We start from the raw sequence: 109,680 nt of genomic DNA, 5'->3' as shown, positions 1-109,680 counted from the left end.
CGCCGCGGACGCGCTGGTGAAGGGCGACTCGGCGTACAGCTCCCTCGCGTCGTGCGCCAAGATCGCCGCGTCGGAGGGCGCGGTGTCCTCAGCGGTGGAGCTGATTCAGGTTTACGGCCACCAGGGTTACATGCGCGGCGGCGGGATCGAGCGCAGGCTGCGTGACGCGGTCGCCATCCGCATCGCGGGCGGGACAACGGAAATGCAGAAGAAGAACATCTACAACGACGTGGTCAGGCGGTACCGATGAGTTCCACCGAGATGGTCCGGCTGGCCGGGAACGCCACCCACGTGGTGCGCGAGCGGGACTGCGCCACCCAGTGGGGCAACGAGGGGCTGACGGTGCTGTCCACGCCGTCGATCCTCGGTCTGATGGAGCAGACCTGCGTCGAGACGCTGGCCGCGACGCTGGAGCCTGGCCAGATGACTGTCGGCGCCGCGGTGACCATGAGCCACGAGGCGCCGAGCAAGCTCGGGGAGGCCGTGACCTACGGCGTGGAGATCGAGCGGCGCGGCAAGTCCATCGACGTGGTGTTCACCGTGTCCAACGCCGACGGCACAGTGGTCAGCCGCGGCACGCACAAGCGGGCGGTGATCGATCGGGCCCGGTTCCTGGCCAGGTTGGGCTAGTGGGCTACCGCTCGGTCGTGGCCGCCCCGCGCTGGGGCTTCTGGGCGGGCGCGACCCTCGGTGCCCGCCTGCCGGTCGCGATGGCCCCCCTTGCGCTGATGCTGACCGGCTACCACGTCGGCGGCGGGGCCGCGGTCGGCGGCGCGCTGGTCGCCGGGCACACCCTGGGCGAGGTCGTCGCGGCGTCTTCTGCGGGCGCGGCGATGGACCGCTTCTCGCCCCGGCGCGGGCTGGCCGTCTCGCTGGCGGCAGAGGCCGTGCTGTTCGCCCTGTTCGCCGTGCTGGTGGCCTCCGGCTCGGGTCCGGTTTGGCTGGTGGCGGTGGCCGTGCTGGCGGGCGCGGTCGCGGCGGGCGCGCCGGGCGGGCTGCGGGCCGCGCTCACCGGGATCGTGCCCGCGGGCGGGTTGGCGCGGGCGCTGGCGGTGGACTCGGTGCTCAACCAGACCTCGTGGGTGGCCGCCCCGCTGGCCGTTGGCGGCCTCGCCGCGCTGGTGTCCACCCCGGCCGCGCTCGTCCTGTTGGCGGTCACCCCCGCGGTGGGCGCGGCCTGCGCTCTCGGCCTGCCCCGTGGTGGGCGCGTGCGCGAGCGTTCGCGGCACGACCGCCTGGGCCCGCTGCTCCGGCTGCTGGCCCGGCCGCTGGCCCTGACCGCCTTGTGGCGCCTGGCTTTCGGCATCCTGACCATCGCTGTGGTGCCGATGCTGGGGGAGGTCGCCCCGGTGGCCCTGGCGGTGTTCGCCGTGGGCACGATTTGTGGCAGCGTGGCCTACAGCGGTCGGACCTGGCCGTGGCGTCCCGAGCAGCACGCCGACTTGGCGGTGCTGTTTCTTGGCGCGGTGTTGGCCTTGACCCCCTTGCTGTCCGGTCCGGTGGCCCTTGTCGCCCTCTATGGAGTCGCCGGACTGCTCGAAGGGCCTGCCGCCCTGGGCCGTTCCCTCCAGCTGGAGCGCGTCCTGCCGCCCGAGCGCCGTTCGACCGGGTTCTCCCTGCAGTACGCGGCCATCGGTATCGGGTTCGGCGCCGCGGGCCTGGTCCCCGCCCAGTTCATCACCGTGGTGCCGCCAGGGGTCGTCGTCGCCCTCACCGGCGCGGTGATCGCGCTGGGCGCCGTGGTCGCCCTCGCCACCGACCGGCCTACGCCGCCCGCGGCGGCGCGGTGGAGTCGCGGATGACGAGCGTGTGGGAGGCGTAGCGGCGGCGGACGCGGGCCGAGGGCGACTTGAGCGCCAGCTCCAGCACCTGCTCGCCCATCTCCGCCATGGGCAGGCGGACCGTCGTCAGCGCGGGCCACAGGTACTCCACGACGGCGACGTCGTCGAAACCGGAGACCGAGATGTCGCCGGGGACGGTGAGACCGCGGGCGCGCAGGGCGGCGAGCACACCGATGGCCATGTCGTCGTTCAGCGCGGCGATGGCGGTGACCTCGGGGTGGGCGTCGAGGATGGCGTGGGTGGCGCGCCGCCCGCCCACCCTGGTGAACTCCTCCTCCACGACCGGCAGGTCCTCCAGCGACAGGCCCGCCGCGGCCAGCGCCTCGGCGGCGCCCGTCAGGCGGTCGGCCACGGTGTTCAGCGCGCGGGCGCCGACGGCGAAGGCGATACGGCGGTGGCCGAGCGAGAGCAGGTGCGCGGTGATGTCGCGCCCGCCCGCGATGTTGTCCGGGAGCACGGCGTCCGCCCCGAAGTGGTGGCGGCCGATCACCGCGACCCGCCCGCCCGCGGCCTGGAACGCGCGCAGCTCGGCCTTCGCCGGGGCCTGGGTGCGCGGGTCGACGAACCCCGACCCGGCGATGATGATGGCCCGGACGCCGTTGGCGGCGAGGGCGCGGATCTGGGCCAGCTCGCTGTCGGGGTCGCGGCCGGTGTGGCCGATCTGCACGGTGAGCCCCTGGCGGGCGCCCACGCGCAGCACGCCGCTGGCGATCTCGGCGAAGTAGGGGTCGCCGATCTCGTGCACGAGCAGGCCGATGGTGGTGCTCGCGCCGCCCGCCAGCGTGCGGGCGTGCACGTTGGCCACGTAGCCCATCTCGGCGGCGACCTCGCGGACCCTGGCGGCGATGGTGTCGCTCACCCCCGGCGATCCCGACAGCGCCCTGGACGCGGCCGCGATCGACACCCCGGCCGCCTCCGCGACATCGATCAGCCGCGCCCGTCGCTGTGCCATCAGCCATCCCTTGCCCGATGTTGACGAGACCATGATGTCGGGGGAGCACTTGCCACCGCCGACCGGTCCGCCCTATCGTACCGTAAGCGCTTACGAAAGCGCTTACACCGTCGTGCGTCGATCCGCGTCCGGGCGGGACACCGAGGGAGCGAGCATGAGCACGTACCGCATCCTGATGAACGGCGTGACCGGCCGAATGGGCTACCGCCAGCACCTGCTGCGCTCGGTGCTGGCCATCCGCGACGAGGGCGGCGTCGTCCTGCCCGACGGCGGCAGGCTCCAGGTCGAGCCGGTCCTGGTGGGCCGCAACGCCGACAAGCTCGCGCGCATCGCCGACGAGCACGGCATCGCCGAGTGGCAAACCAACCTCGACGCCGCGCTGGAGGACGACGCGCCGATCTACTTCGACTCCGTGGTCACCAGCGAGCGCAAGGACGCCATCGGCAAGGCGATCGCCGCGGGCAAGCACGTCTACACCGAGAAGCCGGTGGCCATGTCCGTCGACGAGGGCGGGGAGCTGGTCCGCGCCGCCGACGCGGCGGGCATCGTCAACGGCGTCGTGCACGACAAGCTGTACCTGCCGGGGCTGCTCAAGCTCAAGCGGCTCATCGACGCCGGGTTCTTCGGCCGGGTCCTGTCGGTGCGCGGCGAGTTCGGGTACTGGGTCTTCGAGGGCGACCTGCAGCGCGCGCAGCGGCCCAGCTGGAACTACCGGGCCGAGGACGGCGGCGGGGTCGTGCTGGACATGTTCTGCCACTGGAACTACGTGATGGAGAACCTGTTCGGCCCGGTGGAGGCGGTCACCGCCAGGGCGGTCACGCACATCCCCGAGCGCTGGGACGAGAACGGCGAGCGCTACCAGGCCACCGCCGACGACGCCGCGTACGCCATCTTCGAGCTGGTGGGCGGGATCATCGCCCAGGTCAACTCGTCGTGGGCGGTGCGGGTGGAGCGCAAGGAGCTGGTGGAGTTCCAAGTGGACGGCACGCACGGGTCGGCGGTGGCCGGGCTGTTCGGGTGCCGGGTGCAGCCGCGGGTGCGCACGCCCATGCCGGTGTGGAACCCGGACGAGCGGACCACCGAGGACTTCCGCGCCCAGTGGGACGAGGTGCCGGACAACCAGGTGTTCATCAACGGTTTCCGCGCGCAGTGGGAGCGCTTCCTGCAGGACGTGCACTTCGGCAGGCCGCACCCGTACGACCTGGCGGCGGGCGTGCGCGGGCTGCGGCTGGCCAAGGCGGGCATGGAGTCCTCCGAACACGGGCGCCGTATCCGGCTGTCCGGGGAGAGTGCGCGGTGAGCGTGCTCATCCCGGTGGAGGGCGGCTGGACCGAAGTCGTCCTCCAGGAGCCGCGCGCGTGGGTCGAGCACCCCTCGGCCCACTCCTCACGGGTGGCCTTCGCCGCGGCGCACGTCGCCGCCGACCCCGTCGGGGACAACACCCCGGCCGCGCCCGCCCGCGTGGACTGGGAGTCGACGCTGGCTTTCCGCCGCCACCTGTTCCGCTACGGCCTGGGCGTGGCGGAGGCCATGGACACCGCCCAGCGCAACATGGGGCTGGACTGGGCCGCGGTGCGGGAGCTGATCCGGCGCAGCGCCGAGCAGGCCCGCGCCTTCGGCGCCCTGATCGCCTCCGGAGCGGGAACCGACCACGTCAGCGGCGAGCTCTCGGTGGACGAGGTCGTCGCGGCGTACGAGGAGCAGGTCGCCTTCGTGGAGTCCGCGGGCTCCCGGGTGATCCTCATGGCCTCCCGCCACCTGGCCCGCAGCGCGCGCTCCGCCGAGGACTACCACAAGGTGTACGGCGCGATCCTGCGCCAGGTCCGGGAACCGGTGATCCTGCACTGGCTCGGCGCCGCCTTCGATCCGAACCTGGCCGCCTACTGGGGCTCCCGGGACATCCCCACCGCGACCGCCACCTTCCTCGACATCGTCAGGGAGCACGCGGACCGCGTCGACGGCGTCAAGGTCTCCCTGCTCTCCGCCGACCACGAACGCGCCCTGCGCGCCGTTCTCCCGCCGGGGGTGCGCCTGTACACCGGCGACGACTTCCACTACCCGGAGCTGATCCGCGGCGACGGCGAGCACCACTCCGACGCCCTGCTCGGCGCGTTCGCCGCCGTCGCCCCCGCCGCGTCCGCCGCGCTCACCGCCCTGGACCGCGGCGACCTCGACACCTACGACGCGGAGATGGCGCCCACCCTCGCGCTGTCGCGGCACATCTTCAGCGCGCCCACGTACTACTACAAGACCGGGATCGCCTTCCTGGCCTGGCTGTGCGGGCACCAGCCCGGCTTCACCATGATCGCCGGGCTGCAGTCCGCGCGGAGCGTCCCGCACCTGGCCGAGGTGTTCGCCCTCGCCAACGCCGCCCGCCTCCTGCCCGACCCCGACCTGGCGGTCCACCGGCTGCGCTCCTGGCTGACCACGGCTGGAGCCCTCCGGTGACCGCCGACGTCCCCTCCGGCGCCGCCGCCCGCGTCCCCACGCCTCGACCCGGTGACCCGCGGCTGGCCCGGCTGTCGCTGAACCAGCGCACCACCGCCGGGTGGTCGGTCGCCGAGGCCGTCGACGGGTGCGTGGCCGCGGGGATCGGGGCCATCGGGCTGTGGCGCGAACCGGTGGCCGACGTGGGGCTGGCCGCCGCCGCGCGGATGGTCCGGGACGCGGGCCTGCGGGTGTCGTCGCTGTGCCGCGGGGGCTTCTTCACCGGGGGTGACAACCACGCCGACAACATCGCCGCCCTCGATGAGGCCGCCGAGCTGGGCACCGACGTGCTCGTGCTCGTCCCCGGCGGCCTGCCCGACCGCGACATCGACGGCGCCCGCCGCCGCGTCACCGACGCCGTGGCCGCCCTCGTCGAGCCCGCCCGGGAGCGCGGGGTCCGGCTGGCCATCGAACCGATGCACCCGATCTTCGCCGCCGACCGCGGCGTCATCTCCACCCTGGCGCAGGCGCTGGACATCGCCGAGGAGCACCCCGTCGACGCGGTGGGTGTCGTCGTGGACACCTTCCACGTGTGGTGGGAGCCCGGCGTGCTCGACCAGATCGCCCGCGCGGGCCGACGCGTGCTGTCCTACCAGGTCGGCGACTGGATCACCCCGCTGCCCGCCGACACCCTGCTCAGCCGCGGCATGGTCGGCGACGGCCACATCGACTTCGCCGCGCTCACCGGGGCCGTCGCCGCGGCGGGCTACGCGGGCGATGTCGAGGTGGAGATCTTCAACGCCGACATCTGGGCCGCCCCCGGCGCCGACGTCGTCGCCACGTTGGCGCGCCGCTACGTCGAGCTGGTGGAGCCGTACCTCGGGTAGGTGACCAGGGAGAGCGCGGCGGCGACCGTGCCCGCGGTCATCACCCCGTGGCCCGCTGCGGTCCAGCAGGCGGCCGACGGGGATGTCGACCCGGCGGAGGCGAACTGCCCGCTGGGGTTGACCAGCCGGTGGTGGCGGTGATGCGGGGCGCGAGCACCGGGAAGGTGTGGAACAGCACACCCAGCTGGTGATCTCGGTGGCGCGCGGGGTGATGAGCACCCGTCTCAAGGTCCTGCGAGGACTGGATTCGAGTCCTTACCGAACTCGAACATTCCGCTGACACTTCCCTAACCCGCGTTCGCGAAAGTGGGCGTTGCCGGCAAAGGAGGACAGATGACCGTCATCACCGCGATCGATCAGGCCCGAGTGGACAGTGTTCCCGTGGACAGTGCCCGCATGGACAGTGACAGCACCTGTGGTGCGCTCGGCGCGCAGCAGCCGCCGCCGCTCGCCCCGGCATCCTCAGGCGCGTCGAACAGCCCCGACCCGCCGCACACGCCCGTGTCCGGCAGGACCAGCTCGACCCGTTCGGCCGCCGCCCGGTCCCCGGCGATGGCCGCGACGATCGAGCGGACCTGCTCGTACCCGGTCAGGGCGAGGAAGGTGGGCGCGCGACCGTAACTCTTCATCCCGGCGAGGTAGACGTGGGGCTCGGGGTGGCTCAGCTCGGCCGCGCCGTGCGGGTAGACCGTGCCGCAGGAGTGGGCGTTCGGGTCGATCAGCGGGGCGAGGGCGAGCGGGGCCTGCAGGGTGCTGTCGAGCGCCAAGCGGATCTCCGAGAGCCATGACAGGTCCGGCCGGAACCCGGTCAGCACGACGACCTCGTCCACGTCGCCGACCCGCTGCCCCTCGTCGGAGACCAGCGTCAGGGTGTCCGCGTCCCGTTCGACGGCGGCGGTGCGGAAGCCGGTGACGACGGTGACGCGGCCCGCGCCGACGGCGGCCTTGGCGCGCTGGCCCAAGGCGCCGCGGGCGGGGAGCTGGTCGGCCGCGCCGCCGCCGAAGGCGGTGCCGACCGCACCCCGGCGCAGCAGCCAGCTGACTCGGGTCGACGGGTGGCGCTCGGCCAGGCTGGTGAGGGCCACCAGCGCGGTCAAGGCGGAGTGGCCGCTGCCCGCGACGGCGACGTGCCTGCCCGCGTAGCGCTCGGCGACCGCGGGGTCGGTGAGGTTGGGCACCCGGTAGGTGACGCGGTCGGCGGCCGCGGGCTCCCCGACCGCGGGCAGGCCGTCGCCGCCGAGGGGGTTCGGTGAGCCCCACGTGCCGGAGGCGTCGATCAGCGCGCGGGCGGTGATCCGCTCGTCGCCGCGCACGCGGACCACCAGCGGCTCGCTGTCCCGGCCCGCGTCGACCACCCGGTCGCGGCCGCGGCGGGTCACCCCGACGACCTCGGCGTCGAACCGCACCCGGTCGCCGAGGGCGTCAGCCAGGGGGACCAGGTACTCCTGGGCCCACTGCGCGCCGGTCGGGTACGCGTCGGGATCGGGTTCGGTCCAGCCGCGCGGGGCCAGCAGCCTGCGGGCGGCCGGGGCCACCAGCTCCGACCACCGCGAGAACAGCCGCACGTGGTGCCACTGCGCCACCGCCGCCCCGGCATGCGCGCCACGCTCCAGCACCAGCGGGGTCAGGCCGCGCTCGACCAGTTCCGCCGCCGCAGCCAAACCGACCGGCCCCGCGCCCACGACCACCACAGGAAGCTCCATGACCACACCTTCCATCGATCATTCTCGATTGACATGGCGAGACTATCGAGCGCGCTCGATGAACGCAACCATCGGTGTCAGTCGATATAGTGGGCGGTATGCCGACCGCGCTGCCGCAAGTCCAGGTCCTGCCCACGGGCGAGGCGACCACGTACGCCGAATGGTTCGCCTGCCTGGCCGAGCCCATGCGGGTGCGCCTGCTGCACGCGGTGGCGACCAGCCCGACGGGCATCACCGTCGGCGCGCTGACCGCGATCCTCGGCATCAGCCAGCCCACCTGCTCCCACCACGTCCGCAGGCTCGCCGACGTCGGATTCGTGCACCTGCGCAAGGAGGGCACCGCCACGATCGTCACCGTCAACGCGGCCTGCTGCGCGGGTCTGCCCCACGCCGCCGACGCCGTCATGGGTCTGCTCGCGCCCCGCCCGTGCTGCCCGGAGGACCTGCCCCCCGAGGTCACCGTGCGCGCCTTGACGCCCGAGGACTGGGCAGCCGTGCGCCGCATCTACGCCGAGGGCATCGCCTCCGGCCTGGCCACCTTCGAGGCCACCGTGCCCAGCCGGGCGACCCTCGACGCCAAGTGGCTGCCCGGCCACCGCTGGGTCGCCGAACTCGACGGCGCCGTGGTCGGCTGGACCGCGGCCACCCCCGCCTCCACCCGCGAGTGCTACGCGGGCGTCGCCGAGACCTCCGTCTACGTCGCCGACGGCCACCGCGGCCGCGGCATCGGCAAGACCCTGCTCCACAAGCAGGTCACCGCCGCCGACGCCGACGGCCTCTGGACCCTGCAAACCGCCATCTTCACCGAGAACCGCCCCAGCATCGCCCTGCACCACGCCGCCGGCTACCGCACCGTCGGCATCCGCGAACGCATCGCCCAGCGCGACGGCACCTGGCACGACACCGTCGTCCTCGAACGCCGCTCACAGGTCAACTGAATTCCATTATGGACTGATACCGCCGGATGAATGAAACTCACCACCGGTTATACCGAGCAGTGGTGCGAGCGACTATGAAGGGAGAGGCGCCACAAGTCTTTGGGGGTGGAGACGTATGGGCACGCCGGAGATGGGGGATTCCGGTTCGACGCGCAACGCCGTCGAGGGATCGGTGACCGGGCAGGTCGTGCAGGCTCACTCCGTTGGCGTAGTGCACTTCCATGCCGCCGAAGGCACGGTTGTGCCGATGCAGGTGCCGCCGGGTCCGGCGGGGTTCGTCGGCCGGGAGTCGGAGCTGGCCGAACTCGACCGGCTGCGCCACCGTGCGCCGGTCGTGGTGTGCGGGATGGCGGGGGTCGGGAAGACGTCCCTGGCGCTGCGCTGGGCCCAGCGGTCGCAGACTGCCTTTGCCGACGGACAGCTCTTTGCCAACCTCGGCGGCGTTGAGCCGGTCACGCCGTCAACGGTCCTGGAGTGGTTCCTGCTGTCCCTGGGCACCACACCCGAACAGGTGCCCGCGGACCTGGACCGGCGGGCGGGTCTCTACCGGTCCCTGACCGCTCGGCGCGTGCTGCTCGTCGTGCTCGACAACGCCGTGTCGGCGGCGCAAGTGCGTCCCCTGCTGCCCACCGGGCCCGAATGCGCGGCCGTGATCACCAGCCGTGCCCGGTTGTCCGGCCTCGGTCTCGACGGTGCCCGGTGGCTGGACCTCGACCCGATGGCGGAGCGGGACTCGCTGCGACTGCTGCGTTCGGCGGTGGGGGAGGAGCGGGTAAGTGCTGAGGCGCCCGCGGCCGAGGCGGTGGCCAGACTCTGCGGTGGGCTGCCGCTGGCGCTCTCGGTCGTCGGGGCCAGGCTGGCCACCAGGGCCCGGCGCACCTTCGCCCGCGAACTGGCCGACCTGGCGGCCGAGCACACGCGGCTCTCCGAACTGGCCCTGGACGCCGACGCCTCCGTCGAGCTGGTCCTGGACCTCTCTCGCGCGGCCCTGCCCGCCGACGTTCTCGCCACCTACGCCTGCGCGGGCCGCCACCCCGGCCGTGAGTTCGGCGCCGCCGCGGTGGCCGCCGGACTGGGCTGGCCTGCGCCGCGCGCCCAGCGGGCGCTGGACTCCCTGGTGGAGGCGGGCATGGCGACCGAGCCCGAGGAGGGCCGCTACACCCTGCACGACCTGATCCGCCTGCACGCCATGAACACCGGGGCACCCACCGCACGGGAAGCGATGGTGCGCTGGTACCTCGACATCGCCGTCGCGGCCGACACCGTCATCCACCCGCTGCGCCCTCGGCTGGGCCCGCGCTACGGCCAGGTCGACGCCGACCGGTTCCCCGACAGCGCCGCCGCGATCGTCTGGCTCGACCGGGAACGCGCCAACCTGCGCGCTGCCCTGGACACCGCCGCCGCCCGCGCCTGGGACGACGTGGCCTGGCAGTTCTGTGAGGCCCTGTGGGGCCTGTTCCTGCACACCCGTCGCTACGGCGAGTGGATCGACATGCAGCTGGTAGGTGCCGCCGCCGCCCACCGCGTCGGCGACCGCCGGGCCGAGGCACGCGTGCGCGTCCAGCTCGCCTACGCCTACACCAAGACCGGCCGGACCACCGAGGCGTCCACCGAGATCAGCACCGCGCTGGAACTGGCCCGCGCCGAGGGCGATGAGGCCATGGAAGCCAGCGCCCTGGAGCAACTGGGCCTGCTCACCACCGATCCGCTGCGCGCCATGGAGCACTTCACCCGGTCCCGCGACCTGCACGAGCGCCTGGGAAGGCCGCGGGGCACGGCCCTGTGCCGCCGCCGCATCGGCGAAGTCCTGGTCACCCTGGGCCGAATCGACGAGGCCATCACCGAGTTCACCGCCGTCGCCGCCACCATGGCCGAACTCGGCGACCTGACCCAGCACACCCGCGCGGTCACCATGCTCTCCGCCGCTCACCTGCGGGCAGGCGACCGGGACCGCGCCCGGGGCGCCCTCAGCGCCGCCCTGACGACGATGCGCGGCTTCGGCTCTCCCCACTACCAGGCCGAGATCCTGACCGCCATGGCCGACGCCGACCCCGACAACGCCACGCGCTGGCTGACCGAGGCCGCCGACCTCTACGACGAGGTGGGCGACCCCAAGGCCACCGCCATCCGCGCCCGACTTGCGAGACGCTAGCTCAGCCGACGTCGATCCGGCAGCGTAAAGACTCCACGCAGGACAGAACGACCCGGGCGATCGCGACGCGGCGGTCCGCGCGGACGGGGAGCCGGACGTCGGCGACGGCCTGCCAGGCCGCGCTGGCGTCGGCGTCGGCGAGCAGCAGGTCGCCGGGTCCTCCCGGCCCATTCCAGGACACCGCATAGGCTCCGGGAGCGAGAGGTCTGATGTGGACGGTTATCGCCATTGTTCGCCTCACCACGGCACGGGATGGGGGATCTGGGCAGGCGGGGCCGTAGCGGGCCAGTTCGGTTCCGGTAGGCAGAGCAGACCGTACACCGCCCGCCGCAGGAGCGCGTGGGACTGGCCTTGGCGGGCGGAGATGGCCGCGGCGACCCGCGGCGCGGCCAGGCACGGCGGGACTGCGGCCACCTGCGGACCCAGTGGTGCGCTCAGGTCGAGCCGAGGCACTGTGCGTCCGAGGAGGTCGGCGACGCTGCCCCCGCGGATGTTGCCGTCGGGGAAGGCGGCCAGACACATCCGCACCCCCATGGCGGCGGCGTATCCGCTGGTCGAGCCGTGGTCGCCGATGACGACGTCGCTGGCCACCATGGTCGCCTGCCAGCCGCGCTCGGGCGGGATGACGAGCAGTCCCGCCTCGATCGCCCGGACCAGCCACGATCGCACCTGCCAGGCGCCGTGCACGGCCCAGATGTTCGGGTGCAGCACGGCCGCGACCCGCGCGGGCGCCAGTTCCCGGACGGCCCGCTCGTACAACTCGGGGAAGCGGCCGAAGGTGGACTCCGGCGACCACGTCGAACTGATCGTGACCAACTCGGTGTCGATCCCCAGCGCACGCCGGTACACCGCGCGCAGCGGCAGGCTCGCCCGCAGCCGGTCGAGGCACACGTCCCCGCCGATGAACGCCCGCGGACCTGCCTCGGGACAGCGTTCGCGCAACAGCGCCCGGTCGGCCTCGGTGGGCAGCGCGATCGCCGCCGGGATGACCCGCCCGCCGCGGGTCAGCAGTTCGCGGTCGAGCCCGGTGGTCGGCGCGGGAGCGGGCCCGGCGACCCGACTCCGCTTGCGCGACTTGCCCGCACCCGCCCCGTGCGGAAGCAAGAGCACATTCCCGTGCATTTGCTCCATGCAATCGTGGCTCGCGCACAGCACGACATCCCATTCCTGGCGCATCGCCTGACCCCAGGGAAGGACGACCGCACCGCATCCGCGCACGAACTCGGCAAGCCCGTGCCAGGTGTCGGCTGTCTCCGGAATCGTCAGCACCACCTGGATTCGGTGATCGCCGTCGAACACCGGCAGCAGATCGAGCAGCCGGGTCCCCGCGGTCATCGTCGGCATCGTGACCAGCACCGTCTTCAGCCCGGTCCGACTCAACCAGCGCGTCCCGACCGGTCCACGCACCCATTGCGTCATTTCCACCCTCCCCACGCCGCGTCCGCAAGCGGCATGGGCCAAGGCTGACGGGTACAACGGGCGTATCCCTTTCCGCGCGTTTAGCGGAACGCTTTCCGCGAGACGCGGATTGGGGCACCGGTCGAGCGAACTGGCAACGGTACTTTCCGTCCGCTTTCGGTATCTTCACCGATCGGCTCTCGCTACACTTTCTTTGTCACACAGCGTCGCATCGAGCTGCCTGTCGGTAGTCCACCGGGCGTGGGTCACGGTCCGGGGACCCAGCTTTAGGGGTGGAGCTGGTGAGCGAACTGATCGGCATCCTGGGCCCCACCGCGCTCAGAATCGATGGCGCGCTCACCGATGCCTGGGGAACCCCGCGCCAGCGCGCGTTCCTCGGTGCGCTGGCGCTGTACGCGGGCAAGTGGATGACCGTCGGACAGCTCGCCGAGTGGGTGTGGCCCGAGGAGGCCAGGCTGCCCCAGAGCCCGCCCGCCACGCTGCACAACCTGGCCACCAAAGTTCGCAAGTCCCTGCGCCGGATACCGACCGTGGCCGACATTAGCGGCAAGAACGGCAGGTACCGCTTGGAGGTGGACCGCGACGTCATTGACTACCACCGCTTCCGCAGGCTGATCCAGCAGTGCCGCACCAACCCGGCACAGGCGATCGAGACGGCTGCCGACGCTCTTGCCCTGTCGCGCGGCCCTTTCCTCGAAGACCTCCCCTCGGATGCGGCCGCGGTTCGCCGCGCCAAGTTCGACCACGACGAGCTGCTCCCCGCCCACGCCCACCTGGTCGAAGCCCTCCTCGCCGCCGACCGCTGCGACGACGCCTTGGCGCACATCGACGACATCGAGACCGAACACCCACTGCACTTCCGCTTGGCAAGGCTCCGTCTGACCGCCCTGCACCGATTGGGTCGCACCGAGGACGAGACCCAGTACTACATCACCATCCGAAACCGCCTGCTCGACTCGGGCGACGACGCCGCCGCCAACCACCTCCGCGAACATCACGAGCACCTTCGCGAACACGGCGGCCGGCTCAGGGAAGCAGCAGCCGCGGTCAAGACCGCACCACCCGAACAGATCCGTCCCAGCGCCTTTCCCTTCGACCCTCCTGACTTCTCCGGCCGTGAGGACCTCCTGTCCCGCCTCGATGCGGCGGCCACCGCGGGCGACGGTCAGCTCCTGCGCGGCGTGGTTGTCCTGGACGGCATGCCGGGAGTCGGCAAAACCGCGCTGGCCGTTCGCTGGGGCCACCGCGTCCGGCACCGCTTCTCCGGTGGCGACCTGTTCGTCCCCCTCAACGGCTACTCCAGCGACTCGCCCGCCCGCCACCACGCCGTCGTCGACGAGCTGCTGACCGCCTTGGGCCAGCACTTGGACAACAACGTTCCCGCGCGTGCCCGGGAAGTGATGCTGCGCGAACGGCTCGCGGGCAGGCACACGCTGGTCGTCCTGGACAACGCGCGCAACACCGAGCACGTCAAGAACCTGGTGCCGCTCCTGGCGGACTGCCTGGTCGTGATCACGAGCAGGCAGCGGCTCTCGACCCTGACCGCGCTGACCGGCGCCCGCCGGGTCAGCGTGCCGCCGATGTCGACCGCGGAATCCCGCGACCTGCTCACCGCGAGCCTGGGCAGACGGACGCCCGTGTCCATCGACCGCCTCACGGATCTGTGCGGCGGTCTGCCCCTGGTCCTCAACCTGGCCGCGAGCCACCTCGCCGAACACTTCGACACCTGGCCCCCCGAGCACCTGCCGGAGTCCTCGGCCCGCAGCCTGCTGCTGGAGTCGGGCGAGGACGGCGACGGAGCCGACTCACCCGAGACCGTCTTCGGCTGGTCCTACCATGGCCAGACGGACCGCGACCGCCGCCTTTTTCGCAGGCTCGCGCTCCTGCCCGGCCCCGAGTTCGGCCCGCAGGCCGCCGCCGTCTGCGCGGACCTTCCGACCGGCGACGTTCGCGCCGCCCTCAATCGCCTGGTCGGTGCCAACCTGCTCGAACGCCACGGCGACCGCTACCGCCTCCATGACCTGCTGCGCCACTACGCCGCCCGATGCCTGACGCGCGACGAGCCTGACGAGCATGAGCCCGCCAACCAACGAATGGTCGCCTACTACCTGGCCTCCACGACCCGCGCCAACCGTGTCCTGTACCCCAACGACCCCTCGGCCCCGCCGCTGCCTGGCCAGGACGAGGTCGTCATAGAGGCCATCGAGGGCGAGGCGGACGCCAAGGAGTGGTTCCGCCGGGAGCGGGTCAACATCATCGCCGTCATCGGCCTCGCCGCGAACGCCGGACACCACGGCCACGCTTGGCGGATCGCCCACGCGGCCTCCATCTACCTCGGCCGCCACGGGTTCCACGTGGATACCCGCCTCGTCCGCGAAGCGGCGGTCACGGCAGCCAAGGCCGACGGCCACCGCGAGGCGGAAGCCGCGTCGCTGTCCGACCTGGGTCTGTCCCACATCACCTTCGGTGACCTGGACGAGGCGTACCACTGCTTCAACTTCGGCAGACGGTACGCCCAAGAAACTGGCGACCTACTGGCCAAGAGCCGCACGGCCTTCCACATGGGACGCATCGAGATCATGCGGGGCAACCCCGGTGCCGCTGTCGACCTCCTCCGCGAGAGCCTCGACGCCGCGCGCCGCCTTGAGGACCGCCTCTTCCTGGGCTTCGCGCACTCCGCCCTCGGCGACGCCCTCCGCGCCATGTCGCGCTTGGAGGAGGCGAAGGTCCAGCTCTTCCACGCCCGGTTCTACGCCGAGACGGTGGACGATCCATCGGCGATGGCGGACTGCATGGCCAAGCTCGGGGCGGTCTTCCGGGACGAGGGCGAGTTCAGGAGCGCGGCAGGCCACTGCGCGCAGGCGCTGTTGATCATCGGAGCATCGGACCAGCACATGGTCGCCAAGATCAATGTCGACCTGGCCGACATCTACCACGCGGCAGGCATGCGTGACTTGGCCGAGCGGCACGCGCGCCAGGCGATCACCCTCGCCACGGACATCAATGACGTCCCCGCCCGCGCCAGTGCCCTTGATGCCCTCGGCGCTGTTCTGCGAGCCCAGGGGGAGCCCGTCAAAGCAGCCGAGGTGTGGAGTCAGGCGCTCGACCTGCACCTGCGGATGAACGACGCGCACCGCGCCGCGCTGATCCAGTCCCACCTCGTCGAGCTGTCCGGCGCGATACCCGACACCCGCCGTCCGGTGAGAAGCGACTTCCTGGACCAAGACCGGCTCTAGACACCCACCCCGGGTCTTCTTCCCGCCCGATCGGGTCGTAAAACCGTACAGCCGTTCGGGTGCACGCGTTGCTGTATGTGCAGTAGCGTCTCCATAGAGACTACAAGTAGGCAAGGCCACCAGTAGTCAGCGGCGATGCTCACTACTGATACTCTCCGCTTGACGCGTAGGCAGGTGTGAACCGTGGCCACGGAGGCCCCGATGCCTGGGCGTCACTGTCCCCATTGGTCGACCGCATCTCTGTTCGCGGACGAAGAAAGGCGCAACCTTGTTGAGGAAGGTCCTTGTGGTCAGCGGATTCCTGTTTGCCCTGCTGACCGCGTCTGCGGTGGCGTCCCAAGCTGAGGCCGCCGCCGAAAGTGCGGGGGCGACTCAGGAGTGGTGGATCACGCACTGACTCCGCGACGAATTACCTCGGGCGGGTGACTGGATCAGGGGTGAAGTCGACCAGGAGGGTGAGCATGTCGGTCTTGGGCAGTTGGCAGAAGTGCGCCATGTTTTCGACGACCGCAGGCTCGAGTGTCGCGACCCCGGAGTTCTCGGCGTCGTGCTCCAAGCGGTGCTGGGCCCACACCCGCAGGGGTGTGAGCTCGGCCCGCTGGTCGCGGGCGATGGCGTGCAGGTCCACCCGCACCCCCGTGTGGTCCAGATCGATCTCGGCGCGCTGCAGGGCGAGGGCGAGCAGTTCCGGTGCGGATGAGCCCAGGGCTCGGCTGATCTCCACGAGGCGGGCCACCGTGCAATGCCGAATGCCCTGCTCGTAGCCCGCCACGGTCTGCACGTGCAGGTCGGAGTCCAGACGTTCGACGAGTTCCGCCCTGGTCCAGCCAATGGCGGAGCGCGCCCGGCGGATCTCCTGTCCGACCGCGCGCGCGACATCTGCCGCCGACAACACGTTTCGCTGCCCAGGCACGCTTCAACAATGCGGGGTGACGGTCGAATTGGCAAGTCCGTCAATGGTGGTGTTCGTCTACCGGCACATTTTGTCAAGATCCCGCCCTGCCCGCGAGTTGTATGATCATGAGGGGCGTTCTTCCGTCCTGAGTTAGAGGGAAGAACGCCCCTGGCAGGCAATGCTCCTACATGTTATAGGGATAACACAGTTACTCGAGGAATATTTCGGGCTACCTTCCGAGGCGGAAGGTGGCCAGGACGGCTGGGCCCTCGAATACCAGGTAGAGGTCGTGACGGCCACCCGCGTGGACCAAGGGGGCCGACACCGTCGTATACCGGTAGTGGTCGCCGGTTGCCGGGACGGGCAGGGTTCCCAGTAGGGGGCCCGTGGGGCTGTCCAGGCGGACGGCGATGCGGGAGGCGGTGGGGGCCGAGACCACGGCGGTGATGTGGCTCCCGCCGTGGCGGAGGTCGGCGTCGTGGTAGCTGATCCAGCCCGTGCCGGTGGAGGCGACGGAGGTGCCGCGGTCCTTGGCGCGGTCGGTGAGGGTGATGTTGGCGTAGTCGTCGAAGGTCTCGGCGACGGTCTCGCGGTGGAGGTCGCGTGGGGGGATCTTCTCGCCGCGGACGCGGAGGGTGGCGCGTTGGTGGATGTGGGTGCTGGAGGAGCCGACCAGCAGGTCGTGGGTGGCTGACTCCACCGCCCAGCGCGAGCGGGTGACGTCCCAGTGGGCCAGGTCGGCGGCACGCAGGGTGATGGTGACCGAGCGGGTCTCGCCGGGGCGCAGGTGGACGGTGGCGAAACCGCGCAGGGTGCGCAGGGGTTGGGGGACGCGGGACTGGCGCTGGCGGGTGTAGAGCTGCACGACCTCGTGGCCCGCGCGGCGGCCGGTGTTGGTGACCGCCACGCTCACCCTGACCTCGCCGCCCGCGTGGACGACGGGGGTGCTCAGCGTCAGCCTGCGGTAGGCGAACGTGGTGTAGGACAGGCCGAAGCCGAACGGGTACAGCGGCGTGCCGGTGAAGTACTGGTACGTGCGCCGGGACTTGATGACGTCGTAGTCCAGGATGTCCGGCAGGTCGTCGGCCGAGCGGTACCAGGTCTGGGTGAGCCGCCCGGACGGGTTCGCGGCGCCGAAGAGCACGTCGGCCACGGCGGTGCCGGTCTCGGCGCCCGCGTGCGTCGTCCACAGGATCGCGGGCACGTGCGCCTGCGCCCAGGTGATCGTCGTCGGGTAGCTGTTCTCCAGCACCAGCACGGTGTTGGCGTTGGCCTCAAGCACGGCCTCCAGGACGGCCTGCTGGCCCGCCGCGAGGTTCATGTCCTGGCGGTCGTCGTCCTCGCGCCCGCTGATGAACGGCATGCTGCCCGCCACGACCACCGCCGCGTCGGCCTCGCGCGCCACGCGGACCGCCTCACCGACGCCGTCGCGCACGACCTCGCGGGTGAAGACGGTCGCCGTCTCGGCGGAGTTCGCGCCGACCACGAGCCTGCCGCCGGTCTCGGCCACGACGTAGCGCCGGTCGCCGAACCACGAGTCGTCGGTCTCGTTGCCCGCGTACTCCAGCACCAGCCCGCCCCCGTGCTCGACGAGCTTGAACTGCTGCTGCACGAACCACCCGCTCGGCTGGTCGGCGGTGTTCACCAGCGTGCGGTCGGGTCCAAAGGAGACGTACTTGCCGTTGGCGACCGCGCGCAGGGTGCGCACGCCCTCGCCCCAGTCGAAGACGTCGAAGTGGGTCGCCGGACCCGACTCGGCGGTCAGGGCGAGCGGCCCGCCCGCCGCGGTGACCGAGCGCCCGCCCACGCGCAGCGCGATCCGGTCGACGCCCTCGCTGAAGCTCACCACCGCGCCCGCGCCCAGCTTGTCGGTGATGCCCTTCAGCGGGGTCACCTTGTAGGGCAGGGCGCCGGAGTACCAGTCGGTGTAGAGGGTGTCGGCGAGCTGGCCGATCACCGCGACCCTGCGGACGCGGGCCGGGTCCAGCGGCAGCGCGCCGTCGTTCTTCAGCAGCACGATCGCCCGCGTGGCCGCCTCGCGGGCCAGGGCGCGGTGCGCGGCGGAGTCCACGACGTCGTGGCCGATGCCGGAGTACGGGCCGCCGTCGGGGTCGAACTCGCCCAGCCGGAAGCGCAGGTCGAGGATGTGCCGGACGGCGGTGTCCACATCGGACTCCGCGAGCAGCCCGCCTGCCAGCGCCGCCCGCAGCGCGTCGATCGTCTTGGCCGAGTTGGTGTCGTCGACGGTGAAGCTGTCCAGGCCCGCCTTGAGGATCGCGGCGTTGGCCTCGGCCTGCGTGGCGTAGTAGCCCTGGCTGCCGGTCAGGTTGTTCGGCCCGTGCGCGTCGGTGACGTTGAACAGCGTCCGCCGGGTCCACGTGCGCACCACGTCGTTGTGGTCGAAGTGCGCCGTCATCGGCCTGCCGTTGACCAGGTTGTACGCCGACATCACGCCGGTCACCGCGTCGGCGGAGATCGCGGGCTTGAACGCCGCCTCGTAGTACTCCCGCTTGACCCGGGGCCGCAGCACCGAGGACGTGGTGTCGCGGCGGACCTCGTTGTTGTTGGCCAGGTAGTGCTTGAGGACCGGGGCGGCGCGCAGCCGGTCGGGGTCCTCGCCCTGGATGCCGTGCCCGTAGGCGGTGGAGATGGCGCCGGTCAGGTGCGGGTCCTCGGCGTAGCCCTCCTCGTTGCGCCCCCAGCGGGGATCGCGCAGCAGGTTGACCACCGGCGCCCACAGCTGCAGGCCCCACACCCCCGGGTTCAGGGCGTGGAAGCCGCGGGCCTCGGTGCCCACCACGGCGCCCACCCGTCGCACCAGGTCCGGGTTCCACGTGCTCGCCAGCCCGAGGGCCTGCGGGAACACCGTCGCGGTCGCGGTGACCACGGCCCCGCCCGCGGACCTGTCGGTCGACCACGCCACCCCGTGCAGCGCCTCGGTCCCGGTCTTGAACGCGCCGACGCCCAGCCGGGGGACCGGCGCCTGGTACTGGTGCAGCAGGCCGAGCTTCTCGTCGAGGGTGAGCTTGCCCAGCAGGTCCGCGACCCGCTGCGCCTGCGGCCGGGCCGGGTCGCGGAAGGGGAAGGACTCCAAGGGCTCCGCCGACGCGAGCGCGGGCCGGACGGCGGCCAGGGCGGGCGCGGCGGCGGCGATCGCCAGCACGCGGCGGCGGGAGACAGGGTTCTGGCGCATTGCTGCGGCCTCCAGGACGTCATTGTCGAAGCGTTTCGACAGCCGTTCGACGGCGTGTCGCCTACGAGGGAGCGCGGTGAACGGACTATGTCACCGCCACGCGCGGCCGGTCAACAGGTCAACCGCGCGGCCTTGTGTTCCTCATCGCGCCGGCCTAACGTTCAGCGCATCCCCACAGCCGTCGATGCGCTTCGACCGGAGGACGAGATGGTCACCATCGCCGACGTCGCCCGCGACGCGGGGGTGTCGCCGAGCACCGTCTCCTATGTGCTGTCCGGCAAGCGCTCCATCTCCGCCGAGACCCGGCGCAGGGTGGAGGCCAGCATCCGCAGGCTCGGCTACCACCCGCACGCCGGGGCCCGCGCGCTGGCCAGCAGCCGCACCAACGTGCTGGCCCTGGTCGTGCCGCTGCGCGCGGACATCCACGTCCCGGTCGTGATGAGGTTCGTGACCTCGGTGGTGACCAACGCCCGCGCGCACAACCACGACGTCCTGCTGCTGACCAACGACGAGGGCCCCGACGGCCTGCGCCGGGTGGCCGCCTCGGCCATCGCCGACGCGATCCTGGTGATGGACGTGGAGGCCCACGAGCCCCGCGTGCCCGTGCTGCAGTCGCTGCGCAGGCCGGTGGTGCTCATCGGCGTCCCCGACGACCCGGCCGATCTGTCCTGTGTGGACCTGGACTTCACGGCGGCGGCGGTCCGCTGCGTCACGCACCTGGCCGACCTGGGGCACAACGAGATCGCGCTGGTCGGCCCGTCGCCCGCGGTCTACGAGCGGGGCACCAGCTTCGCCGGGCGGTTCCTGCGCGGCTACACCACCGCCGCCCACGAGCGCGGCATGCGGGCCACCAGCCACGCGTGCGCGCCGACCTACGACGCCGTGCGCGACTGCGTCGACAAGGTGTTCGCCGACCAGCCCGACGTCACCGGGCTGGTGGTCCACAACGAGGCCGTGCTCGGCACGCTGCTGGCCGAGGTGGCCCGCCGCGGCCTGCGGGTGCCCGCCGACCTGTCGGTCGTGGCCGTGTGCCCGCAGGACATGGCCGCCAACCACGCCATCCCACTGACCACAGTGGCCATACCGTCCGACGACGTCGGCCGGATCGCGGTGGAGATGGCGATGCGCAGGCTCGACGGGGCGGGGTCGGCCGAGGTCCGGCTGCTCTCCCCCCGCCTCACCCCCGGCGAGAGCACCGCGCGCAGGCGCTGACCTGTGGGGACGGTAGGTGCCGCCGGGTCGCTATCGAAGCGCTTCGACAGAGAGGGCAGACCATGAGCAGAGTCGCTCGACGCCTGGCCGTCGCCGCGGCCGCGGTGCTGGCCGCGGGCTGCGGTTCCGACACCGGCGACGCAGGCGCCACCGAGATCACCGCGCTGGACTACTACGCCGACCAGCAGGGCAGCGCGGCTTGGCAGCAGGTGCTCGACACCTGCGCCAGGGAGACCGGCATCGCGATCAGCCGCCAGACCGTGCCGACCGACCAGATGCTGCCCAAGATCCTCAAGGACGCCGCCGCGCGCACCCTGCCCGACCTGGTCTTCACCGACAATCCGACCCTGCAGCAGGTCGCCGCCACCGGCGCGCTCACCCCGCTCACCGACTACGGCATCGCCACCGACGGCTACTTCCCGAGCATCGTCAAGGCCGGGACGTACCAGGACAAGGTGTATGGCCTGGCGCCCGGCGTGAACAACCTCGCCCTGATCTACAACAAGAAGATCCTGCGGGACGCCGGAATCCAGCCGCCGGCCACCTGGGACGAGCTCCAGGCCGCCGCCGCGAAGCTGAGCGGGGACGGCAAGTACGGCCTGGCGTTCTCCGCCGTCCCCTCCGAGGAGGGCACCTGGCAGTTCCTGCCGTTCTTCTGGAGTAACGGCGCTGAACTGTCCCAATTGGACTCACCGAACGCCGTTGAGGCACTGCGGTTCGTGACCGGGCTGGTGGCAGGCGGGTCGGCGTCGAAGTCGGTGGTCACCTGGAACCAGAACGACGTCGCCGACCAGTTCGTCTCCGGCAACGCCGCGATGATGGTCAACGGCTCGTGGAACCTCGCCCGCCTCGACGAGACCGCCGGGCTGGACTACGGCGTCGTCCCGATCCCCACCCCGGTGGCGGGCGGCGCGCCGGTCGTGGCCCTCGGCGGCGAGGTCGGCGCAATCCCGGCCACCGGCGAGCAGCGCCAGCAGGCCGCGGCCAAGGTGCTGACCTGCATCCTGGCCGAGCCGAACATGCTGGCCTGGGACAAGTCCCACGCCTACATCCCCTCCAAAGTGGACATCGCGAAGACCTACGGCCAGGAGAACCCGGCGCTGGAGCCGTTCGTCGCCCAGGTCGAGACCGCCCGCTCCCGCACGGCCGAGCTGGGGGAGGGCTACCCGAAGGTGTCCCAGGCCCTCGCGGACGCCCTGCAGTCGGCGCTGACCGGCAAGCAGAGCCCGGAGGAGGCCCTGCGCACCGCCCAGCAGCGGGCGAGCGGGCAGTGACGACGCGCGGGCAGCGCTGGGCGGCGCTGGCGTTCCTGCTGCCCGCGCTGGCCTACATCCTGCTGTTCTTCGGCTATCCGCTGGCGAACAACATCTCGATGAGCTTGCGCGACTACACCGTGCGCACCTTCTACACCGGCGAGGCGCCCTTCGTCGGGCTGGACAACTACGCCGCCGTCTTCGCCGACTCCCGCTTCACCGACGCGCTGCTCAACACCGCGGTGTTCACCGGCGCCTCGATCCTGTTCCAGTTCACGATCGGGCTGGCGCTGGCGGTGTTCTTCGCCCGGCGGTTCCCCGCGAGCGGCCTGCTGCGCTCGCTGCTGATCCTGCCGTGGCTGCTGCCGCTGGTCGTCAGCGGCGCGGTGTGGCGGTGGATGCTCGACCAGGACCACGGCGTGGTCAACGCGGCCCTGCGCGCGCTGGGCCTGGCCGACGGGCCCACGCCGTGGCTGACCGACCCGGGGTGGGCGCTGCCCGCGGTGATCATCGTCAACGTCTGGATCGGCATTCCGTTCAACCTGCTGATCCTGCACGGCGGCATCCGGGCGATCCCGGCGACGCTGTACGAGGCCGCGGCGCTGGACGGGGCGGGCGCGTGGGGCCGGTTCCGGCACGTCACGTGGCCGCTGCTGCGCCCGGTCACCGCTGTGGTGCTGATGCTCGGGCTGGTCTACACGGTGAAGGTGTTCGACGTGATCATGGTCGTCACCGGCGGCGGCCCGGCCGACGCCACCCAGACCCTGACCACCTGGGCCTACCGGCTCTCCTTCGACGGCGACTTCGCCTTCGGCCAGGGCGCCGCGGTCGGCAACGTCCTGGTGCTCATCGCCACCGTCTTCGGCCTGCTGTACCTGCGCGGTTGGCGGGAGACCCAGTGAATGTCCCAGTGAAGGCCCCCATGAACATCAAGGCGAAGGACCTGGCGCGCACCGGGATCGGTGTCGCCATCGTCGCGGTGCTGCTGTTCCCGCTGTACTGGATGGTGAACGCCTCGCTGCAGCCGAGCGGGGCCCTGCTGAGCCCCGACCCGGCCTGGCTGCCGGTCAACGGCACCCTCGACGGCTACGCCAAGGCGCTGTCCACCCAGGGCGGGCACCTGGTGGCCAGCCTCGTCGTCGCGCTCGGCACCGTGGTGGTCTCGCTGCTGATCGCCATGCCCGCGGCGTACGCCCTGGCGCAGCTGCGGGTCCGCGGCGCCCAGCCGGTCGTCTTCGCCCTGCTGATCGCGCAGATGATCCCCGGCATCGTCATGGCGAACACGCTCTACGCGGTGTTCAGCGACCTCGGCCTGGTCGACAACTACCTGGGCCTGGTGCTCGCCGACTCCACGGCCACCATCCCGTTCGCCATCCTGGTGCTGCGCGCGTTCATGCTGTCCATCCCGCGCGAGCTGTCGGAGGCGGCCCGCGTCGACGGGGCCGGGCACCTGCGCACGTTCACCGCGGTGATCATCCCGGTGAGCCGCAACGCCATGGTCACCGCGGGGCTGTTCTCCTTCCTGTTCGCGTGGGCGGACTTCCTGTTCGCGATCACCCTCACCACCGGCCGCTCGGTCGAGCCGATCACCGTCGGCATCTACCGGTTCATCGGCAACCAGAGCGCGGACTGGAACGCCATCCTCGCCACCGCGGTGCTGGCCTCGGTCCCGGCCGCGATCCTGCTGGTCATCGCCCAGCGCTACGTCGTGGCCGGGGTGACCGGCGGCGCCGTCAAGGAATGACCCTCACCCAAGGAGCGTTGATGATCGAATGCCGCGACGGCGTGCTGGAGGTCCGGGTCCGCCACGAGGTGATCCGGGTCCGGGCCTGGGGCGCCGACAGCCTGCGCGTGCAGGTGGGCAGGCACCGGATCGCCGAGGACGTGCCCGGCGCGCTCGTCGCCGCCAAGCCGTCCGAAGTGGACGTCGAGACCGGGCCGGAGGTGGGCCGCATCACCAATGGCGCGCTGACCGGTGTCGTGGAGCTGGTCGACACCGACACCGGCGTCGTGCCGGTGCTGTCCTTCCAGCTCGACGGCGTCGAGCTGCTCGCCGAGCGGCGGGCGCACTTCTGGTGGCCGGGGCCGCGCCAGCGCCAGGAGCACGGCGGCGGGTACGCCCGGCTGGAGCAGTGCTTCCAGTCCTATGAGGGAGAACGGCTCTACGGCCTCGGCCAGCACGCCCACGGGCGCCTCGATCAGAAGGGCATGGTGCTCGACCTGGTCCAGCGCAACGGCGAGGTCTCCATCCCGTTCCTGCTGTCCAGCCGCGGCTACGGTCTCCTGTGGAACCTGCCCGCCGTCGGCCGGGTCGAGCTGGCCGAGAACGGCACCCGCTGGGTCGCCGACTCCGCCCGCCAGCTCGACTACTGGATCACCGCGGGCACTCCCGCGCGGATCATGTCCCGCTACGCCGAGGCCACCGGGCACCCGCCGATGCTGCCGGAGTGGGCCGGGGGGTTCTGGCAGTCCAAACTGCGCTACCGCGACCAGGAGGAACTGCTCGCGGTGGCCAGGGAGCACCACCGCCGCGGGCTGCCGCTGTCGGTCATCGTGGCCGACTTCTTCCACTGGACCCATCTCGGCGACTGGCGGTTCGACCCCGCCCAGTGGCCTGACCCGGACGCCATGATCGCCGAACTCGACGAGCTGGGCGTGAAGCTGATGGTGTCGGTGTGGCCGTCGGTGAGCCCGCTGAGCGAGAACTTTCCCGCCATGCGCGAGCAGGGCCTGCTCGTCGGCGTCGACAACGGCGTGCCGGTGCACGCGCCCTGGCACGACAAGGGTTTCCAGACCGAGACCCCGGTCGCGTTCTACGACCCGACCAACCCCGCCGCCCGCGAGTTCGTGTGGGACGCCGTCAAGCGCAACTATTACGACAAGGGCGTGCGCGCGTTCTGGCTGGACGCCTGCGAGCCGGAACTCCAGCCCGGCCACCCGCACAACCTCTCCTTCCACGCCGGACCCGGCGCCGAGGTCGCCAACCTCTACCCGATGGCAGGCGCGCAGACCTTCCACGCCCCCGACACGGTCCTGCTCTGCCGCTCGGCGTGGGCGGGCAGCCAGCGCTACGGCGCGGCGCTGTGGTCCGGCGACATCCCGGCGACCTGGGACTCGCTGCACGCCCAGGTGCGCGCCGGGCTGAACGTCGCGATGTCGGGCATCCCCTGGTGGACCACCGACATCGGCGGCTTCCACGGCGGGGACCCCGACTCTGCCGACTACCGCGAGCTGATGGTCCGCTGGTTCCAGTACGGCGCGTTCTGCCCGCTGTTCCGGCTGCACGGCCTGCGCGAGCCGAGGATGCCCTTCGGCCCGGACATGACCGGCGGTCCCAACGAGGTCTGGAGCTACGGGGAGGAGGCGCTGGCCCTCATCGCCGACACCCTGCGCCTGCGCGAGCGGCTGCGGCCCTACCTCATGGCCCAGATGCGCGCCGCCCACGAGCAGGGCACCCCGCCGATGCGCCCGCTGTTCCACGACTTCCCGGACGACGAGGGCGCGTGGGCGGTGGACGACGCGTTCCTGCTCGGCCCCGACCTGCTGGTGGCCCCGGTCCTGACGCCCGGTACCACCTCGCGCCCGGTCTACCTGCCCGCCCCGGCGACGTGGACCGATCCCTGGACCGGCGAAACCCATCCCGGCGGGACGACGGTGCGCGCCGCGGCGCCGCTCGACCGGGTGCCGGTGTTCCTCCGCGACGGCGCCGCCCTGCCGATCACCGGTCGGTGACGGCCCGGTCCGCCCGGATGACGACCAGCTCCTCGTCGGTGTCCTCGGGGGTGAGCAGTCCCGCGTGGACGAGCGCCGCGGCCCGTCCACGCAGGACCGGGCCGAACGGCTCGCGCGCGCGGGCCACCACGGCGGCCTTGAGGCCCAGCTCGCGCAGCTCGGCCAGGCTCTGGGTGATCCCGCACAGCGCCGAGTGCACCATCAGCATGGTGCCGCCGGGGACGAGCAGGTCGCGGGCGGACGCGCACAGCCGGTCCAGGATGGCGCGGCCGTCGGGCCCGCCCTCCCAGGCGCGGGCGGGCCCGTGCGCCTCGGCGTCGACGACCGAGGGGACGTACGGCGGGTTGGCCAGGACCACGTCGAAGCTGCGGCCCGCCGCGCGGGTGAGCGCGTCACCGCGCAGGACCCGCACGGGTGATCGGTGGACCCAGGCGTTGAGCCGCGCGGTCAGCACCGCGCGGCGGGCGACGTCGATGGCGGTGACCGTCTTGGCCCCCGCGCGGGCCGCGGTCAGGGCGACCACCCCGGTGCCGGTGCCGATGTCGAGCACGTGCCCCGCGGTCGGCAGGTTGGCGTCGTGGAAGGCCGCGCACAGCAGGCGGGTATCACCTTGGGGGCGGTAGACGCCCGGCATCCGTAGCAGCATGGCCCGAGAATGCCCGGGGCGGTGCCGGGTAAACCTGTCAGGACTCGACCTTGCGGCAGGGCCGGTGGCTGGTGTCGCACAACGGATACAGGGCGCTGCGCCTGCACTGGCACAGGGCCGTCACCATCCGCGTCGAGCGGGCGGTCCGCCCGTCGGCGCCGGTGACCTCGACGGGTCCGTCCACCAGGATCGGTCCGCGCCGCGTGATCCGGATGCGCGTGGGTCGCTCTGCCATGGCGGAGTAGTACCTCGGGCCCGCTTGGCGTAACCCTGTCGGGTGCTGGGTATCCCCCGGAGTCGAAAGGGGAGTTCCATGAGTTTGACCGCGGTGGCCACGCGCCTGCCTGCGGCCCGGGGTCCGCTCTCGGAGTACGTGCGCGACGTGCTCAGCGGACCGGTGCGCGCCCTGTCCCCGCCCCATGTGGACGCCGACCCGCACGGCGAGGACCTGACCCTCGCCCTGCACCTGTGCTACGAACTGCACTACCAGGGCTTCCCCGGCGTCGACCCGGAGTGGGAGTGGCACCCGGACCTGCTGCGGCTGCGCGCGGGCATGGAGGCGGTGTTCCTCGACGCGCTGCGCGCGGAGTCCGCGGGCGGCGACCTCGACGAGGTGCTGGGAGAGTTGCTTGTGGAGGATACGCCCGGCCGCGGGGTCTCCCACTTCCTTGCCGAGCACGGCACCGACGAGCACGTGCGGGAGTACTTCATCCACCGCTCGATCTACCACCTCAAGGAGGCCGACCCGCACGCCTGGGTCATCCCGCGCCTGCGCGGCAAGGCCAAGGCCGCGCTGGTCGCGGTGGAGTTCGACGAATACGGCGGCGGCCGCGCCGAGGACATGCACTCCCGGCTCTACGCCGACCTGCTCGCCGAGTCCGGGCTGTCCACTGAGTACCTGCACTACCTCGACGCCGTGCCCGCGCCGCCGATCGCCGCGGTCAACATGATGTCGCTGTTCGGATTGCACCGGTCACTGCGGGCGGCGATGGTCGGGCACTTCGCCGCCGCCGAGATCGGCACCCCGCCGAGCGCCGCGCGCATCCTCACCGCCCTGGACCGACTCGGCGCGGGACCCGCCACCCGGCGCTTCTTCGCCGAGCACGTCGAGGCCGACGCCGTCCACGAGCAGATCATGCGCCACGACGTCATCGGCGACCTGGTCGCGAACGAGCCGGAGCAGACCGCGACGGTGGTGCTCGGCATCCAGGCCACCGGGCTGCTGGAGGCCCGCCAGTCCGAGCACCTGCTGTCGTCGTGGGAAGCCGGGCGGACCTCCCTGCGCGCCTGAGCAGGTTTGCTCACGTCCGGTCCGTGGTAACGCGGAGGTATGCGAATCGTGGTCGTGGGCGGGTCCGGGAGCGTCGGCACGGCGCTGCTGGACGTCGCGGCGGTGCGCGGCCACCAGTTGGTCGGGATCTCCCGCCGGACCCCGGACCCCGCCCCGCCGTACGCCGACGTCGAGTGGCACAGCATCGACATCGCCACCCCGGAGGCGTTCACCGCCCTGACCGAGGCGTTCGCGGGCGCCGACGCCGTCGTCCACGCCGCGTGGGCGATCCAGCCCAGCCACGCGCGTGCCGACCTGCACCGCATCAACGTCTCGGGTACCGCCACCGTGCTCGACGCCCTGGCCGTGGCGGGCGTGCCGCATCTGGTGTACCTGTCCTCGGTCGGCGCGTACGCCCCGAAGGACCGCGGCGGCCCGGTCGCCGAGACGTGGCCGACGACCGGCGTGCCCACCTCGGACTACAGCCGCGACAAGGCGGAGGTCGAGGCCGCCCTGGACCGCTTCGAGGCGGCCCGGCCGCACATCGCGGTGACCCGCCTGCGGCCCGCGCTGGTGCTCCAGCGCCGGTCGGCCTCAGAGGTGCGCCGCTACTTCGCGGGCACCCTGGCGCCGCGGGCGCTGTGGCAGCTGGTGCGCTCGGGGCGGTTGCCCGTCCTGCCCTTGCCGTCTGGGCTGGCGATCCAGTTCGTGCACGCCGCCGACGTGGCCACCGCCGCGCTGGCCGCCATCGACCGGCAGTACCGGGGCGCGCTCAACCTGGCCGCCGACCCGGTGATGGACACCGGCGCGCTGGCCGCCGCGGTCGGCGCGCGCCCGCTGAGGCTCTCACCGCGCGCCATGCGGGCGGTGATGGCGGCGGCGTGGCGGGCCCGGCTGCTGCCGACCCCGCCCAGCTGGCTCGACCTGGCCATGGCCACGCCGCTGATGTCGGCCGAGCGCGCGCACGCCGACCTGGGCTGGACCCCGCGCTGGACCGCCACGGAGACCTTCGGCGACCTGCTCGCCGGCATGGCCGGGGGCGACGGCGTGCCCGCCAGCCCACCGCTGCGCCCCGTCGACTGAACCCGGCCCGCGCCGCGCGTGGCGGCTGTTCCCACGCATGAAGACCCCTGTGGACATTCCCGGCATTGGCGCGCATTCGCACGCCATTGTCCCGTCCGTCTGAACTTGGCGGGACGAGGTGCTGTGACCTGCGGTCCGCCAAGTAGGTCCGGACAACCGGTCATCGGGTTTGTCCGGACCTACTTGGCGGATTCGGTGTCCCTCCCCGTACGGTCACGGGCGCGGTGTCGACCTGTTCTGCCTTCCCGCTGTTCGTCGGGAGCCCTTCACCCTCTTAGCCTGCGGGCGCCTCGATCGTGGATCTACTCCAGACCGTTGACGCAGTAGCTGAGGCTGCGGTAACAGGTCCGTTCCACGAGGTTCCTTTCGATGGCGCCGTCCATGTAGGTCATGTAGATCCAGATGTTGTCGGCCCCGCCGACGACGTTCGCGTCAAGGGTGAAAGAGGCCGTCCCCGTCCTGTCGCACCAGAGGCTGGTGCTCTTGAAATCCAGCGTGGTACTGCCTTTGAACGCCTTCACGTAGATTCGCCTGCAGTTGCTGGCTTTGAACGTCCCGGTGACGCCGACCGACCGGTTGTACCAGGTGGCCGTGCCGTTGTAGTAGCTCGCCGTGTACGGGAGTGCGAAGGTGCTGGTGGGGTAGTCGGCCGCGGCGGGCGCGGCCGTGAAGACCATCCCGGCGACCGACGCCACCGCGGCCAGGACCGCACCGACCTTCCTCGTGCGTCGCTTCGCCATCGTCTTGTCCTTCATCATGGTTCTCCCCCCGTTGTCCGATCCGAAGCGGAACCGCGACAGAACACGCGCGGGATGCAGGACCGGTATGGCCGATGTGAGCGATCAGCCCACGGTCCCCCATCGTTCCAGCAGTTTGTGGTGGGCCACCAGCGACCAATGTGGTGACGTCTGCCCTGGTAACGGCGGTTGGTTGCGCTGACGTACTTCGAGTGGCACCGATGGGGCCGGATGAGAGAAACCCGCTGGTTCCAGTCCGCAGGCCATCAGCCCCGCCAACCAGCATCCGCGCGTAGCCGCACCTGCGTGCCCGCGAGCCCGACCACCAGGTGCTCGTCGCCGTCGAACGTGACCCGGTCGCCGACCCGCAGAACCGCCCCCGCAGATGTCACCGGCCGACTTCCTCGGCCCTGACCACGACCTCCGGGTGCAGCGGACGGTCCAGGTCGGCGTGCAACGCGCGGCGCCAGAGCAGGTGGAACAGCACCGGCAGCACCGCGGTCGGATCGCCGACCTCCTCGGCGCCGTCGAGCAACCCGGTCGGCGCGGCGAACGCCGCGCGCAGCGCGGCTGTGACGTCATCGAGCTGGTGGCGGGGATGCCGGTAGCCGGCCAGCCAGCGCACATTCGCCAGCAGCGCCTCCGGCGGTGCCCCAACCACCTCGTAGCGCCGGCCCGGCGCCTCGCAGGCCTCGGCCGTCGCATCAAACGCCACCTGGTCGCGTGGCTTGATCCGGTCCGCCGCACGACGTCGAGCACCAGCCATTAGTTGACGTTGGGCCACTGGTCGGGCCACTATGAACACACGTTCATGAACGAGTGTTCATTAGGAGGATGTCGTGACCGGGTTCGTCAACACCGCGCAGGAGCAGGCGTGGAACGGGTACGAGGGCAGGCACTGGGCCACCCACGCCGACCGCTACGACGCGGTCAACAGCGGTTTCAACCGGTTCCTGCTCGACGCCGTCGGCGCGGGGGACCGGGTGCTGGACCTGGGCTGCGGGAACGGCCAGCTGACCCGGCTGGCCGCCGGAGCGGCCCGGCACGCGACCGGCATCGACCTGTCCGAGCCCATGCTGGCCACGGCCACCGCCCGCGCCGCGGCGGCCGGGGTGTCCACCGTGGCCTTCGTCCGGGGTGACGTGCAGGTCCATCCCTTTGACCGGCACGCGTACGACATCGCGTTGAGCCGGTTCGGGGTCATGTTCTACGCCGACCCGGTGGCCGCCTTCGCCAACGTGCGCCGCGCCCTGCGCCCCGGCGGGCGGCTGGCGTTCCTGTGCATGACCTCGATGGTGGGCACCGACCTCGGCGCCGTGTTCGGCGCGCTGGCCGCGCACCTGCCAGAGCCCACCGGCGCGGACGGGACCGGGCCCACCTCCCTCGCCGACCCCGAGCGGACCCGGGCCGTGCTGACCGACGCCGGGTTCACCGGCATCCGTTGCGAGCACGTCGAAGCCGACCAGGTGTGGGGCAGCGACGCCGCCGACGCCGCCGAGTTCATCGCCGGGTGGGGGCCGGTCCGCCACCACATGGAGTTGGCCGGACCCGACGCCGCCGCGCGGGCCAGGGCCGCGCTCGACGACGCGCTGCTCCCGTTCGCCACCAATGCGGGCGTCCGCCTGCGTGGCACCGCCTGGCTGGTCACCGCGCACCACTGAACGCGCACCACTAAAGTGGCCGCGATGGCACCGAGAAAAGCCGCGGTCCTGCGCCACGATGAGCGGAGCCTGCGCGAGCACCTGATCGCCACCGCCGAGCGGCTCATCGCCACGGTGGGCACGGCGGGACTGACCGTCCGGGCGATCGCCCGCGAGGCGGGCGTGGCGGATGGCGTGCTGTACAACCATTTCGCCGACAAGGAAGAACTGCTCGCCAACGCCCTGCACGCGCACGTCCGCACCGTGGAACTGGCCCTGCCCGCGCTCCCCGAGCCGGGCGCGGGCGAGGTGGAGGCGAACCTGCGCGCGCACCTCGCTCACGGCCTGGCCATGCACCGCGCCATCCTGCCCGCGTTCACCGGGCTGGTCGCCCTGCCCGCCGTGCTCACCCGCTTCGCCGAACTCGGCGGTGACGGGGAGAACTGGCGCGACCGCCTCACCGCGTACCTGCGCGCCGAGCGGGACCTGGGCAGGCTCGCCCCGCGCGCGGAGGTGGACGCGGTGGCGGCCCTGCTCGTCGGCGTCTGCCACGACACGGTGCTGTCCACCATGTTCCCGTTCCCCACCGCGCGTCCCGTCTCCGTCGAGGCCGTCATCGCGACGGTCGTGCGCGGGATCGGGAACTAGCGGTAACTAAGCGGCGGGGACGATCCGGGCGCGCTCGGTGTGGACGGCCGCGTGGAACCAGGCGACCAGGGCGCGCAGGTCGTGGGCGAGGCCGAATTCCGAGGTGCCCGCCATGACGACGCGTCCCGCGCGGGCGTTGGACGCGGCGGTGGTGTCGGGGACGGTGTCGCCGACGGACAGGGTGGTCTGCAGGGCGACGACGCCGGGGCGGGCGCGGACCTCGTCCGGGGTCGGCATGGCGGTGATCCGGCCGGGCGGGGCGGTCAGCTGGACCCAGCCGAACGGGCGGGGGTCGACCGCGGGCGCGAGCGCGCTCGGGCGGCCCAGGATCGCGCGCACCCACTCGTCGTAGAGGTCGACGCCGAACTTGGCCCGGGTGGTCTCCAGGACCATGCCGCCGCCGATGCGTCCCGCGCACTCGCTGAAGGCCAGGCGCCCGCCGTCGTCGAACAGTTCCAGGTGGAACACGCCGTCGGTGTGGCCCAAGGCGCTGAGCGCGCGCCCGGTGAGGCGGTGGACCTCGGCGTAGAGGTCGGCCTGCGTGGACGGGTCCACCGTCACCGAGCCCACCAGGCCGCCGTGCTGGATCTCGATGACGTTCTGCAGGTACCGCGACACCCCGGCGAAGAGCACAGTGCCGCCGCGCACCACGCCGTCGACGTGCAGCTCGGTGCCGGACATGAACTCCTCGACCAGCCAGGGACCAGGCCGGCCGGACGCGGCGATCTGCCGGGTGACCAGCTCCAGCGACCACCGGTCGCGGACGGCGAAGGTGAGCTTGGTGCTGCTGCCCGCCAGCGGCTTCACCACGCACGGCAGGTCGGTCTCGGCCAGCTCCTCGATCCTGGTGATGGTCCGGCAGCGGGCCACCGGCAGGCCCGCCTCCCGGACAAGGGCCTTCTGCACCGCCTTGTCCCGCAGCGCGACCGCGGTGGGCACCGGCAGGCCGGGGCGGCCGTACGCGGCGGCGAGCACGGCGGCGGGCACCAGGCACTCCTCGTGCTCGCTGGTGACCACCGCGAACGCCGCCGGATCGATCCCCTCGCGCAGCAGGGCCGCGACGACGTCGTCGAGCCGCTCGGGATCGGGGACGACCACGACGCGGCCCGGGGCGTCGGCGTCGGCCGGTCCGACCACGAAGGTGGTGTCGCACCCGTGCCTCGCGAGGGCGTCGGCGGTCTCGGCCCACCAGCCCAGATAGAGGACCTCCATTGGCAACCAGCCTCCCCAGCGGCGATATCCTTGATCAGTCTGGGCACGCGGGCACGCACGGGCCAACCCCTGGCGGGTGATCGAGCACGAGCGGAGAGCGTCCACTCAGCACTCTCGGAGACGACCCCGTCACGCACCGCGTCCTAGCCTGGCATGGCTGTGCAGCCGAGCCAACCGGAGTGCCGATGTCGAACACCCTTCGTGGGTTGATCCCGCTCCTCGGCTACGCCGTGCTCATAGCGGGAACCGACGTCTACGCGGGCCACCAGCTCCAGTCCCTCAACCCGATCACGGTCGGGGCGATCTCGTTCACGCTGGCGGGGGTGTGGTTCCTCGGCCTGGACTCGGTGAAACACGGGCTCAGGACGGCCCTGCGTCCGATGAGGACACACCGCGGTGACGTCATCGCCATCAACATCATGACCGCGGGCGCCTGGCTCACCCTGCTCTACGCGCTGAAGATGCTCGAACCCGCGGTGGTCAACGTCGTCGCGTTCGCCATCGGCCCGGTGCTGACAGTGCTGCTGGGGCCCTTGCTGCGCAAGGGAAGCACCGTCCTGCGCGCCGAGGTGCTGGTGGCCGTCGGCGTCGTGGCGGCGCTGGCCCTGCTGAGCTGGGGCTCGGTCAGCGGCAACAGCGGGGTCGGCGACATCGACACCGGCCAGGCCGTGCTCGGCCTGGCGCTGGGCTTCGCCTGCGGCGTGGCCTGCGTGGGCAGCGTGATCTACTCCAAGCGGCTCAGCGACCACGGCCTCACCCCGCTGTCCTCCCTGTCCGTGCGCTTCTTCCTGATGATCGTGGTGAGCTGGGCACTGGTGGCGACCTCCGACGAGCCGGGCATCGGCCCGGCGTTCCTGCCCGCGGCGCTCATCGCCGTGATCGGCGTCGCGCTGCCCAGCTACCTCGGCCAGCTCGGGATCAAGTACGTCGAGCCGATCACCGCGTCCCTCGTGGACACCCTCTCACCGGTCTTCGCGTTCCTCCTGCAACTGCTCGACGGGCGGCTCACCCCCTCCGCGCTGACGCTGGCCTGCATCCTGGCCATCACGGTGCTGGTCGGGATCGGGGTGGTGGCCCGCAGCAGGCACGAGACGCGTACCGCGGCCCTGCCGCCCCCGCTGCCCATCGCCACACCGGTGGAAAGCGCCCCCGCGGTCGACCGCGTCGCCTAGGAGCCGAAGCCATGCGCAACGTCGTCGTCGTCGACCACACCGGCCGTGGCCACGCCTACGCCGACCTGTTCGTCCGCACCGACCCGGACGTGACCGTCCACCTGGCACCCGGGTGCGGCGCCATCACCGAGGACCGGATCATCCCGGTGGCCGGGGTGGACATCTACAACCCCGGCCCGACCGTGGCCTACGCCCGCGAGATCGGGGCCGACCTCGCCCTCGTCGCCCACCCGCGGCCGCTGACCGAGGGCTTCGTCGACGCCTTCCGGGCCGCGGGCATCCCCGCCATCGGCCCGGACCGCGCCGCCGCCCGGCTGGAGTCCAGCAAGCTGTTCACCAAGCGGCTCTGCGACAAGTACGGCATCGCCACCGCCGGGTACCGCTACTTCGAGAGCCCCGGGCCCGCCATCGATTACGTCCGCTCGGCGGGCAGGCCGCTGGTCATCAAGGGCAACGAGTCGTGCCAGGGCAACGGCGTCTTCGTCTGCGACACCGCCGAGGAGGCCGTCACCGCCGTCGAGCGCCTGATGGTGACCCGGGACTTCGGCCCCGGCGGCGACTCGATCATCGTCGAGGAGAAGCTGCTCGGCCGGGAGCTGCTGTTCTTCGCCCTGGTCGGCGGCGCGCACCACCTGATGCTGCCGATGGCGGTGGACTACCCCCGCTCCGACGACGGCAACCAGGGCGTCATGTGCGGCGGGATGGGCGCGTTCTCCCCGAGCCCGGACGACACCGCCGGGCAGGTCGAGCGGTTCGAGCGGCAGATGATGCGCCCGCTGCTGGCCGCGATGACCGCGGAGGGCATCCACTACACCGGCGTGATCTACCTGGGCTGCATGCTCGACGGCGACCAGCTCTCCCTCATCGAGATCAACGCCAGGATGGGCGACCCGGAGGCCGAGGTGGTCTTCCCCCGCCTGAGCGACAACTTCACCGAGGTCTGCCAGGCCATCGTGGACGACCGCCTCGACCGGCTCCCGCCGCTGACGGTCACCGACGAGTACTTCGTCAACGTCGTGGCCAGCCAGGGCCCGCTCCGGGAGTACCGCGACGGCGTGCTCGTCGGGTCCACCCCCGGCTGGCCCTACGGCGAATACGCGCGCGGGCAGCCGATCACCGGCATCGACCAGGTCGACCCCGGCCGCTGCCGGGTGTTCCACGGCGCCGTGCGGACCCGGCCGGACGGCCAGGTGGTCACCGACGGCGGCAAGTGCCTGAACCTGGTCGGTCGCGGCCCCACCCTGGAGGACGCCGCCGAGCAGGCGTACCGGGGCATCGCCGAGATCGACTTCCCCGGCATCCGCTACCGCACCGACATCGGGAAGGCCATGCCATGGGACTAGGCGGGCCGTCACTGCGCTGGGAGTCGGGCACAGTCGTCGCGGTGGACCAGTGCGCGCTGCCGCACGAGTACCGCGAGCTGCGCCTGGGCACGGTCGACGAGGTCATCGACGCGATCATCCGCCTGGCCATCCGCGGCGCCCCGGCCATCGGCGTCGCGGGCGCGCTGGCGGTGGCCCTCTCGGCCGCCGCGCACACCCGCGACGGCCGCTGCGACGAGGTCGCGGTGCGCGCCGACGCGCACCGCGTCGAGGGCGCCCGGCCCACCGCGGTGAACCTGAGCTGGGCGGTCCGCCGCGTGCTGGCCCGGCTGGGCGAGGGCGCCGACGGGGTGCTCGCCGAGGCGCTGGCGATCCTGGCCGAGGACGAGCGGCGCAACCGCGCCGCCGCCGACCACGCCGCCGACCTGGTGCTGCGCTGCTGCGGGCCGGGCCCGCTGCGGCTGCTGACGCACTGCAACACCGGCAGGCTGGCCACCGTGGCGTGGGGGACGGCGCTGGGCACGATCCGGACGCTGGCGGCGGGCGGGCACGTCGCCGAGGTGCTGTTCGGGGAGACCCGGCCCCTGCTGCAGGGCGCCCGGCTCACCGCGTGGGAGCTGGCCGAGGCGGGCATCCCGCACCGGCTCTGCGTCGACTCGGCGGGCGCGTTCGCCCTGGCCGCCGGGATGGTCGACTGCGTGCTGGTGGGCGCGGACCGGGTGTGCGCCAACAACGACGTGGCGAACAAGATCGGCACCTACCCGCTGGCGCTGGCCGCCCGGCGCGCGGGCGTGCCGTTCATCGTGGTGGCGCCGATGTCCACCGTGGACCTCTCGCTGGCCTCGGGCGCGGACATCGTGATCGAGGAGCGGGCCGCCGCCGAGGTCACCGCGTTCGGGGGCGTCTCGGTGGCCCCCGAGGGCACGGCGGTGTTCAACCCGGCCTTCGACGTGACCCCCGGGGACCTGGTGAGCGCCGTGGTCACCGAGGACGGCGTGCTCGAACCCCTGCTCAGCCGGGAGGCGTCGTGAGCGGGGAGGCGCTGGCCGCCATGTCGGCGCAGCTCTACGCGCGGGGCTGGATGGAGGGCACCGCGGGCAACATCTCCGTCCGCCTGCCGGACCCGGGCACCGCGCTGATCACCGCCAGCGGGCTGAGCAAAGGCGCGCTGACCGCCGAGGACGTGGTCGCGGTGGGGATCGCCGACGCGCGGGCGCTGAGCCCGCACAGCCCGCGCCCGTCGGCGGAGACCTGCATCCACACCGCGCTGTACCGGCTCTTCCCCGACGCGGGCGCGGTCGTGCACGCGCACCCGTTCCACACCACGCTGATGGCGTCACTGGCCGCCCGCGCGGGCGACGACGAGGTGCGGTTCACCGATTTCGAGATCATCAAGGGGCTCGGGACGGCCGACCCGGCGAAGGTGGCGGTGCCGCTGTTCGCCAACCACGCCGACGTGCCCCGCATCGCCGCCGACGTCACCGCCCGGTTGGGCCAGGACAGCCCGCCCGCCCTGCTGATCGGCTGGCACGGCGCGACGACCTGGGGGCCGACGCTGGAGGTCGCCCGCAACCGCATGGAGTGCCTTGAGACGCTGTGCGCGCTCCAGCTCGCCATCGCCGACCGTTAGGAGGCCACCATGACCCTGCTCCAGATCATGCCCGAGGACGACGGCACGACGGTGCTGCTGCGCACCGAGGACACCGCGCTGATCACCCGCGAGCTGGCCGCGGTCGGCATCGGCTTCGAGCGCTGGCCCACGGTGGAGCTGCCCGCCGACGCCGACCAGGCCGCCGTGCTGGCCGCCTACGCCGATGAGGTCGCCAGGGTCTCCGAGACCGGGCCGTACCCGCTGGTCGACGTGGTCCGCATGGTCCCCGGCGACGACCCCGGCTGGCAGGCCACCGCCGACGCCGCGCGCGGGAAGTTCCTCGACGAGCACACCCACGACGAGGACGAGGTGCGGTTCTTCGTCGAGGGGTCGGGCTGCTTCTACCTGCACCTCGGCGACAAGGTGTACGCCGTGGTGTGCACCGCGGGCGACCTGATGTCGGTCCCGGCGGGCACGACCCACTGGTTCGACATGGGTTCACGGCCGCACTTCTGCGCCATCCGCTTCTTCCAGGAGGAGGACGGCTGGGTGGCCGGGTTCACCGGGGAGACGATCTCCTCGACCATGCCCACTTTGGACAGATTGCGCACCCGGGCGTCGGCATGAGGAAAGGGGGGCGCGAAAGCGCCCCCCTTTCCCGTGGTGCTCACGCGGCGGCGATGGCGTCGATCTCCAGCAGCCAGGACTCGTCCCAGCAGTCGACGACGATGATGCACATCGACGCCTTGTGCTCGCCCAGCACTTCCTGGCGCAGCAGTGAGTTCTGCTCCCGGTCGGAGCGCCGGGCCAGGTAGGTGTTGACCTTCACCAGGTTCTCGACGGTCATCCCGGCCTGCTCCAGGACCGCCAGCAGGTTCGCCCAGACCTGGCGGTACTGGGCCTCGAATCCCTCCGGGACGGTGTGGTCCGCGCGGAAGGGCGGCTGCGCGGTGATGAACAGCCACTTCTGCGCCCCGGTGACCAGGGTCCCGTTGGTGATCCCAGGGTCGGACAGGTGCGGCGGGTCAACGCGGGAGATCTGCATGCCCGCCAGGGTAGGGGCGGGCGCCGACCCTGTCCTCCGCCTGCGTGCGCGGCCCACGTGCGCAATGGCCGGCGACAGCAACCCGTGAGATGTCTCGGCTTTCCTCATGGTGCAACGTGAATTCACCACATCCGATGGAGGTGTCCATCATTATGTCGGAGTCCTTAGTGGCTCGTCTGGCGGGCAACGCGGCCACCCGGCCCACCGCTCCCGCCGTCGTGCTGGGTGACCAGCGCGTCGACTACGCCGAGCTGGCCGCGATGACCGTCGCCGCCGCCGCGCGGATCGAGGCGCTGGGCCTGCGCGGAGGCGGGCCGGTCGCGGTGCACGCGGCCAAGTCCCCCGAGACCCTGGCGCTGATCGCGGCCTGCCTGCGCGTGCGGCTGCCGTTCCTGCTGCCGTCGGTCGAACTGGGCGCCGACACGTTCAGCGCGCTGCTCGAGAGCGTGGGGTGCACCGACATCCTCGCCGCCGGGCCGGTGGACACCGCCGCGGGCAGGCGGATTCACGAGATCGCGGGCCTGGCGGCCGTGCGCCCGGGTGCCGTCCCGGCGCCGGACCCCGACGAGGTCGGCTTCCTGCTGACCACGTCCGGGTCCACCGGCCTGCCGAAGGTCGTGCCGGTGACGGTCGGGGCCCTCGACCGCTTCGTCACCTGGGCGGCCGACCACTTCGGAATCGGGCCGGGCACCCCGGTGCTCAACTACGCCCCGCTCAACTTCGACCTGTGCCTGCTGGACGTGTGGACCACGCTGGCGGCGGGCGGCACGGCGGTGCTGGTCGAGGCCCGGCGCTCCACCAACGGCCGCCACCTGGCCGCGCAGCTGCGCGACAACCGGGTGGAGGTCGTGCAGGCGGTGCCCATGCTGTTCAGCCTGCTCGCCGACGCGTGGGACGGACAGCCCTTCACCGACGTGCGCCACGTCGTGCTGACCGGGGACAAGACCTCGGGTCGGCTGCTGGCCCGGCTGCCCGAGCTGTTCCCCGCGGCCCAGATCTCCAACATCTACGGGTGCACCGAGACCAACGACAGCTTCCTGCACGCGCTGGTCCCCGGCGCGCCGACCCCGGCGGAGCTGCCCATCGGCAAGCCGCTGCCCGGTGTGGACGCGCTGGTGGTCGCCGAGGACGGAACCGTCCTCGACGGACCGGCCACCGGCGAGCTGTACGTGCGGACCCCGTTCCAGACCCCGGGGTACCACAAGTCCGGCGCGGGAGAGCGGTTCGTCCCCCTCGACGGCAAGGTGTACTTCCGCTCCGGGGACCTGGTCCGCCGGGACGCCGACGGCGTGCACACCCTGTTGGGGCGCAACGACTTCCAGGTGAAGGTCCGCGGCACGCGGGTCAACCTGGAGGAGATCGAGCACATCCTGCTCGAACACGAGGCCGTGGTCGAGGCCGCGGTGGTCGGGGTGCCCGACGACCTCGCGGGCGTCCGCGTCCACGCCGTCGTCCGGGGCCGGTCCCCGGGCGCACCCGACGGGCTCGCCCTGCGGGAGTACTGCAGGCTGCGGCTGCCCAGGGTGGCCATCCCCGCCGCGCTGCAGATCGTCACCGAAGCGCTGCCGAGGACCTCGACGGGCAAGGTCGACCGGCAGCAGATCCGCCGCAACGTCACGAACGGGAGCACGGCATGAGCGATTCGCGAACCATCAAGGAGTTCATCGTCGGGGAGTTCGTGCCCGACATCGACCCCGACCGGCTGGGCGATGACCTCGACCTGATCGCCGCCGGGATCGTCGACAGCCTCGGCCTGCTGCGGCTGGTCACCTGGCTGGGCAACCACTACGGCATCCCGATCGACGACATCGACCTCGCCGAGAGCGATTTCGTGACCGTCGCGGCGATCCGCCGGTTCGTCGAACGAGAGGCGCCGCTGGCGCAGAACACCGGAAAGGGTGGGTGGGACCGATGATCGTCCGCACTACGAACGATGTCGCGCCGCTGGAGTGGGGCAACGGCACCAGCAGGCGATACCTGACCGTCGGCGACGGGATGGGCTACACCATCACCGACACCGTGGTCCGTGCCGGAACCCGGTCCCCGCTCCAGTACCGGAACCACTTAGAGGCTTGCTACTGCATCTCGGGAAGCGGGCTGGTCATCGACTCCGATGGCAACGAGTACCCGATCTCGCCCGGCACGATGTACGCCTTGGACAAGAACGACGCGCACTACCTGATCGCATCGCCGATCGAGGACCTGCGCCTTGTCTGCGTCTTCACCCCTGCCCTGCAGGGCAACGAGGCGCACGACTTCACCCGCGAGTTCTCCAACTACTGACCACGGGTGGAGACGCAGACATGCGACAGTGGACAGACGCGCAGACAACCCTCCGCGCCGACTTCACACAGCAGTTCCGGGAGTGGGGCGAGGGGCACATCGAGCGCGACCGGGTCGCCGAGTTTCCGCTGGAGCAGTGGAAACTGGTCGCCGACTCGGGACTGCTCGGCCTTCCGTTCGACCCGGAGTGGGGTGGCCAGGGCCAGGACCTGGCCACCACGATGGCGGTGTTCGACGCGCTGGGCCACCAGTGCCGCGACACCGGGCTGGGCTTCTGCGTCTCCACCCACGTGGTGAGCACCGGGGTGCCGATCGACCGTTTCGGCTCCCCGGACCTGAAGTCCCGGTACATGCCCAAGATCTGCGACGGCAGGCTCATCGGCGCGCACGCCATCACCGAGCGGCACGGCGGCTCCGACGCCGCGCGGATGCGCACCACGGCCGAGAAGCGGGGCGACACCTTCGTCCTCAACGGCGAGAAGTGCTTCATCAGCAGCGGCCCGGTGGCCGACGTGTTCCTGGTCTACGCCAGGACCGCGGAGGGCACCGGACCGTTCGGCATCACCACCTTCGTCGTCGACCGCGACACCCCCGGCCTCGAACTGGGCCCGCCGATCGACAAGATGGGCCTGCGCACGTCCCCGTACTGCGATGTCAGCTTCACCGACTGCGTGGTGCCCGCGGCCAACGTGGTCGGCCGGGTCGGCAAGGGCTTCCTGATCCTCGACCACGTGATGACCTGGGAGATCCTGTGCTCCTTCGCCATCAGCCTCGGCGCGATGCGCCACCGGGTGGAGCGCTGCGTCGAGTACGCCAGGACCCGCACCCAGTTCGGCGCCAAGATCGGGTCGTTCCAGCTGGTGTCGAGCAAGATCGTGGAGATGAAGATCCGGATGGAGACCGCGTCGCGCTGGCTCTACGACACCGCGGCGAAGTTCATGGCGGGCGAGGACGTCATGGTCGACGTCTCGATCGCCAAGCTGCTGGTGAGCGAGGCGAACGTGGCCTCGGCGGCCGACGCGGTGCAGATCTTCGGCGCGCGCGGCTACAGCACCGAGTACGGCCTGGAGAAAGACCTGCGCGACGCGACCGGCGGGACCATCTACTCGGGGACCTCCGAAGTCATGCGGGACAAGATCGCTCGAATGCTCGGTGTGAGCTGACCGGGAAGGCAACCTGATGACTGTCACCAACGAACTGCTCGCCCCCACCGAGTTCCTCGACCACACCAGCGACGTCGTGCAGAACTTCGTCGACCGGGCGCTGGGCGAGGGGTCGGGCACCCCGACGGAGAACGCGGTCGCGATCTACTACGCGGTGCGCGACCGCCTCATGTACGAGGTCTACGGCGCCGACCTGAGCCGCGAGGGGCTGCGGGCGAGCGCGATCATCGAGCGGGGCCAGGGCTTCTGCGTGCACAAGTCCATTGTGTACGCCGCTGCCTGCCGCGCCGCGGGCGTGCCCAGCAGGCTGGTCATGACCGACGTCCGCAACCACCTCGCCTCGCCCCGGCTGCGCGAGCTGGTCGGCGGCGACATCTTCCGGTTCCACGCGCTCAACTCCGTGCACCTGGACGGGCGCTGGGTGCGGGCCACGCCGGTGTTCAACAAGATGCTGTGCAAGCTCTACGGGATCACGCCGTTGGAGTTCGACGGCACGGCCGACAGCATGTACCACCCGTATGACAGCAAGGGCAGGCGGCACATGGAGTTCCTGCACGAGTACGGGGAGTTCGACGACTTCCCGTACGAGCTGGTGGTCGAGGGCATCCGCGCGGCGCACCCGAAGCTGTTCGCGGGCAGGCACGCGCTGCGGTCCGGGTCGCTGGTGGCCGAGGCCGCCGGGGGCTCCGATGGCTGAGCCCGCGCTGCTGCTGGAGGCGGAGCCGCGGCTGGCGGCGCTGTCGGATCAGCTGGCGGTGTGCGTGACCGAGCTGCGCGAGGCGCGCCGCGAGGTCGACCGCCACGCCGCCGCCTGCGCCCGCCGCGGCCTTCCCGTCGACGGCGCGGTGGCCACCAGCCTGCTCGGCGCCGCGCGCCAAGCCGAGCTGCGGGTGCTCCGGCAGCAGCGCCGGACGTTCGTCCACCCCGCCGACGACCTGCCCGCCGCGCTGAGCGCGGGCGAGGTCGTGGTGCGGTTCGCGCTGTCCACAGTGGCCTACGTGCGCGGCGCGCTGGAGTGGTGCGCGCAGTCCTACGGGCAGTCGCGGGCGGTGCAGTTCTTCGACCCGGGGGCGCTGGACTGCCCGTCGGTCAACTACGAGCGCTACGAGCACCGCGCGGTGGAGCGGGTCGAGCGGCAGCTGATGGAGGTGTTCGGCCTCTCGGCGGACACCCACGGGCTCAGCGTCACCTCATCGGGGATGGCGGCCTTCTCGGTGATCGAGTCGTTCCTGGTGCGCACGCGGCTGCGTCCTGGGGACACGGTGCTGCTGGCGCCGTACATCTATTTCGAGTCCGCCGAGCAGCTGGAGGCGCTGCCGTTCATCACCGTGGAGCGGGCGTGCGGGTACGGGGTCGGCGAGATCGTCGCCGACGTCGAGCGGCTGCGCCCGCGCTGCCTGTTCGTCGACCCGGTGGCGAACATCGGCACCCAGCGGATGATCGATCTCGCCGCCCTGTTCGAGCGCCTGCGCGAGGTGCTGACCGAGCCGCTGACGGTGGTCGTGGACGGCACGATGATCGCCGCCGCCCTGCCCGCCGACCTGCTGGAGAGCGACGACCGCCTGGAGATCCTGTACTACGAGAGCGGGTCGAAGTACCTCCAGCTGGGGATGGACTCCGGGATGGCGGGCATGCTCGTCTACCCCTCGGAGCTGTCCGAGCGCATGTCCCTGCTCCGCCGCAACGCGGGCGCCGTCCTGTACCGCCACAGCGCCGAGCTCTTCCCCCGCTACGACCGCGCCGCGCTGCGCGAGCGCATGGGCCGGGTCTGCGCCAACGCCGAGCGCCTCGCGGCGACCCTGGGCGCCGACCCCCGCGTCCTCGCCGCGGGCTCGGTGCACCACCCGGCGCTGCCCGAGCACCCCGACCACGGCATCGCGGCCACCCTGGACTACGCCAGCGGGTTCGCGACCTTCCTGTTCCACGCGAACGCCCGCAACACCCGCGACCGGCTGAGCCCGGTGATCGACGCCATCATCGAGCACGCGGGCGCCGCGGCGGTCCAGCTCACCAAGGGCGCCAGCTTCGGCTTCTCCGCCCCGCGCGCCTCCCCGGCCGACCCGATGGCCGAGGGCGAGCCCACCTTCCTGCGGCTCTACGCGGGCGACCGCGCCGAGCAGATCCCGGCCCTGGCGGAGGCGGTGGCCAGAGCCCTCGCCGCCAACCCGGGGTAAGTCGGCAGCCCGCTTCGGGGCGTTGATCGGCCGGATGGGTGGGGCTCTGGCAGGCTGCTGCCCGAGGCGGCGCGCGGGGTGTCGCGAGGAGGTGGGGTTGGTGGGCGGCGGCGTGAAGGACGACCGGGGTGCGGTGATCGGGCACGGGGTGTCCTGGCTGGCGCGGTGGAGCCTGCGGTGGGTGCTCGTGGCGGCCGGGGCGGTGCTGTTGTGGCTGCTCATCGGCAGGCTCTGGGTGATCGTGCTGCCGGTGCTGCTCGCCCTGCTGATCACCACCGTGCTCTGGCCGCCCACCCGGTGGCTGCGCGGGCGCGGGATGCCGCCCGCGCTGGCCGCCTCGATCGTGCTGCTGGTCGGGCTCGGCACCCTCGGCGGGGTGGTCGCGCTGATGGCGACCACGATCGCCTCGGGCGTGCCGGAGATCGCCGACCGGGCCATCCAGGCGCTGGGCGAGGCCAAGGACTGGCTGGCGGGCCCGCCGTTCAACCTGGCCGACAGCCAGCTCGACCGGCTGGTCCAGCAGGGGGTCGACCAGATCACCTCCAGCGTGGGCTCGGTCGCCAGCGGGCTGCTCACCGGGGTCGGCACGGTCACCTCGGGGGTGGTGACCGGCGTCCTCGCGCTGGTGCTCGCGTTCTTCTTCGTCAAGGACGGCCCGCGGTTCCTGCCCTGGCTGCGCGGCGTGGCCGGGGGGCGCGCCGGTGGCCACCTCGCGGTCGTGCTGGAGCGGGTGTGGGTGTCGCTGGGCGGGTTCATCCGGACCCAGGCGGTCGTCAGCCTCATCGACGCGGTGCTCATCGGGGCCGCGCTGCTGATCGTCGGCGTGCCGCTGGCCGTCCCGCTGGCGGTGCTGACCTTCCTCGGCGGGTTCGTGCCCATCGTCGGCGCGTTCATCGCGGGCGGGCTGGCCGTCCTGGTGGCGCTGGTCAGCAACGGGCCGACGGCCGCGCTGATCATCCTGGTCGTCATCGTGGTCGTGCAGCAGGTGGAGGGCAACGTCCTGCAGCCGATCCTGCAGTCGCACAGCCTGCGCCTGCACGCCGCGGTCGTCCTGCTGGCGGTCACCGCGGGTGGCAGCATCTTCGGCATCGCGGGCGCGTTCCTGGCGGTGCCGGTGGTCGCGGCCGCCGCGGTGGTCCTGCGCTACCTCGGCGAGGTCATCGACGAGCGCACGGCGTCGGAGCCCGAGCCCACACCGGAACCCCAGCCCGAACCCCAGCCCGAACCCGAGCCCCGGCCCGAGATCGAGCGCTGACGGTTGTCCGCCGCGCCACCGGGGTACTCCCCGCGCATGGCGGCAGTGAGCAGGGAATTCCCCGTGCCGGTCGAGCGCGTGTGGAGCGTGCTGGCCGACGGCTGGGCCTACGGCGCGTGGGTCGTGGGCGCATCGCACATCCGGCGGGTCGACCAGGGCTGGCCCGCGGTCGGCACCCGCATCCACCACAGCGTCGGCGCGTGGCCCCTGGTGATCGAGGACGTCACCAAGGTCCGCGAGGCGCGTGCCGGGGAGATGCTGGAGCTGGACGCGCGGCTGTGGCCGCTGGGCGCGGCGGTCGTGCGCCTGGAGCTGGAGCCGACCCCCGGCGGCACCAGGGTCGTCATGACCGAGCAGGCGCGGTCCGGGCCGTCCACGGCGCTTCCCAAGAAGCTGCAGGACCTGATGCTGGTGCCGCGCAACCGCGAAGCGCTGGGCCGGCTGTGCGCCTTGGCCGAGCGACGGTCCGAGTGAGGACCCGATGACGAGCACCCGCCGTCCACTGTGGCCCGTGACGGCTTCGAGGCGATGATGAGGGGCCGCGGCCACGTGGTCGCGGGCCCGGTGGCCAACCGCTTGCGGGCGGTGGCCGGACACCTGTTGCCAGACTTGCCGGACCGGGTCCTCACCGTCGTGCACAGTCGGATGCCCAAGCCGGGCACGGCAGGCCACGCTCCCTAGTACCTAGTACAAGCGGCGGTGCAGTCCTCGGATCAGGCCCCGGTAGGCGGGCCCGTACCAGCCGTGAGCGGCCAACGCCGCCCGAGCGGCATTGGCCCCCGGGGCGCCGTGGACACCGCCGCCGGGGTGGGCCGAGGCGCCTGCCAGGAACAGACCGTCGATGACCGTGTCCGCGCGGCCCAGGCCCGGCGTCGGCCGGAACACCAACTGCTGGTGGATGCCCGCCGTGCCCGCGTTGATCGCGCCCGCGACCAGCGACTGGTTGCCGCGCTGCAGGTCTCCCGGCCCGGACACGACGCGGCCGAGGACCAGGTCGCCGAAGCCGGGCGCGTGGCGCTCCAGGGTGGCCTCGGTCTCCGCGGCCCACGCGCGCAGGCGCTCGGCGGGCCAGTGCCCGCCGCGGGGGACGTGGCTGTAGAGCCAGGCGGACTCGGTGCCCGACGGGGAGCGGCTGGGATCGGCGGTGGTCATCTGGCCCAGCAGCAGGAACGGCTCGCCGGGGACCCGGCCGCGCGAGAGGTCGGCGTCCACCGCGCCCAGGCCGTCGAGGTCCACGCCCAGGTGCACGGTCCCCGCCCGGCCCGCCTCCGGCGAGCGCCACGGGATGGGGCCGGAGAGCGCCCAGTCGATCTTGATGGTGGCGTCGTCCCAGTCGAACCGGCGCAGGTCGGCGGCCAGGCCCGCGGGCAGCAGGTCGGCCCCCACCAGGTCGAGGTAGAGCGCCGGGGCGGGCACGTCGGCCAGCACCGCGCGGGTCGCGCGGACGGCCTCGCCGTCGGCGGTGACCACGCCGAGGGCCCGGCCGCCGCCCACGACCACCCGCGAGACGCGCCTGCCGCACTCCAGCCTGCCCCCGCGCGAGCGCAGCCGGGCGACCAGCGCGTCGGTGATCGCCCCGGCCCCGCCCTCGGGCACCGGGAAGCCGACGTCCTGGCCGAGCATCGCCAGCAGCCAGCCGAACACCGCGCTGCCCGCCTGGCCGGGGCCGAGGTCGGTGTGCAGGGCGTTGCCCGCCAGCAGGACGCGCGCGCCCTCGCCCGCGAAACGCTCCTCGCCGAACCGGCGCACCGGCATCACGGCCATCCGCGCGGTGCGCAGCGCCTCGCCGACGCCCAGCGAGCGCAGCAGCCCCGCGCCCGCGCGGACCGGGGGGAACGGCCTGAGCAGCGCGTTCAGCAGGTCGTCGCGGATCTCCAGGTAGCGCTCGTACTCCGCGCGCCACGCCGCGCCGTCACCCCCGCCGAAGCGCTCGACGGACTCGGCGGTGGTGTCGATGTCCCGCGACAGCGTCACCACGCGGTCGTCGGGGAAGACGTGCGCCAGCGCCTGCGGGGCGTGCCGCCAGCGCAGGCCGTGCTCGTGCAGCCGCAGGTCGCTCAGCACGGGGGAGGCGACGCCGAGCGGGTAGAACGCGCTGTAGAGGTCGTGCCGGAACCCGGGCACGGTGATCTCGGCGGTGCGCACCGCGCCGCCGGGGGTGTCCTGAGCCTCCAGCACCAGGACCTCCCACCCGGCGTCGGCCAGCACGTTGGCCGCGACCAGGCCGTTGGGCCCGCTGCCGATCACCACAGCGTCCACCGTCACTCCTCACCTCGGGTCTCCCGGGAGGTACCCATCCTGGGCCCGACGGACACTTTATCCACAAAGGACAGTTCTGGTGGCCCTAGGCTCAGCACGTCGGCGGAAGGGGAGTGACATGCGTGACCTGGTGGTGGTCGGTGGCGGTACCGCGGGGATCATCGCGGCGAAGACGGCGGGCGGGCTGGGCGCCGACGTGGTGCTGGTCGAGCGCGACCGGACCGGCGGCGACTGCCTGTGGACGGGCTGCGTGCCCAGCAAGGCGCTCATCACCGCGGCGAACACCGCCCACGCGATGCGCACCGCCGACCGCTTCGGCATCGGCGCCGTCGAGCCGCGGGTCGACCTCGCCGCGGTGCTCGCCCACACCCGGCGCGCCATCACCAGGATCGCCCCGGTCGACGCGCCCGAGGCGCTGACCGCGGCCGGGGTCGAGGTGGTGGCGGGTGAGGCGGTGTTCACCGGCCCCCGGGAGATCCGCGTGGGGGAGCGGGTGCTGCGCTTCCGCCACGCCCTGGTGGCGACCGGGGCGAGGCCCGCCGTGCCCCGGGTTCCCGGCCTCACCGACCCGCTGACCAGCGACACCATCTGGGACCTCACCCGCCTGCCCGCCGCCCTGCTGGTCCTCGGCGGCGGCCCGGTCGGCTGCGAGCTGGGCCAGGCCATGGCCCGGCTGGGCGCGGCCGTCACCATCGTGGAGACCGCCGACCGGCTGCTGCCCCACGCCGAGCCCCGGGCGAGCGCCGCCGTGGCCGCCGCGCTCGGCGCGGACGGCGTCCAGGTGCTGACCTCGGCGTCGCTGACCCGGATCGCCGACGGCGCCGCGGTGGTCGCCACGGCGTCGGGGGAGCGGACGGTCCCGGTCGACCGCGTCCTCGCCGCCACCGGCCGCGTCCCCGCGACAGCGGGTCTCGGCCTCGCCGCGGCCGGGGTCGCCACCGACGAGCGGGGGCACGTCCGCGTCGACGCCCGGCTGCGCACCAGCAACCCCCGCGTCCTGGCCGCGGGCGACGTCACCGGCGGCCCGGCGTTCACCCACGTCGCCGGGATGCAGGGCAGCATCGCGGCGACCAACGCGCTGCTGGCCCCGGTCCGCTCGCTGGACCCCGACGCCATCCCGTCGGTGGTGTTCACCGCGCCCGAGGTCGCCCAGGTCGGCCTGACCGAGGCGCGGGCGCGGGCCGTGCACGGACGCGCGGTGCGGGTCCGCCGCCTCGGCCACGAGCACGTCGACCGGGCGATCACCGAGGACGCCGCCGAGGGCTTCACCGCGGTGGTCCTCGACGGGCGCGGCCGGGTGCTGGGGGCCACGGTGGTCGCGCCCCGGGCGGGGGAGATGCTGGCCGAGCTGGCCGGGCTGGTCGCCCGCCGGGAGCGGCTGCGCGACCTGGCAGGCGTCGTGCACCCGTACCCGACCTGGGCGGACGGGGTGTGGAACGCCGCCATCGCCGAGAGCGTCGCCGCGAGCCGCCGTCCCCTGCCCAGGGCGCTGGCCGCGGCGGTCCGCCGGATTCGGCGGCTGCTCTCCTAATGCGCCGTCTGATCCACTTGGGACTCATCCCGGACGCGGTGCGCCTGCGTGGCCGGATTCGGCGGTGGGCTCGCTCCGGTTGCCGCCCGCCACGGCCCGTGGCCATACTGGCTGTGGGGGTTGGGTCCAACAGGTCCCCTGAGCGCAGTCGACGTGAGGACGCTCGGCATGGAACGAGTCTCTTGGTCCGTGGTGCCCACCGCCCTCCCCGCGATGAACGTGATCGGCGACGACGAACACCTGACGGTGCTGGTCGCCGGTGAGATCGATGCCCTGACCGCCCCCGACTTCGCCGACGTCCTGGGCGAAGCCCTGCGCGCCTCGCCGCGAGCGGTCTCCGTCGACCTGCGGTCGGTGACCTTCTTCGGCGCCGCCGGTCTGGGCGTGCTCGTCGACTGCCAGGAGAGCGTCCTCGGCAGGCCGGTCCGGTGGCGCGTCCTGGTTTCCCCGCACTCGATCGTCCGCCGGGTGTTCACCGCCACGGAGTTGGAGGGCAGGCTCAACATGGTGGCCGTGCCCTGAACGGCCCGCGTCGTTCAGTCGAAGACGAGTTCGCGGTTGCCCGGCCGCCGCAGGTAGAGCTGGCTGACGACCTGCAGGACCACGAGCAGGACCAGCCACTGCGCGGCGCCGAGGGCGGGCACGACGTCAACCGGCAGCGTGTAGGCGAACACGACCCGCAGCGCCGCGTCGAGGAGCAGCCCGAGTCCCCAGAGGACAGTCACCGTGCGCCAGATGCGCCGGAAGTGCGGGATTCCCGCCCACCTCTCATCCCAAGTCGCCGCGTCCTTTTCGGACACCATCGCCCGGCCGAGCGCGAACATGGCAGGCCGCGCCGCGACGATGCTGGCCAACACCGCCAGCCCGAGCGCGGCGGTGATCGCGCCGTCCTTGGCCAACAGAAACCGAGGACTCCCGGTGAGCAGCGCACTCACCGAACTCACCGCGATCAGGACCAACACCAGCACCGCCAACCACTCCACCCGCCGATGCCGGACCAGTGACACCACCGCGCGCGCAGCGGGCACAAGCGCCCCCAACAACAACGCCTGCCACGCCGACACCCCGAGCGCCCGCAGGCCGTAGTACACCGCGAGCGGCGCGACGATGTCGACCAAGGCCATCGCGACCATCCGCCGGTTCACCGCTCGGCCTCGGCTGCGAGAGCGTTGATGAGAGCGCGTTTTCCGCGCGGGGTGCGGTGTCGGCGAGGGGCATCGCGGTCATCCGGGTTCATTGGCCTGCCTCCGCGCTGAGGGCGAGTGGGCGGACGTCGAGGTGGGGCGCATTTCCCGGGTGGGACGTGGAACCTGATGTCGGCCAGGGATATCGAGGTCGGCTGGGCGGTTCACCGGTCGGCCTCGGTGGCGAAGGCGAGGAGGCGGGTGTTGACGGCGTCGGCGCACTCCCCGGGGAGGGCGTGGGAGGCGGCGGGCCAGATCTCGACGCGGACGTCGGGCAGGAGATCCTCGGCGCGCCGCCGCGCCCGTCCGGCGTCGAGCATGGTGCTGCGGCCGCCGAGCACCGCGAGGACCGGCAGGCGCACCGCGCGCAGGGTGTCCTCGCTCGGGTAGGTGGGCGGGGGGAGCGCGGCGGAGTGATCGCGCATGCCCGACTCGATCAGCTGGGCCACCGGGTCGTCCTGGTCGACGGGTGCGCCGTCGGACAGTGAGTCGATGAAGCGCCGTCGCAGCCAGGCCGGGGCGACGGGCGCGGCGCCGATCGAGCGCAGGATGGTGCCCAGGGGGATGCGGTCGAGGGTGTGCGCGGGGTCGAGCAGCGCGACCGAGGCCAGGTTGGCGGGCGCGTGCGCGGCGAGGGTCAGTGCCAGCCAACCGCCGATGGAGGTGCCGACCAGGTGCGCCGGGCCGGTGGTCACGGCGTCGAGGACGGCCCGCAGCCAGGCGACCTGGTCGGCGGTGCCGCGCAGGGGGACCGCCTGGACGCTGCGGCCGGGCTCGCCGAGCATGTCCAGCGCGTAGACGGTGCGGTGCTCGGCCAGCGCGGGCAGGTTGGGCGCCCACGTCGCCGCGGGCGCGGATCGTCCGGGCAGCAGGACCAGCGGCGCGCCGCCCGCGTCGCCGAAGCGCAGCACCCGCACGGTGCCGTAGGGCGTGTCGACGTCGCGGACCTCCTCGGGTGTGGGCAGCGTGGCCATCGCCCGGTCGTACGCGGCGAGGAAGCGGGCGCGCCCCTCGGGACTGGTGAAGTGACCGACTCGCATGGTTTCCCCCTGTTTTGCGATACGATCAGATCGTAAAACCTTGGACGGGTTTTCGCAAGCCGATCGGATTGCAACGGAGGTGCGGTGCCCAAGCAGGTCGACCACGCCCAGCGGCGCGGACAGCTCGCCGAGGCGGTGGGGCGGGTCGCGGCCCAGGAGGGCTTGGAAGCGGTCAGCCTGGCGCGCGTGGCGCAGGAGGCCGGGGTGTCGAAGGGGCGGGTGCAGCACTACTTCGGCACCCGCGACGACCTGCTCGCCTTCACCCTGGGCCACCTGCGCGAGCGGGTGGACGCCCGGCTGCGCGAGCGGCTGACCCGGGCCCAGCCCGACGGCCCGCTGGAAACGGTGCGCGAGGTGGCCGCCGCGCTGCTGCCCGTGGACGAGACCGCCAGGACGGAAGCCCTGGTGGCCAACGCCTTCCTCATCCGCGCCCTCGCCCAGCCCGACACCGCCGAGAAGTTCCGCCACGGCCACACCGAAATCCTCGCGCTGCTGACCTCCCAACTCACCGCCGCCCAAACCGCGGGCGAACTACGCGCGGAGGTCGACCCGGCCCGTGAGGCGGACATCCTGCTGGCCGTCGTCGGCGGCATCAGCGACGCCGTCCTGATCGGACACCACACCCCACAAACGGCCCAAACCGTCCTCGACTACCACCTCGACCGACTGGTCCCATGGCCGTAATCGCTCGGACGGCTTGGGTGCGGAAGGTGGCGGCGTCGGAGTCCTGGTTGTCCTCGGCCACAGCGTTGGCCGGTTGGTCCGCTGATCGCAGAACCACCGGCCGGGTGTCCGAGCTGTTCTTTGGTCGCCTCGGTCAGTCGACCGGTCGCAGGGTCACTCGTTCGGCCAGGGTGCGGATGGTGGCGGCGTCGCCGGTGCCCAGGCCGTGGCGGGTCACGTTGGTGGCGCCCGCGGCGGCGCCGAGGCGGATGGCGTTCTCGACGCTGTCGCCGGTGGCGAGGGCGGCGGTGATGGCGGCGGTCATCGAGTCGCCCGCGCCGCGGTGGTCGACCGAGCGCAGTTGGGGCACCTCCACCAGCCAGATGTTGTCGGCGGTGCGGGCCAGGGCGGGCTGGTCGGCGCGGGAGACCATCACCAGGAGCGCGCCGGTCTCGGACATGCGGTGGGCCGCCTCGACCAGTGAGGGCACCGAGTCCTCCGCCTCGCCGTCGTCGATCAGCTCCTCGTGGCTGACCTTGATCACGGTCGGGCCGCCCGCGCGGGCCGCCGCCAGGTCGTCGCCGGAGAGGTCCACCACGACCCGGCAGCCCAGCTGGGTGAGGTCGGCGACGAGGCGCTCGTACAGCGAGGACGGCACGACCTCGGTCTTGGTGCCGCTGAGGATCGCGGTGCCCTCCTGCATGGCCTCGCGCAGGGTCAGCGCGTAGAGGTCGTCCAGCTCGTGGCGGGTCAGCGGGTCGGCGGTCATCTCCACGACCTCGCTGCGGGAACCGTCACGCCGGTCGTGCACATAGGCCCCGTTGCGCGCGGTGACCTCCCGCGGCTGCACCCGCACACCGTCGTTGTCGACCAGGTGCCGCAGGATCTGCCCGGTCTCCCCGCCGAACGCCCCGCACAGCACCACCGGCACACCCAGCGCGGCCACCATCCTGGCCTGCCACACCCCCTGCCCACCGGCGTGCACGTGCACATCCGGCTGACCGTCAAGATCCTCCACGGTCACAGTCAACTGCGGCGACGGGGTAAACACCACGACGCCGCCGGTCCCCACTCGATCGCTGGTCACCCCGCCTACATACCCACAGCACCCGCCGTTGACCCCCACCGTGAGGCGAATAACCGATTGACGCACTCGCCGAGGGTGCGCGACCCTCGGCGTCGACCAAGGGAGAGTGCGATGACGACCAACCAGAAGCGACGCCGACGCGGCGGCCTTCGCGCACTCCAGGCTCCCCTCACGACGTAGAACCACGTCCTGACCAGGGAGCCGCCCATCGCCGACCGCGATAGGGCGGCTTTCTCCATTTGGCGTGTTCTTCCAATGCCCTATAGCTCAGCAGGATAGAGCGCCCCGCTACGAACGGGGAGGCCCCAGGTTCGAATCCTGGTAGGGCAGCACGGCCCCCGTGGTCCAACGGACAAGACACCGGCGTCCGAAGCCGGAGACGCAGGTTCGACTCCTGCTGGGGGCACCAGCCCACGCCCGTCGCGCTAACCCGCACCGCTGCGCGCGCAACTGACGGCGGAAGTGGTACCCGAGGGCGTATCACGAAGGGGACGAGGAGCAGGCTCGGTGATCGGGGCGGTCACCGCTTGGCCGTCGGTTGCCCAGAGTCTTGACCGATTTCCTTGCAGCGCAGGCGGTATCGCTCCACGCAGCGCAGCAGGGCATCGTGGAGGTCGTGGTACCAGCGTTCCGCGAAGGCCGAGCCCGGCAGCCCAGTGCTGTGCTCGCGTGCGATCTTCAGTGCCGCGACGTAAGTCTCGTAGTAGGCGAGTCGTTCAAGGTCTGTCGCGCTGTCGTGCGGCGTGAAGCGCATGAAGTGGTCGACAACGTCATGGACGTTCGCCAATCTCGGCCATGCCGGCACCATCCAGTATTGCTGGTCGCGCAGCGAACGGAGGCTGCCGCTCGACGCGTGAGTCATGGCATCCACAGCGCCCTCCGTGATGACCGACGACGGTGAACCTGGTCGATCCGATGGCGGAAAGTGCCTGATCACTGGCCCTCCTGGCGCCGTTGCCGCCTGGAACGTCCAGGCCCTACCCTGCCTATGGAAGGGTCTGTAGTCGCCTGAATACAGGGCGTTATGGGCTGGCAGTCAGCGGGCAGAAACCGTGCACTGTGGCCCCTGGCCTGCGGATGCACAGACGCTTCGGATGAGGGTGAAGCGATGGCAAAGCGACCGCGCTTGGTCGCGCGGCGAAAGTCGCTTGGGTTCAGCCAGGAGGCACTCGCCGAAAAGCTGGGTGTCGACGTCTCAACCGTTCGCCGCTGGGAGTTGGGCACGTCAAGCCCGCAGCCGTGGGCATGGCCGAAGATCGCGCGGCAACTCCAGGTGTCGCCCGACCAGTTGGGCGAGTTGTTGACGTCTGGTGCCTCGCTGCTTTCTGTGACTGGCGTTCGACGGGTGGAAGCTGCTGATCCGCACCGCTTGGCGAGCAGTGCTGCGCAAGAGTCAGTGCGATTCGTGGAGGAGATCACCGGCTCGCACGTCAGTGATGGCGCTATCGACCACTTGCGCTGGGAACTCAGCCGGATCGCCGTGGAGTACGTGTACACACCCGTGTCGCTGTTGTTCGACGACCTGGTGGAGGCGAGAAACGCCATCTTTGGTCTGCTGTCTCGCCAGCAGCGACCGCGGCACACTCGCGACCTGTACGTGCTCGGAGGCATGGCCTGCCTGCTGCTGGCTCACGCCTCCCAGAACATCGGCGACCAGCGAGCGGCGCTCGCTCAACTCCGTTCCGCCTGGACCTGTGCAGACGTTGCCCAGCATGACGCGCTTCGGCTGTGGGCGCGGGGAACGGCCGCGTTGATCAACGAGTGGTCGTTGCGCCATCGCGCCGCCGTCGACCTGGCGCAGGAGGGCAGCCGGTTCCCGGCCAGCCGGGAGTCACGCCTGCGGCTGGCCGCCATCGAAGCCCGAGCCGCCGCTCGGATGGGCGACAAGGCGCACGCCACCGTGGCTCTGGCCCGGGTCCATGCCATTCGGGATGAGCCCGTGGACTTCGATGACGTGACCGACCTCGGTGGGCTGCTGAGATTTCCCACCGCCAAGCAGTCCTACTACCTCGGCAGCACGTACGGCCTGCTCGGCGATTACCAGAAGTCCGAGACGTACGCCGCCGAAGCGATCGCAGCCTACGAGAACGGTCCTTCCACCGAGCGATCGTACGGCGACGAAGCCCTCGCGCGGCTCGACGTCGTCAACGCCCGGCTGGTACGCGGCGAACTGGACGGCGCCCTCGACGCGGCCGCGCCCGTCTTGGCCCTGTCGCCGAAGCGGCGCATCCAGCAGTTCGATCTCGCAATCGGCCAGACACGCGTCGTGCTCGCACAGTCGACTATGGGGGACACGCCTGATGGTCGAGCGCTCATGGACGAATTGCGGCACTTCGAGGAAGAAACGCGATCCAACCTGCCTGCGATAGCATCCACTCGATGACGCAAAGCATCGCGAGCGCGGTTCATGAATCCGCCCGTTCCGTTGGCCTGAACACCGACGGCTGTCGCTTGCTCGCACAGCACGCCACCAGCGTTTATCTGCTGCCTAAAGCTGCTGTCGTCGCCAGAGTCACCCGCAACCGTCAGGACACCGAAGCTGCCGAGCGCGCTATTACGCTCACACGATGGTTGTCCGGGTGCGGCTTACCTGTAACCAGTCCACTCGATGTCGAGCAACCAGTGAATATGGGCGATCTGACCATCACATTCTGGCGCTACTACCCCCAGGGCAACCGTTCCAAGCCCGAGCCCGCCCACCTCGGCAGCATCCTCCGCGATCTGCACCACATAGGCAATCTTCCCGTTGCGTTGCCGACGTATGCGCCATTGGCCCAGTTCGGCGCAACCGTCGCCAGTACTACCTCTCTCGGTCGAAGTGACGCAGCATGGCTGCGCGAACAGGCGAGCGAGTTGCTGGAACGCTTTGCGCAACTGGACTTCGCCCTCGGTACCGGCCTGATCCACGGCGACGCCTATCCAGGCAATCTCTTGTGGGACGACGACCGCGTACTCCTCGGCGACTGGGATGAAGCAGCCACCGGGCCTCGTGAGCTGGATCTAATCAATACCTACCAGGGAGCGCGGTTCGGGCGAACCGAATCCCAACTCGCCGCGTTCAGCAAAGCCTACGGCTACGACGTCCGCCACTGGCCTGGTTTCTGGGTGCTGCGCGACATACGCGACCTGCACACCCTCGGCGCATTCATCCGCCGCGCCGACAGCGGCGACAACACCGCCGCCGGCCAGCTCCAGCATCGGCTCGACACCCTGCGACGAGGTGACCGCCAAGCGCTCTGGCGGGCAGGATAAGCAGAGAATTCAACTGTTATCTCACACTTCTGCCCGCTCACCGACCAGCGGTGCGCGGCCTCGCCGAAGTGGTGACCGCCTGATCACCTACGGGCCGGTGGTCAGCCAGTCAGCGACCGCCTGGATGACCTCGACCTGCCAGAGCTGGGTCTGCGGGTCGGCGTACTCCGGGTCGTCGTGCACCGCGATGCCGTGCTGCGCGCCTTCCAGTTCCATGAACCGGTGCTCGCACGTCAGCTGCTCGACCGCACGGCGCGATGATTCCACCGAGATGAACGTGTCCTCGCTGCCGTGCGCGATGAGCGTCGGCGCGGTGATCTCGCCCAGCACGTCCCGCGGCTTGAGCCAGAACACCTCGTTGAGGATCGGGCGGCCCAGCTTGAAGGTCGGCGAGTGCCCGACGAACCCCCGCTCAAGGAGTTGCCGCCCGCCCTTGTCACTGATGTGACCGTTCTCCCATGCCTTCTTCTCGTCCACGAACCGTTGCTTGTAGTCGATGAGCGGGTTGATCAGGACCAGGCGCCGCACCTCATCCGGTCGCTTCGCCGCGTAGTACGCCGCGGTGCCACCCGAGAAGCTGGCGGCGATGAGCGAGGTTCCCGTGCAGCCAGTCTCGGCCCGCAGATGGTCGAGCCCGGAACGGATCACGTTCAGCACCGCTGACAGCGACAGATCCTCCTGGCGGCCTTCGCTCTGGCCATGCCCCGGCAGATCCAGCCGCAAGGACGCGATACCCGCCTCGGCCAGCCCCGCCGCCATCCGCGTGAAGAAGCCGCCCTCCTCGCGCGTGACCCCCGCGCCATGCGCCAGCAGCGCGGCATGGCCGGTAGACCCGTCGGGAACATCCAACGTGGCCGCGAGCCGGAGACCGTCGAGGTTGCGGACAGTGGTCGGCGTGCTGGTCGGCATCCGTGCGGTCTCCTGGGTGGGCTGGTGCTGTGCGATCAGGATGGCACTGCGACTTCGGCCCATGACAACTGCTGGACCTCCCTCAAAGGCTTTGTCCGTAGCGGCGGGCGAATTTGACCAGCCAGGGGGCGAGGGGGGCGAGGGTGAGGTCCAGTGCGCGGCTGATTGGGGGGAGGGTTGCCAGGCGGGCGGGGGCCCACCAGCGGGGGACCGAGACCGTGCGGGAGTGGTGGGCGGTGAGGCAGCGGGCGACCTGGTCGGCTACGCGGTCTGGGGGGAAGCCCGCGGACAGGCGGTGCGGGGCCTCGGCGTTGGTTGGTCGGTCTTGGACCGCGCGTACCAGCCATTCGGTGCGCATGGGGCCGGGGCAGATGGCGTGTACGCGGACGCCGTGGGGGGTTTCTCGGCGTAGGGCCGTGACGAGTCCGTCCACGCCCGCTTTTGTCGCCGAGTACAGCGACAGCGGGGGGATCGGCACGGCGCCGACCAGCGAGGAGATCATCACGATGTCGCCGCCGCGCTCTCGGAGGTGGGGCAGGGCCAAGCGGGTGAGCTGGGCGACCGCCGTGAAGTTGACGGCCACGATGTCGTCGATCTCGGCTGGGTCGAGGTCGTCCAGCCTGCCGACCTGACCGTGGCCCGCGTTGTTGACCAGCGCGTCCAGCCGTCCCCACCGGTCCAGCACGGCGTCCACCAGCCCGTCGCGGTCGGTGGCCCTGGTGACGTCGCACCGCACGCCGTCGACGCCGGGCATCCGGTCCAGGGCCGCGTCGAGCCGTCGCTGGTCGCGTCCGCAGATGACCACCCGCGCGCCGCGCTCGGACAGTAGCCGCGCGGTCGCCTCCCCCAGCCCGGCCGAACCGCCGGTGACCAGGACAACCCTGTCTCGCAATGACCGCATGGCCTCCGGGTACCCGCTTGTCAGGTATTCAAAGAACTGCCCAAGGCCGCCATCGCCGCGGCGACCGCGGCGTCGCGGAGTTCCCGCGCCGGGACGTCGGCGAAGTGCATGGTGCAGTCCTGCAGGCCGCCGAGCGCGACCACGGCGCCCGTGGCCGCGGTGAGCGGGGCGTCGGCGCCGACGAGCAGGTCGGAGAGGCGGGCGCGCCAGGTGAGGACGACCTCGATGAGGTCGAGTTCGGTGAGGGTGGCGTACTCGGTGAGAATGAGGATCATCTGGTGCCGATGGCGGTAGTGGAAGTCGAAATAGCCCTCCAGCAGGGCCCGGGGACCCGCGGGCCGGGACTCCTGGGCGCGGATGAACGCCTCGCCCTCGTCGATGAGCGGCTGGACGATGCTGCGGACCAGGTCCTCGCGGGACTGGAAGTGGTAGTACAGCGCGGCCTTGGTGATGCCGAGGCGATCCGCGATCTCCTGCAGGCTGGTCCGCTGCACGCCCTTCTGGGCGAACAGCTCCCGGGCGGCGGCCTGGATGCGGCTCTTGGTGTCGTTCGTCATTAAGCGCGAGCGTAGCTGACTTAACGGTTGGTAAGCTGACTTACCTACCGTTAAGTAAGGGGGCGACATGCGTGTGCTGATCTCAGGGGCCAGCGTCACCGGACCGGTCCTGGCGTACTGGCTGGCCAGGTACGGGTTCGAGGTCACGGTGGTGGAGCGGGCCGAGCGGCTGCGGAAGGCGGGCGGGCACGCCGTGGACCTGTTCCGGCCCGCCATGGAGATCTCCGAGCGAATGGGGGTGCTCAAGCGGATCGAGGACCGGGCGACCGGCACCGAGCGGATGGTGGCGTACCGGGAGGGGAGCGCGCGGCCGGTGACCGTCGACATCGGCAAGATCTACGCCGCGGCCAGCGACCGGCACGTGGAGATCATGCGCGACGACCTCAGCGAGATCTACCACGACGCCACCCGCGACCACGTGGAGCACATCTTCGGCGACTCCATCTCCGCCATCTCCCCGGACGGCGAGGTGGCGTTCGACACCGGCCCCCCGCGCCGGTTCGACATCGTCGTCGGTGCCGACGGCCTGCACTCCAACGTGCGGCGGCTGGTGTTCGGCCCCGAGCAGCGCTACAGCGCGTTCATCGGCGCCTACCTCGCCGTCCTGTCCCTGCCGGACCACCACGCGCGCGCGGGCGAGTTCACCGGCCACTTCGGCGCGGGCCGCGTGGTGGGCGTCTACGGCGCCCAGCACGACGGCGACGCCCGCGCCGTGTTCCTCTTCCGCGCCGACAGCGAGCTGGACTACCACCACCGCGACGTCGAGCGCCAGAAAGTCCTCCTCCGCGACGCCTTCTCGGGGATGCACACCAGGGTGGACGGTTGGCTCGGCGAACTCGACAGCGGCGGCGCGTTCTACTTCGACTCCATCACCCAGCTGCGCATGGACACCTGGAGCCGCGGCCGGGTGACGCTCGCGGGCGACGCGGGCTACTGCCCGGGCCCCGCGGTCGGCGGCAGCACGAGCCTGGCCGTGTTCGGGGCGTACGTCCTGGCGGGCGAACTGGCCGCGGCGGGCGGGGACCACGAGCGCGCCTTCGCCGCCTGCGAGCGGGAGATGGCGGGCCCGGTGGCGGCCAGCCGGGCGTTCGCGCTGGGCGCGGCCAAGAGCCTGGTCCCGACCTCCCGCCTGGGCGTCCTGGCCCTGCTGTACGGCTCGCGCGCGGCCGCGGCGCTGCCCTCCGGGCTGACCAAGGCGCTGGCCCGCCTCAACACCAAGGGAATCCGCCTGCACGACTCGATGACCGTGCGGGACTACTCAGCGCGGTGATCCAGCACTTGCGGGTGCTCACCGAGAGCGGCTTGGTCAGCACGGAGAAGTCGGGCCGGGTGCGCATCTGTCGGATCAGGCCGGACGCCTTGCGGCTGGCCGAGGACTGGATCGGGCGCAGGCGCACGGACTGGGAGCTGAGCCTTGACCGGCTCGGCGATGTCCTGGCCGAGCCGGACAACACTGTTTTGGAGGGGCCCCATGACTGAGCGAACCGTGATCACCTCGACCTTCGAGATCGAGCGCGCCTATCCGGTGGCGAAGGCGCGCTGGTTCACCGGCGCGGGCGTCGACAAGTACGAGCTCGACTTCCGGCCCGCCTGGCGCGAGCAGGGCACCAACGACTGGCTGACCGCGTTGGGGGAGGAGCTGCGCCGCTGACATCCGTGGCCCCGCGGCGGAACGCGGGGCCACGGCGTGCTCAGCTCAGTCGGAAGGTCGCGCGCAGGCGGGCGTTCCGTGATCCCGGCGTGGCCACCGTGAGGCGTCCCGTGTCGTGGGTGACGTAGGACGACGGGTCCGCGAGCAGTCGCAGTGACACCGCGGACTGGTCGGCGAGGCCGGGTACCCGCAGGAAGCCTGCGGCCCGGCCGTAGGCGTCGGTGTCCTCGTACGGATCGATGCGCAGCACCGAGCCGTCGGCCCGGACGTACCGGTCGGGGAAGTTGACCGACCGCAGCGCGACGGTGCCCGCGCCGAGGAAGCCGGGCACGAACCGGAACTGGCTGTCCGCCAGGTCCCGGACGTTGCCGTCCACCCGCATCCGGTACTCGTGGTGACGCACGTAGGTGTTCAAAGAGTCCAAAGGAGACAGACGGCTGATCGGCCCGCCGCTGCCGACCGGGACGCCGAAACTCGGTGTCCCGTCGGAGTTCCAGTGGACCCGCTGCACGCGGGCGTGCCGGTTGGGGTCGAACAGCGGGTCCCCGGTGATGTCGCGGTAGTCGCGGGCGTGGTAGACCATCACGTCGGTCTGCCCGTCCTCGGCGACGGTGAAGCTGTTGTGGCCGGGGCCGTACTGGCCGGTCTCGGCGTTGGTGGCGAAGACCGGGTTCGGGGACTTCGTCCACGACCGCGCGTCGAGCAGGTTGGCGTTCTCGTCGGCGGTGAGCAGGCCCATGCAGTAGCGGGCGTCGGTCGCGCTGGCCGAGAAGGTGACGAACACCCGGCCGTTGCGGATGAGCACCGCGGCGCCCTCGTTGACCCGGAAGCCCTGCACCTCCCACGGCAGCGTGGGCACCGCGATGCGCACCGGGTCACCCTTGATCGCCAGCGGCGAGGCCATCTCGGCGATGTAGAGGTTGGTGTTGGTGTCGATGCCCGGCTCGTGCTGCGCCCACAGGAAGTAGCGCCGTTCGCGGTGGGTGAACGTGGTGGCGTCGAGCATGAAGCTGTCCCACGTCGTCGTGACCTGGTCGCGCAGCACCCAGCCGCTCTCGCGGGGATCGTCCTTCGTGGACTCCAGAACGTAGGTGCGGATGCGGAACGGGTCGTCGGAGTCGCCCGCGGCGAAGTACACGTACCACCGGCCGTCGATGCGGTGCAGCTCCGGCGCCCAGATGTAGCCGCCCATCCGCCCCGACGCCGGACGGCGCCAGATCGTGCGCTCCCGGGCGCTCGCCAGGCCGTCCAGGGTGGAGGCGCCCCGCACGACGATCCGGTCGTACTCCGGGACCGAGCCGGTCAGGTAGTACATGCCGTTCACCGGGTGGGTGACGAACGGGTCGGCGCGCCGCTCGACGAGGGGGTTGCGGGTGGTCAGCCCCGAGCGGTGCCCGGTGGCGGGCGCCGCAGTGGTCGTCGCGGTGGCCGTCGCCGCGGTCGCCATCGGCACGGCGCCCGCCGCGGCGAGCACCCTGCCCGCGCGCAGCAGGGATCGGCGGTCGAGGGAGGTCATCGCTGGCTCCTGTCCTTGATGCGGAGGAACGTCACGGAGTTCGCCGGGAAGGTGTGGGTGAAGGAGTTCGACACCCGGACCCGGGACTCGCGGGGCCGGATCGGCTGGGCGAACTCGGTGTTCATGTCGGTGGGCAGTCCGCTGAGGACGGTGGACCTCGCCCACTCGTCCACCTGGCCGGGGCCGAGGTCGACCCGGGTGCTCGCGGCGGCGTCCTGGGCGTTGACCACCTTGACGATCAGCTCGCCGGTGGCCAGGTCGCGGGTGACCACCTAGCGGAACGGCTCGGCGAGCCGGTCGTCGGTGAACTCGCCCCACTTGGCGCCGTCGACGAACAGCGCCACGTGCCTGCCGCGCACCTCCACGCGCAGGTCGTACTGGCGGCCCGTCTCGATCCGCGTGTCGTCCTCGACCAGGGTCGACTTGGCGCCGCCCTCGGTCTTCTCCACGGCCGAGCGGGTGTTGCCCCAGCCGCCGAGGTTCCACCAGTAGTTGTTGCCGGTGTCCCTGACCCCGAAGGCGATCAGGAAGCCCTCGCGGCCGGACTGCTTGGTGGCCTTGACGGTGAAGGTGTAGTCCTGCCAGGCGGGGTCGCCCGCGGTGACCAGGGTGTTCTCCGCGGCCGCGTCGGACTGGACGTACGCCCCGTCGACCACCGCCCACGACCCGGTCCCAGCCGCCCGCGTCCACCGCTCGTCGGTGCCGCTGAAGTCGTCACTGAACAGGGTGGCGCCGTCGGCGGCGGTGACGGAGACGTCGTCGTAGCTCGCCGCCGTGGCCCATGTGGACAGTCCGATCGCGCCGGAGATCGGCTGCTGCGTCGACGGTGTCGCCGAGGCCGTGCTGGGCACCACCCGGTCGCCGACATTGGTCATGAACAGCTTCTGGACCTCGTAGCTCGCCGAGCCCCAGGAGGCGTGGTTGTTGAACCAGATCATGTCCGGGCGCCACTGCACGTAGTCCTCGTTGGCCAGCAGCGGGGCGTAGGAGGCGAGCTTGACGACGTCGGCGTTGCGCTCGATGCCGGTCATGAACGCCGCCTCGGCCAGCGCGTTGGCGAAGAAGTTGTCCTGCGAGGCGTACTCGCCGAGGAACACCCTGGGGCCCGCGCGGTCGTAGCTGTCGTAGCGGTCGTTGTTCTGCAGGAACCAGCTCGGGCTGTTGTAGTAGTGCTCGTCGACCATCGCCACGCCCGCGTCGCGGTTGAGCCGCCAGAGCCGGTCGAAGACCCCGCCGGTGTCGTCGGGGCCGGAGTTGCCGATGACGACGATGTCGGGGTACCGCGCGGCGATCGCGGCGCGGAACTCGGTGAAGCGGGCGAAGTACTCCTCCGGCAGGTTCTCCTCGTTGCCGACGCCGAGGTGGGTGAGCCCGAACGGCTCGGGGTGGCCCGCCGCGGCGCGCTTGGCGCCCCAGGTCGAGGTGACCGGGCCGTTGGCGTACTCGATCAGGTCCAGGGTGTCCTGGATGTGGCGGCGCAGCAGGGCGGGGTCGTCCGTGGCGCGGTTCTGGCCGCAGCCGGTGACCAGCGCGGGCACCACGGGCAGCGGCATCGCGCCGATGTCCTCGGAGAACTGGAAGTACTCGTGGTAGCCGAGGCCGTAGGACTGGTTGTAGCCCCAGAAGTTGGCGTTCGTGGGCCGCTGCTCGACCGGGCCGATGGTGTCCTTCCACTGGTACGAGCGGCGGCGCTCCCAGTCCGGCGCGCTGTAGTCGTGGTGGCTGCCGGTGTTGACCAGGCAGCCGCCGGGGAAGCGGACGAAGCCCGGCTTCAGCGCGGCGACCTTCTCGGCGAGGTCGCGGCGCAGCCCGTTCGGCCTGCCCTTGAAGGTGTTCCTGGGGAACAGCGAGACCATGTCCAGCGCCAGCGCGCCGGTTCCGGCGCCGCTCAGCGTGAGCCTGCCCGTGCTGGTGGCGGCCTTCGCGCGCAGGACGCCGGTGTGCTTGGCCCAGCCGCCGCGGACCTCGACGCGCAGCGGGTCGGCGAGCGGCCTGCCCGCGGGGTCGGTCAGCGCCACGGTGAGTGCCGCTGCCTGGTCGGCGCGAGCCCAGACGCTGAAGTCGTAGTACTCGCCCTTGGCCAACGCGATACCGGAGTTGTAGCCGGAGTTGATCACCCCGGCGGGCAGGGTGAGCCGCAGGTGGCGGCGGTTGCGCTCGTTGAGCCTGCCGTCGTCGTCGACCACGTCGAGCGCGCCGCCGGTCGGTGCCCAGCCGGTGAGCGGGGTGTAGGCGGCGTTGTCGGCCCGGTCGAACTCGAAGGACCGGTTGCGCACCAGCTCGGCGTACAGACCGCCGTCCGCGGCCTGGTTGATGTCCTCGAAGAAGACGCCGTACATCGTGTCGTCAATGGCGGGACCCGGGCGGGCCCGGTCGACGGTGAGCGTGTAGTCGGCGGGGGCTGCCGAGCCCGCGCCGGGGAAGGCGGCGACCAGGCTGACGGCGGCCAGTGCCGCCGCCGCCATGGCGGGAGTGCGGGGCATGCGTGCTCCTCGTCGGGTCAGCGACGCTGTGCGGCTGATCGCAAAGTGAGCGCTAACATATGACGCCCCCATTGCCCTGTCAACGGCGCAAGTCCTCCTGGTAAATGCTTGACCTGTGCGCTGTTAGCGTTCACTCTGGAACGACCGGAAGGGTCTTTTCGAGCAGCGGTCCCCGCCACCCTGGTCCGATGGCGGGGACCGCATCCACCCGCGTTCGAGCAGGCCGACGCGACCGTCAACAGCGAAGCCGTCGAGCCGTCAGTGCGCGGGGGTGTGGGTGTCGACGGAGAGGCGGATGGTGAAGCCGTCGGCGCCGCGGCTGAGGGTGACGTGGTCGCACAGCTGGTGGGCCAGCCAGAGGCCGAGCCCGCCGGTCTTGGTGGACGAGGCGGGCAGGAGCCCGGCGAAGGGGTCGGCGGGGCCGGGGCCCGAGTCGCTGATGGCCGCGACGACGCGGCTCGGGGCTGTCCAGAGGCGCAGCCGGACCGGGGGGCGGCCGTGGCAGAGGCCGTTGGTCACGGCCTCGCTCACCGCGTAGATCAGGTTCTCGATGGCCTTGTGGTCCAAGGCGGTCCCCTGGGCGGTCTCGCGGACGGCCGTGCGCGCCTCTGAGGGGCTCGGGTTGGTGAGGTCGGTGAGCGGGTGCCCGGCTTCCAGCGGGTCCGCGGCGGGGAGCGGGCGCTGGGCCAGGAACCGGCTCGGGTCCTCGAACCGGGGGTTGGCCAGGAACTCGCCGTTCGCGACGGCGAGGTAGGGGTGGGTGCGGGCCACGTCGGCCAGCACGTCGGCGGGGGTGTCGCGGGTGTCGTAGGGGCACAGCGCCCACAGGGGGAACCCGCCGAAGGCGCGCTCGGCCGCGGCCTCGTAGCGCGCCCAGTCGCCCCACGGCTGGCCGCGGCCGGGATGGGGGACGTCGCCGATGAGGCGGATTCGCCGCGCGCCGCCCTCGACGTGGCCGCTCAGCAGTTTCCGGTACGCGTTGATCGTGCTGGCGGGCCGGTGCCCGTGCTCGTCGCGGTCGGCGAACACCACCGCGGAGACCTCGGGCAGCGCGGTGTGGATCAGCTGCCTGCGCGGCTCGTCAACGGCGACCACGACCGGCTCGCCCGCCTCGACCGCGTCGGCGAGGAAGGGCAGCACGATGGCGAGGAACTCCTCGTCCGAGGCGTACACCGCGGCCGCGTGGACGAAGCTGCCGGGTTCGGCGAGCGGGCTCACCTGTTGACCTCGACCCGCAGCCCCGGCAGGGTGAGGATCGTGCTCAGCCGGGCCGCGGCGCTGTGGGGCGCGCTGCGCAGCACGACCGCGGCGCCCGCCTGCCTGCCCGCGTCGGAGAGCGCGTACAGGCCGCGGTGGTCGACGAACTTCAGTTCGCCCGCCTCCACGACCAGCTCCGGGCCGGGCGCGCGCGCCACCGTGCGCTCCAGCGTCCTGGTGAACAGCGCCGCGCAGGAGAAGTCGATCTCCCCGGCCAGCGCGCAGGTGGCGCCCGGCTCGGCGTAGAGCCGGAACAGGGTCGACCCGGCGCTGGCCAGGGGGTGCAGGCACGCCAGCTCGGCGACCGCGGCCGCGCCCAGCTCGGTGGCGTCGTAGGCGCACAGCGCGGAGACGGGCAGCACGCTCATCCGCTGGTCCATCAGGTACTCGTAGCGGGCGAACGCCGCGCGCTGCGGCGGGGTCCGCACCATCGCCGTGCAGTCGACCACGGCGCGCACGCCCGGGTAGCCCGCGGCGACGGCCCTCCCGGCGGCGGCCACCCGCGAGGCGACCACGGCCTCCGGGGCCACCGGCTCGCCGCGGGCGGTCTCGTAGAACTCCTCGACCGTGGACACCCCCACGCCGCCGCGGTCGGCCACCCCGCCGATCATCGCGCCCAGTTCCGCCCACAGGGCCCGGGGATCGCCGCTGCCGACGTACTCCACCCACTGCCCGGCCGAGAGCGCGTCGGTGATGTACTCCGCCGCCCGCGCGCGGAACTCGGCCCGGTCCCCGAACGCCCAGCACAGGTGCCCGTGGGGGACGAGGCCGCGCGCCGAGTCGACGATCCTGTTCACCCGCATCACGGCCGATCGTACGCCCAGGTACTCCAGTCGGCCCATCGCGACGGGCGGTGCTACACGGTCGCGAACTGCCTGCCCCGAACGGGCGCGAGCCGGACCGCGGGCACGGCAGGGCCGGTGGCGGGCACGCGCAGGAGTTGGGCGATGGTCACCAGTTGCAGCGCGAACATGATGCGCTGGAACAGCCCGCTCATCCGCTGGACCTCCTCGGGCAGCACCCCGAAGTGACTGGTCAGGAACACCACCAGTAGCAGCGCCGTCCCGAAGGCCGTGCGGCGGAGCCACCGGCTGACGCCGCCGGACCCGCTCAGGTGCGCGGCCACGAGCAGCGCCGCGATCGGGACGCAGACGAAGGCCACGCCCGCGGCGTAGCGGTGGATCTCCGCGGACAGGGTCAGCGGCCCGGTCTTGTTCGTCGGGAACAGCGCCACCAGCAGGCAGCACACCGCCGCCAGTCCCAGCGCCAACCGCGGCAGGCCACGGGAGGGCACCGCGGTGCCCCACAGGCCGATCAGCACCCCGACGCCGCCGACGGCCATCCCCACCACGCTCGCGCCGAACATCCAGCCGTACCCGTCGACGAAGACGTAACCCGACAGCGGCGACTCGATCGGATTTATCTGTCCACTCGCGACAAGGTGCAGCCCGGCCATGAACACGGCCGACAGCACCAGCCCGGTGAACCCCAGCGCCACGCCCATCGCACGAGGTGTCCGCGCGCCCCCATGATTGGTCACACCGCAACGGTGTCGGAATCAGCGGGGCCGAGACATCCGGGAAGCACCCGATCCCGGCAGGGGGTTGTCCCTACCCCTGGGCCCGCTGGTCGCTGGTGTCCTGGCGGACCTGCCGGGTCTGGTCGGTGATCGTGGTGATCCGCGTCGCCAGGGCGGGGTGGCTCGCGCGCAGGAACGGCGCGGCCTCGGCGAGGGGGGCGAGGAGGGCGGCCGGGTCGTCCTCGCCGAGGGCGTTGTGGACGTCGGCGACGCTGCGCCTGGCCTTGCCGGTGAGGCCGTCGACGGCGGCGACCTGGCCCGCGAGGCCGCGCAGGGCGGCGGAGTTGCGCTGGGCCCAGTCGTTGACGGCGCGGGCGCCCGCGCGGCGGTCGCGTTCGGCGCGGACCCGCCGCTCGCCGGAGTCGTGCTCGGCGTCGGGCCGCAGGCGCAGGTAGCGGCGCTCGGCCGCCTGCCTGCTGGTGACGCCCAGGGCGGGCGCGAGCCGGGCCCAGCTCACCCCGAGGTCGCGGGCGGCGGCGATCAGCCGGGGTTCGAGGTCACCAAGCTCCGAACGCAAGTGCCGCAACAGGATCAGCGCGGAGATGACGTGCGCGGAGTCCGGCGGGCCGCCCGCGACCTCGTGGAGCAGTTCCATGGGATCGACGGCGCCGTAGTGCTCGCTGAGGTCATCCCGCGCCGTCTCGTGCTCATCGGGCACCGTGGGCCTCCTTGTCATCGATCCGATGACATCTGACTTGTCATCGTTGTGATGACATGCTACAACAGAGGTGTGCGGCATTGACACCCGACAGTGAAACAGGAGGTGCACGATGTTGATGCGCACTGACCCCTTCAGGGAGCTGGACCGGATCACCCAGCAGGTGTTCGGCAACCAGGGCACGTGGTCCAAGCCGACGGCGATGCCGATGGACGCCTACCGCCACGGTGACGAGTACGTCGTCTCCTTCGACCTGCCCGGGGTCGCCCCGGACGCGATCGAGCTCGACGTCGAGCGCAACGTGCTGACGGTCAAGGCCGAGCGGCGGCCGAGCGCCACCGGCGAGGGCGTCGAGATGCAGGTGGCGGAGCGGCCCCTCGGCGTCTTCTCCCGCCAGCTCTTCCTCGGCGACACCCTCGACGCCGACAACATCAAGGCCAGTTGCGACAACGGGGTGCTGACGCTGCGCATCCCCGTCGCCGAGCGGGCGAAGCCGCGCCGGATCGCCGTCACCGGCGAGCGCAAGCAGATCGACGCCTGACCACCCGCTTCGGCCGGGCCGCCGCGCCCGGCCGACGCCCGGCCTGGACCTGACATGACCCTCACCATCCCCACCGGCGCCGACCTCGTCCTCGAACAGGGCCTGCGCGGCTACCTGGCCGCGGTCGGCGCCCGCCTGGGCGTCGGCCTGGAGTCCTGCGCCGTCGACCTCGGCCCGCCGCTGTCGGCGTACCTGGCCCTCGACCACCGGTTGCCGGGCCACCCCGACCGTGACACCGCCCTGCTCTGGGACGAACGCCACGGTTGGTCGGCCGCGGTCGAGACCCACTCCGGCGAGGACCTCATCGTCGTCGCCTACCTCGGCCCGGACCCGGTTCCGCACCCCGACACGGTGGCCCGCTTCGTCACCGCCCTGCGCGGCGGCCACCGCGGCCGGACGGAACCGCCCCCACACGCAGGTGACTTGGCGGACCGGCTCACGCCCTACCGAGCCCCCGCGCTGTGGTGATCAGCGCTGTGGTGATCAGGCGCCCCGCCCGCCCGCTTGGCTTGCCACGGCCTGTGCCCCTCCAGCTCGACTAGGGTGTGGCCGGTGAGCAGCATCCAGGAGCGCCTGTACCCGACGCTGCCGTGCTTCGGCTGCGGCCACGGCAACCCCAACGGGCTGCGGTTGCGCAGTTACCCCGACGCCGATGGGGCGGTCACGGCGTCCTTCATGCCCTGGCCGGAGCACGACAACGGCCTCGGGTTCCTCAACGGCGGCATCGCCTGCACGGTCATGGACTGCCACAGCGCCGCCGCCGTGATGCTGGAGGCCGAGCGGCAGGGGTGGAAACCGCTCGGCGACGCCGCGCTGTCCTACGTCACCGCGGGGCTGGACGTCCGCTACCTGCGGCCCTCACCGCTGCGTGAACCGGTGCGGTTGCGTGCCGTCGTGCGTGAGGCGTCGGAAGCGCAGATGACGGTGGAGGTATCGCTCAACTGGGACGGCAAGCCCCGCGCCGAGGCGACCGCCCTGTGGAAGCGCTGGCGCCCCCGCCCCTGACCGTCCCCCCCGCCCCGCCCCTGACTGTCCCCGTCACCGACTGCCCCGCCGCTGAGTGTCCCCGTCACTGAGTGTCCACAGTGGCTACTGGCCGCGCCCGGTGCGCTCCTGCAGCTCGTCGATCAGCCGCGACGCCTCGACCTTCGTCAGCTCGTCCGGGACGTCTTGGCCCGCTTCCTGGGCCAGGGTCTGCAGGTACGACCGCTGGGGCCCGGTCATCGGCTCGTCGCCGGTGACCCAGTCCGACGGGTCCTTCTCCGGGCTCGGGGTCACCTCCCGGCCTTGCTCGCTCATCGCGTTCCTCCTCGGTCGAACGTGGGTTCGATCCTAAGTCGCCCGTCGGGACCCCGCAGGGCGGAGGCGAGTTCGGCCCCGGCCTTGCCGCGGGCACCCGTGGACCGGCGATGATGGGACCGGACGCAGAGCCGCGTGGTCAGGAGGCGCCGCATGGGAGGGCAGTCCTCGACGCGGCGGGTGGTCAGCCCGGAGGACGTGGTCGGCGGGGCGTGCCGGTTCTTCCTGCGCAACGCGACGCTGGACATGGCCGGGCTCGCGGCCAGCATGGCGATCAGCCGGGCCACCCTGTACCGGGTGGTGCACAGCCGCGACGGCCTGCTCGGGGACGTGCTCTGGCGGCTGGGCGAGCGGTTGCTGACGACCGCGCGCAAGCGGCGGACCCACGACGGCGTCGACGGGGTCCTGGAGGTCACCCGGGACTACGTCGACCACCTGCACGCCGCGGCGCCGTTCCCGGCCTTCCTGCGCGCGGAGCCCGACACCGCCGCGCGGGTGCTGTTCAACGCCGCGGGCGGCGTGCACCCGCGCGCCGTGCAGGCGCAGAAGGAGATCCTGGTCGAGACCGGGGTCGGCGCGCGGTGGTCGGCGGCCACCATGGACCAGGCGGCCTTCCTCTACGTCCGCATCATCGAGTCCGCCCTGTACGCCGAGCTGCTGAGCAGCCGCAGGCTCGACCTCGGGGTGGCCGAGCGGGCGGCCCGCGCGGTGCTCGACCTGCCCGGCTGAGCGGTCCGTGCGACGGCGGTCTCACGCTTGCGCCAGGTTCTGGTGCCCGCCGACGGCCCGCGGATACGTTCGGCGGACGGCAAACATCAGCACGGCGGGAGCCTTCATGACACTCATCCGGGCCGCGGCGGTCGCCACCGCCCTGGCACTGCTACCGATGCAGGCCACGGCGGCCGCGCAGGAGACCGGCGGGCCGATCCCGGGCACGGTGCCGGGCGACCGCCTCGCCGAGCGCGTCGAGGACACCTACCCCTTCTTCTCCACGCCCGTCGACCTCGCCGCGCTCGGCTACGTCGAGGAGGAGTTCTACCTCTCCGGCGCCGCCGACGGGTGGTCCACCAGCGGTGTCCAGGTCGCCACGGACGTGCCGTACAGGACCCGGGTCGTCGTGCGCCGCCCCGCCGATCCCCACCGCTACAACGGGACCGCGCTGGTCGAGTGGCAGAACGTCACCGCGGGGTACGACCTCGACGCCCTGTGGAACGCCGAGGCGATCACCAGGGCCGGGTACGCCTGGGTCGGCGTCTCGGCGCAGCGCGTCGGCGTGAACCAGCTCCGCGAGTGGAGCCCGGCCCGCTACGGGGGTCTCGACGTGACCGGCGGCGGCCGGTTCACCGGGGACGAGCTGTCCTACGACATCTTCACCCAGGCCGGGCGCGCGGCCGGCTCGATGATGGGCCGCCTGCGGACGCGGACCCTGCTGGCCATCGGCGCGTCGCAGTCCGCGGCGCGGATGACCGTGCTCTACGACAGCGTCCTGCCGCAGATGGAGCCGGTGTTCGACGGGTACGCCTTCATCGTCGGCACCGCGCCGACGCGGGTGGGCGCCGAACCGGTCTTCCAGGTGATGTCCGAGACCGACGTCCGCACCGCCCGGCGACCGGCCGACACCGACCAGTTCCGCCGCTGGGAGGTCGCGGGCGCGGCGCACTCCGGCCACGAGGGACAGCTCTACCGCGCGCCGATCTCCGAGCGCGACCTCGGCGGCGCCCCAGTCTACCAGTGCGACCTGCCGCCGTTCAGCCGGGTGCCGATGCACCACGTCACCGCCGCCGCCTACGACCACCTGCGCCGCTGGGTCGAGCGGGGCACGCCGCCGCCGGTCGCCGAGCCGCTGCGGTTCGAGGCCGACGGCGTCACCAAGGTGCGCGACGAGCTGGGCCTGGCGCTCGGCGGCATCCGGCTCTCGCAGGTGTCGGTGCCCAGGGCGCTGAACACCGGGGACAACAGCGGCGAGTCGTTCTGCCGCCTGTTCGGCTCCCACCAGCCCTTCGACGAGCGCGAGCTGGCGGAGCTGTACCCGGTGCCGGGCCGCTACGTCGCCTCGGTCGTGCACGCCGACCTCGCCAACGTCCGGGCCGGGTACCTGCTGCCCGCCGACGCCAAGGCCAACCGGCGCGACGCCGTCGCCGAGATCTCCGGGAGGTAGAGGATGCCCAGGTTCGCCCGATCGGCCGCGCTGTCGGTCCTGGTGGCGCTGACCGTGCCGGTGGTCCCCGCGCAGGCGGGCGGGGACGTGCCGGTGGTCTTCGTGCACGGCCAGCAGGGCTCGGCCCAGCAGTGGCAGTCCACGGCCAAGCGGTTCTCCGTCAACGGCTACAGCGACTCCCGGTTGCACGCGTTCGAGTACGACACCACGATCCCGACCAACGACCACGCGGTCGCCGCCCTCGACGCGTTCATCGACGGTGTCCGCGCCCGGACCGGCGCGGCCGAGGTCGATGTCATCGCGCACTCGCGCGGCACGACGGTCATGCACACCTACCTGGCCGCGCCCGAGCGGGCCGCCGAGGTGCGCCGCTACGTCAACGTCGACGGGCGATCGAGCGCGTCCCCGCCCGGCGGTGTCCCGACGCTGGCGCTGTGGGGCAGCCTGCAGCCCGGCGGGTCCATCGGCGGCGCGACGAACGTGCACCTGACCCACCTCGGCCACACCGAGGCGACGACGTCGGCGGAGAGCTTCGGCCACGTCCACGCCTTCCTGCGCGGCAGGCCGCCGGTCACCACCGCCGTGCTGCCCGAACCGCCGGGCCGCGTCGAGATCGCGGGCCGGGCGGTGCTGTTCCCCCAGAACACCGGGGTCGACGCGCGGCTGGAGGTGTGGGAGGTCGACGCGCGGACCGGCGCCCGCCAGTGGCGCAGGCACAGCCTGGCGGTGTCCGGGGACGGCGCGTTCGGTCCGCTGAAGGTCAACGGCCGCAAGCACCACGAGCTGACCCTGACCCGGGCGGGCGAGCTGAACTACCACTACTACTTCGAGCCCTTCGAGCGCACCGACCGCTTCCTGCGCCTGCAGGTCTCCGGTCCGGGCGGGATCGGCGACCACGTCGACCGCTGCGCGGGCCACACCGCCATCACCGTGACCCGCAACCGGGAGTGGCGCGCGGGCGAGGACCGGCTGGAGTTCAACGGCACCGACGTGATGGCCCCGGCCATCGCCCCGGTCGCCCGCCAGATCATCGCCGCCTTCGCCTTCGACGACGGCTGCGACACCGCGAGCACCCTGGCCGCCCCGCCGTTCCCGTTCGCCGCGCTGCCCTTCCTCACCGCCGCGGACCTGTACCTCCCCGCCGAGCCCGGGGGCACGGTCTCGGTCGTGCAGACCCCCCGCGGCGCGGGCGCCACGACCAGGACGATCGCGGTCCCCTCCTGGCCGTCGGACGCGCACGCGATCACGGTGCAGTTCAAGGACTACGTCGACCTCAAGTTCGGCGGCGGGCACTGATCACCGGCGCCTGAGGTCCACCACGGACGAACGCCCCTGAAGTCCACGGACTTCGGGGGCGCTCTGCGTGCGGGCTTACGACACGTTCGGCTGTGGTGAGGCGTACATCGACACACGGCCCCCGCGGCAGCGGCTTGGGGGAGGCCACGCGGGACCGGTCCTCTGCGGGGAAGGGCTTTGCGGTGGCGCCGGGGTGACCGGCGCCATCAGGGCAAGCTGTTCAGTTCGTCGTGCCACGGAGTTCGGTGTTGAGCTGGCGGGCTTCGTGGAGCTGGTCCTCGAGCGTGACGATGCGGCAGGCGGCGTCGAGGCCGGTGCCCTGGCTGACCAGTTCCCGCACGCGGGCGGCCATGCGCAGCTGGGCCCGGGAGTAGCGGCGGTGGCCGCCCGCGGAGCGCTGGGGTTGGATCAGGTTGGCTTCGTCCAGGCTGCGGAGGAAGCCCGGCGTCGTGCCCAGCATCTCCGCGGCGCGGCCCATGGTGTAGGCCGGGTAGTGCTCGTCATCGAACATGTCGGCGGCAGCCGCCGCCGGTTCACGTTGATCAGGAACCATCGCACCTCCGCATTACGAGGGGCCCGGTGCCGAACGGCACCGGGCCCCAGGGTTTGGGTACATCACTGTTACCGGCTTCGGGGCCGGTGTTTCATGTCCGCGTCCGCCCGAAAGGCGGAACGTGCGGGGATCGCTGATGTGTAACCGAAGACCACCTTCCAATCCGATGGAACCGCGGTACCCGTCCGGCGTGCCGGCACGGGCGATCCAATGACGTAGCCCTTCCCTTCTCTCTTGGGACTTCCACTTACCGGACATCATGACTACCACCTCGCCGGAACCCCGTGCACTGATCGGTCCCAGCAAGCCTGGCGTCGCTGGCCATCCGGTCGGAGCCCGTCTTACTGATCGGCTCCGACGTCCTTGACCTTTGCTCTCCTGTTCACGGTGCGGACGCGAGATCCCCATTCGCACCGTGTGATCTCACTTCGCAGGCAGTTCCGTCATCTCCTGCGCCCGTTCGACCTTGTCTCTGTCTCAACACCTAGAACACTACACACAGCGGCCGCAGCATGTCTACCCCCACGGGGATAGATTTTTTCCTGCTTGCCCAACCCGACGGCGTCAGCACTGCCGACCTGGGGTGGAGCTGCCACAGTGGGGTGGTGACCCGGTTCCGCGCGCACGCCCCTCCCGCCGAGGTCGCTCGCGTCCTGGGCGAGGTCGCCGAGCTGCTGGAAGCCCGGTGGGACCGCGTGCCCGACCTGTCGCCCTCACCGCTGTCGCCCTCCCAGCTGCGGGCGATGTTCGTCCTGGAGCGGGCCGCGGGCAGCAACCTCACCGCGCTCGCCGAGGCGCTCGACGTCACCCCGCCGTCGATGAGCAGGTTGTGCGACCGCCTGCAGGCGGCGGGGTACATCGAGCGCACCCAGAGCCCCAGCAGCCGCCGTGAGGTCGACCTCCGGCTCAGCGAGCGCGGCCACGCCTACCTCGACGTCCTGCGCGGCAAGCGCCAGGAGTCGCTGCGCGAGGCGATCGAGGCCCTGCCGGGCGACGCGCGGGTCGCCCTCCTCGACGGGCTCCTGCCGCTGCGGGACGCGATCGAGCCGAGCGCGCAGGTCAGCGCCGTCGGCCGGGAGCCCAGCCAGAGCGCCTGAGCGGCGGTCATCACGCGCGAAGGCTTGACCTTGGCTAAAATTTGTCAACCTGAAACTGTTGGCAACCCTTCGGGAGGAACGTGGTGACCACCGATGAGGCCGCCGTGCGGGAACTGCTAGCCGGGGTGGTGGCCGACGACGACACCCGGATCGCCCGCGAGTGGGTCGGCCACCAGGTGGAGCACGGATTCCCCCGGTCGCAGGCGGGGGAGCGGGAGCTGCTGGTCGAGGCGGCCGGGCTGCTCCAGGTCCTGCGCGAGGCACTGGCCAGTGAGCACGCCGCCGAACAACTGGCGCACCGGCACGCGCCGCTCCACGAGGCCGTGGTCCGCATGTCCGCGCAGCGCGCCCGCAACGCCTCGACGCCGAGCGGCACGGCCATGTCGATCCTGGCGCTCAAGGACGTGCTGCTCGACGCCGTGCGCCGCCGCGACGACGACCCCGGCGTCCTGCTGGCCACCGCCCTGCTGGTCAACCGCCTGCTCGACGCGGCGGGGGTGCTGACCTTCCAGAGCTACGTCGAGGGCCGCGAGGACATCATCCGGGCCCAGCACCGGCAGATGCTGGAGCTGTCCACCCCGGTGGTGCTGCTCTGGCACCAGGTGCTGGCCGTGCCGCTCATCGGCACGCTCGACAGCACGCGCACGCAGGTGGTCATGAACAGCCTCCTGGAGGGAATCCAGGACAACGAGGCGCGCGTGGCCATCATCGACATCACCGGCGTGTCCACAGTCGACACCGTGGTGGCGCAGCACCTGATGCAGACCGTCGCCGCCGTGCGCCTCATGGGCGCGGAATGCCTGATCAGCGGCATCCGCCCGACGATCGCGCAGACGATCACGCAGCTGGGCATCGACCTGTCCACCATCATCACCCGCAGCACCCTCGCCGACGCCCTGGTCGAGGCGATACGGCTCATCGGCGACGTCAGAGGACGGGAGCTGCTGCGGGAGAAGGTCAGTCGATGACCCTGGCGTCCCCAGCCGGGTTGCCGATCCTCCGGCTGGGCGACATCCTGCTGACCGGGCTGCTCAACGACCTCGATGACAAGACGGCGCTGCTGTTCACCGAGGAGCTGACCGGCCGCATCGCCGCCGACGCCGCCACCGGGGTCGTCATCGACATCTCGCGGCTGGAGATCATCGACTCCTTCGTCGCCCGGGTGCTGACCGAACTGGCCACCATCGGCAGGCTGCTCGGCGCGGTGATGATCGTGGCGGGCATGCGCCCGGCGGTCGCCATCACGCTGACCGGCCTCGGGCTCGACCTCAAGGGCGTGCACACCGCGCTGAACGCCGAACAGGCCATGGCGCGATTGGGGTGGCGCCGCGCTGACCCCCCACCAGAGGCGTGGTCCGATGCTGACCGATAGCCCGGCAGAGGTGGAGACCACCGCGCGCGGCAGGCACCACCCGATCCGCACCGAGCACGACCTGCTGGCCACCAGGCACGCCGTGCGCGCCGCCGCGGTGGCCGCGGGGTTCAACCTGGTCGACCAGACCAAGATCGTGACCGCGGCCAGCGAACTGGTGCGCAACGCCTACATCCACGGCGGCGGCGGGGCGCTCACCATCACCCCGCTCGCCGACCGGCACGGCAAACCGGGCCTGCGCCTGGTGGTCACCGATCACGGCCCGGGAATCCCCGACGTCGAGGCCGCGCTCACCGACGGGTTCAGCACCAGCGCCGGGCTCGGCCACGGCCTGGGCGGCACCCGGCGGCTGGTCGACGAGTTCGCCATCGACACCGAGGTGGACAGGGGCACCACCGTCACGGTCACCAGATGGGCGTTATGAACGACACCGCCACGGTGCGGACCAGGCAGATCACCGTCGACCACGTGAGCGCGGTGCACGCCGCCGCGCAGGCCGCGCGGGCCGTCGCGCTGGAGGTGGGGCTGCCCGCCGCGCTGCCCGACAAGGCCGCGGTGATCGCCTCGGAGCTGGCCAGCAACCTCGACAAGCACGCCGAGTCCGGCGCCCTCTACGTCCACCCGCTGCTCACCGGCGCGGGAATGGAGATCATCGCCGTGGACCGGGGGCCAGGCATGGCACACCTCGACCTGTGCCTGACCGACGGCCACACCACCACGGGCACCCTCGGCGCAGGCCTCGGCGCCATCCGCCGGATGGCGGGGGAGTTCCTGATCCACACCGCCCCCGGGGCGGGCACCCTCGTCAGCGCGCGCCTGCCCGCGCCCGAGCAGCCGCTCGTGAGCCTCGGGCACCTGTGCCTGCCCGCCGACGGGGAGGACACCAGCGGCGACTCCGTGGCCGCCGCGGCGACCGCGGACGGGTGCACGCTCCTGGTCGTCGACGCCCTCGGGCACGGTCCGGACGCGGCGTGGACCGCCGACGTCGCCACCGAGGTGTTCCACCGGGACCCGGACCGGCCGCTGGAGGCGATGTTCGCCGACCTGCACCGGATGCTGCGCCACACCCGCGGCGCCGTCGCCGCGGCGCTCAGGGTCCGGTCGGGGCGCGCCGAGTTCCTCGGCGTCGGCAACATCAGCGCGGTCGTGGTCGGCGCCACCGGTCCCCGGCACCTGCTGAGCCAGCCCGGCGTGCTCGGGCTGCGCCCGACCAACCCCGTGCGCACGGAACTCACCATGGGCCAGGACGACACCGTCGTCCTGCACACCGACGGCATCGATGCCCGCTGGGTGCTGTCCACCGTCGGCGGACCGATCCTGCCCGCCCCGCTGCTGGCCGCCCACCTCGTCCACCACCACCGCGTCCCTCGGGACGACGCGGGCGTCCTCGTCGTCCAGCCCGCGCAGGTCCACCACTGATGACCCCCGATGTCGTCGCGACCCCGTACCCCTGCGCCCGGCTCGGGGAGCTGCGCGCGCGCATCCGGGCCGCCTGCGACCGGCACGGCGTCGCCCTGGAGACCCGGGCCCGGCTCGTGCTGGCCGCCACCGTGCTCGCCCGGCCCGTGCTCGACGCGGGCGGCTCGGTCATGGTCGCCACCGAGGTGCCCACGGCGCCCGAGGAAGCCGGGCTGCTGCACATCGACCTGACCGCGCCCGGCGAGGGGTTCCCCGAGGCCGCCTTCGACGCCCTGCCCCTGCCCGGCGAGCGCACCACGCCGAACACCGCCGCCTGGCGCGTGCCGCACGACCCCGGCCTGGCCCGGTCCGAGGCCACCGGGGACGAGGACGCCGCCGAGCTGGAGCTGGGCGCGGTGCTCGCCCGCTCCGACGAACTCGACCGCGAGCACCGCGAGCTCAAGCACGAGATCGCCGAGACCAACAGCGGCGTGCTCGCGATGTACGTCCAGCTGGAGGAGCGCGACCAGCAGCTCCGCCAGGCGCACGCGGTGATCTTCCGTGAACTGGAGGACGCGCTGCGCACGCCGCCGCCCGCGATCGCCGGTGTGGACCTCGCCGTGCACTACGTCCCCGCTGGCTCGCAGGCGCCCACCGGCGGCGACCTCTACGACTGGTTCGTGCTGCCCGACGGGTCACTGCACATCACCATCGTCGACGCCGTCGGCCACGGGGTCACCTGCACGCGCAGCGCCCTCTACGTCATCCACACCGTGCGGACCCTGGCCCTGGAGGGCCACCGGCTTGATGCCCTGATCGGGCGGACGGCCCGGGTGCTCGGCGTCGTCGACCCCGACCTCATGGCCACCGTCCAGCTCATCCGCCACTGCCCGTCGACGGCGACGCTGCACCTGGTCAACGGCGGCCACCCGCCACCGCTGCTGGTCCGCGCCGACGGCGAGACGGCCTACCTGACCGCGCTCGGGCGCGGTGTCGGCTTCCCCGAGCCGGGCAGCACCGAGGTCGTGACCGCGCACCTGCCCCCCGACGACCTGCTCCTGCTCTACACCGACGGCCTCACCGAGAGCCGCCGCCGACCCGACGAGGACGAGGTCCGCCTGGCCCGCCTCGCCGCGCGCCACCGGCGCCGCCCGACGAAGGACATCCCGGCCACGCTGGTCGGCGAGATGCACAACGACGTCATCCACCTCGACGACACCCTCGTCATCGCCTTGCGCCCCACCCGAGGCTGAGCACGCGCCACCTCGTGCCGCTTTCAGCGGGGCCAGGGCAGCTACATCTGGGGCTACGGCAGCAACTCCGGGGCCGGTGGCGGGAGCGCGACCATCGAGATCCAGCGGGAGCGCTGGTGGGGGTGGGAGACGCTCGTCTCGCACACGTTCTACGGCTCCGGCTACAACCAGTACATCTCGTACAACTGCTCCGGCACCGGGATCTACAACTATCGGACCTACATCTACTCGGAGAACGGTTCCGGCCAGCTGCCGTCGACCAAGACCTCGAACGTGATCCGCGAAAGCTGCTGAGTCCCCGCCGCTGCCCCGCCAGGCACTCCCACGCCTGGCGGGGCAGCGCTCCGTCCGGATCAGGACAGGCTGGTCGCCACCAACAGTGGAATCAGCTGCTCATCCGCGGTGAGGGAACCGTGGTGGCCGATGAGCGCGCTCGCCCTGGGCTCGACCACCGACCGCACGACGGCGGAGGATTCGCGGCAGGCGACCACCACGTCGCCGATCCTCGGGCGGACGTGCTTTGCGACTCGGGGACCGAACCAGCCCGCGCCGACCGCCTCGTCCCGGGAGAGGACCCAGGCGCGCTCGCCGAGTACTTCCGCCCAGCCGGCCCGGACATCCCCGGCGGCCCCGGCGCGGGTGTAGACATGTCGCACGCGTGCCTCTCCGCCGAGCAGTCGGACGCCTTCCTGGAGACGGGTTTCGCTGTCGAAGTCGACGCGGTCGCCTGCGTTGACCTCCACCATGCCGTGGTCGGCTGTGACCACCAGTGCCGCGCCCCTGGGCAGGTTCTCGGCGATGCGCTCGGCGAGTCTGTCGACAAAGGACAGTTGGTGGCGCCACGGTTCGCTCCCCGGGCCGAAGGCGTGGCCGAGGGAGTCGAGGTCGGCGTGGTAGGTGTAGCAGAGGAGGCGGTCCCGCTCGCGCAGCGCCGCGATGGTGCCGCCGAGCAGGTCGCCGAGGGCGTGGGTGCCGCGGAACCGGCCGCCGCGCAGGACCGCGCGGGTCAGGCCGCTGGTTTCCTGTTCCCCGGGCGCCACCAGCCGCACGGCCACCCCCGCGTCGGCGGCGCGCTCGAATGCCGTGCGGCTGGGCTGCACCACTTCGGGCACGAGGACGTCGCGCAGATCGACGTGCTCCGCCACCGCGTGCCGGTGCCACCGCAGAGCGTTGAGCAGTTCGTCGTTCCCCGGGCCCGCGGCGAAGGAGTAGCCGACGATGCCGTGCTCGCCCGCGGGCATGCCCGTCGCCAGCGCGGCGAGGCTGGTCGCGGTGGTCGCCGGGAAGCCCGCGGTGATCGGGGAACCGCCCGCTGCCAGCGAGGCCAGGAACGGGGCGTCGGAGGCGTGCTCGCGCAGTAGCCGCCAGCCCAGCCCGTCCACCAGCAGCACGCACACCCGCGACGGCCCCGCCAGCCCGAGCACGTCCGACATCCCTGGCACGTCGAGCCCGGCCAGCAGCGACGGAACCACATCGGCCAGCGTGCCGACCCCGTACTTCGGTACCAGCGGGTCCATGCCTCCGCACTCTACTGCCCTGTCTCGCAAAAGCAGTCCGATCACCAGTGGCGCGGGCACAGCGGCTGACCGCGGTCTCGACTGAATCCGGGCCACCGGCCGAACTATGATCCGCTCTCGGGCTTTTCGAGATCCGTGGAGAAACGCATGAGTGATGTGGGCTTTGGCGCAGGCAAAGTGGTTGTGAACAGGGCGATGTCGCTGGACGGCTTCATCGCCGGGCCTGGCCACGAGATGGGCTGGATCGCCGAGCACCTGGCCGCGGACGCGTTCCCGGAGGTCATGGCGGCCACGGGTGCCATGCTCGTCGGCCGGGGCACCTACGAGGTCGCCAAGGGTATGCGTTCGGCCAGTCAGGAAACCACCTACGACGGGGGAGCGCAGTTCGTCCTCACCCACGAGCCTCCCGCCGAGCCGGACCCCTCCGTCACGTTCCTCACCTGTGGACTGGAGGAAGCCGTCGCCACGGCACGCGGCGCCGCGGGTGACAAGAACGTGGAGGTCCTCGGCGCCGACGTGGCCGCCCAGTGCCTGCGACGCGGGCTCGTCGACGAGGTCCTGGTGTACGTCGTGCCGGTGTTGCTCGGCGACGGTGTCCGGTTCTCGCCTCCCGACCTCGGCCGGATCGACCTGGAACCCTTCGGCAACACCCAGTCGGGCGCCGTCACGATGCTCCGCTTCCGCGTCCGGAAGTAGGCGCGACACCCCACCGGCCCGCGCGCCGGACGGGCGGCCCAGTCGTTGCGGGGACTGGGCCGCCCTTGGTCCGCGGTGCCGGTCGGGGTCTCCAGCCCCTCGCGGTGTGCGGAGTTCAGCGGTCTATGCCGTGCTCCACATCGGAAACACCACCTAGGGCAGGGTCCACCTCTGGTTGGCCCCGGTGTGGCAGTCCCAGAGGTGCAGTGCGGTGCCGTCGGCGCTGCTGTTGCCGGAGACGTCCAGGCAGCGGCCCGACTGCGGGTTGCGCACGGTGCCGTTGGACTGCGGCTGCCACTGCTGAGCGCCACTGCCGTTGCACGTCCACAGCCAGGTCGGGGTTCCGTTGGTGGTCCCGCCGTTGCGGACGTCCAGGCACTTGCCCAGCGCCCGGATGGAGCCGTCGCCGGGCAGGGTCCACCGCTGGGCGCCGCTGCCGTTGCAGGTCCAGAGCTGGATCTTGGTGCCGTCGGCGGTGTTGGACCCGCTGACGTCCATGCACTTGCCCGCCAGGCCCTTGATCTCACCGGTCCGGGCGCCGCCGCCGAGTTCCTTGACGCGGATGTTGCGGAAGGACGCGTCGTCGCCGTTGCCGTGGTTCTGGATGCCGACGTGGCCCTGCAGCAGGCTCTTGGCCGGGTTGGTGTTGGTGTAGTCGTTGACCTTCACCCCGTTGAGGAACACCTGCAGCCGCTCACCCTCGACCAGGAGCTCGAAGGTGTTCCACTCGCCGGGCGGGTTGAGCGCGGCGTCGCGGGCGGGGATGTCGGCGGCCTTGAACCCGTACACCGAGCCGGTGGTGCGGTCGGGGGAGTCGGTGGCATCGATCTGGATCTCATAGCCGTTGTTCACCGCCGAGAACGGGTCGCTGCTCGGCGGGAAGCCGATGAAGACACCGGAGTTGTCGTCGCCCGCGAGCCGCCAGTCCATCTTCAGCGAGTACGACTGGAACTCCTTCGCCGAGTACCACAGCATCCCCATCCCGCCGAACGACGTCAGCGTGCCGTCGGCCACGGTGAAGCCGCCGGGCCCGGCCTGGCTCCAGCCGGAGGTGTTGGTGCCGTTGAAGATGGAGGTGTAGCCGTTCTCCGGCCTGCAGTCGGCGTCGGTCATGCCCGCCCCGTAGCGGATGCCGCCGAGCAGGTGCGCGCGGAAGCCCTGGTCCGCGTAGGACTGCTCGGTGTGCCCGCCCGCGGTGTACCAGGACCGCCCGCCCTGGTAGGTCTTGCACCAGGTGATGGGGTGATCGCCCATGTTGCCGCCGGAGTACGTGCCCTCGTCCAGCCTGGCCAGCACCTTCGCGGTCGAGCGCGGGTTGGCCTGGAAGTTGTACCACTCGTCGGTGCGCACCCAGTTGTTGCCCAGGTGCGAGGTGGAGGCGTGCGCGCGGTCCTCCACGCGCACCGTCGCCTGCTGGATCGCCGGGTGCGAGTGGAAGTAGGCGCCCACCAGGCCGCCGTAGAACGGCCAGCTGTACTCGGTGTCGGAGGCCGAGTGCACGCCGACGTACCCGCCGCCGGACTTCACGTAGGTCTCGAAGGCGCCCTGCTGGCTGTCGTTGAGCACGTCGCCGGTGGTCAGCAGGAAGATCACGGCCTTGTACTGCGACAGGTTGCCCGTGCTGAAGGCCGCGCCGTCCTCGGTGGCGTCGACCGAGAAGTTGTTGGCGGCGCCCAGATCGCGGATCGCCTGGATGCCGTTGGGGATGGACGAGTGCCGGAAGCCCGCGGTCTTGGAGAAGACCAGCACCTTGTAGGCCGGGTCGGCCGCCGTCGCCGTGCCCGGCGCCATCGTGAGGATCACCGCCGCGGACGCGGCCAGTGCCACGAAGGCGGATCGTAGTCGGGACATCGCTGAGTTCCTTCCGTAACGCATCAGGGCAGGGTCCACTTCTGGTTGGCTCCTGTGTGGCAGTCCCAGATGTGCAGTGCGGTGCCGTCGGCGCTGCTGTTGCCGGAGGCGTCCAGGCAGCGGCCGGACTGGGGGTTCCTCAGGGTGCCGTCGGACTGCGGCACCCACTGCTGGGCACCGCCGCCGTTGCAGGTCCACAACCACGTCGGGGTTCCGTTGGCGGTCCCGCCGTTGCTGACGTCCATGCACTTGCCCAGGGCACGGACCGTGTTGTCCGCGCCGAGGGCCCAGCTCTGGGCGTTGGTGCTGTTGCAGGTCCAGAGCTGGATCTTCGTCCCGTCCGCGGTGTTGGACCCGCTGACGTCGACGCACTTGCCGCCGAGACCGGTGATCTGGCCGCTGCGGGCGCCGGTGGTGAAGGTGAAGTCGTCGACGTCGAACAGCGAGCCCGCGCCGCCCTTGAACACCAGGACCAGCGCCGTGGTGCCCGCGGGCTGGTTGGACAGCGCGGCGGTGACGTTGGTGAACGTCTCCCAGCCGCCGGTCGCCGGGACCGCCACCGAGCCGAGCAGGGCGCCGGTGGCGGACCCGGCCCGCACCTCCAGCGAGCCGCCCGCACCGCCGGAGGAGACCCGCGCCGTCAACGACGTCGCGTTGCTGAGCACATAGGGCTCGACCCTGATCCAGTCCCCGTTGTCGATGTAGCCCACGGTCTTGCCGCCGTGCGCGGGGGCGTGGTCGACGACCTGGACGCCGCTGGCCGAGCTGAAGTGCTCCGCCTGCCGGGTCTTGGGCTGGGTGATGTGCTGGGTGTGGGTGGTGATGCCGCCGGAGTCGGTGTACTCGGCGTCCCAGACCCCGAAGATGTTGGCGTTCGGGTCGTGCTCGCCGTCGGTCGGGGTCTGCAGGACGCCGGAGCAGCCGGTCTTCTCGGTCAGCTTGTGGCCGTGCGAGTCGTGCCCGAGGATGTAGCTCAGCTTGACGTTGGCGCAGTTGATCGCGCCGTCCTCGGGGTCGCTCACGGTGATCTGGAACGGCACGGCGTCACCGAAGGCGAACAGCTGGCCGTTGCGCGGCAGGTCGAGCCGCACTGTCGGCGCGGTGTTGCCGACAGTGATCTGGACGCTCGCGCTGGCGGTCTTCCCGGTGCTGTCGCGCACGGTGAGCGTGGCGGTGCGGGCGCCGTTGGTGGTGTAGGTGTGCGAGGGGTTCGCCGCGGTCGAGGTGCCGCCGTCGCCGAAGGTCCAGGAGTAGGTGAGCGCGTCGCCGTCGGGGTCGGAGGAGCCCGCCGAGGAGAAGGCGACCGTCAGCGGCGCCTGCCCGGTGGTCTTGTCCGCGCTCGCCTTCGCGATCGGCGCCAGGCCGTCGGCGGTGTACTCGATGCGGTACAGCGCGGAGTTCGCGTCCCCGGTGAACCAGCCGGTGCCGTAGTCCAGGACGTAGAGCGCGCCGTCCGGGCCGAAGGCGGAGTCCATCACCTGGGTCCCGCTCCAGGGGAAGGGGTTGATGGCCCCGGGTGAGCCGTCGGCGTTGACGCTGATGTCCTTGATCCAGCGCCTGCCGAACTCGGTGGCGAAGAAGTGCCCGTCGGCGGACTGGGGGAACTTGACCGAGGAGGCGAGGTTGGGGTTGTACCGGTAGACCGGCCCGCCCATGGGTGACTCGCTGCCGCAGCCGAACGCGGCGACGGAGCAGCCGTCGTACTTGATCCAGGACGACTTGGCCGCGGGCAGGGTCTGCCTGCCGGTGTTGCGCGGGGAGTTGTTGACCGCCCCGGTGGCGCAGGCGAACTTCCCGCCCGAGGCCCCGGTGGCGAAGTTGTGGTCGTTGTAGGTCTCGCTGGTGGTGTTCGTCCCCGTGCAGTACGGCCAGCCGTAGAAGCCGGGGGCGGTGATCCGGTTGAACTCCACCTGCCCGGCCGGGCCGCGGGTGGCGCTGGTCGAGCCCGCGTCCGGGCCGTAGTCGCCGAGGTAGACCGCGCCCGTGGCCTTGTCGATGTTGAACCGGAACGGGTTGCGGAAGCCCATCGCGTAGATCTCCGCCCGGGCGCCCGCCGTGCCGGGGGCGAACATGTTGCCCGCCGGGATCGAGTAGCCGCCGTCGGCGTTGACCTTGATCCGCAGGAGCTTCCCGCGCAGGTCGTTGGTGTTGGCGCTGCTGCGCTGCGCGTCGAAGGCCGGGTTGCGGTTGGCGCGCTCGTCGTGGGGGCTGTAGCCGTCGGAGGCGAAGGGGTTGGTGTCGTCGCCGGTGCTCAGGTACAGGTTGCCCGCGGCGTCGAAGTCGATGTCGCCGCCGACGTGGCAGCAGATGCCGCGGTCGGCGGGCACGTCGAGGACGGGCTTCTCGCTGGCGAGGTTGAGCGTGCCGTCGGCGTTGAGCACGAACCGCGACAGCCGGTTCACCCCGACCCAGGCGGAGAAGTTCGTCCCGTCGGAGGGCGCGTCGCCGCTCGGGGTGGAGAGTTTGGGCGCGTAGTAGAGGAAGACGTGGCGGTTGGCCGCGAAGTTGGGGTCGGCGGCGATGCCCTGCAGCCCTTCCTCGTCGTGGTTGTAGACGGGGATCGTGCCGGAGACCTTGGTGTTGCCCGCGGCGTCGGTGATGCGGACCGTCCCGTCCCGGGAGGTGTGCAGCACCGCGCGGTTGGGCAGCACCGTCATGGACATCGGCTCGCCCATCTCGGCGGCGCCGCGGGCGAGGGTGACCTGCTGGTACGAGGGCGCCGCCGCGGCGGCCGGGGTGTCGCCAGTGGACAGGGCCACCACCGAGCCCGCGACGGCGAGCACGGCGGCCGAACTCAGGCGGGTCAGGGCGCGAGGGGACCTCAGCATGGCGCGTCTTCCTTCCAGACTGCGTTGTCTGACCGGAGCGGGTACCGGGGTGAGTGCGCCCGAAAGTAGAGGACTTTCGAAGGTCAGAGGAATGACTTTCGCTGGATCGGCCTAAAGTTTGGTTCTGGCAGACGAACGTGTTGACCACTTGATGCCCTGTTCGGCGTAGTCGAATGGGATGGATGGCCGGACATATGCTGCGTAGAACGATGAAGTTGCCTTAAGTGCGGCGATGATCGCCCAAGTTATGCCTCATCGATTCGGACTTGAGGCAGATATGTACTGACTTTCGTTGACCTAATGCGAAAGTGGTCGTACGGTCCGATCTGTGCGCGCGGGCGGCGCGCATTGACCCGCCGAGGCACCGCACGGCCGGAAGACGCGGTCATCGCAACGACACCGATGTCCTTCGCTCACCCACGGTCCACTCAGCACCGGTGAACGGTGATCCGCCGCCACGCGGGTTTCCGGGCCACCGGCATGGTCCTAGGAGAAACCCATGCGACTCGCGGTTCACAGCCGAACCCGACGACGGACCGGCGGCCTGATCCCCGCCGGCGCCGCGCTGCTCATCGCCCTGTCCGGCGTGGTCGTCGCGCCGGGGCCCGCCCAGGCGGCCCCACCCCCGCAGGAGCCGGGCGTGACGCTGCGGGTCTTCGACATCCAGGCCCCGCTGAGCAAGCTCTGCACGCTCAAACCCGGGCAGACCCCCAACGTCGACAAGCGGATGTCGACGGTCAACTGGACCGCCACCACCGACTTCGTCATCGGCGACTACTTCGTCTCCGAGGTCACCGGCAACATCAACGTCACCGCGGCGGGCACCTACAACTTCCGGCTCACCAGCGACGACGGGTCCCGCCTGCGGATCGACGACACCGTCGTGATCGACCACGACGGCCTGCACGGGCCCACGGCCAAGACCGGGTCGATCGCGCTGACCCAGGGCTACCACGCGCTGCGGATCGACCACTTCGACAACACCGCGGGCCAGCAGGTCACCCTGGAGTGGCAGCCGCCGGGCGCGGCGGCGTACTCCGTGGTGCCCAACTCGGCGCTGAGCACGGACGCGGGCGTGGTCAGGGTGACCGCCCCGGGGCGCAAGGAGTGCGAGGGCGGCGGCGACTCCCCGGGCGACGGGCTGCCGCTGACCGGGGTGCACCCCAACTACACGCTGACCAACCTGCGCCCCAGCGGTTTCCAGCCGCAGGTGAGCGGCATGGACTGGCTGCCGGACGGCCGCCTGGCCATCGCGACGTGGGGCGGGACGGACAACACCCTCGGTGAGGTCCACCTGATCAGCAACGCCACCGGCAGCACCAGCCCCACCCAGGTGCGGACCCAGCGGATCGCCACCGGCCTGAAGGAGCCGATGGGGATCAAGTACGTCGACGGCAAGCTCTACGTCTCGGAGAAGCACCGCCTCGTCGAGCTGAACGACACCAACGGCGACGGCGTCACCGACAACTACCGCACGGTCGCGACCTGGCCCTTCGGCGGGAACTTCCACGAGTTCGCGTTCGGGATGCTGTACCAGGACGGCTTCTTCTACCTCAACCTGTCGGTGTCGATCAACTACGGCGGCGCGACGACCGACCCGCAGCCCGCGCCGAACCGCGGCACCACCATCAAGGTCAGCAAGAGCACCGGCGCGGTGTCCTACGTCGCCGGGGGGCTGCGCACGCCGAACGGCATCGGCTGGGGCCCGGAGGGCGGCATCTTCGTCACCGACAACCAGGGCGGCTGGCTGCCGACGTCGAAGCTGCTGCACATCAAGCAGGACCGCTTCTTCAACCACCACATGAACCCCGACGGCCCCTTCGACACCCGGCCGGTCAGCCAGCCCGTGCTGTGGCTGCCGCAGAACGAGATCGCCAACTCGCCCAGCAACCCGGTCCAGGTCACCACCGGGCCCTTCGCGGGGCAGATGCTGTTCGGCGACGTGACCTACGGCGGCATCCAGCGGGCCTACCTGGAGAAGGTCGGCGGCGAGTACCAGGGCGCGGTCTTCCGCATGACCCAAGGGCTTGAGTCCGGCGTCAGCCGCATCAGCCTCGGTCCCGACGGGGCGATCTACACCGGCGGCATCGGCGCGGGCGGCAACTGGGGCCAGGCGGGCAAGCTCAGCCACGGCCTGCAGAAGCTGTCCCTCAACGGCGCCAACGCCTTCGACATGCTGGCCATGCGGGCGGTGACGGGCGGGTTCGAGATCGAGTACACCCAGCCGCTGTCGGCGGCCACCGTCCAGGACCTGGCGACGAAGTACAAGGTCAAGCAGTGGCGCTACGTGCCCACCTCGGGCTACGGCGGCCCGAAGGTCGACGAGCAGACCCTGACGGTGACCTCCGCGGCGGTCTCGGCCGACCGCAAGAAGGTCACGCTCAGCCTCGCCGGGCTGCAGCCCGGCCGCGTGGTGCACGTGCGGTCGCCGCGGCCCTTCGCCGCCGAGTCCGGCGCGTCGCTGTGGAACACCGAGGCGTGGTACACGCTCAACTCCATGCCGGGCAGCCGGACGGGCCCGGTCGTGAGCGCGGCGACCAACAAGTGCCTGGACATCAGCAACAGCGGCACCGCCGACGGCACGAAGATCCAGATCTGGACGTGCAACGGCTCGGCCGCCCAGTCCTGGACGGTCGGCGGTGACGGCACCTTCCGCGCGCTGGGCAAGTGCCTGGACGTGAAGACCGGCGGCACCGTCAACGGCACGCTCGTGCAGCTGTGGACGTGCAACGGCACCGGCTCGCAGGCCTGGACGGCCCAGGCGAACGGCTCGCTGGTCAACCCGCAGTCGGGCAGATGCCTCGACGTGTCGGGCGCGGGCACCGCCGACGGCACCCAGGTCCACATCTGGGACTGCGTCGGCGCCGCCAACCAGCGCTGGACGCTTCCGGCCTGACCGGTCGCGGTCGTGGCGGGCTCCTCGGGTCCCGGAGGAGCCCGCCACGGCGGGCGCGGTTTTACATCGTTGGCACAACGTTGTAACCGCGCTACGATCCAGACATCGCCAACGCGACGGACGGAGCGGCAGGTGGCCACGCTCAAGGATGTCGCCGAACTCGCCGGGGTGTCGGTCAAGACGGTGTCCAACGTGGTCAACGGCCACGCGTTCGTCAGGCCGGAGAACCGGCGGCGCGTCGAGGACGCCCTGTCCGCCACCGGGTACCGGCCCAACCTCGGCGCCCGCAACCTCCGGCGCGGGCGCACCGGGTTCATCGCGCTGGTGGTGCCCGAGCTGAGCATCCCGTACTTCGGCGAGCTGGCGGGCGGGGTGATCACCGCGGCGCAGGCCCGGGACTGGAGCGTCCTGATCGAGCAGACCCAGGGCGCCAGGGACCGGGAACAGGCCACCCTGGCCGCGCTGGGGCCGCACCTCGTCGACGGCGCGCTCATCAGCCCCGAGGCGCTGCGGGCCGAGGACCTGGCCGACATCGCCCCCGGCGTGCCGATGGTCCTGCTCGGCGAGCACGCGCTGGAGGTGCCGATGGACCACGTCGGCATCGACAACGTGCTGGCCTCGCGCGTGGCCGTGCGGCACCTGGTCGAGACGGGCCGCAGGCGGATCGCGGTGATCGGCCAGCACCCCACCCGGGGGACCGCGGCGCAACGGCTGGCGGGCTACCGCGAGGCGCTCACCGAGGCGGGCCTGTCCCAGCCGCCCGAGCTGATCGCGCGGGCCCTGCGCTACCACCACGCCGACGGCGCGCGGGCCATGGCCGGGCTGCTCGCGCTGCCCGAACCGCCGGACGCGGTGTTCTGCTTCAACGACCTGCTCGCGCTCGGCGCGGTCCGGGCGATCACCGAACACGGGAAGCGGGTGCCGCGGGACATCGCGGTCGTCGGCTTCGACAACACCGAGCAGAGCGCCTACAGCCTGCCGTCCCTGACCACCATCGCCCCCGACAAGACCGCCATCGCCCACGCGGCGGTCGACCTGGTCCACCGGCGCGCCAACGGCGGGCAGCTGTTCGCGCCGGAGGACGTCCGCATCCCGTTCTCCCTGGAGATCCGGGAAAGCACGACGGGTTAGGCCCTCGGCACCTCCGCGGCGCTCGCCCGGCTCGATGGCAATGGCTCCACCTCACCCTGCGATTCCCTGGGAGCAACCATGTCCAGACGCCTGACATCAGGCTGGGTACTCGGCGCCGTCACGGCTCTCCTGCTCGGCACGGCCACGGTCGCCGCCCCGACGGCGGCCGCGGCCACCTGGGTGCCGAAAGCCGCCCCGCTCACCACGCCGTGGACCAGCCAGGTGTCCCCGACCAACGCCCTGCCCGAGTACCCGCGCCCGCAGATGGTCCGGTCGGACTGGCTGAACCTCAACGGGGTGTGGGAGTTCACCGGGGCGCCCAACCTCAACTCGCCACCGATCGGGCGGACGCTGCCGGAGGGCGTGCTCGTGCCGTACCCGATCGAGTCCGCCCTGTCGGGGATCAAACGCCACGAAGACAACATGTTCTACCGCAGGACCGTCACCGTGCCGTCCACCTGGAACGGTCGGCGGGTGCGGCTGAACTTCGGCGCCGTCACCTGGGAGACCAGGGTCTGGGTGAACGGCACCCAGGTCGGCACCCACACCGGCGGCTTCGACGCGTTCTCCTTCGACATCACCGCGGCGCTGCGCGCGGGCGCCAACGAGATCATCGTCGGCGCGCACTCGCCCATCGACGGCGGCCGGTTCCCGATCGGCAAGCAGCGCCGCGACCCGAGCGGGATCTTCTACACCGCCGCGTCCGGCATCTGGCAGACCGTCTGGCTGGAACCGGTGGCCCCGGCCCACATCACCCGCCTGGACACCACCCCGGACGTGCCCGCGGGCGTGCTCGACCTGGTGGTGCAGGGCTCGGGGATCGCGGGCCAGCAGGCCAGGGCCGAGGTGCTCAGCGGCGGCGCCGTCGTGGGGTCCGCCACCGGCGCCGTCGGCTCGCGCCTGCGGGTCCCGGTGCCGAACGCGCGGCTGTGGTCCCCGGACGACCCGTTCCTCTACGACCTGCGGGTCACGCTGACCGGCACGGGCGGCGGCGACACCGTCACCGGGTACTTCGGGATGCGCTCGCTCGGCAAGGCGATGGTCGGCGGGGTGCTGCGGCCGCTGCTCAACGGCAAGTTCGTCTACCAGCTGGGCACCCTCGACCAGGGCTACTGGCCCGACGGCATCTACACCGCCCCGACCGACGCGGCACTGCGCTTCGACCTGGAGCGGCAGAAGGCGCTGGGCTTCAACATGGTGCGCAAGCACATCAAGGTCGAGCCCGCGCGCTGGTTCTACCACGCCGACCGGCTGGGGCTGATGGTCTGGCAGGACATGCCCTCGCTGGACACCGTCGACGACCCGCCCGCCGCGGGCCGCGCCAACTTCGAGGCCGAACTGCGCCGGATGGTCGACCAGCTCAAGGGCATCACCTCGATCGTGCAGTGGGTGCCGTTCAACGAGGGCTGGGGCGAGTACGACAGCCAGCGCATCGTCGACCTGGTCCGCTCGATCGACTCCACCAGGCTGATCAACCACAACTCCGGGTCGAACTGCTGCCTGTCCGACCCCGAGCCGCCCAACGGCGACGTGATCGACGACCACGCCTACCAGATGTCCAGCGGCACGCGGACGCCCTCGGCCACCCGGATCGCCGTGCTCGGCGAGTACGGCGGCCTGGGCAGGCGGGTGGCGGGCCACGAATGGCAGCCCGGCGCCGGGTTCGGCTACGGCGAGCTGTTCCCGGACGAGGCGTCGCTGACCAACCGGTACGTGGAGATCACCAAGGAGGTCGGCCGGTTCGTGCACTCGCGCGGCTTGTCCGGCTCGGTCTACACCGAGCCCTACGACCTGGAGAACGAGGTCAACGGCTTCTACACCTATGACCGCCGGGTGCTGAAGATGACCGAGGCCCGAGTGCGGGAGGTCAACCTGCGGGTGCTGGCCCTGGCCACCGGCACCGAGGTCGGCCGGGGCGAGCTGGTCTCGCTGCGGGTGACGACGGCCGGGTTCACCACCCGGTACCTGCGCCACCTCGACAGCCTCGCCCGCACCGACGTGGTGGGCGACGGCAGCGCGGACGCCGCCAGGCAGGACGCCACCTTCTGGGCCCGGCCCGGCCTGTCCAACGCCGCGTGCCTGTCGTTCGAGTCGCGCAACTTCCCCGGCCACTACCTGCGCCACTCCGCCTACCGGGTCCGCAAGGACGCCAACGACGGCTCACCCGGGTTCGCCGCCGACGCCACGTTCTGCGCCCGGCCGGGCCAGGGCGGCACCGCGCTGGAGTCGGCCAACCTCCCTGGCCACTACGTGCGGCACTACAACGAGGCCGTGTACCTGGCCCGGCAGGGCGGCCCGAACCCGTGGGACGCCGCGGCGGGCTTCGCCGCGGACACGACGTGGGCGTCGACCATCCCGTTGTGGCGCAGCGCCGCGGCCCTGCCGCTCGACCAGGCCCGGTCGCTGCGGGTGACCACCCCTGGGTTCACCGACCGCTACCTGCGCCACCAGGACGGCCTGGCCCGCACCGACGTGGTGAGCGCGGCGAGCCCGGCGCTGCTCAAGGCGGACGCCACCTTCGTCGTCCGGCGCGGGCTGGCCGACTCCAGCTGCTACTCCTTCGAAGCGCGCAACCAGCCCGGCAGCTACCTGCGGCACGCCGCGTTCCGGGTCCGCCTCGACGGCAACGCGGGCACCGACGTGTACCGCCGCGACGCCACCTTCTGCGCGCAGCCGGGGGCGTCGGCGGGCAGCGTCCGGCTGGCGTCGGTCAACGAGCTGGGCACCAGCGTCCGGCACTTCTCCGAGGCGGTCTGGGTGTCGTCCAACGGCGGCGCCCACGTCTACGACAGCCCCGCCTCCTACGCCGAGGACGTGAGCTGGGCGGTGACCACGCCCTGGACACCCTGACCCTCCCGGCATGACTCCCACGGGCTGACGGGAAGGGGTCGGCACACATCCCGGTGTGCCGACCCCTTCCCGTCAGACCCCTTCCCGTCATCCGGAACCGCTCGGTTCGCCGGTACCCCGGGCGTGGCGCGAGGCCCTAGCCCGCCCACCCTTCCTGGTGGGCGGCCCGCGCCGAGTCCGTCTTCGCCGCCGCGCCCTGGGTCATCGCCGCCACCGCCTGCTCCACGCCCCGCTGCGCCTCGGCGCCGTCCGCCCACGCGGTGTGCAGGCGCACCACCACCTCGCTCGTCCCCGCGCCGTGATCACGCACAGCTAGCTCGCCGTCGCTGCCGTCCCCGGTCCCCCACGCCACCGTCCTGGCGTGGGCGTCAACGCGCAGCCAGACCTCCAGCTCCACCGGCCTGCCGTCGACCTCGGCCACCACTCGCACGCGCCCGTCCTCACCGCGGTGCGCCTCGGTCACGGCGGACACGAAATCGGGCAGGTTCGCGGGCTCGGACGCGTAGTCGAACACCTGCTCCGCGGGCAGGTCCACCGGCGCCTCGTACTCGAAACCAGGCATGGCCTTCGTCTCCCTCCACTGGGTTCCCGGCGGGGTACCCGGTTGGCGGGGACTTGAGCCGTTTTGCTCACGGGGACGGAACGCTCGGCGCCTGCCGTCCCTGCTGGGCGGAGGTCGCTGGTTCCGCGGAGAACTGGTCGACCTGGGGCAGGTCGTGGCCGAGGCGGTCCCGTTTCGCGGTCAGGTAACCGATGTTGTGGTCGTGCGCGGGGACGAGGAGGGGGACCCGCGCCTGCACGCGAATCCCGTTGTCCTCCAGGGCCTGCCTCTTCTCGGGATTGTTGGACATCAGCCGCACCGACCGCACCCCGAGGTGCTTGAGCACCAGGACGGCGGGCCGATAGTCGCGGATGTCGACCGGCAGGCCCAAGCGCGTCGCCGAGTCGACCGTGTCGAGTCCGTCCTCGTCCTGCAGGGCCTGGGTCCACACCTTGGCGACCAGGCCGATCCCCCGGCCCTCGTGCCCGCGTAAGTACACCAGGATTCCGCCGCCCTCGGCGACGATCATGTCCAGGGCGGCGTTGAGCTGCCCGCCGCACTCGCAGCGCACGGCGCCGAAGATGTCACCGGTCATGCACTCCGAGTGCAGGCGCACGAGCACCCCCTCACCGGTTCCGATCGTCCCGTGGACCAAGGCCAGGTGCTCGTGGCCGTCGGCCCGGAAGGCGACGGCCCGGAACCGGCCCCTGGTGGTCATCAAATCGGACTCGGCGACGTCCTCGCCGTTGAACACCTGGTCGTCCACTTCGGTCCTCTCGTTCCCGGCCCGGCCCGCGTACGCTGACCGGAGATCGAAGTCGGCGCACGCCACGGCAAAGGAGCCCGTCCTGTTCAGCATCACCGTCCGCGACCACGTGATGATCGCTCACAGCTTCCGGGGCGAGGTCTTCGGACCGGCGCAGCGCCTGCACGGAGCCACGTTCCTCGTCGACGTGACGTTCAAGCGGGCCGAACTGGACGCCGACAACATCGTCGTCGACATCGGATTGGCCACCCGGCAGCTCGGTGAGGTGCTGGGCGAGCTGAACTACCGCAACCTCGACGACGACCCCGCCTTCGCGGGCGTCAACACCTCCACGGAGTTCCTGGCCAAGGTGATCGCGGACCGGATGGCCGAGCGGGCACTGGCGGGCGCGCTCGGCGAGGGCGCCCGCGGGCTGGCGACGCTGGCGGTCACCCTCACGGAGTCCCACGTCGCCTGGGGCGGCTACGAGCGCGCGTTGTGAGCGTCTGCTTCATCGTTCCCGGCGACATCGACGACCCCGCCGCGGTCAGCGGTGGCAACCTCTACGACCGCCGGATCTCCCAGGAGCTCAGGGCACTCGGCGTGCCGGTGCGCGACGTGCCCGTCCCGGGGCAATGGCCACGTCCGACCGCCGCCGCGCGGACGGCCCTGGCCTCGGTGTTGGCCGGTTGTCCTGACGGCTCCGCCGTGCTCATCGACGGGCTCGTCGCCTGTGGCGTGCCGGACGTCCTCGTCCCCCACGCCGGTCGGCTGCGGCTGGTCGTCCTGGTCCACCTGCCGCTGGCGGACGAGACCGGGCTGCCCCCGGAGGTCGCCGAGGCGCTCGACGCCGTCGAGCGGCGCGCCCTCGGGGCCGCGAGCGCCGTCGTGGCCACCAGCGACTGGGCCGCGGGCAGGCTGGTCGACCACCACGGGCTGCCCCCGGACCGGGTGCACGCCGTCGCGCCGGGGACCGACCCCGCACCGCGGTCGCCAGGCCCGCACGGGGCGTCCCGGCTGCTCTGCGTGGCGTCGGTGACCCCGCGCAAGGGCCACGACCTGCTCGTCGACGCGCTCGCCGCCGTGGCCGACCTGCCGTGGACCTGCGAGTGCGTCGGGCCGCTCGGCCGGGACCCCGCGCAGGTGGCGCTGGTGCGCGCGCGGATCGCCCACCACGGGCTCGGCGACCGGATCAGCCTCGTCGGCCCGCGCTCGGGCGCGCGGCTGGCCGCCGCCTACGCGACGGCCGACCTGCTGGTGCTGGCCTCGCGCGCCGAGACCTACGGGATGGTCGTGACCGAGGCGCTGGCGCACGGGGTTCCCGTGCTGGCCACGGCCTGCGGCGGGATTTCCGAGGCCCTCGGGCGCGTCGCCGGGGGCCTGCCCGGCCTGCTGGTCCCGCCGGGCGACCAGCGGGCGCTCACCGAGGCGCTGCGCGACTGGCTGCTCGACGCCGACCTCCGGCGAACGCTGCGGACCGCGGCGGGGCAGCGCGGGGATGAGCTGCCGACGTGGACGGAGGCGGCCAAGTCCATGGCCGACGTGCTGGCGGTGAGCCGGTGAGCTTCGCGCCGGAGTGGCTGGCGCTGCGCGAGGACGCCGACGCCGAGGCCCGCGCCGCTGCCCTCGCCGAACCCCTGCGCACGATCCGCGCGCCACTGGTCATCCACGACCTCGGCTGTGGGACGGGCTCGATGGGGCGGTGGCTGGCGGGCAGACTGGACGGGCCGCGGCACTGGGTCCTGCACGACCGCGACCCCCGCCTGCTCGCCATCGCCGCCACCCGCCTGACCGGTTCCGGGGTCACCGTCGAGACCAGGGAGGGCGACCTCGCCGCGCTGCGCCCGACCGACCTCGCGGGCGCCTCCCTGGTCACCGCCTCGGCTCTCCTGGACCTGCTCACCGCCGACGAGGTGGGCGGCCTGGCCGCGGCATGTGCCGGTCTCCCGGTCCTGCTGACCCTCTCCGTCACCGGCCAGGTCGAGTTCGACCCACCCGACCCGCTGGACGCGGAGTTCTCCGCGGCCTTCAACGCCCACCAGCGGCGCGAGGTGGCGGGCCGCGGCCTGCTCGGCCCGGACGCCGTGCCCGCCGCGACAGCGGCGTTCGAGCGCACGCATGAGGTGCTGACCACCCCGAGCCCGTGGCGCCTCGGCCCGCACCGGCCCGAACTGACCCGCCAGTGGCTGACGGGCTGGGTCGCCGCCGCCCGCGAACAGCACCCCGACCTCGACGCCGTGGCCCCCGCCTATCTGCACCGCCGCCTCGACGACGACCCCCGCGTGACGGTCCACCACGCCGACCTCCTGGCCATCCCGAGGGCGTCGTGAGTGGCACTGGCCGGAGGTGTTTGTCGCGCTGGGTGGCCGCGGTGTGTGAGTAGCGTCCCGGATTCCTCGACGTGGCACTCGCGGTGGCGAACCGCGGGTGGTGGCCGTCTGGCTGGTTCGCGGGAGCCGTGAGTCGGGATTGCTGCTTGTCGCGCTGGTCTGGTGGCGGTAGGCGAGTCCGGTGGGTGAGTGGTGGTCGGCTTGTTCGGCGTGGCGCTGTTTCCTCGGGCAGGCGTGGTTCACTACCTCCTTCCCTGGTCGTCCGGAGGGCAGTGTGAGGCGGGTCTGGGCGTGGGTTCGGCTGGATGTGGGGGTCGGCGTCCTGGTGGCGCTGGGGGTGCGGCTCGGGGCTGAGCCGTTCCTGGCCGGGGTGCGGGCGGTTGGTGCCCTGTCGGTGGTCGCCGCGCTGGGGGTGGGGGTGGTGACGACGGTGCTCAGTGCTGGGCGGTGGTGTGTGGTGGCGCGCGGCTGGGGTTGCCGCTGACGATGGGGACGGCGGTGGCCGACTACTACCGCGCGCTGCTGCTCAACGCCGTCCTGCCCGCGGGGGTGCTCGGCGACGTGCACCGGGCGGTCAGCCACGGTCGGCGCTCGGGGGACCTCGGCCGCGGCGTCCGGGCCGTGGTGATCGAGCGGCTGGTGGGCCAGGCGGTCCTGTTCGTCGCCGTGGGCGCGGCGCTGGTCGCCCGGCCCGCGCTGCCCGCCGCCATCGCCCCGGGAACCGTTGTCGTGGTGCTGGCCGTGCTCACCGCGGTGGCCGTCACGCTGCTGTGGCGGCGAGTGCGCGGGACGTGGGCTGGGACATGTTCGGGGACGTGGTCTGGCACATGGTCTGGGACGCGGTCCGCCGTGTTCTCCGGCCGGGCCCTTCCCTTGGTGCTGCTCCTGTCCGCGGCGGCCCTGGCCGGGCACGTCGGGCTGTTCATCGTCGCCGCCCGCGCGGTGGGCACGGCCGCGCCCGTCCTGGACCTGGTGCCGCTGGTGCTGACCGCGCTGCTGGTGATGTCGGTGCCGGTCAACGTCGGCGGCTGGGGGCCGCGGGAGGCGTTCCTGGCGATGGCCTTCGGCTCGGTCGGGCTCGGCGCCGAGCGGGGGCTGAGCACGGCGGTCGCCTACGGGGTGCTCGCCATGGCGGCGTCCCTGCCGGGAGCACTGGTGCTGGCCGCCGACTACCGGCCCAGGACCGCCAGGCAGTCGGCGAACGCCGCGACCAGCTCCGCGAGCAGGTCCCTGCCCTTCTTCGCCGACGCCAGGGAAGGACGGCCGACCACGCCCGAGGTCGTGTAGGCGGCCATGCCGAGCGTCAGCAGGTGCCGCCGGTCGTCGGCCGTCCAGTCGCCGGTGTCGTAGCCCTCCCGCACCAGAGCGGGGTGGGCGTGCAGGAGGATGGAGGTCTCCCACTCGCCCGCGTGCATGTCACTCCTGGCCGAGGTCTCCATCCCGGCGGCGGCAGCGGCCCGCGCCCAGTCCTGCGAGCCCGGGAACAGCGCCATGGCCCCCCGCGCCTCCTGGACCACGTTCGACAGCACGTAGTTGCCCCCGTGGCCGTTGACGAGGACGAGCTTCGCCACCCCGGACTCGCGCAGCGACCCGGCGATGTCGCCCACCAGGGAATGCAGCGTCCGCGCCGAGATGCTCACCGTCCCCGGCCACGCGCTGTGCTCGTGGGAGCAGGAGACCGTGACCGGCGGCAGCACCAGCACCGGGTACGCGGCGCCGATGGCCGCGGCGATGGTGCAGGCGATGACGGTGTCCGTGGCCAGCGGGAGGAAGGGGCCGTGCTGCTCGAAGCTCCCGATGGGCAGCACCGCCACGCGGGCCCCGCCCTCCGCCACCTCGACGGTGGTGGTCAGCGGGAGCAGGTACGGGTCAGCCATGCCCGGCACCGTAGCCAATGCGGTGGCACAGGGCCGAAAGCCCGTTGCCCGCCAGCACCTCCGGCAACTCGTCGAACCCGCTCTCACCGGTGATCAGGGCGTCGAACACGGGGTCGGCGAGCAGGTCGAGCGCCAGCGACATGCGCTCGGCGAAGGTGCGGTCCGCCCTGGCCACCGTCCCGACCTGGCTGGCGCGCACGCTGAGCCTGCGGGAGTGGAAGGACTCGCCCAGCGGCAGGCTGACCCGCCGGTCCCCGTACCAGCTCAGCTCGATGACCCGCCCGCCCGGCGCCAGCAGCGCCAGCGCCCCGGCCAGGCCCTCCTCGGTCGCGCTGGCGTGGACCACCAGGTCGCAGCCGCCGCGGGCCTGCTCGGGCGGTGCGAAAGCGACACCGAGCGCGTCCGCGACCGCGGCCCGGGCGGGGTCGACGTCGACGAGTTCGACCCGCGCGCCGGGGAACCGGGCGAGGAGCGCGGCGACGGCACAGCCGACCATCCCCGCGCCCACGACCGCGATCCGGTCGCCGACCAGCGGGGCGGCGTCCCACAGCGCGTTCACCGCCGTCTCCACCGTGCCCGCCAGGATCGCGCGGGCGGCGGGCACCGTGTCGGGCACCGGGGTGACGGCCGCGGCCGGGACGACGTAGTGGGTCTGGTGTGGATACAGGCAGAAGACCGTGCGCCCGAGCAGGTCGGCCGGTCCGATCTCGACGACGCCGGTGTTGAGGTAGCCGTACTTGACCGGCCAGGGAAACTCGCCATCCTGGAAGGGCGCGCGCATCACCGCGTGCTGGCTCTCGGGGACCCCGCCCCGCAGCACCAGGGTCTCGGTGCCCCGGCTGACCCCGGACCAGAGCGTGCGCACGAGCACCTCGCCCGGATCGGGGTCCGGGAGTGTGACCGGTCGGACCTCCCCGTGCCCGGAGGACGTGACCCAGAATGCCCTCGCCGCGCGTACCAAGTCGGAGACCTCCAAGAAGACGGACTGGCGAATGACCCCACCTCAGCACACCCCGGCGCCTGACCGCACCACCCTGACCGAGGGCGAACTGGCCGCGTGGGCAGGCGCTCACCTGGTCCTGCTGGGCCTGCTCGGCGCCACCGTCGGGCTCGGCGCCACCGGCTGGGCGGTCGGGACAGCCTACTGCGCGGCCACGGTGGCCCTGCTGAGGCGGGCGATGCGGCGGCACGGGATCAGCTCACCCGGGCCCGCGAACCGGATCACCCTGGCCAGGGGGGCGCTGGTCGGCGCCGTCGCGGCGCACGTCGCCGACGGGGCTGTCGTGACGCCCCTCGTCGTCACGCTGGCGTCGGTGGCGCTGGCGCTGGACTTCGTGGACGGGCAGGTGGCGCGGCGGACGGGGACCGCCTCGGCGCTGGGCGCCCGCTTCGACATGGAGGTCGACGCGTTCCTCATCCTGGTCCTGAGCGCCCAGGTCGCCGCGGGTGTCGGACCGTGGGTCCTGCTGATCGGCGCCATGCGCTACCTGTTCGTCGCGGCGTCGTGGGTGCTGCCGTGGCTGCGCGCGGGCCTGCCGCCGAGCGTGGCGCGCAAGGCGGTGGCCGCGCTCCAGGGCGTCCTGCTCGTCGTCGCCGCGTCCGGGGTCGTGCCCCTGGGCGGCGTGATCGCGGGCCTCGCGCTGGCCGCTCTCCTGTGGTCCTTCGGCCGCGACGGCGCGTGGCTGTGGCGGACCCGGCCGTGATCGACCCGACCCGGGTGGAAGGATGCGCCCGTGCCTGATCAATCAGCGAGAGCCCGCGCGGTCAACGTAGTCCTGTGGGTGGCGCAGGTCCTGCTGGCCGCCTACTTCGTCTACAGCGGATTCCTGTTGTTCGGCGACGACTTCGTGCGCAAGTTCGACGAGATCGGCTTCGGCCAGTGGCTGCGGTACCTCACCGGGGTGCTGGAGATCGCGGGCGCCATCGGCCTGCTGATCCCCCGGCTGTCGGGCCTGGCCGCCCTCGGGCTGGTGGGCGTGATGGCCGGGGCCGTCGGCACCGAGCTGTTCCTGCTGGCCGACGGGGACGCGGTCCTGCCCGCCATCCTGCTCGTCCTGGCCGCGGTGGTGGCGTGGTTCCGCCGGGACACGATCCTGGCGCTGCTGCCCTCCCGGGCGCGTCGCTAGGGCCTGTCCTCAGACCCCGGTCGGTGAGAGTCGGGATCGGATCGGTCGCTGACGGTGCAGGCGCGGGGCCCTCGTACCGGGTTGTACTCGGGTTCTGCGGCGGTGCCGTCAGCGGCCGATCTGGCCCGGCTGTCGCGATCGGGGTTTGAGGACAGGCCCTAGGAGCGCCGGCGGGGGAAGAAGCGCAGGACGGCGACGTCGCCGAGCATCGTGGCCTCCTCGAGGTGGAAGCGGTGGGCGGGCCCGCCGGGGAACTCGGCGGGGTTGACGAAGCGCGGCGCCGCGGCCTGGCCGATCAGCATGGGCGCGATCACCATGCGGATCTCGTCGGCGAGGCCCGCGGCCAGGAACGCCGTGTGGACCCGGCCGCCGCCCTCCACCATGAGCCGCTCGACGCCCCGGCCGCCGAGGTCGTCGAGCAGCGCGCCGAAGTCGATCTCGGGCCCGAGCGCGACGACCTCGGCGAGGTCGGCCAGCCGCGCGGCGGCGGCCTTCCCGCGCTCGGTCGTGTAGACCAGCTTGTGGCCGCCGCAGTGCCAGAACAGCCGCTCCGGATCAAGGTCCCCGGTGCCGGTCACGGTGACTTTGACCGGGTGCTCGGCGCGCCCGTCGGCCACCCGCCGCGCCCGCCGCGCCGGGTCGTTGACCAGCAGCCGAGGGTTGTCCCCGCGCACGGTCCCCGCACCGACCATGATCGCGTCCGACTCAGCGCGGAGCTGGTCGACGCGGTCGAAGTCCTCGGCGTTGGACAGCGGGAAGCGCCGCGAACCCCCGTCATCGATGTAGCCGTCGACGCTGGCGGCGACGCTGAGGAGAACGTGGGGGCGGGCCATGCGTGGACACTTTAGTGTTCTGCCCGTGCTCCGACGGTCCGCGCCACGAAGTCCGCGTCCCACCCCCAGGCGCCCCGCGGCACGGGTGGGCGCGGTCCTGGTGGGACTGACCGTGCTGGCCTTCCTCGCCGCCCCCAGCGACGTCGAGCGCCTCACCCCTCGGGAGTTCCTGCGCGTCCCGGTGGAAGGGCTCGCCGCCGTCGTCCTCCTGCTCGTGCTGCCCGCCCGCGCCAGGCGCGTGGTCGCGGCGATCGGCGGGGCGGCCATCGGGTCGGCGGTGGGGTTGAAGGCGCTGGACATCGGCTTCGACGCCGTCCTCCACCGGCCGTTCGACCTGGTGCACGACTGGGCCCTGTTCGGCCCCGCGCTGGACTACGTCGCCGCGACCGGTGGCCGTCCCGCGGCGATCGCGTCGGCGGTGGGCGCCGTCGCCGTCGTGGCAGGCATGACGGTTCTGTCCACAGTGGCCGCACTGCGCCTGGCGGGCGCCGTGGTCCGGCACCGGCAGTGGGCGCTCCGCGCCGTCACCGTGCTCGCCGTCGCCGGGCTCACCTTCAGCGCCCCGGGTCCGTCCGGCGAGCCGCTGGCCTCCCGCCGCACGGCCGCGCTCGTCGTCGACCACGCCCGCCAGGTGCGCGCGCGCCTGGGCGACCGGGAGCGGTTCGCCGCGGCCAACGGTGTCGACCGGTTCCGGGACGCCTCGCCGCACGACCTGCTGAGTGCCTTGCGCGGCAAGGACGTCGCCCTGGTGTTCGTGGAGAGCTACGGCCGCGACGCCGTGGAGGACCCCGGCCTGGCCCCGCGCGTCGACGCCGCCCTCGACGCCGGGACCCGCCGCCTCCGCGCGGCGGGCTTCACCGCCCGCAGCGCCTTCCTCGCCTCGCCGACGGCGGGCGGCGGCAGCTGGCTCGCCCACGCGACCCTGCTGTCCGGGCTGTGGGTCGACACGCAGCGCCGCTACCGCGACCTCGTCGCCAGCGACCGCCTGACCCTCACCAGCGCGTTCCGCCGGGCGGGGTGGGAGACCGCCGGGGTCATGCCGGGGGTGACCCGGGCGTGGCCGGAGGCGGCGTTCTTCGGCTACGCCCGCGTCCACGCCGCCGGGGACCTCGGCTACCGCGGGCCGGGCTTCGGCTTCGCCACGATGCCCGACCAGTACGCCCTGTCCGCCTTCGAGCACCGCGAGCGCGCGCGGCCGGGCCGGGGCCCGCTGATGGCGGTCATCCCCGTCCTGTCCAGCCACGCCCCGTGGTCGCCCATCCCCGCGACGGTCGGCTGGGACGAGGTGGGCGACGGGTCCGTCTTCGCCGCCATGCCCTCGGGCGCCGTCGAACCACGGGCCATCTGGCAGCGCGACCCCGCCCAGGTGCGGACCGACTACGTGCGGTCCATTGTGTACTCGCTGGAAACCCTTGTCTCATATGTGGAAACCTACGGCGACGACGACCTCGTGGTCGTCTTCCTCGGCGACCACCAGCCCACCCGCCTCGTCACCGGGGCGGACGCCGGGCGGGACGTGCCGGTCACCGTCATCGCCCGCGACCCCGCCGTCCTGGCCCGGGTGTCCGCGTGGCGGTGGGACGAGGGCCTGACCCCCGGCCCACTGGCCCCCGTCTGGCCGATGGACACCTTCCGCGACCGCTTCCTCACCGCCTTCGGCCCGTGAACGCCCGGTGTCGCCGGGGGAGGCTGGTGCCCGCCCCCGGCGACAACCGGAATCAGCCTGCCCCGGTGCGGACCGTGGCCGTGGTGGCGACCAGCTCGTTGTCCGCTCCGTTGTCGTCCCTGGAGTGGTGGTGGAGCACGGTGGCCACCGCCTTGAACGTCACGCCGCCTGCCGCGGCGTCCGCGGCGGTGAAGGTGTAGGCGAACGGGAAGCCCACCCGCGCGGAGCCCGAGACCCACTGGGAGAGGGTGCCGACGCGGTTGAAGTGGCCGTGTTCGCTCAGCCTCAGCAGCTCGACCTCGACGGTCTCGCCGTGACCGGTGTTGTTCCCGACCGACACCGTGATCGGCTTGGTCTGACCCACACGTGCCGAGGCGGGCACGGTGAGGTCCGACAGCGTCACGTCGTGGGTCTCCACCCGCAGGACCGACACGCCGGTCCCGGTGCGCCCGTCGGCGGTCGAGCCGGTCACCTCGACCCGGTACTCGCCGTCGGCGGCGTAGCGGTGCTCGACGGTGCTGCCGGTGATGGGCGCCGAGGCGCCGTCCCCGAACCGCACCTCGCCGGAGACCAGGGGTTTGCCCAGGCTGTCGCCCGAGTCGACGTGGAACGCGACGTCGTCGAAGACCGACGGGTGGCTCACGCTGGGGTGGACACGGGGCGCCAAGGCGGGCGCGGTGGTCAGCCGCAGCGCGAACCCCGCCGCGCTCGCGGCGTCGTCCGCCACCCTGATGTGGTAGGTCTCGCCCGCCGTGGCGGCGAACACCGAGCCCACGTAGAAGCGTGGCGGCACGCAGTCCACTTCGGTCAAGGTCGCCTGCGTGGCCCCGCGGTAGACGGTGATCCCCGGGCCCCAACCCTGGTACGCCTCCACGGCCACGAATCGCGTGCGGTCGGGGGTGTACCGGTACCAGACGGACTTGTCGGCGGCGGCGTCGCAGCTCGACGGCGCCTCGCCCGCCTCGACCGTCGCGCGGGCCAGGTTGCCCTGGTGCGTCGCGGGCAGCCCGGACACCGTCGCGGCGGCGAAGTCGTCGTTCGGCGACGGCGGGACGGACCTGAGGTCGAGGGTGACCGGGCTGTCGCCGTACCCCTCGAGCAGGAAGTGGTAGGTCGCGCCCGCGGTCACGGTGACCGTCTCGGACGGCACGTTGAAGTGGGTGCACGCGCCCGGGAGCCGCGTGAGCGAGCCCCGCTCGCCGGTGTAGACCGCGAGGGACCACCCGCTCCCGCTCACCGCGGCCTTGACGATGTCGTCAGCGGGCGCGGTGTAGCTGAACCACACGCTTCGCGTGCTCCAGTAGAAGCAGTCGGTGGGGTCGTCGCCTGCCTTGGTCGCCTCACTGGCGTCCTGGGTGGTGGCGAACGGCAAGGCGGTGACGACCGTGGCGGTGTCGAAATCGTCGTTGGCGGGCGGCGCGGCGTGCGCGACACCGGGTGCCACGACCGCCATCACGGCGGCGACGAGGGCGATGATCGGCGAGCGCGCTCGCCGTCGCGTGGACGGACCCATCTGATCTCCCCCTGGAGTTCGGAAGCCGGTCATTCGGCACCCACCGGTGTGGCGCTGGGCGTCACGGTCGTGGCGATGGCGACCACCTCGTTGTCCGCAGGGCGGGCGTCGCGCACCGGGTACGGCAGCGTGACCACCGCCCGGAAGGTCACCTTGCCCACCCGGGCGTCATCTGGGGTGAAGGTGTAGGCGAACGGGAACTGCGCCTTGCGGGTAGGTCGCGCGGGCACGTCCAAGGTCAGCGAGCCGACCTCGCGCCAGAACGTCCCTTCGTGCTTGAACAGCACGACGGTCGCCGCCTCGGGGTAGCGAGTGTTGGCCACGTGCACGGTGATGGGCTTGGTGGCGCCTTCCCGGGCGGATGACGGGACGTCGAACCGGGTGATCGCCACGTCGTGGGTCTTCACCTCGACGGCAATGGTCTTGGTGGCGGTGCGGCCGTCGGGCGAGACGGCGCGGAGGGTGACCGGGTAGACGCCGTCGGCGGTGTAGTGGTGGGACACGGCCTTGGTGCTCGCCTCGGAGGTCGTGCCGTCGCCGAAGTCCCACTCAGCGGTGATCGGAGTGTCGATGGAGTTCCAGGACGAGGCGGAGAAGCGCACGACGTCGTAGACCGACGGCTCCGACGGCGACTGGTCGATCCACGGCTGCAGCGGCGGCGCCTCGGCCAGGTGCAGCGTGGTGGGCTGCTGGGACCGCGACGGCCCGGTGACCCGGATGTGGTACGTCGTGCCGGGACTCGCCCTGAACACCGCGGAATCGTAGTACGTGTTCGTCTCGCAGGCCACTTCCGTCAGATCCGCGATGCTCGATCCTGTGTAGACAGTGACGGCCGTGCCGTTGTCCTCCACCCGCGCGGTGACCGAGATCGCCGGACCATGTGTGGTGTACGCGTACCAGACCGACGGCGAGATCGCGTTCTGGTCGCAGCTCGACCTCGGCTCGTCGGCCTCGAACGTGGCGATCGAGAGGTCTGCCTCCCGGGTGAGCGGCAGCGTGGAGACCGGCTCGGCGTCGGCGAAGGCGTCGTTGGGCGCCGCGGGCACCGAGTCGAGCGTGAAGGTCAGCGCGCCGCCCGGGATGTCGTCGCCCGCGACCAGGAAGTGGTACGTGGTGCCCGCGGTGGCCCGGAACGTGACGCTGGCGTTGTTCCCGGAGCCGCAGGCGTCGGACACGGACCAGAGCTCGCCGCGCTCTCCGGTGTACGTCGACAGGATCGTCGGGTGGTCGCTGCCCACCGTGGTGGCGCGCAGGAACCCGTCCGCCGTGGCGGTGTGGTGGAACCAGACGCCGCCTTCGGAGTAGTGCGACTGGCACGAGTACGGGTCGTCCGGCGACTTGGTCGCCGCGCTCGTGTCCTGCCGCGCGGTGAACGGCAGGGCCGCCACGGGCGTCGAGTGGTCGAAATCGTCATTCGTCGGCGCCTCCGCGTGCGCCACTCCGGTCAGCATCACCGACAGCGTGGCCGTGACCGCGCCGACGGCGGCGAGCCGGGCGCGTGCGGACGCGCGCCATCGCAAGGACATCAGCATTGGCAGAACCCCCAGAACACCACCCGCCCGCCGGGCGGCGGACGGTTCTCCGCCGGTATATCGGGGTTCGCGGGCCGACGTCAGCGGTTGCGGGTGATTGGGGCCATCCGAAGCCGGGGATTGACTCGCACGGCCCAACGGCGGCTGGTCCGCGCCCACTGTGCGTAGAGCCTCAGGTGCCGCAGAAGGTCTGGTAGGCCGTGCTGAAGTCCTGGGGGGCCGGGGTGGCGTAGCGCTCGCGGTCGGGGCTTTCGTCGTAGGGGTTGGTCACCGCGTCGAGGAGGCCGGTGAGCGGGCCGAGGTCGCCCGCCGTGGCGGCGGTGAGGGCTTCCTCGAGCAGGTGGTTGCGGGGGATGTGGGCGGGGTTGACCCGGTCCATCGCCTCGGCGTCGGGGTCCAGGGCCCGCCAGCGCGTCAACCACGCGTCGATCCCGGCGAGGTCGAGGACCAGTTCGCGCGCGGGCTCGGTGTCGCCGCGGGCGGCCGCGCCGAGGCGGCGGTGGAAGGACGTGTGGTCGACGTGGTTGTCCCGCAGGAGGGTGAGCAGGTCGTCGATCAGCGGGGTGGTCACCGTGTCGTCGAGGCCATCGGGCAGGCCGAGCTTGGCCCGCATCCCGGCCGACCACGCGCTGTCGTACCGCCCGCGGAACGCGCCCAGTGCCTCGAGCGCCAGCGCGATCGCCTGGTCCTGGTCGTCGGCGAGCAGGGGGAGGAGGGTTTCGGCGAGCCGGGCGAGGTTCCACTCGGCCATGAGCGGCTGGTTGCCGTAGGCGTAGCGCCCGCCGTGGTCGATGGAGCTGTACACCGTCGCCGGGTCGAACGCCTCCATGAACGCGCAGGGCCCGTAGTCGATGGTCTCGCCGGAGATCGTCATGTTGTCGGTGTTCATGACGCCGTGGATGAAGCCCACGAGCATCCACCGGGCCACCAGCGATGCCTGGGCGGCGACGACCGCCTCGAACAGCGCGAGGTACGGGCGCTCGGCGTCCGCCGCGCCGGGGTGTTCGCGGGCGATCGCGTGGTCGGCCAGGCGGCGCAGGAGGTCGACGTCGCCGGTGGCCCGCGCGTACTGGAAGCTGCCGACCCGCAGGTGGCTGCTCGCGACCCGGGCGAGCACGGCGCCCGGCAGCACCGTGTCCCTGCGCACCGGCCGCCCGGTCGCCACCACGGCCAGGGACCGGGTCGTGGGAATCCCGAGGGCGTGCATCGCCTCGCTGACGACGTACTCGCGCAGCATCGGCCCCACCGCGGCCAGGCCGTCGCCGCCGCGGGAGAACGGCGTGCGCCCGGAGCCCTTGAGGTGCAGGTCACGGGGGCGGCCGTCGGCGTGGGTGATCTCCCCGAGCAGCAGCGCCCGCCCGTCGCCCAGCCGCGGGGAGTAGCCGCCGAACTGGTGCCCGGCGTAGGCCTGCGCCACGGGAGCCGCGCCGCTGGGGAGGGCGGTGCCCACGAGCAGGGCCACCCCGTCGGGGCTGCGCAGCCAGGCGGGGTCCAGGCCCAGTTCCCCGGCCAGCGGCTCGTTGAGCAGGAGCGGGCTCGGGGCGGGCGCCTGCTCGGCCTGCCACGGGAGGGCCATCTCCGGGAGCGCGCGGGCGAACTGGTTCTCCAGGGCGAGGGTGCTCACCCCGTCCACGGTACGTGGCGCGCCCGTGGTCAGGCGGGCCAGCGGGTGTGGAGCTCGTCGATGCGGTACGGGTGGACGTGCCGCCAGCGCCCCTCGGCCGGGTGGGCGTCGCCGAGGTGGTCGTGGCCGGGTTCGAGGTCGTGCTCGTGCTCGATCTCCTCGGGGTCGTGGCAGGGCCAGACGCGGCAGGCCAACGCGGTGGCGCCCGCGGTGACCGCGCCGAGCACGACCAGGGCGGTGGTCAGGTCCGCGGCGGTCGCCAGCCACCCGGCCAGCGGGTAGCAGAGCAGCCAGCAGGCGTGGGAGAGGGCGAAGTCGGCGGCGAACAGGGCGGGGCGGTCCTCGGGGTGGGCGGAGCGGCGCAGCAGCCGCCCGCCCGGGGTGAGCACCAGGGAGCTGCCCGCGCCGATGAGCGCCCACAGCACCAGCAGGGCGGGCCAGCGCCCGGCGCCGAGGGCGGCGGTGACGGGCGCGGCGAGCACCAGGGTCGCCGCGAGCAGGACGCACGCGCGCAGCATCACCGCGCGGTCGGCGTGGCGCTCGAGGATCGCGGGCAGTGCCAGGGCGGCGACCAGCGAGCCGAGACCGTAGGCGCCCAGGGCCAGGGCGACCTCGGTGTCGCCGCGGCCGAGGAGGTCGCGGACGTAGCCGACGGTGTTGACCAGGACCATCGCGCCCGCGGCCGAGACGGCGAGGTGCGCGGCGAGCAGGCCGCGCAGGCGCGGGGTGACCAGGTAGGCGCGGATTCCGCGGGTGGTCGCGTCGAGGGCGCGGCCCGCGGGCCTGGTGGTCGCCGCCGCGGGCAGCAGGGCCGAGACCACGAGCAGCGCGGAGGCGGCGAAGCCGACCGAGGTGCCGACGAAGAGGTGGTCGTAGCCGACCACCACCAGGACGGCGGCGGCGAGCAGCGGGCTGAGCAGGCTTTCCAGGTCGTAGGCCATCCGGGACAGGGTCAGCGCGCGGGTGTAGTCGCGCTCGTCGCTGAGGAGGTCGGGGATGGTGGCCTGGAAGGTCGGGGTGAACGCGGCCGAGGCGGCCTGCAACAGGAAGATCAGCAGGTAGACCTGCCAGACCTGGTCCACCCACGGCAGGGCCGCGGCGATGCCCGCGCGGACCAGGTCCAGCGTGACGAGCAGGGCCGTGCGCGGCAGGCGCGCGGCGAGCGCGCCCGCGAGCGGGGCGACGCCGACGTAGGCGGCCATCTTGATCGCCAGCGCGGTGCCCAGCACCGCCCCGGCGTCGGCCCCGGCGAGGTCGTGGGCGAGCAGGCCGAGGGCGACGGTGGCCAGGCCGGTGCCGGTCAGGGCGATCACCTGGGCGCCGAACATCCGCCGGTAGGCGCGGTTGGCGGGCACGGCGGGCATCGCGTCCTCCGTTCGGCGACCGGCGCGGTCCGTGACACCATACGTGCTCATGCGCGCACGCGACGACGTTGCAACAGCCCAGGTGTGGCAACAGGAAACCGGGCCACGACTGAGGGCGGACTCACCATCCACATCGGACTTGGCCGGGTGATGGCCCCTCGGCACGCTCGCCACGCGAGACTGTCGGGCCTCCTCGCGTCGTGCGACGACGATGACCTCGCCGCGCTCGTGGCCACCGGGCGGTCGGTCGGTGTGGGCGTGGGCGGCGGCTCGGCGGTGCTCGACGTCGGCGGCGACGCGGTGTTCGCCAAGCGCGTCCCGCTGAGCGACCGGGAGCTGGCCCGTCCGCGCTCCACCGCGAACCTGTTCGACTTGCCGGTGTTCTGCCAGTACGGCATCGCGGGCCCGGGGTTCAGCGCGTGGCGGGAGCTGGCCGCGAACCAGATCGTCACCGGCGCGGTGCTGGCGGGGGAGACGGAGTCGTTCCCCCTGCTGCACCACTGGCGGGTCCTGCCCGGCCGCCCGCCCGTCGCCGCCGAGCACGCCGACATCGACGCGGTCGTCGCCGCGCTGGACGGCAGCCCGGCCGTGCGGACCCGCCTGGAAGCGTTGGCCGCGGCCTCGCACAGCCTCGTGCTGTTCTGCGAATACCTCCCGCACCCGGTGGCCGACTTGCTGGACGAGGACCCGGCGGGCAAGGCCGAGACGGTCGAGCGGCAGTTCGCGCGGACCGTGGCCTTCCTGCGGAGCCGGGAACTGCTGCACATGGACGCCCACTTCGGGAACATGCGCACCGACGGGGAGCGGATCTACCTCACCGACTTCGGGCTGGCCACCTCACCGGCCTTCGACCTGTCCGCCGCCGAGCGCGACTTCGCCGCGCGCAACGCCACCCACGACGCGGGCTACGCCGCCATGCGGCTGGTCAACTGGCTGGTGACCGCGGTCTGCGGGGTCGCGGTGCCGGAGCGCGGCGGTCCGGTCGCCCGCAACGAGTACGTGCTCCGGTGCGCCGCCGGGCACATCCCCGACGACGTGCCGCCCGCCGTGGCCGCGATCCTGACCCGGCACGCGCCCGCCGCCGCGCGGATGAACGGCTTCTACTGGAGGCTGTTCGGCGGCGATGTCAGCGTGCAGTACCCCGGTTAGAGGCGCGGCCTGCCGGAAGGCGTACCGAACGCTGTC

The 109,680-nt window shown here is 72.2% G+C and carries 108 protein-coding genes and 2 tRNA genes (2 of these 110 only partly in view); 67 read left to right on the top strand and 43 right to left on the bottom strand.

Features of this window, described 5'->3' with window-relative positions; all coding sequences use genetic code 11:
* The 3 genes in view from ACTG9Q_RS23405 to ACTG9Q_RS23395 are tightly spaced (each overlapping or abutting the next) and all read left to right on the top strand, a layout consistent with a single transcriptional unit that may run on beyond the window.
* Positions 1-250 carry the 3' end of an acyl-CoA dehydrogenase family protein gene (locus ACTG9Q_RS23405; protein ID WP_455575004.1) on the top strand. It extends 896 nt beyond the left edge of the window, so 250 of the gene's 1,146 nt are visible here — the last part of the coding sequence; the start codon falls outside the window, past its left edge; it ends in the stop codon at positions 248-250.
* The gene (locus ACTG9Q_RS23400) at positions 247-630 is read left to right on the top strand and encodes a thioesterase family protein (RefSeq protein WP_455575003.1); all 384 of its coding nucleotides are present in this window, start codon (positions 247-249) and stop codon (positions 628-630) included. The genes ACTG9Q_RS23405 and ACTG9Q_RS23400 overlap by 4 nt, the downstream gene beginning before the upstream one ends.
* Entirely contained in the window at positions 630-1,802 is a 1,173-nt protein-coding gene (locus tag ACTG9Q_RS23395; protein WP_455575002.1) for an MFS transporter, read from the top strand. Before ACTG9Q_RS23400 ends, ACTG9Q_RS23395 begins: the two co-directional genes overlap by 1 nt.
* Here the strand turns inward: ACTG9Q_RS23395 and ACTG9Q_RS23390 are convergent.
* A complete protein-coding gene (locus ACTG9Q_RS23390; protein ID WP_455575001.1) occupies positions 1,765-2,793 on the bottom strand; it encodes a LacI family DNA-binding transcriptional regulator in 1,029 nt (342 codons plus the stop codon). The genes ACTG9Q_RS23395 and ACTG9Q_RS23390 overlap by 38 nt on opposite strands.
* A gap of 154 nt (positions 2,794-2,947) precedes the next feature.
* Here ACTG9Q_RS23390 and ACTG9Q_RS23385 point away from each other — a divergent pair, with 154 nt between their 5' ends.
* The 4 genes from ACTG9Q_RS23385 (at position 2,948) to ACTG9Q_RS23370 (ending at position 6,248) form a co-directional block, all read left to right on the top strand.
* Positions 2,948-4,093, top strand: coding sequence for a Gfo/Idh/MocA family protein (locus tag ACTG9Q_RS23385; RefSeq protein WP_455575000.1), 1,146 nt, complete (start codon positions 2,948-2,950; stop codon positions 4,091-4,093).
* A complete protein-coding gene (locus tag ACTG9Q_RS23380) occupies positions 4,090-5,241 on the top strand; it encodes a dihydrodipicolinate synthase family protein (RefSeq protein ID WP_455574999.1) in 1,152 nt (383 codons plus the stop codon). The genes ACTG9Q_RS23385 and ACTG9Q_RS23380 overlap by 4 nt, the downstream gene beginning before the upstream one ends.
* Positions 5,242-5,303: 62 nt before the next feature.
* Complete coding sequence (locus tag ACTG9Q_RS23375; protein ID WP_455575059.1) at positions 5,304-6,107, top strand: sugar phosphate isomerase/epimerase family protein; 804 nt, start codon at positions 5,304-5,306, stop codon at positions 6,105-6,107.
* Complete coding sequence (locus ACTG9Q_RS23370; protein WP_455574998.1) at positions 6,108-6,248, top strand: hypothetical protein; 141 nt, start codon at positions 6,108-6,110, stop codon at positions 6,246-6,248. It begins immediately after the preceding gene.
* A 215-nt stretch (positions 6,249-6,463) separates the two neighbouring features.
* Here ACTG9Q_RS23370 and ACTG9Q_RS23365 read toward each other — a convergent pair whose 3' ends face one another.
* Positions 6,464-7,810, bottom strand: coding sequence for an NAD(P)-binding domain-containing protein (locus tag ACTG9Q_RS23365; RefSeq protein ID WP_455574997.1), 1,347 nt, complete (start codon positions 7,808-7,810; stop codon positions 6,464-6,466).
* A 98-nt stretch (positions 7,811-7,908) separates the two neighbouring features.
* On the opposite strand from ACTG9Q_RS23365, the gene ACTG9Q_RS23360 reads away from it, so the two are divergent.
* Together ACTG9Q_RS23360 and ACTG9Q_RS23355 are read left to right on the top strand one after the other, a co-directional pair.
* Complete coding sequence (locus tag ACTG9Q_RS23360) at positions 7,909-8,748, top strand: helix-turn-helix domain-containing GNAT family N-acetyltransferase (protein ID WP_455574996.1); 840 nt, start codon at positions 7,909-7,911, stop codon at positions 8,746-8,748.
* 247 nt (positions 8,749-8,995) lie between these two features.
* Positions 8,996-10,900, top strand: a complete 1,905-nt coding sequence (locus ACTG9Q_RS23355) for an NB-ARC domain-containing protein (RefSeq protein WP_455574995.1) — start codon at positions 8,996-8,998, stop codon at positions 10,898-10,900.
* Position 10,901: 1 nt separating this feature from the next.
* Here ACTG9Q_RS23355 and ACTG9Q_RS23350 read toward each other — a convergent pair whose 3' ends face one another.
* Positions 10,902-11,081, bottom strand: coding sequence for a hypothetical protein (locus ACTG9Q_RS23350; protein ID WP_455574994.1), 180 nt, complete (start codon positions 11,079-11,081; stop codon positions 10,902-10,904).
* A 56-nt stretch (positions 11,082-11,137) separates the two neighbouring features.
* Entirely contained in the window at positions 11,138-12,319 is a 1,182-nt protein-coding gene (locus ACTG9Q_RS23345) for a hypothetical protein (RefSeq protein WP_455574993.1), read from the bottom strand.
* Between the two features lie 281 nt (positions 12,320-12,600).
* Between ACTG9Q_RS23345 and ACTG9Q_RS23340 the strand changes: the two genes are divergently transcribed.
* Positions 12,601-15,555 carry an AfsR/SARP family transcriptional regulator gene (locus ACTG9Q_RS23340; protein ID WP_455574992.1) on the top strand — a complete coding sequence of 985 codons (2,955 nt, stop codon included), beginning with the start codon at positions 12,601-12,603 and terminating at the stop codon, positions 15,553-15,555.
* 409 nt (positions 15,556-15,964) lie between these two features.
* On the opposite strand, the gene ACTG9Q_RS23335 is transcribed toward ACTG9Q_RS23340, so the two are convergent.
* Entirely contained in the window at positions 15,965-16,468 is a 504-nt protein-coding gene (locus ACTG9Q_RS23335) for a helix-turn-helix domain-containing protein (RefSeq protein WP_455574991.1), read from the bottom strand.
* 211 nt (positions 16,469-16,679) lie between these two features.
* Positions 16,680-19,643 carry a glycoside hydrolase family 3 C-terminal domain-containing protein gene (locus tag ACTG9Q_RS23330; protein WP_455574990.1) on the bottom strand — a complete coding sequence of 988 codons (2,964 nt, stop codon included), beginning with the start codon at positions 19,641-19,643 and terminating at the stop codon, positions 16,680-16,682.
* 207 nt (positions 19,644-19,850) lie between these two features.
* On the opposite strand from ACTG9Q_RS23330, the gene ACTG9Q_RS23325 reads away from it, so the two are divergent.
* The 5 genes from ACTG9Q_RS23325 (at position 19,851) to ACTG9Q_RS23305 (ending at position 25,840) form a co-directional block, all read left to right on the top strand.
* Positions 19,851-20,855, top strand: coding sequence for a LacI family DNA-binding transcriptional regulator (locus ACTG9Q_RS23325; protein ID WP_455574989.1), 1,005 nt, complete (start codon positions 19,851-19,853; stop codon positions 20,853-20,855).
* A gap of 62 nt (positions 20,856-20,917) precedes the next feature.
* Positions 20,918-22,129 carry a sugar ABC transporter substrate-binding protein gene (locus ACTG9Q_RS23320; protein WP_455574988.1) on the top strand — a complete coding sequence of 404 codons (1,212 nt, stop codon included), beginning with the start codon at positions 20,918-20,920 and terminating at the stop codon, positions 22,127-22,129.
* Positions 22,126-23,010 (top strand): carbohydrate ABC transporter permease, encoded by an 885-nt coding sequence (locus tag ACTG9Q_RS23315; protein ID WP_455574987.1) that lies wholly within the window; start codon positions 22,126-22,128, stop codon positions 23,008-23,010. Before ACTG9Q_RS23320 ends, ACTG9Q_RS23315 begins: the two co-directional genes overlap by 4 nt.
* Positions 23,011-23,030: 20 nt before the next feature.
* Positions 23,031-23,852 carry a carbohydrate ABC transporter permease gene (locus ACTG9Q_RS23310; protein WP_455574986.1) on the top strand — a complete coding sequence of 274 codons (822 nt, stop codon included), beginning with the start codon at positions 23,031-23,033 and terminating at the stop codon, positions 23,850-23,852.
* Positions 23,853-23,872: 20 nt separating this feature from the next.
* Positions 23,873-25,840, top strand: a complete 1,968-nt coding sequence (locus ACTG9Q_RS23305; protein WP_455574985.1) for a glycoside hydrolase family 31 protein — start codon at positions 23,873-23,875, stop codon at positions 25,838-25,840.
* On the opposite strand, the gene ACTG9Q_RS23300 is transcribed toward ACTG9Q_RS23305, so the two are convergent.
* Entirely contained in the window at positions 25,827-26,486 is a 660-nt protein-coding gene (locus ACTG9Q_RS23300) for a HemK2/MTQ2 family protein methyltransferase (RefSeq protein WP_455574984.1), read from the bottom strand. The two genes, ACTG9Q_RS23305 and ACTG9Q_RS23300, sit on opposite strands and share 14 nt — an antisense overlap.
* A 37-nt stretch (positions 26,487-26,523) precedes the next feature.
* A complete protein-coding gene (locus tag ACTG9Q_RS23295; RefSeq protein WP_455574983.1) occupies positions 26,524-26,721 on the bottom strand; it encodes a CDGSH iron-sulfur domain-containing protein in 198 nt (65 codons plus the stop codon).
* Positions 26,722-26,799: 78 nt separating this feature from the next.
* Here ACTG9Q_RS23295 and ACTG9Q_RS23290 point away from each other — a divergent pair, with 78 nt between their 5' ends.
* Both ACTG9Q_RS23290 and ACTG9Q_RS23285 read left to right on the top strand, forming a co-directional pair.
* On the top strand, positions 26,800-27,777 hold the full coding sequence (locus ACTG9Q_RS23290) for an iron-containing redox enzyme family protein (RefSeq protein WP_455574982.1): 978 nt from the start codon (positions 26,800-26,802) through the stop codon (positions 27,775-27,777).
* Between the two features lie 39 nt (positions 27,778-27,816).
* Positions 27,817-28,839, top strand: a complete 1,023-nt coding sequence (locus ACTG9Q_RS23285; RefSeq protein WP_455574981.1) for an NAD-dependent epimerase/dehydratase family protein — start codon at positions 27,817-27,819, stop codon at positions 28,837-28,839.
* A 302-nt stretch (positions 28,840-29,141) separates the two neighbouring features.
* On the opposite strand, the gene ACTG9Q_RS23280 is transcribed toward ACTG9Q_RS23285, so the two are convergent.
* From ACTG9Q_RS23280 to ACTG9Q_RS23270, 3 genes are all read right to left on the bottom strand, one after another.
* Positions 29,142-29,597, bottom strand: coding sequence for a hypothetical protein (locus ACTG9Q_RS23280; protein WP_455574980.1), 456 nt, complete (start codon positions 29,595-29,597; stop codon positions 29,142-29,144).
* Between the two features lie 245 nt (positions 29,598-29,842).
* Complete coding sequence (locus tag ACTG9Q_RS23275; RefSeq protein ID WP_455574979.1) at positions 29,843-29,968, bottom strand: hypothetical protein; 126 nt, start codon at positions 29,966-29,968, stop codon at positions 29,843-29,845.
* Positions 29,965-30,342, bottom strand: coding sequence for a TnsA-like heteromeric transposase endonuclease subunit (locus tag ACTG9Q_RS23270; protein ID WP_455574978.1), 378 nt, complete (start codon positions 30,340-30,342; stop codon positions 29,965-29,967). The genes ACTG9Q_RS23275 and ACTG9Q_RS23270 overlap by 4 nt, the downstream gene beginning before the upstream one ends.
* A gap of 73 nt (positions 30,343-30,415) precedes the next feature.
* Between ACTG9Q_RS23270 and ACTG9Q_RS23265 the strand changes: the two genes are divergently transcribed.
* Both ACTG9Q_RS23265 and ACTG9Q_RS23260 read left to right on the top strand, forming a co-directional pair.
* Complete coding sequence (locus ACTG9Q_RS23265; protein ID WP_455574977.1) at positions 30,416-31,237, top strand: class I SAM-dependent methyltransferase; 822 nt, start codon at positions 30,416-30,418, stop codon at positions 31,235-31,237.
* Positions 31,238-31,261: 24 nt separating this feature from the next.
* Positions 31,262-31,864, top strand: coding sequence for a TetR/AcrR family transcriptional regulator (locus tag ACTG9Q_RS23260; RefSeq protein WP_455574976.1), 603 nt, complete (start codon positions 31,262-31,264; stop codon positions 31,862-31,864).
* Positions 31,865-31,870: 6 nt separating this feature from the next.
* Here ACTG9Q_RS23260 and ACTG9Q_RS23255 read toward each other — a convergent pair whose 3' ends face one another.
* Positions 31,871-33,076: an ATP-grasp domain-containing protein gene (locus ACTG9Q_RS23255; RefSeq protein ID WP_455574975.1), complete on the bottom strand. Its 1,206-nt coding sequence runs from the start codon at positions 33,074-33,076 to the stop codon at positions 31,871-31,873.
* A gap of 206 nt (positions 33,077-33,282) precedes the next feature.
* Between ACTG9Q_RS23255 and ACTG9Q_RS23250 the strand changes: the two genes are divergently transcribed.
* The 5 genes from ACTG9Q_RS23250 to ACTG9Q_RS23230 are packed head-to-tail and all read left to right on the top strand — an operon-like array spanning position 33,283 to position 37,788.
* Positions 33,283-34,248 carry an EamA family transporter gene (locus ACTG9Q_RS23250; protein WP_455574974.1) on the top strand — a complete coding sequence of 322 codons (966 nt, stop codon included), beginning with the start codon at positions 33,283-33,285 and terminating at the stop codon, positions 34,246-34,248.
* 11 nt (positions 34,249-34,259) lie between these two features.
* On the top strand, positions 34,260-35,591 hold the full coding sequence (purD, locus tag ACTG9Q_RS23245) for a phosphoribosylamine--glycine ligase (RefSeq protein WP_455574973.1): 1,332 nt from the start codon (positions 34,260-34,262) through the stop codon (positions 35,589-35,591).
* Complete coding sequence (gene mtnA, locus ACTG9Q_RS23240; RefSeq protein ID WP_455574972.1) at positions 35,582-36,601, top strand: S-methyl-5-thioribose-1-phosphate isomerase; 1,020 nt, start codon at positions 35,582-35,584, stop codon at positions 36,599-36,601. The genes purD and mtnA overlap by 10 nt, the downstream gene beginning before the upstream one ends.
* Entirely contained in the window at positions 36,598-37,200 is a 603-nt protein-coding gene (gene mtnB / locus ACTG9Q_RS23235) for a methylthioribulose 1-phosphate dehydratase (protein WP_455574971.1), read from the top strand. The genes mtnA and mtnB overlap by 4 nt, the downstream gene beginning before the upstream one ends.
* Before the next feature lie 9 nt (positions 37,201-37,209).
* Positions 37,210-37,788 (top strand): 1,2-dihydroxy-3-keto-5-methylthiopentene dioxygenase, encoded by a 579-nt coding sequence (locus ACTG9Q_RS23230; RefSeq protein WP_455574970.1) that lies wholly within the window; start codon positions 37,210-37,212, stop codon positions 37,786-37,788.
* 40 nt (positions 37,789-37,828) lie between these two features.
* Here the strand turns inward: ACTG9Q_RS23230 and ACTG9Q_RS23225 are convergent, their stop codons facing one another.
* The gene (locus tag ACTG9Q_RS23225) at positions 37,829-38,206 is read right to left on the bottom strand and encodes a RidA family protein (RefSeq protein WP_455574969.1); all 378 of its coding nucleotides are present in this window, start codon (positions 38,204-38,206) and stop codon (positions 37,829-37,831) included.
* A 167-nt stretch (positions 38,207-38,373) separates the two neighbouring features.
* Between ACTG9Q_RS23225 and ACTG9Q_RS23220 the strand changes: the two genes are divergently transcribed.
* The 8 genes from ACTG9Q_RS23220 to ACTG9Q_RS23185 all read left to right on the top strand — a co-directional run bounded on the left by ACTG9Q_RS23220 (position 38,374) and on the right by ACTG9Q_RS23185 (position 45,555).
* Positions 38,374-39,843: an AMP-binding protein gene (locus ACTG9Q_RS23220; RefSeq protein ID WP_455574968.1), complete on the top strand. Its 1,470-nt coding sequence runs from the start codon at positions 38,374-38,376 to the stop codon at positions 39,841-39,843.
* The gene (locus ACTG9Q_RS23215) at positions 39,840-40,121 is read left to right on the top strand and encodes an acyl carrier protein (protein WP_455574967.1); all 282 of its coding nucleotides are present in this window, start codon (positions 39,840-39,842) and stop codon (positions 40,119-40,121) included. Before ACTG9Q_RS23220 ends, ACTG9Q_RS23215 begins: the two co-directional genes overlap by 4 nt.
* Positions 40,118-40,489: an ectoine synthase gene (locus ACTG9Q_RS23210; protein WP_455574966.1), complete on the top strand. Its 372-nt coding sequence runs from the start codon at positions 40,118-40,120 to the stop codon at positions 40,487-40,489. Before ACTG9Q_RS23215 ends, ACTG9Q_RS23210 begins: the two co-directional genes overlap by 4 nt.
* 20 nt (positions 40,490-40,509) lie before the next feature.
* Positions 40,510-41,652 (top strand): acyl-CoA dehydrogenase family protein, encoded by a 1,143-nt coding sequence (locus tag ACTG9Q_RS23205; protein ID WP_455574965.1) that lies wholly within the window; start codon positions 40,510-40,512, stop codon positions 41,650-41,652.
* A gap of 16 nt (positions 41,653-41,668) precedes the next feature.
* Positions 41,669-42,349, top strand: coding sequence for a transglutaminase-like domain-containing protein (locus ACTG9Q_RS23200; protein ID WP_455574964.1), 681 nt, complete (start codon positions 41,669-41,671; stop codon positions 42,347-42,349).
* Complete coding sequence (locus ACTG9Q_RS23195) at positions 42,342-43,826, top strand: PLP-dependent transferase (RefSeq protein ID WP_455574963.1); 1,485 nt, start codon at positions 42,342-42,344, stop codon at positions 43,824-43,826. Before ACTG9Q_RS23200 ends, ACTG9Q_RS23195 begins: the two co-directional genes overlap by 8 nt.
* A 100-nt stretch (positions 43,827-43,926) precedes the next feature.
* On the top strand, positions 43,927-45,081 hold the full coding sequence (locus ACTG9Q_RS23190) for an AI-2E family transporter (protein ID WP_455574962.1): 1,155 nt from the start codon (positions 43,927-43,929) through the stop codon (positions 45,079-45,081).
* 36 nt (positions 45,082-45,117) lie between these two features.
* On the top strand, positions 45,118-45,555 hold the full coding sequence (locus ACTG9Q_RS23185; protein WP_455574961.1) for an SRPBCC family protein: 438 nt from the start codon (positions 45,118-45,120) through the stop codon (positions 45,553-45,555).
* A gap of 210 nt (positions 45,556-45,765) precedes the next feature.
* On the opposite strand, the gene ACTG9Q_RS23180 is transcribed toward ACTG9Q_RS23185, so the two are convergent.
* A complete protein-coding gene (locus ACTG9Q_RS23180; protein ID WP_455574960.1) occupies positions 45,766-47,346 on the bottom strand; it encodes a phytoene desaturase family protein in 1,581 nt (526 codons plus the stop codon).
* 112 nt (positions 47,347-47,458) lie between these two features.
* On the opposite strand from ACTG9Q_RS23180, the gene ACTG9Q_RS23175 reads away from it, so the two are divergent.
* Entirely contained in the window at positions 47,459-48,871 is a 1,413-nt protein-coding gene (locus tag ACTG9Q_RS23175; RefSeq protein ID WP_455574959.1) for a dihydrolipoyl dehydrogenase family protein, read from the top strand.
* A 168-nt stretch (positions 48,872-49,039) separates the two neighbouring features.
* Positions 49,040-49,393 (top strand): STAS domain-containing protein, encoded by a 354-nt coding sequence (locus tag ACTG9Q_RS23170; RefSeq protein WP_455574958.1) that lies wholly within the window; start codon positions 49,040-49,042, stop codon positions 49,391-49,393.
* 14 nt (positions 49,394-49,407) lie between these two features.
* Here ACTG9Q_RS23170 and ACTG9Q_RS23165 read toward each other — a convergent pair whose 3' ends face one another.
* Complete coding sequence (locus ACTG9Q_RS23165; protein ID WP_455574957.1) at positions 49,408-49,995, bottom strand: VC0807 family protein; 588 nt, start codon at positions 49,993-49,995, stop codon at positions 49,408-49,410.
* A 224-nt stretch (positions 49,996-50,219) separates the two neighbouring features.
* Entirely contained in the window at positions 50,220-51,095 is an 876-nt protein-coding gene (locus ACTG9Q_RS23160) for an alpha/beta fold hydrolase (RefSeq protein WP_455574956.1), read from the bottom strand.
* Positions 51,096-51,179: 84 nt separating this feature from the next.
* On the opposite strand from ACTG9Q_RS23160, the gene ACTG9Q_RS23155 reads away from it, so the two are divergent.
* Positions 51,180-51,779: a TetR/AcrR family transcriptional regulator gene (locus ACTG9Q_RS23155; RefSeq protein WP_455574955.1), complete on the top strand. Its 600-nt coding sequence runs from the start codon at positions 51,180-51,182 to the stop codon at positions 51,777-51,779.
* 133 nt (positions 51,780-51,912) lie between these two features.
* Here ACTG9Q_RS23155 and ACTG9Q_RS23150 read toward each other — a convergent pair whose 3' ends face one another.
* Positions 51,913-52,776: a 1-phosphofructokinase family hexose kinase gene (locus ACTG9Q_RS23150; protein ID WP_455574954.1), complete on the bottom strand. Its 864-nt coding sequence runs from the start codon at positions 52,774-52,776 to the stop codon at positions 51,913-51,915.
* 325 nt (positions 52,777-53,101) lie between these two features.
* On the opposite strand from ACTG9Q_RS23150, the gene ACTG9Q_RS23145 reads away from it, so the two are divergent.
* Both ACTG9Q_RS23145 and ACTG9Q_RS23140 read left to right on the top strand, forming a co-directional pair.
* Positions 53,102-53,175: transfer RNA gene (locus tag ACTG9Q_RS23145), tRNA-Arg, on the top strand.
* Positions 53,176-53,179: 4 nt separating this feature from the next.
* Positions 53,180-53,254 (top strand) — tRNA-Arg (locus ACTG9Q_RS23140).
* Positions 53,255-53,365: 111 nt separating this feature from the next.
* On the opposite strand, the gene ACTG9Q_RS23135 is transcribed toward ACTG9Q_RS23140, so the two are convergent.
* Complete coding sequence (locus ACTG9Q_RS23135) at positions 53,366-53,716, bottom strand: hypothetical protein (protein ID WP_455574953.1); 351 nt, start codon at positions 53,714-53,716, stop codon at positions 53,366-53,368.
* Positions 53,717-53,953: 237 nt separating this feature from the next.
* Between ACTG9Q_RS23135 and ACTG9Q_RS23130 the strand changes: the two genes are divergently transcribed.
* Complete coding sequence (locus ACTG9Q_RS23130) at positions 53,954-55,228, top strand: helix-turn-helix domain-containing protein (RefSeq protein WP_455574952.1); 1,275 nt, start codon at positions 53,954-53,956, stop codon at positions 55,226-55,228.
* Entirely contained in the window at positions 55,225-56,097 is an 873-nt protein-coding gene (locus ACTG9Q_RS23125; protein WP_455574951.1) for a phosphotransferase, read from the top strand. Before ACTG9Q_RS23130 ends, ACTG9Q_RS23125 begins: the two co-directional genes overlap by 4 nt.
* A gap of 87 nt (positions 56,098-56,184) precedes the next feature.
* Here the strand turns inward: ACTG9Q_RS23125 and ACTG9Q_RS23120 are convergent, their stop codons facing one another.
* The 3 genes from ACTG9Q_RS23120 to ACTG9Q_RS23110 form a co-directional block, all read right to left on the bottom strand.
* On the bottom strand, positions 56,185-57,006 hold the full coding sequence (locus ACTG9Q_RS23120) for an alpha/beta hydrolase (RefSeq protein WP_455574950.1): 822 nt from the start codon (positions 57,004-57,006) through the stop codon (positions 56,185-56,187).
* A gap of 82 nt (positions 57,007-57,088) precedes the next feature.
* Complete coding sequence (locus ACTG9Q_RS23115) at positions 57,089-57,907, bottom strand: SDR family oxidoreductase (protein ID WP_455574949.1); 819 nt, start codon at positions 57,905-57,907, stop codon at positions 57,089-57,091.
* A gap of 20 nt (positions 57,908-57,927) precedes the next feature.
* Positions 57,928-58,464 (bottom strand): TetR/AcrR family transcriptional regulator, encoded by a 537-nt coding sequence (locus tag ACTG9Q_RS23110; protein ID WP_455574948.1) that lies wholly within the window; start codon positions 58,462-58,464, stop codon positions 57,928-57,930.
* A 67-nt stretch (positions 58,465-58,531) separates the two neighbouring features.
* Here ACTG9Q_RS23110 and ACTG9Q_RS23105 point away from each other — a divergent pair, with 67 nt between their 5' ends.
* From ACTG9Q_RS23105 to ACTG9Q_RS23095, 3 genes are read left to right on the top strand one after another with little or no spacing between them, the layout of a single operon-like run.
* A complete protein-coding gene (locus ACTG9Q_RS23105; protein WP_455574947.1) occupies positions 58,532-59,734 on the top strand; it encodes an FAD-dependent monooxygenase in 1,203 nt (400 codons plus the stop codon).
* Entirely contained in the window at positions 59,731-59,943 is a 213-nt protein-coding gene (locus ACTG9Q_RS23100; RefSeq protein ID WP_455574946.1) for an ArsR/SmtB family transcription factor, read from the top strand. Before ACTG9Q_RS23105 ends, ACTG9Q_RS23100 begins: the two co-directional genes overlap by 4 nt.
* A complete protein-coding gene (locus ACTG9Q_RS23095; protein WP_455574945.1) occupies positions 59,936-60,115 on the top strand; it encodes a hypothetical protein in 180 nt (59 codons plus the stop codon). The genes ACTG9Q_RS23100 and ACTG9Q_RS23095 overlap by 8 nt, the downstream gene beginning before the upstream one ends.
* Before the next feature lie 40 nt (positions 60,116-60,155).
* Here the strand turns inward: ACTG9Q_RS23095 and ACTG9Q_RS23090 are convergent, their stop codons facing one another.
* The 7 genes from ACTG9Q_RS23090 to ACTG9Q_RS23060 all read right to left on the bottom strand — a co-directional run bounded on the left by ACTG9Q_RS23090 (position 60,156) and on the right by ACTG9Q_RS23060 (position 67,608).
* Positions 60,156-61,631: a family 43 glycosylhydrolase gene (locus ACTG9Q_RS23090; RefSeq protein ID WP_455574944.1), complete on the bottom strand. Its 1,476-nt coding sequence runs from the start codon at positions 61,629-61,631 to the stop codon at positions 60,156-60,158.
* Positions 61,628-61,903 carry a hypothetical protein gene (locus ACTG9Q_RS23085; RefSeq protein WP_455574943.1) on the bottom strand — a complete coding sequence of 92 codons (276 nt, stop codon included), beginning with the start codon at positions 61,901-61,903 and terminating at the stop codon, positions 61,628-61,630. The genes ACTG9Q_RS23090 and ACTG9Q_RS23085 overlap by 4 nt, the downstream gene beginning before the upstream one ends.
* On the bottom strand, positions 61,904-64,114 hold the full coding sequence (locus ACTG9Q_RS23080; RefSeq protein WP_455574942.1) for an alpha-L-arabinofuranosidase C-terminal domain-containing protein: 2,211 nt from the start codon (positions 64,112-64,114) through the stop codon (positions 61,904-61,906). It lies immediately after the preceding gene.
* Between the two features lie 258 nt (positions 64,115-64,372).
* Entirely contained in the window at positions 64,373-65,332 is a 960-nt protein-coding gene (locus ACTG9Q_RS23075) for an anti-sigma factor RsbA family regulatory protein (protein ID WP_455574941.1), read from the bottom strand.
* Positions 65,329-66,174 (bottom strand): MEDS domain-containing protein, encoded by an 846-nt coding sequence (locus ACTG9Q_RS23070; RefSeq protein WP_455574940.1) that lies wholly within the window; start codon positions 66,172-66,174, stop codon positions 65,329-65,331. The genes ACTG9Q_RS23075 and ACTG9Q_RS23070 overlap by 4 nt, the downstream gene beginning before the upstream one ends.
* Positions 66,175-66,227: 53 nt before the next feature.
* A complete protein-coding gene (locus tag ACTG9Q_RS23065; RefSeq protein ID WP_455574939.1) occupies positions 66,228-66,911 on the bottom strand; it encodes a DUF998 domain-containing protein in 684 nt (227 codons plus the stop codon).
* Positions 66,912-66,981: 70 nt separating this feature from the next.
* Positions 66,982-67,608 (bottom strand): HSP18 transcriptional regulator, encoded by a 627-nt coding sequence (locus ACTG9Q_RS23060; RefSeq protein WP_455574938.1) that lies wholly within the window; start codon positions 67,606-67,608, stop codon positions 66,982-66,984.
* A 112-nt stretch (positions 67,609-67,720) separates the two neighbouring features.
* Here ACTG9Q_RS23060 and ACTG9Q_RS23055 point away from each other — a divergent pair, with 112 nt between their 5' ends.
* The 3 genes from ACTG9Q_RS23055 (at position 67,721) to ACTG9Q_RS23045 (ending at position 69,154) form a co-directional block, all read left to right on the top strand.
* Positions 67,721-68,149 carry an Hsp20/alpha crystallin family protein gene (locus ACTG9Q_RS23055; RefSeq protein WP_455574937.1) on the top strand — a complete coding sequence of 143 codons (429 nt, stop codon included), beginning with the start codon at positions 67,721-67,723 and terminating at the stop codon, positions 68,147-68,149.
* Positions 68,150-68,203: 54 nt separating this feature from the next.
* Positions 68,204-68,617: a DUF6292 family protein gene (locus ACTG9Q_RS23050; RefSeq protein ID WP_455574936.1), complete on the top strand. Its 414-nt coding sequence runs from the start codon at positions 68,204-68,206 to the stop codon at positions 68,615-68,617.
* Positions 68,618-68,701: 84 nt separating this feature from the next.
* Entirely contained in the window at positions 68,702-69,154 is a 453-nt protein-coding gene (locus ACTG9Q_RS23045) for a PaaI family thioesterase (RefSeq protein WP_455574935.1), read from the top strand.
* Between the two features lie 84 nt (positions 69,155-69,238).
* Here ACTG9Q_RS23045 and ACTG9Q_RS23040 read toward each other — a convergent pair whose 3' ends face one another.
* Entirely contained in the window at positions 69,239-69,448 is a 210-nt protein-coding gene (locus ACTG9Q_RS23040; RefSeq protein ID WP_455574934.1) for a DUF3072 domain-containing protein, read from the bottom strand.
* Between the two features lie 153 nt (positions 69,449-69,601).
* Here ACTG9Q_RS23040 and ACTG9Q_RS23035 point away from each other — a divergent pair, with 153 nt between their 5' ends.
* The 3 genes from ACTG9Q_RS23035 (at position 69,602) to ACTG9Q_RS23025 (ending at position 72,902) form a co-directional block, all read left to right on the top strand.
* Positions 69,602-70,177 (top strand): QsdR family transcriptional regulator, encoded by a 576-nt coding sequence (locus ACTG9Q_RS23035; protein WP_455574933.1) that lies wholly within the window; start codon positions 69,602-69,604, stop codon positions 70,175-70,177.
* Positions 70,178-70,283: 106 nt separating this feature from the next.
* Entirely contained in the window at positions 70,284-71,606 is a 1,323-nt protein-coding gene (locus ACTG9Q_RS23030; RefSeq protein ID WP_455574932.1) for an alpha/beta hydrolase domain-containing protein, read from the top strand.
* Between the two features lie 3 nt (positions 71,607-71,609).
* Positions 71,610-72,902: a hypothetical protein gene (locus ACTG9Q_RS23025; RefSeq protein WP_455574931.1), complete on the top strand. Its 1,293-nt coding sequence runs from the start codon at positions 71,610-71,612 to the stop codon at positions 72,900-72,902.
* 220 nt (positions 72,903-73,122) lie between these two features.
* Here the strand turns inward: ACTG9Q_RS23025 and ACTG9Q_RS23020 are convergent, their stop codons facing one another.
* Positions 73,123-73,455, bottom strand: coding sequence for a MerR family transcriptional regulator (locus tag ACTG9Q_RS23020; protein WP_455574930.1), 333 nt, complete (start codon positions 73,453-73,455; stop codon positions 73,123-73,125).
* Between the two features lie 605 nt (positions 73,456-74,060).
* On the opposite strand from ACTG9Q_RS23020, the gene ACTG9Q_RS23015 reads away from it, so the two are divergent.
* From ACTG9Q_RS23015 to ACTG9Q_RS22990, 6 genes are all read left to right on the top strand, one after another.
* A complete protein-coding gene (locus ACTG9Q_RS23015; protein ID WP_455574929.1) occupies positions 74,061-74,552 on the top strand; it encodes a MarR family winged helix-turn-helix transcriptional regulator in 492 nt (163 codons plus the stop codon).
* An 83-nt stretch (positions 74,553-74,635) separates the two neighbouring features.
* Positions 74,636-75,520: an STAS domain-containing protein gene (locus ACTG9Q_RS23010; protein WP_455574928.1), complete on the top strand. Its 885-nt coding sequence runs from the start codon at positions 74,636-74,638 to the stop codon at positions 75,518-75,520.
* Entirely contained in the window at positions 75,517-75,924 is a 408-nt protein-coding gene (locus tag ACTG9Q_RS23005) for an STAS domain-containing protein (RefSeq protein ID WP_455574927.1), read from the top strand. Before ACTG9Q_RS23010 ends, ACTG9Q_RS23005 begins: the two co-directional genes overlap by 4 nt.
* On the top strand, positions 75,911-76,348 hold the full coding sequence (locus tag ACTG9Q_RS23000; protein ID WP_455574926.1) for an anti-sigma regulatory factor: 438 nt from the start codon (positions 75,911-75,913) through the stop codon (positions 76,346-76,348). The genes ACTG9Q_RS23005 and ACTG9Q_RS23000 overlap by 14 nt, the downstream gene beginning before the upstream one ends.
* A complete protein-coding gene (locus ACTG9Q_RS22995; protein WP_455574925.1) occupies positions 76,336-77,343 on the top strand; it encodes a SpoIIE family protein phosphatase in 1,008 nt (335 codons plus the stop codon). The genes ACTG9Q_RS23000 and ACTG9Q_RS22995 overlap by 13 nt, the downstream gene beginning before the upstream one ends.
* A complete protein-coding gene (locus ACTG9Q_RS22990) occupies positions 77,343-78,575 on the top strand; it encodes a PP2C family protein-serine/threonine phosphatase (protein ID WP_455574924.1) in 1,233 nt (410 codons plus the stop codon). Before ACTG9Q_RS22995 ends, ACTG9Q_RS22990 begins: the two co-directional genes overlap by 1 nt.
* Positions 78,576-78,928: 353 nt before the next feature.
* On the opposite strand, the gene ACTG9Q_RS22985 is transcribed toward ACTG9Q_RS22990, so the two are convergent.
* Complete coding sequence (locus tag ACTG9Q_RS22985) at positions 78,929-80,092, bottom strand: alkaline phosphatase family protein (RefSeq protein WP_455574923.1); 1,164 nt, start codon at positions 80,090-80,092, stop codon at positions 78,929-78,931.
* Between the two features lie 147 nt (positions 80,093-80,239).
* Here ACTG9Q_RS22985 and ACTG9Q_RS22980 point away from each other — a divergent pair, with 147 nt between their 5' ends.
* Positions 80,240-80,788, top strand: a complete 549-nt coding sequence (locus tag ACTG9Q_RS22980) for a dihydrofolate reductase family protein (RefSeq protein WP_455574922.1) — start codon at positions 80,240-80,242, stop codon at positions 80,786-80,788.
* Between the two features lie 153 nt (positions 80,789-80,941).
* Here the strand turns inward: ACTG9Q_RS22980 and ACTG9Q_RS22975 are convergent, their stop codons facing one another.
* The gene (locus ACTG9Q_RS22975; protein ID WP_455574921.1) at positions 80,942-82,639 is read right to left on the bottom strand and encodes a ThuA domain-containing protein; all 1,698 of its coding nucleotides are present in this window, start codon (positions 82,637-82,639) and stop codon (positions 80,942-80,944) included.
* A 23-nt stretch (positions 82,640-82,662) separates the two neighbouring features.
* On the bottom strand, positions 82,663-85,467 hold the full coding sequence (locus tag ACTG9Q_RS22970) for a carbohydrate-binding protein (RefSeq protein ID WP_455574920.1): 2,805 nt from the start codon (positions 85,465-85,467) through the stop codon (positions 82,663-82,665).
* A 499-nt stretch (positions 85,468-85,966) separates the two neighbouring features.
* On the opposite strand from ACTG9Q_RS22970, the gene ACTG9Q_RS22965 reads away from it, so the two are divergent.
* The 3 genes from ACTG9Q_RS22965 (at position 85,967) to ACTG9Q_RS22955 (ending at position 92,344) form a co-directional block, all read left to right on the top strand.
* Entirely contained in the window at positions 85,967-88,363 is a 2,397-nt protein-coding gene (locus ACTG9Q_RS22965) for a ricin-type beta-trefoil lectin domain protein (RefSeq protein ID WP_455574919.1), read from the top strand.
* 132 nt (positions 88,364-88,495) lie between these two features.
* Positions 88,496-89,494, top strand: coding sequence for a LacI family DNA-binding transcriptional regulator (locus tag ACTG9Q_RS22960; RefSeq protein WP_455574918.1), 999 nt, complete (start codon positions 88,496-88,498; stop codon positions 89,492-89,494).
* Positions 89,495-89,572: 78 nt separating this feature from the next.
* Entirely contained in the window at positions 89,573-92,344 is a 2,772-nt protein-coding gene (locus tag ACTG9Q_RS22955) for an AbfB domain-containing protein (RefSeq protein ID WP_455574917.1), read from the top strand.
* 136 nt (positions 92,345-92,480) lie between these two features.
* Here the strand turns inward: ACTG9Q_RS22955 and ACTG9Q_RS22950 are convergent, their stop codons facing one another.
* Both ACTG9Q_RS22950 and ACTG9Q_RS22945 read right to left on the bottom strand, forming a co-directional pair.
* Positions 92,481-92,906: an SRPBCC family protein gene (locus ACTG9Q_RS22950; RefSeq protein WP_455574916.1), complete on the bottom strand. Its 426-nt coding sequence runs from the start codon at positions 92,904-92,906 to the stop codon at positions 92,481-92,483.
* Between the two features lie 67 nt (positions 92,907-92,973).
* The gene (locus tag ACTG9Q_RS22945) at positions 92,974-93,651 is read right to left on the bottom strand and encodes a GTP cyclohydrolase II (RefSeq protein WP_455574915.1); all 678 of its coding nucleotides are present in this window, start codon (positions 93,649-93,651) and stop codon (positions 92,974-92,976) included.
* Positions 93,652-93,733: 82 nt separating this feature from the next.
* On the opposite strand from ACTG9Q_RS22945, the gene ACTG9Q_RS22940 reads away from it, so the two are divergent.
* From ACTG9Q_RS22940 to ACTG9Q_RS22920, 5 genes are all read left to right on the top strand, one after another.
* Positions 93,734-94,132, top strand: a complete 399-nt coding sequence (locus ACTG9Q_RS22940; RefSeq protein WP_455575058.1) for a 6-pyruvoyl trahydropterin synthase family protein — start codon at positions 93,734-93,736, stop codon at positions 94,130-94,132.
* A complete protein-coding gene (locus ACTG9Q_RS22935) occupies positions 94,129-95,193 on the top strand; it encodes a glycosyltransferase family 4 protein (protein WP_455574914.1) in 1,065 nt (354 codons plus the stop codon). Before ACTG9Q_RS22940 ends, ACTG9Q_RS22935 begins: the two co-directional genes overlap by 4 nt.
* Positions 95,190-95,960, top strand: a complete 771-nt coding sequence (locus ACTG9Q_RS22930; RefSeq protein ID WP_455574913.1) for a class I SAM-dependent methyltransferase — start codon at positions 95,190-95,192, stop codon at positions 95,958-95,960. Before ACTG9Q_RS22935 ends, ACTG9Q_RS22930 begins: the two co-directional genes overlap by 4 nt.
* Positions 95,961-96,234: 274 nt before the next feature.
* Positions 96,235-96,444, top strand: coding sequence for a hypothetical protein (locus ACTG9Q_RS22925; protein ID WP_455574912.1), 210 nt, complete (start codon positions 96,235-96,237; stop codon positions 96,442-96,444).
* A 2-nt stretch (positions 96,445-96,446) separates the two neighbouring features.
* Complete coding sequence (locus ACTG9Q_RS22920) at positions 96,447-97,247, top strand: lysylphosphatidylglycerol synthase transmembrane domain-containing protein (RefSeq protein ID WP_455574911.1); 801 nt, start codon at positions 96,447-96,449, stop codon at positions 97,245-97,247.
* Here the strand turns inward: ACTG9Q_RS22920 and ACTG9Q_RS22915 are convergent.
* Both ACTG9Q_RS22915 and ACTG9Q_RS22910 read right to left on the bottom strand, forming a co-directional pair.
* Positions 97,130-97,837 (bottom strand): creatininase family protein, encoded by a 708-nt coding sequence (locus ACTG9Q_RS22915; RefSeq protein ID WP_455574910.1) that lies wholly within the window; start codon positions 97,835-97,837, stop codon positions 97,130-97,132. The two genes, ACTG9Q_RS22920 and ACTG9Q_RS22915, sit on opposite strands and share 118 nt — an antisense overlap.
* On the bottom strand, positions 97,830-98,798 hold the full coding sequence (locus ACTG9Q_RS22910) for a zinc-dependent alcohol dehydrogenase (protein ID WP_455575057.1): 969 nt from the start codon (positions 98,796-98,798) through the stop codon (positions 97,830-97,832). Before ACTG9Q_RS22910 ends, ACTG9Q_RS22915 begins: the two co-directional genes overlap by 8 nt.
* 31 nt (positions 98,799-98,829) lie before the next feature.
* Here ACTG9Q_RS22910 and ACTG9Q_RS22905 point away from each other — a divergent pair, with 31 nt between their 5' ends.
* Both ACTG9Q_RS22905 and ACTG9Q_RS22900 read left to right on the top strand, forming a co-directional pair.
* Positions 98,830-99,540, top strand: a complete 711-nt coding sequence (locus tag ACTG9Q_RS22905) for a CDP-alcohol phosphatidyltransferase family protein (protein ID WP_455574909.1) — start codon at positions 98,830-98,832, stop codon at positions 99,538-99,540.
* 30 nt (positions 99,541-99,570) lie between these two features.
* Positions 99,571-99,963: a DoxX family protein gene (locus tag ACTG9Q_RS22900; RefSeq protein WP_455574908.1), complete on the top strand. Its 393-nt coding sequence runs from the start codon at positions 99,571-99,573 to the stop codon at positions 99,961-99,963.
* A 158-nt stretch (positions 99,964-100,121) separates the two neighbouring features.
* Here ACTG9Q_RS22900 and ACTG9Q_RS22895 read toward each other — a convergent pair whose 3' ends face one another.
* Positions 100,122-100,796, bottom strand: a complete 675-nt coding sequence (locus tag ACTG9Q_RS22895) for a RibD family protein (RefSeq protein WP_455574907.1) — start codon at positions 100,794-100,796, stop codon at positions 100,122-100,124.
* A 100-nt stretch (positions 100,797-100,896) separates the two neighbouring features.
* On the opposite strand from ACTG9Q_RS22895, the gene ACTG9Q_RS22890 reads away from it, so the two are divergent.
* On the top strand, positions 100,897-102,462 hold the full coding sequence (locus ACTG9Q_RS22890; RefSeq protein ID WP_455574906.1) for a sulfatase: 1,566 nt from the start codon (positions 100,897-100,899) through the stop codon (positions 102,460-102,462).
* Between the two features lie 52 nt (positions 102,463-102,514).
* Here the strand turns inward: ACTG9Q_RS22890 and ACTG9Q_RS22885 are convergent, their stop codons facing one another.
* The 4 genes from ACTG9Q_RS22885 to ACTG9Q_RS22870 form a co-directional block, all read right to left on the bottom strand.
* Positions 102,515-103,975 carry a PKD domain-containing protein gene (locus ACTG9Q_RS22885; protein ID WP_455574905.1) on the bottom strand — a complete coding sequence of 487 codons (1,461 nt, stop codon included), beginning with the start codon at positions 103,973-103,975 and terminating at the stop codon, positions 102,515-102,517.
* Between the two features lie 29 nt (positions 103,976-104,004).
* Entirely contained in the window at positions 104,005-105,501 is a 1,497-nt protein-coding gene (locus ACTG9Q_RS22880; protein ID WP_455574904.1) for a PKD domain-containing protein, read from the bottom strand.
* A gap of 178 nt (positions 105,502-105,679) precedes the next feature.
* Positions 105,680-107,131 (bottom strand): protein adenylyltransferase SelO, encoded by a 1,452-nt coding sequence (locus ACTG9Q_RS22875; protein ID WP_455574903.1) that lies wholly within the window; start codon positions 107,129-107,131, stop codon positions 105,680-105,682.
* A 29-nt stretch (positions 107,132-107,160) separates the two neighbouring features.
* Complete coding sequence (locus ACTG9Q_RS22870) at positions 107,161-108,495, bottom strand: MFS transporter (protein WP_455575056.1); 1,335 nt, start codon at positions 108,493-108,495, stop codon at positions 107,161-107,163.
* 84 nt (positions 108,496-108,579) lie between these two features.
* Between ACTG9Q_RS22870 and ACTG9Q_RS22865 the strand changes: the two genes are divergently transcribed.
* Positions 108,580-109,644, top strand: a complete 1,065-nt coding sequence (locus ACTG9Q_RS22865) for a serine/threonine protein phosphatase (protein WP_455574902.1) — start codon at positions 108,580-108,582, stop codon at positions 109,642-109,644.
* Positions 109,645-109,678: 34 nt separating this feature from the next.
* Here the strand turns inward: ACTG9Q_RS22865 and ACTG9Q_RS22860 are convergent, their stop codons facing one another.
* Positions 109,679-109,680, bottom strand: a 2-nt sliver of a protein-coding gene (locus ACTG9Q_RS22860; protein WP_455574901.1) for a LysR family transcriptional regulator substrate-binding protein. 718 nt of this gene lie beyond the right edge of the window; only 2 of the gene's 720 nt are visible here; the start codon falls outside the window, past its right edge; the stop codon is cut by the window's right edge — 2 of its three bases fall inside, at positions 109,679-109,680.

Source organism: Actinokineospora lacus, from assembly GCF_053813445.1.
This window is presented reverse-complemented; position numbering and strand designations above follow the sequence as displayed.

What these genes read in the sequence shown, in the direction of transcription:
- ACTG9Q_RS23400 (WP_455575003.1), top strand. Translation starts at nt 247, where the DNA reads ATGAGTTCCACCGAGATGGTCCGGCTGGCCGGGAACGCCACCCACGTG.
- ACTG9Q_RS23390 (WP_455575001.1), bottom strand. Translation starts at nt 2,793, where the DNA reads ATGGCACAGCGACGGGCGCGGCTGATCGATGTCGCGGAGGCGGCCGGG.
- ACTG9Q_RS23385 (WP_455575000.1), top strand. Translation starts at nt 2,948, where the DNA reads ATGAGCACGTACCGCATCCTGATGAACGGCGTGACCGGCCGAATGGGC.
- ACTG9Q_RS23365 (WP_455574997.1), bottom strand. Translation starts at nt 7,810, where the DNA reads ATGGAGCTTCCTGTGGTGGTCGTGGGCGCGGGGCCGGTCGGTTTGGCT.
- ACTG9Q_RS23360 (WP_455574996.1), top strand. Translation starts at nt 7,909, where the DNA reads ATGCCGACCGCGCTGCCGCAAGTCCAGGTCCTGCCCACGGGCGAGGCG.
- ACTG9Q_RS23355 (WP_455574995.1), top strand. Translation starts at nt 8,996, where the DNA reads ATGCAGGTGCCGCCGGGTCCGGCGGGGTTCGTCGGCCGGGAGTCGGAG.
- ACTG9Q_RS23345 (WP_455574993.1), bottom strand. Translation starts at nt 12,319, where the DNA reads ATGACGCAATGGGTGCGTGGACCGGTCGGGACGCGCTGGTTGAGTCGG.
- ACTG9Q_RS23330 (WP_455574990.1), bottom strand. Translation starts at nt 19,643, where the DNA reads ATGCGCCAGAACCCTGTCTCCCGCCGCCGCGTGCTGGCGATCGCCGCC.
- ACTG9Q_RS23325 (WP_455574989.1), top strand. Translation starts at nt 19,851, where the DNA reads ATGGTCACCATCGCCGACGTCGCCCGCGACGCGGGGGTGTCGCCGAGC.
- ACTG9Q_RS23320 (WP_455574988.1), top strand. Translation starts at nt 20,918, where the DNA reads ATGAGCAGAGTCGCTCGACGCCTGGCCGTCGCCGCGGCCGCGGTGCTG.
- ACTG9Q_RS23310 (WP_455574986.1), top strand. Translation starts at nt 23,031, where the DNA reads ATGAACATCAAGGCGAAGGACCTGGCGCGCACCGGGATCGGTGTCGCC.
- ACTG9Q_RS23305 (WP_455574985.1), top strand. Translation starts at nt 23,873, where the DNA reads ATGATCGAATGCCGCGACGGCGTGCTGGAGGTCCGGGTCCGCCACGAG.
- ACTG9Q_RS23300 (WP_455574984.1), bottom strand. Translation starts at nt 26,486, where the DNA reads ATGCTGCTACGGATGCCGGGCGTCTACCGCCCCCAAGGTGATACCCGC.
- ACTG9Q_RS23295 (WP_455574983.1), bottom strand. Translation starts at nt 26,721, where the DNA reads ATGGCAGAGCGACCCACGCGCATCCGGATCACGCGGCGCGGACCGATC.
- ACTG9Q_RS23290 (WP_455574982.1), top strand. Translation starts at nt 26,800, where the DNA reads ATGAGTTTGACCGCGGTGGCCACGCGCCTGCCTGCGGCCCGGGGTCCG.
- ACTG9Q_RS23285 (WP_455574981.1), top strand. Translation starts at nt 27,817, where the DNA reads ATGCGAATCGTGGTCGTGGGCGGGTCCGGGAGCGTCGGCACGGCGCTG.
- ACTG9Q_RS23280 (WP_455574980.1), bottom strand. Translation starts at nt 29,597, where the DNA reads ATGATGAAGGACAAGACGATGGCGAAGCGACGCACGAGGAAGGTCGGT.
- ACTG9Q_RS23270 (WP_455574978.1), bottom strand. Translation starts at nt 30,342, where the DNA reads ATGGCTGGTGCTCGACGTCGTGCGGCGGACCGGATCAAGCCACGCGAC.
- ACTG9Q_RS23260 (WP_455574976.1), top strand. Translation starts at nt 31,262, where the DNA reads ATGGCACCGAGAAAAGCCGCGGTCCTGCGCCACGATGAGCGGAGCCTG.
- ACTG9Q_RS23255 (WP_455574975.1), bottom strand. Translation starts at nt 33,076, where the DNA reads ATGGAGGTCCTCTATCTGGGCTGGTGGGCCGAGACCGCCGACGCCCTC.
- purD (WP_455574973.1), top strand. Translation starts at nt 34,260, where the DNA reads ATGCGCAACGTCGTCGTCGTCGACCACACCGGCCGTGGCCACGCCTAC.
- mtnA (WP_455574972.1), top strand. Translation starts at nt 35,582, where the DNA reads ATGGGACTAGGCGGGCCGTCACTGCGCTGGGAGTCGGGCACAGTCGTC.
- ACTG9Q_RS23230 (WP_455574970.1), top strand. Translation starts at nt 37,210, where the DNA reads ATGACCCTGCTCCAGATCATGCCCGAGGACGACGGCACGACGGTGCTG.
- ACTG9Q_RS23225 (WP_455574969.1), bottom strand. Translation starts at nt 38,206, where the DNA reads ATGCAGATCTCCCGCGTTGACCCGCCGCACCTGTCCGACCCTGGGATC.
- ACTG9Q_RS23215 (WP_455574967.1), top strand. Translation starts at nt 39,840, where the DNA reads ATGAGCGATTCGCGAACCATCAAGGAGTTCATCGTCGGGGAGTTCGTG.
- ACTG9Q_RS23210 (WP_455574966.1), top strand. Translation starts at nt 40,118, where the DNA reads ATGATCGTCCGCACTACGAACGATGTCGCGCCGCTGGAGTGGGGCAAC.
- ACTG9Q_RS23205 (WP_455574965.1), top strand. Translation starts at nt 40,510, where the DNA reads ATGCGACAGTGGACAGACGCGCAGACAACCCTCCGCGCCGACTTCACA.
- ACTG9Q_RS23200 (WP_455574964.1), top strand. Translation starts at nt 41,669, where the DNA reads ATGACTGTCACCAACGAACTGCTCGCCCCCACCGAGTTCCTCGACCAC.
- ACTG9Q_RS23195 (WP_455574963.1), top strand. Translation starts at nt 42,342, where the DNA reads ATGGCTGAGCCCGCGCTGCTGCTGGAGGCGGAGCCGCGGCTGGCGGCG.
- ACTG9Q_RS23185 (WP_455574961.1), top strand. Translation starts at nt 45,118, where the DNA reads ATGGCGGCAGTGAGCAGGGAATTCCCCGTGCCGGTCGAGCGCGTGTGG.
- ACTG9Q_RS23175 (WP_455574959.1), top strand. Translation starts at nt 47,459, where the DNA reads ATGCGTGACCTGGTGGTGGTCGGTGGCGGTACCGCGGGGATCATCGCG.
- ACTG9Q_RS23170 (WP_455574958.1), top strand. Translation starts at nt 49,040, where the DNA reads ATGGAACGAGTCTCTTGGTCCGTGGTGCCCACCGCCCTCCCCGCGATG.
- ACTG9Q_RS23165 (WP_455574957.1), bottom strand. Translation starts at nt 49,995, where the DNA reads ATGGCCTTGGTCGACATCGTCGCGCCGCTCGCGGTGTACTACGGCCTG.
- ACTG9Q_RS23160 (WP_455574956.1), bottom strand. Translation starts at nt 51,095, where the DNA reads ATGCGAGTCGGTCACTTCACCAGTCCCGAGGGGCGCGCCCGCTTCCTC.
- ACTG9Q_RS23130 (WP_455574952.1), top strand. Translation starts at nt 53,954, where the DNA reads ATGGCAAAGCGACCGCGCTTGGTCGCGCGGCGAAAGTCGCTTGGGTTC.
- ACTG9Q_RS23125 (WP_455574951.1), top strand. Translation starts at nt 55,225, where the DNA reads ATGACGCAAAGCATCGCGAGCGCGGTTCATGAATCCGCCCGTTCCGTT.
- ACTG9Q_RS23120 (WP_455574950.1), bottom strand. Translation starts at nt 57,006, where the DNA reads ATGCCGACCAGCACGCCGACCACTGTCCGCAACCTCGACGGTCTCCGG.
- ACTG9Q_RS23115 (WP_455574949.1), bottom strand. Translation starts at nt 57,907, where the DNA reads ATGCGGTCATTGCGAGACAGGGTTGTCCTGGTCACCGGCGGTTCGGCC.
- ACTG9Q_RS23110 (WP_455574948.1), bottom strand. Translation starts at nt 58,464, where the DNA reads ATGACGAACGACACCAAGAGCCGCATCCAGGCCGCCGCCCGGGAGCTG.
- ACTG9Q_RS23105 (WP_455574947.1), top strand. Translation starts at nt 58,532, where the DNA reads ATGCGTGTGCTGATCTCAGGGGCCAGCGTCACCGGACCGGTCCTGGCG.
- ACTG9Q_RS23095 (WP_455574945.1), top strand. Translation starts at nt 59,936, where the DNA reads ATGACTGAGCGAACCGTGATCACCTCGACCTTCGAGATCGAGCGCGCC.
- ACTG9Q_RS23090 (WP_455574944.1), bottom strand. Translation starts at nt 61,631, where the DNA reads ATGACCTCCCTCGACCGCCGATCCCTGCTGCGCGCGGGCAGGGTGCTC.
- ACTG9Q_RS23080 (WP_455574942.1), bottom strand. Translation starts at nt 64,114, where the DNA reads ATGCCCCGCACTCCCGCCATGGCGGCGGCGGCACTGGCCGCCGTCAGC.
- ACTG9Q_RS23070 (WP_455574940.1), bottom strand. Translation starts at nt 66,174, where the DNA reads ATGCGGGTGAACAGGATCGTCGACTCGGCGCGCGGCCTCGTCCCCCAC.
- ACTG9Q_RS23055 (WP_455574937.1), top strand. Translation starts at nt 67,721, where the DNA reads ATGTTGATGCGCACTGACCCCTTCAGGGAGCTGGACCGGATCACCCAG.
- ACTG9Q_RS23050 (WP_455574936.1), top strand. Translation starts at nt 68,204, where the DNA reads ATGACCCTCACCATCCCCACCGGCGCCGACCTCGTCCTCGAACAGGGC.
- ACTG9Q_RS23040 (WP_455574934.1), bottom strand. Translation starts at nt 69,448, where the DNA reads ATGAGCGAGCAAGGCCGGGAGGTGACCCCGAGCCCGGAGAAGGACCCG.
- ACTG9Q_RS23035 (WP_455574933.1), top strand. Translation starts at nt 69,602, where the DNA reads ATGGGAGGGCAGTCCTCGACGCGGCGGGTGGTCAGCCCGGAGGACGTG.
- ACTG9Q_RS23030 (WP_455574932.1), top strand. Translation starts at nt 70,284, where the DNA reads ATGACACTCATCCGGGCCGCGGCGGTCGCCACCGCCCTGGCACTGCTA.
- ACTG9Q_RS23025 (WP_455574931.1), top strand. Translation starts at nt 71,610, where the DNA reads ATGCCCAGGTTCGCCCGATCGGCCGCGCTGTCGGTCCTGGTGGCGCTG.
- ACTG9Q_RS23020 (WP_455574930.1), bottom strand. Translation starts at nt 73,455, where the DNA reads ATGGTTCCTGATCAACGTGAACCGGCGGCGGCTGCCGCCGACATGTTC.
- ACTG9Q_RS23005 (WP_455574927.1), top strand. Translation starts at nt 75,517, where the DNA reads ATGACCCTGGCGTCCCCAGCCGGGTTGCCGATCCTCCGGCTGGGCGAC.
- ACTG9Q_RS23000 (WP_455574926.1), top strand. Translation starts at nt 75,911, where the DNA reads ATGCTGACCGATAGCCCGGCAGAGGTGGAGACCACCGCGCGCGGCAGG.
- ACTG9Q_RS22995 (WP_455574925.1), top strand. Translation starts at nt 76,336, where the DNA reads ATGGGCGTTATGAACGACACCGCCACGGTGCGGACCAGGCAGATCACC.
- ACTG9Q_RS22990 (WP_455574924.1), top strand. Translation starts at nt 77,343, where the DNA reads ATGACCCCCGATGTCGTCGCGACCCCGTACCCCTGCGCCCGGCTCGGG.
- ACTG9Q_RS22985 (WP_455574923.1), bottom strand. Translation starts at nt 80,092, where the DNA reads ATGGACCCGCTGGTACCGAAGTACGGGGTCGGCACGCTGGCCGATGTG.
- ACTG9Q_RS22980 (WP_455574922.1), top strand. Translation starts at nt 80,240, where the DNA reads ATGAGTGATGTGGGCTTTGGCGCAGGCAAAGTGGTTGTGAACAGGGCG.
- ACTG9Q_RS22975 (WP_455574921.1), bottom strand. Translation starts at nt 82,639, where the DNA reads ATGTCCCGACTACGATCCGCCTTCGTGGCACTGGCCGCGTCCGCGGCG.
- ACTG9Q_RS22970 (WP_455574920.1), bottom strand. Translation starts at nt 85,467, where the DNA reads ATGCTGAGGTCCCCTCGCGCCCTGACCCGCCTGAGTTCGGCCGCCGTG.
- ACTG9Q_RS22965 (WP_455574919.1), top strand. Translation starts at nt 85,967, where the DNA reads ATGCGACTCGCGGTTCACAGCCGAACCCGACGACGGACCGGCGGCCTG.
- ACTG9Q_RS22955 (WP_455574917.1), top strand. Translation starts at nt 89,573, where the DNA reads ATGTCCAGACGCCTGACATCAGGCTGGGTACTCGGCGCCGTCACGGCT.
- ACTG9Q_RS22950 (WP_455574916.1), bottom strand. Translation starts at nt 92,906, where the DNA reads ATGCCTGGTTTCGAGTACGAGGCGCCGGTGGACCTGCCCGCGGAGCAG.
- ACTG9Q_RS22920 (WP_455574911.1), top strand. Translation starts at nt 96,447, where the DNA reads ATGGGGACGGCGGTGGCCGACTACTACCGCGCGCTGCTGCTCAACGCC.
- ACTG9Q_RS22915 (WP_455574910.1), bottom strand. Translation starts at nt 97,837, where the DNA reads ATGGCTGACCCGTACCTGCTCCCGCTGACCACCACCGTCGAGGTGGCG.
- ACTG9Q_RS22905 (WP_455574909.1), top strand. Translation starts at nt 98,830, where the DNA reads ATGACCCCACCTCAGCACACCCCGGCGCCTGACCGCACCACCCTGACC.
- ACTG9Q_RS22895 (WP_455574907.1), bottom strand. Translation starts at nt 100,796, where the DNA reads ATGGCCCGCCCCCACGTTCTCCTCAGCGTCGCCGCCAGCGTCGACGGC.
- ACTG9Q_RS22885 (WP_455574905.1), bottom strand. Translation starts at nt 103,975, where the DNA reads ATGGGTCCGTCCACGCGACGGCGAGCGCGCTCGCCGATCATCGCCCTC.
- ACTG9Q_RS22880 (WP_455574904.1), bottom strand. Translation starts at nt 105,501, where the DNA reads ATGTCCTTGCGATGGCGCGCGTCCGCACGCGCCCGGCTCGCCGCCGTC.
- ACTG9Q_RS22870 (WP_455575056.1), bottom strand. Translation starts at nt 108,495, where the DNA reads ATGCCCGCCGTGCCCGCCAACCGCGCCTACCGGCGGATGTTCGGCGCC.